We start from the raw sequence: 90,673 nt of genomic DNA, 5'->3' as shown, positions 1-90,673 counted from the left end.
AAGCCCTGTCGCATCATCAGTCTCGACGAATACGCCGCAAACCGTCGCCTCACCCTCTGCTGGTTGCAAACGCTCACCGGGCAGCTTGCGGACGAAGCGATAAAGGGAGGCTTCCTTCCCCATACCAATCACACTGTCATAGTCACCGCACATACCGGCATCAGTCTGATAGGCTGTTCCCTTGGAAAGGATCCGGTAATCAGCCGTCGGCACATGGGTATGGGTGCCGACGACAAAGGATACCTTGCCATCAAGATAATGTCCGAACGCCATTTTCTCGCTGCCGGTCTCGGCATGAATATCCACGATGATCGCGTGGGCTGTCATGCCCAGCTTATGGCGTGACAGATACTCGCTCACAGAACGGAACGGATCATCAAGTGGATCCATGAAAAGACGCCCCATGACATTGATCACCAGCACCTTGCGCCCGTTAGGCAGCACCACGACATACCCCCCTTGGCCCGGTGTACCCGGCGGGAAGTTCAGGGGGCGAATGATACGTGGCTCGGAACTGATGTCGCGCAGCAACTCCTTCTTGTCCCAGGCATGATTGCCGAGTGTGATGACATCCACCCCGGCCTTGAAGAGATCCGTAGCGATTGCTGTAGAAAGACCGAACCCGTGTGAGGCATTCTCACCGTTGACCACGACCACATCGAGCTTCAGCGCCTCACGCCATTCCGGCAGGCGGGCCATGACGGCTTCACGGCCCGAACGACCAACGATATCCCCAAGAAAAAGTAGTCTCACTCTGCTCCGCCTTCTCCACCCTCTCTCTCAAGGGCTTCCTTTTCAGTCACAATCCAGTCCAGAGGCTGGTCATAGGCCCCAAGGGGCACCCGAGCCACCTCCTGCCATGCAAATGCAAACCCGATCGATCGGCAGGATATCTGCGAAAGGGTTCGGTCATAATATCCACCACCATAGCCCAGACGATTGCCTCGCCTGTCAAAAGCCAGAAGAGGGACAAGGATCAGATCGGGCCGGTCAGTCACGCCATCAGGATGCATTGTACCGAAGCGGCCTGCCAGCATCACGCAATCCGGAGACCAGCGTCTGAAAACAAGGGGCGTGCCCTTCGGCGTCGTCTCGGGCAGCAGGATCTCATGCCCGAGATCCGTCAGAGCTGCATAAAGCGGACGCAGATCGCTTCGCCCGGCAGAGGCCAGACACATCCGACTTTTTTTACATCGGCCATAGGCGTGATGATGGAGAAAATATTGCGGATCAAGGCTGCGAGCGCATCCGGCGAGGCCGGATTTTCAAGCCTGCGTTTGCGCATCATCTGGCGCAAAACCTGTTTCTGCTGATCGCTGTTCATGTGTGGAACCACCCTGGCCGTCGGTCTTTCAGCCCTCCCGGACCTGCTCATGCAGGTGGGCGCCAGATATCATGACCACGATCACGACAGAGCCAGCTCCCTAAGGAAGTGCTTATCGGCCCAGGGGTTGAGTTGCCTGACGTACCGGGCAGTTCCACCCGACATTAACTAGGCATTCTCCAGCTCTGCTGCAATGCCTTCGGCACGCTCAGCCAGCAAATTAAGTTTCTGTTCGCGCGTTTCGTTCTCGGCAATCAGCTTTTCTGCAAGCTGGACGCGTTCATTCGTCGTGCTGGGCAGGATTTCCTTGGCCAGATCATGCAACTCATCCGCCATAAGAAGAGAAGCCATGACCAATGTCCACGCTTCCCCTCCCTGGGTCCCCAGGCTGCGCACACGCGCTATGCGCCGTTCAACCTGCTGTGCCAGCTCCTGCAGATAGCGTTCCTCGCCATCCTTGCAGCCGATCGTATAGGAATACCCGTTGAGGCGAAGGGATATCTGGGCCATGTCTATGCCTCCTCGTCACCAAGACGATCGATCAGATCGCTAACACGCAGGCGCAGGGCTTCAATATTGGCAGCAACAGGTTGCCAGTCAGCTGACGCGGGGCGTTCCATGCGGGATTGATGCAGGGCATAGGCTATCCGGTCCAGCGCCTCTTCGATCCGATCTTCAGGTCTTGCAGAACTGCTTGCTCTTTCGATCTGATCCGTCAAAACACCCTCATCAATCACATGCGATTACCGCCGCTCTATGGAACCCGTATCGCCTCGCGAGGTCAAGTATGAAGCCCAAGGAGACTCTCCCGCACAAGATCGTCGCTCTGTATGACGCCTCTCTTCTTCCCTGCCTGCCCGGACCGGGCGAATCGACTGACTACGCTGTCATTCCAGCACCGGGACTTGGGCGAATCATGGGGTTCCCCTGGTGGCAAACCCTTACGGCCTCTCTTGAGATACCTTCTATTTTTGACGCAGATGATGCGCCGGCCCTGGCTGCGTCGGCCATTCGCAACAGTGCACAATGGGTCGTCTGCACACAAAACGGCGCCTGTCTGGAAACGCTGCAGGTGCTCGCGCTGCTGCACGGTGCACATCTTTTGACAAGCCGCCCTGCTGCTCTCACTCTTGGCAGACCGCCTTATAACGCCTACCGCATTGAGCAGCTTTCACAGTATCTGGCGCAAGAGCCTGAGCGCCCCATCTGACGGACCATATCCATGCTGCCCTGCGAACTTTATCTGGTCACCCTGCCGGATTTCGACCCGTCACGTGAACTGAACGATCTCGCAAAAGTGCTTGAGCGCTGGACGCCATCAGCCCTGCGACTGAGTACAACCGACGAAAGCCAGGCCAGACACTGCGTCAACGCCATAAGATCGACAGTTCAGGCTCATGGCACCGCACTGATCTTGACCGACCTCCCTGCCCTGGCCCAGGAACTCGGGTGCGACGGGGTTCACCTGTCAGGTCATCCGTCGCGGTGTCTGACAGCCAGAGAAGAACTGGGAAAAGACCTTCAACTGGGGGTCTACTGTGATACGAGCCGTGACGACGCCATGAATGCCGGAGAGCTGGGCGCCGATTATATCTCGATCGCCCCCAACGCTCCTGATCTGGTCGCCTGGTGGTCGCAAATGATGGAACTGCCCGTCATTGCGGAAAATATTGAAACAGCCGAGCAGGCACTGGTCATGATCAAGGCCAATGCTGATTTTCTGGCCATACCCTTGAGTTTTGTAGACGCGGACGAAGCCGGAGCGCGGCTTGCCGCCATCGTCAGCCGCGCGGCGGAAGAATATCCTGGGTGATATAAAGGGTACCGTTGGATTGCGGAGCGCCGTTCAGCCAGAGTTTCACGACATGACCCGTTGCGTTCACCAGGACGAACTGGCCATTCGCACCATCTCGCTGGATGCTCAGAACATCGCCTGAGAGAGTCTTCAATCCGATTCTGTCCGATCTCAGTCTGGTCATAGCCTTGTTCAGCGCTGCGGGAGACCAGTTGCCCCTCACGATCGTGAATCCAAGAAGCTGCTTGAGTTGTACCGCATTCTGCGGGTTCATCAGTCCCCCCGGGACCTGGGCAGCAAACCGTTCAAAAGGCTCGTTGGGCAGGGCAAATACTGTATAGGGTCCATTACGTCCCAGTCGCGCGAAAAGACCCGTCTGACGCAAGGCCTGACGATAATCGGCCAGCTCCAGCGACGTCGAGATATTCTCCATCAGCGGGCGATCTGCCAGGGAGAATGTCGGTGGCTCGGTATAAGCCACCGGAGTCGACGTTTCAGTCTTTGTCGATTCATGGAACATATGCGCACTGCTAATTGCAGGCATCTGCACCGCCGTCACGGAGTTCGGATGGAGAAAGGGGTCCTGACGAGCCCCACTCTCACAGCCTGCAAGCGCGATAGCAGCGACAGCACATCCGAGAAACGTTGTTTTTCTTGCTTTTGACAAAGTCGGGGTCATGACGATCAGCATCCGTCTCCGCGCATGGTCCACCCTACGACGCGGCTGTTGGTCAGCTCGAAAGTAGTCTGGCACGTTGTATTGTAATAGCTGGGCGGGAAACCGCCAAAACCCCCACCCCAGCCGCCATAGCCGCCCCAACCGCCATAGCCACCATATCCGCCCCACGGACCGCCACCCCAGCCCCAACCCCAGCCTCCTGTGCCGGGAGAGTAGTTGGTCTCATTATCGATATAGGCGAGGAAGTCGTGACCACTGGCCTGATAGGTTCGTGACGGAACACCAAACGTACGCAGGACATCCACATCCGTTTTGCCGATCATTGAATTCAGCACCTCGCGTTGCTGTACCGTCGGAACATCGCACGCTGACAGGGTCAGCAGAGCAGCACATGAGAGGAAAACTGTTTTTTTCATCATCCTAAAACCCTTTCCGAAGCTGAAGCCGCCCGCCGGATCAGTTCGAAGCTGGCGCCACTCTGGCAATGGAAACGATCTTGCCCCCAGAATGGGTTCATGGCTATCCGAAGGTTTAAGAAAACCACATAATGTCACACAGACGTGGTGCGCCAACTGCCAGCATGACAAGCCGGTCAAAGCCAAGCGCAATACCACTGCACGATGGTAATGCGCTGAGATCAGCCAGAAAAGCCTCATCAAGCGGCCAGTCCTGATCCGGGGCCAGAGCAACACGTCGCGCGCGATCAGCCTCGAAACGCATGCGTTGCTCTTCGGGGTCGGTCAGCTCCTCAAAGGCATTCGCCAGTTCTATCCCGGCCGCATAGAGTTCAAAGCGCAAGGCGACACGCGGATCCGAGGGTCACGACGTGACAGAGCCGCCTGAGCAGTGGGCCAGTGGGTCAGAAAGGTTGGACGTTTCCGTCCGATTTCGGGCTCAACCCGTTCCAGAAGAAGACGAAAGAACAGATCCTCCCATTCTTCTCCCGCCCGCAGATCTGTACCAGCCTCCCGGGCCAGACGCTTGGCATCATCGCCAATCGCCAGCAAGTCCACCCCTACATAACGGGAGAAGGCTTCCACCATCGTCAGACGCTCGAAAGGCAAGGACAGATCAAGTGAGGTGGCGCCGAGCGTCACACGAGGCGGAAGAAGCGCACGCAGCAGAGCTTCGGTCTCATCCATCAGGGAATCCAGCCCGGCACCCGGACGATACCATTCGAGCATGGTGAACTCGGGCGCATGAAGGGCGCTCTGCTCACCATTACGCCAGACACGCGCAAGCTGATAGACCGGCAACCCTGACGCCGCCACGATACGCTTCATGGCAAATTCCGGACTTGTATGCAGAAAACGCGTTTCACGCGTGCCATCAGGACGCTCGATTTCGGTACGGAAACAGCGCAGATGCACCTCTTCACCCGGGGTCGGAACAGCGTAAGGCGTTTCAACCTCCAGATAGCCCCGCCCTTCAAAAAAAGCCCTCACCCCCCGTTGCAGCAGCGCCCGACGTTGCAGCAAAGGCACCTTGTCGGAAATAGCCGTACGACGATTCATGATAAGCGCTCTCCGGTTGCGAAAACTCAGCGGATTGCAGTACAGCCGCCTGATGGCAGAAAAGGTCAATCCCCCCACATTGCGCAGCGTGGCACAGCTCGTCGCTCATGGTCTCGTATCTCCGGAGCAGAGCAACGCACTCGAGGACGTGGCCAAGACCTTTTCGACAGCTATCCCTGCCGAGTTTCTCGCGCTCATTAACCATCCCGACGATCCGATAGGCCGTCAGGTGGTCCCGAGCCCGGCCGAACTCACTACAGCACCATGGGAAATGCAGGACCCGATAGGCGATGACGCTCTCTCGCCCGTTCCAGGTATCGTACATCGCTATCAGGACCGTGCGCTGCTCAAACCGCTCCTGATTTGCCCGCTCTATTGCCGCTTCTGTTTCCGCCGTGAGCATGTCGGCCCGGATGGCGGGCTGTTGTCAGATAAGGCTCTGGCCACGGCCCTCGGCTGGATTACCGATCACCCGGATATCAGTGAGATCATCCTGACTGGCGGTGACCCCCTGATGCTGAGCCCAAGACGGCTCAAACACATCATCAGTGCATTATCGGCCATACCACATATCCAGACCATCCGGATCCATAGCCGAGTACCGGTCGCCGACCCCAGCCGGATCACCCCCGCACTGCTTGATGCCCTTGAAACCGACCGCGCCATGTGGGTCGTACTTCACGCCAATCACGCAAGTGAACTTACCCCCAACGCCCGTATGGCACTGCGTCAGATCCAGAGCCGAGCCATTCCTGTGCTGAGTCAGTCAGTTCTTCTGCGTGGTGTGAACGATACAGAACAAGCGCTGGAAGCCTTGCTTCGTGCGTTTGTTACAGCACGAATCAAGCCCTATTACCTGCATCAGCTCGACCCGGCTCCCGGCACGTCACATTTCCATGTGCCTATCGACGAAGGCCGCGCCCTTCTGGCCAAACTGCGTGGAAGAGTAACAGGCCTGGCTTGGCCGACCTATGTGCTGGACATACCGGGCGGTGCCGGCAAAGTACCCCTCGGACCGGATTACTATCGCCCGGACACCCATCCCGGCCAGGTTCGCGACCCCTCTGGCATTCCCCATAGGCTCGATCACCCGCAACCGGAGCTCACCTGCTCAGAGAGGTGAATTGCCTGACATCATCTCACGCAGAAAGCGTTTCATGACCTGCATGGTCAAACGGCGGAACTTGGGGGAGACATGGTATGGCTGAGCCTGTGGGTCAGGCAATTTCGTTATTGTTCCGTACATTGACGCAGCAAGAGAAGGAAAAGGATTGACCCCGGTTACTCGCATCAGGGCCGCTACCGGCACCTGGGTGCAGCTCGGGGTGAGGCTGTTCTTGCAGACATAAACCGAGAGTGCCTTGCGTCCCGGCAGATAGACCGCTTTCCAGACAGAACTCGGAACAGGCAGGGCATTGGCACCGATTACAGCCGGAGAAGCCAGATGATAGGCAGGCCCCGTCACTACATAGGCTTCGCCCTCCGACAAAACGAGTTCACGAACCTGCTTTTCGATACCCGCCCAAAGCCCGCGGTTCAGATCGGGCGATTGAGGCACCATGTTGGCAAGAGAAAAGCTTTCCTGCTGCGAAACCCGGGTTGGTGCATCGCCACTCGGCGCCATATGCCCACGATCGAAACCTGAACGCTGGTAATCTGCAAGCCGCGCCCGATCCGCAGCGGGCTGACGGGTCTCTTCATGGAATACGCCCTGACGTAATTCATGCTGCGCCGAGCGTATCGCATCGCGTGTCAGATGCTCTGCAGCCCAGACCGGTTCGTGCGTCATGCCGGAGACCATGACTGCAAAATCACGGTTACACAGAAGGGTATCGCGTTCCATTGGCGCCGGAGCTGCAAGACTCGGGGCCACGCCATCCAGAAAAAGCCGGGAACATTCTGTCGCCAGTGCCGGTCGACAAAACAGGATCAGACAACAGAGAACGGACATGCGCATAATCATTCATGCGCTCCTAGCTTTCAGGCCCTAGACAGACAACCTTTCCCTTTCGCTCAGGATGTTCCCGAACCGTGACCCGATAGAACGACCCTCTTCTGACCAGCCCCATGATAAAGCGGACAGTCTCTCGTCCTTTACTGCTCCCAGCTCCATCTCGCTTGCTCTCGAGCGCCTGCTTCGTTAGAAACCCGCCTTTCACGGCGGCACAGACCCGTCGTATTCACCTCACGATTCCCGGGATCTTTCTTCCATGAAGCAGCAGGCAAACCTGATTCGCGCCGGACAGGTTATTGAGCATGACGGTCGTCGCTGGACGGTTCTCAAGCAGCAGATCATCACGCCGGGCAAGGGCGGTGCGTTCATTCAGGTTGAAATGCGCGACCTCAACACGGGCAACAAGACCAACGAACGCTGGCGTACGGCTGACACCGTCGAACGCCTGATGACGGAAGACAAGGACTACAACTATTCCTACACGGACGGCGACAACATCGTCCTGATGGATCCGGAAACCTTCGAGCAGGTCATGCTGCACAAGGATATCTTCGGTGATCAGCTGCCCTTCCTGCAGGACAATATGGCCCTGAGCGTGAAGCTGGTGGAAAGCGACCCTGTCGGTGTTTCGCTGCCGCCGCACGTGACGCTAGAAATCACCGAAGCCGACCCGGTGGTCAAGGGCCAGACGGCAAGCTCGTCCTACAAGCCCGCCATGCTGTCCAATGGCGTCAAGACCATGGTGCCGCCCTTCATTGAGGCTGGCGAGCGCGTCGTTGTCCGCACGGATGACGCTTCCTATGTCGAGCGCGCCAAGTAATCTTGCCTATCGGGGCGCATGAGGTTGACCCTCGCGCCCCTTCACGGAACCGGCGCAACCCGGTTCCGTTTCGACCGACTACCCCTGCTCTTTCAAAATCTTTCATCAGGATTATCGCCATGCGCCTCTCGCCGCATATGACCGTCATGCAGAATGCTGCGCAAAAGGCAGCCAAACGCCTCCTGCGCGATTTCGCGGAAGTCGAGCAGCTTCAGGTCAGCATCAAGGGGCCGGGCGACTTCGTCTCGCAGGCCGATCTGCGTGCCGAACAGACAATCCGTGATGAACTGGCACGCGCACGCCCCGGCTATGCCTTCCTGATGGAAGAAAGCGGTAGTTCGGGTGGCGATAACTGGACCTGGCGCTGGATCGTCGATCCGCTCGACGGCACCTCGAACTTCCTGCACGGCATTCCGCAATGGGCCATTTCGATCGCGCTCCAGCGCCGTCACCCCGACGGCTCGACCGAAATTGCCGCAGCGATGGTCTATAATCCGGCTGCAAACGAGATGTTCTGGGCCGAGAAGGGCGTCGGTGCCTTCCTCAACGAGCGTCGCATCCGCGTTTCCGCCCGTCGTGACCTCTCCGAATCCCTTATCGCCACCGGTATTCCCTTTGCCAAAACACCGACGGATCACCGCTTACCCTTCGGTCGCACACTGGCTGCACTCATGCCATACGTGGCAGGCTTCCGGCGCTTTGGCGCAGCAGCACTCGACCTCGCCTGGGTGGCAGCAGGCCGTTACGAAGCGTTCTGGGAAATCGGCCTCAAACCGTGGGATTGCGCTGCCGGCCTTCTGATCGTGCGAGAAGCTGGCGGCTATGTGACTGACCCGGAAGGACTGGAAATCACCGACCTCGACAATGACGTCACGCTCATTGCAGGAAACGGCAATCTGCACGGGCAGATCCGCAAGATCGTCCTCGACGCCCTGACCCGCAAAGCCTGAAATACCCTTTCTCCTGAACGACAGGCCTTGCGCCCGGCACGGCCTGTTGCAAAAAAAACTGCACATCCAGGGAACCAGAAGCCGCAGCGCGTCATTCCCCATTGCCGGAGCAGGGCCAGCACGATTAGGATCGCCCGGTCATGAAACGGCCGATCCTTCTCTCCCTCCTGTGCTCGGCCGGTCTTCCGGCCGTCCTGCTGACCTCCCTGCCCGCAGCGGCACAGGTCACCTCAAACGACGATGCGCTGCCTGCCGCAACGCCGCACAAGCCTGAATCCGTAAAGAAAACGCCAGCCGGTAAAACTCACGCCGAGAAGGCAGCCCATGCCCAATCGCATGAATCTGCCAAGAAACAGGCAGTGAGCGACAAGCCTTCGGCAACGTCCGGCGACAGGAAAGCATCCCCTCCCTCAGCTCGCGCCCCGGCAGCACAGCGCGTCGGCCTCCCGCCCGATGTGCCGGCGCAGCCGCCGCGCCCCGTCGTCATTCCGCCTCCCGGCGTAAAAGTGCCGACCCATCCCCCGGTTCCCCCTGAAGATATCAAGCCCGACCCTGCAGCCAAGGGCGAAATCGAGCAACGCCCCAATGGATTGCGCATCGTTTTTGCCGCCAATAGCAGCGGCATGACGCAATCCATGATCGATGCGATCAGGGAAGAAGCCAGAAAACTCGCACAACAGCCGACACTTCGTGTCACACTCTGGGCCTCGGCCAGCGGCTCGACCGAAGATCTGTCCACTCCACGGCGCATTGCTCTGGCGCGCGCTCTTGCCGTGCGCTCACTTCTGATACGCGAGGGCATTGCCACGACGCGCATCTATCCGCGCGCTACCGGCCTTGCCGCCGCAGATGCCAACCCGCCTGATCGTCTCGACATCATCGCCGAAGCAGCATTGCTGCACCGACTTCGGAAGCCCAGTTCGGAACTGTCCCGAGGACCTCCACACCATGACCCGCCCGACGCTTTATCTTCTGCGCATGGGAATCTTTCTGATTCTCGTGGCAGCTGTCGCCGCTCTGCTGAGCAAGACGCTCTATGCCGCCTTCTTTGCGAACCCGGCACTCGACGGACTGATTCTGGGCGTGCTGGTCATTGGCATTCTCTGGAATCTGCGTACCGTCCTGCGCCTGATGCCCGAGGTGAAATGGGTTGATCAGTTACGGGTCAACCGCACTGGCCTCGCCCAGCCTGCGCCACCACGCCTGCTTGGTGCACTGGCGCGCAATCTGGCAGCGCGCACCTCGACGGGGCGGCTGAGCTTGTCGCATCAATCGGCTCAGGCCACGCTCGACAGCCTGTCAGGCCGCCTGGACGAATCGCGTGACATCTCGCGCTATATGACCAGTCTGCTGATCTATCTCGGCCTGCTCGGCACATTCTACGGCCTTCTTCTGACAGTCAGTTCCATTGCAGGCGTCATCGGAGGCATGAGCGTCGGCGACGGCAATCTCGATGCCATGTTCGGCCAGCTCAAAACAGGTCTCGCCGAACCACTCAAGGGCATGTCCACGGCTTTCTCCGGCTCCATGTTCGGTCTTGCGGGCGCGCTGATCCTCGGCTTTCTCGATCTCAATGCCGGTCAGGCACAGAACCGCTTCTTTAACGAAGTCGAGGAATGGCTGGTCGGTATTACCAAGCAGGGCGGCGCGCTGATTGAAGGAGGCGACGCCTCTGTCCCTGCCTATGTTCAGGCCCTGCTGGAACAGACGGCTGAAAATCTTGAAACGCTGCAGAATGTCGTCTCGCGCAGCGAAGAAAGCCGGATGCAGCAGCTTCAGGTCATGGACGGCCTGCAGGAGCGTCTCAAGGCCATGACGGATCTGCTCCAGTCCAACCAGAAAATGATGAACCGCGTTGCCGAAGGTCAGGCCCTGCTCGGCCCGTTCCTCAAACATGTCGGCGAGGCCGCAACTCCCGGAACAGCCGCTTTCAATGATGCGAAAGACAGCCGTGAGCAGTTCAGCCGGATTGAAGGACATATCGTTCGTCTGATCGACGAGCTTCACAGCGGCCGCGCCAGATGGCTGGTGAGATTCGCAACGATCTGCGTGTTCTGGCACGAACCATTGCCGCAACCAGTCCCAATGGCGCTGCTGCCGTTCCTCCGGCAGCACAGTAAGGCAAGGCGGCTTTCATGGCACGACGCTCCCGACGCAGTTCCCATGGTGGGGAACTCAATGCCTGGCCCGGTTATGTGGATGCGCTCTCCACCCTGCTGATGGTGGTGACCTTCGTGTTGCTGGTCTTTGTTCTCGGCCAGCAATTCCTGTCCGTGGCGCTCAGCAAGCGTACCCATTCGCTGGACGAGCTGCGTCAGCAACTGGCTGCGTTGCAGCACACGCTCTCAATGACAGAAGACAAGAACACCCAGCTCAACGCGATGGTAGCAAGCCTGACCACCGATCGTGACAGCGCCAGACGTCAGTCCGATGTCCTGACCCAGCAACTCGCCACACTGAACGGCACCATTGCTGAAAAGGAACAGGCTCTGGCCGCAGCCGGTCAGGCCACACAATCCGATCAGGCCAGCATCGCCCAGCTGAAGTCGCAGCTCGAACAGCTCAATCAGCAGCTTCTCGCCATCGGTCAGGCGCTGGACATCGCCAAAAAGGATGTCACTGCGCGGGATCAGCAGATCACCGATCTGGGTAACAAGCTCAACGTGGCGCTCGCCGACAGGGTCAACCAGCTCAAGCGGTATCGCTCGGAGTTCTTCGGCCGTCTGCAGGATGTGCTGAAGAACCAGAAAGGCGTGGAAATCGTCGGCGACCGATTCGTCTTCCAGAGTTCCATTCTCTTTCCGCAAGGCAGCGCCGACCTGACACCGGAAGGTGAGAAGGAGATCGCCGCTCTGGCCCATACCTTCAAGCAGGTCTCAAACCAGATTCCGAAGGATATCCCCTGGATCCTGCGTATTGACGGCCATGCCGACAGGCAGCCGATCCATACCGCCTTTCCGAGCAACTGGGAGCTGTCAAGCGCGCGCGCCATCACTGTGGTCAAGGTGCTGGTCAAGGAGGGTATCGACCCGCATCACCTCGCAGCAACCGGCTTCTCCGACTACCAGCCTCTCGATCAGGGCAATACGGCAGCAGCCTTCGCCCGCAACCGACGCATCGAATTTCGCCTGACCGACCGCTGATCAGCCACGTAGACGCAACAGCAGAATGACGGGGAGAAATCGCATCCTGCCGGTTTCTCCCCAATGACAAGAACGGCGCAATCGCTTATGTATCGCGCCATGACCGGCACGCCCCTCTCCCAGATCCGCAATTTCTCGATCATCGCGCATATCGACCATGGAAAGTCCACGCTGGCTGACCGGTTGATCCAGGCCTGCGGTGCGCTCACAGCCCGTGAGATGAAAGAGCAGGTTCTGGACAATATGGAGCTGGAGCAGGAGCGCGGCATCACCATCAAGGCGCAGACCGTGCGCCTGACCTACCCGGCCAAGGATGGCAAAACCTATATCCTGAACCTCATGGACACGCCGGGCCATGTCGATTTTGCCTATGAAGTCAGCCGCAGCCTTGCCGCCTGCGAAGGGTCGATTCTGGTCGTCGATGCCTCACAGGGCGTCGAGGCGCAGACACTCGCCAATGTCTATCAGGCCATCGACGCCAATCACGAGATCGTTCCGGTTCTCAACAAGGTCGATCTCCCTGCCGCCGATGTCGAGCGCGTGCGCGCCCAGATCGAGGAAGTGGTTGGCATCCCGGCCGATGATGCCGTTGAGGTTTCGGCCAAGACCGGACTCAATATCGAAGGCGTGCTCGAAGCCCTCGTGACACGCCTGCCCCCGCCGAAAGGGGATCCCAACAAGCCCCTTCAGGCTCTGCTCGTCGACAGCTGGTACGACCCCTATCTTGGCGTCATCATTCTCGTGCGCATCATGGAAGGCACGCTCAAACGCGGCGACAAGATACGCATGATGCAGGCAGGTTCAACCTATCATGTCGATCAGGTTGGTGTGTTCCTGCCCAAGATGACGGCGGTAGAGACCCTTGGCCCGGGCGAGATGGGCTATATCAACGCCGCGATCAAAACCGTCGCGGATGTGGCTGTTGGTGACACCGTCACTCTTGATCGTACACCCGCCGACAAGCCTCTGGCCGGGTTCAAACCCTCCATTCCCGTGGTGTGGTGCGGTCTCTTTCCCATCGACGCCGATGATTTCGAAAAGTTGCGCGATTCGCTCGCCAAGCTACGCCTGAACGACGCCTCGTTCCATTTCGAGGCAGAAACCTCGGCGGCTCTGGGCTTCGGCTTTCGCTGTGGCTTCCTCGGCCTGCTGCATCTGGAGATTATCCAGGAGCGTCTGTCGCGCGAGTTCAATCTCGATCTGATCGCGACCGCCCCGTCCGTCGTCTACAAGATGCACCTGACCAACGGCACGCAGGAAGATCTGCATAATCCTGCCGACATGCCCGACCCCGGCAAGATCGAGAAGATCGAGGAGCCGTGGATCAAGGCGACCATTCTGGTTCAGGACGAATATCTCGGGAGCGTGCTGACCCTCTGCAGCGAACGTCGCGGTATCCAGATGGATCTGACCTATGTCGGCAACCGCGCCATGGCTGTCTATCGCCTGCCCCTCAATGAGGTTGTATTCGATTTCTATGACCGCCTCAAATCACTGACACGCGGCTATGCCAGCTTCGACTACCAGATCGACGGTTATGAAGAGAGCGACCTCGTACGCATCTCCATTCTGGTCAATCAGGAACCCGTCGATGCACTCGCCTTCGTGGCCCATCGTACCGTGGCAGAAACACGCGGCCGTGCCATTTGCGGCAAGCTCAAGGATCTGATTCCCCGCCAGCTTTTCAAGATCGCCATTCAGGCTTCGATAGGCTCACGCATCATTGCGCGAGAAACACTGGGTGCCCTCTCGAAAGATGTCACAGCCAAATGCTATGGTGGTGACATCTCACGCAAACGCAAGCTTCTGGAAAAACAGAAGGAAGGCAAAAAGCGCATGCGTCAGTTCGGTAAGGTTGAAATTCCCCAGAGTGCCTTCCTCGCCGCTCTCAAGATGGACTAATCCGGCACCTGACTCTCTGGTAATGATCCCTGGCGAAAGCAAAAACAAAAAGGAATTGCCCGATATGGCCTCTGCCGCCGCCGTACTCTTCGTCCAGAATGATGCAGACGACATCGGTTGGTGGATAGCCTATCACATCGCTCTCGGCTTCGACGCCTCATCATTATCGACGATCATTCGACCGATGGCACCTGGGAAATCATTCACTGCGCCGCAGGACTCTACCCGATTGAAGTTCAACGCGCCTCAGCTGATGAAGGCCGTAGTTTTGCTGAGCGTCGCTCAGAGGCCTTCGGTCAGGCCATTGAGGCCAGTCGCTCGCGTTTCGACTGGATTATTTGTCTCGAAAGTGACGAATATGTCTATCTCGAGCATGAGAACTCCGTTGGCGCCTATCTCGAACGCTTTGCAAACGCCGATGCCATTACACTGCACTGGTCCATTTTCGGTTCAAACAATCACGTCGTCCCCAGTGCTTGGCGCCCATTGCTGCCTATACGCGTCGCGCGCCGCTTGATTTCCCCGATCACGTCATGGGCAAGCTGTTCATCCGTCCCGGTATAGTCCGGGACCACAAGCTTGACGGCAGCAATTTTGCTCTCGGGGAGTCTCGCCATGTCGCAGCATCAGGGATTTCTTTCGATGAGACTTCCGCCCCAAGCTGGGAAGGCGCACGAATTCTGCACTATGTAGCACGCAACAGGGTACATTACACACGTCGTCTTGCGCGCCTCCCCTCCGGAGTTGTTGCGCCTGATCTCTGGACACACTTCAATCGTAATGATGAAGAGGACTTCTCGGCACTCCGTTTCCTGCCCGCAACAAGACATCATGCGGCACGTATCGCACGTGCCGGTTTTGAGAGGCTTTTCTGGCGCCTGCGTCAGGATATCGACACGCTGAGCGTCAGCTTTCTTCCTGATAGCATTTTTGCCATTCGAGAACGCAGAAGCATCACGACAGCCCTCCGCCTTGATCACACCCTGATCGAGAATGCCAAAGGGGAAATCCTGAGCCAGAACCCTCAGACCGGGCGTCTGTATTTCGCCCCCTCCGGTTCGATGGAGCCAGACCACCTCCCCGTCTTTCTGGTTACCGAAAATGCGGAACTTCAGGATCACGCTCCGGATCATCCTCAAACCGGATTTCTGATACTGCCTGCCGGTGACAATCCCCCGCCTGAAACCATGATCCTGACTCGCTGGTTACCGGTAAGGATCACCACCGATTCCTCAGCACTCTGCCATCTGGTCACCTCCGAGAATGGGACTGGAATCGGACAGCAGGAAGACGGTACACTCAGCCTGCATTCCGGACAGACACTCCCTGTAAAACTCAAAGAGATCGAACCGGATCACAGAAATACTGAAGCCCTGCGCTCCTATCTTGCCCTGCGCAGCAAAGGTCACAGTCTGCGTGATTTCGTGCTCGGCCTCGATCTGATGCATTCCCCACAGGTCGATGCGCTTGCCTGCGCCATCGCGCAACTTGACCCTGAAGCGCGCAGCGCGCTTGGGACATGCTATGCCGGACTTGTTCCCCTCTGGCTTGCGGCGCCCTGACGGAACTCCTTTCGCAGAATCTCGTATTCAAGGAACAGTGACCTTCAGGAAGGCGCTCGAAAACCTGTCCTCTGTCGGAGCTGGCGGGATCGGGTGAAATCCGCCTACCTCCCAGAGCAGACCCCAGCAGAAAGGCAGCGAACGTGGCAGAAAACGGAACTTTACCGAAAGCGCCGCCCAGGCGTCCCGTGCGCCGCGTCCTGACTGCTGTCGCAGGCGGTATAGCGCTTTTTCTGGTACTGCTGATTCTGCTCTGGAACTGGGACTGGTTCGTTCCTCTGGTTGATCGACGGGCAAGCGCTGCCTTGCATCGTCCCGTTAGCATTGCGCATCTGCACGTACGCCTCGGCTTCACGACAACTGTCTCGGTGGACGATCTTCAGATCCGCCAGCCGGAAGGTTTTGAAAAAGAAAAGGAACTGTTCGCAAGCGCAAAGAAAGCGACGGTCTCGGTCAATGTCTGGCGCTATATCACGCATAAGGGGCTGGAAGTCCCGCTGATTGCCCTTGATACCCCCAAAGGGGACATCGTCGCGCTGGCCAATGGCAAAAACAATTACACCTTCACAGACCCCGATGCGAAGCCTGCACCACAATCCAGCACACAGCCCATCGCACTCCCCAGGATCGGTGATGTAGTCATTACGAATGGCGACATCCGTATTGCGATGGCGAAGCTTAAAACCGACATGCATGTCCTGATGCACACCACCCCACCCAAGGGCGAACAGGATGGCAGCATCGTGATCGACCTCAAGGGTCGTTATGCCCAGGCACCAATCAGCGGACATATTGTCGGCGGCTCGTTACTGACCCTTACCAACTCCACGCGCCCTTATCCGATCGATGCCCGCCTGGAAAATGGTCCGACCTATGTCACATTGCGGGGTGCGATCGACGATCCCCTGCATTTCAAGGGTACGAAGCTGGTCCTGCATTTCGCTGGACCGGATATGTCACTCCTCTATGCCCTGACAGGAATTCCCATTCCGCAGACGCCGTCCTACAGCGTGTCAGGCAAGCTCGACTATACAAGCGCCCATATCCGTTTCAGCAATTTCTCAGGCAAAATGGGTTCGTCTGATATTGGCGGCACGATCGCCGTTGATCCGCAGACAAAACCGATCACGGTAGACGCCAATCTGTATTCCCATCATGTCGACCTGAAGGATCTCGGCGGCTTTATCGGCGCCAAACCCGGCCATGAAGAAAGCAAGAAGACCGCCACAAGCGATCGTATCCTTCCCTCCCAGCCGATCAATGTGCCGAAACTCAATGCTGTCAATGCCCATCTCGTTTACAAGGGCGACCGCATCGAAAACAAGGATATGCCGCTAGATAACATCCTTGCAGATATCACGGTTCAGGATGGTGCCATTGCCATCAACAAGCTCAATTTCGCTGTCGGCAACGGCACACTGGGCTTGTCCGGAGCACTCGACCCGGCACAGAACGGTCAGTTCAAGACCCATTTCAAGGTCGACGTGTCACGCCTGTCGATCCAGCGCCTGATGAAGGCAACAGAGACCTTCAAGGGCAGTGGCACTCTGGGTGGCCATATTACGCTTGCCGCAACAGGCAATTCCATTGCCTCCCTGCTTGGGAACGGTAATGGTGGTGTCACGCTGGTGGTCGATCACGGGGGAGATGTTTCGGCACTGCTGCCTGATCTCATCGGGCTCAAGATTGGCAGTGCCATTCTCTCGGCGCTGGGTATTCCGGATCGCTCGGATCTGAAATGCTTCATTGCCGACATGCCTCTGCGTCAGGGCATTCTCAGCACGAACTCTCTGCTGCTCATGACCAATAATACCCGCACCCTCGGCGGCGGCAGCGTCAACCTGAAAAACGAGACACTCGACTATCATGTCACGACGCGTTCGACCTCGTTCAACGTGCTTTCACTGCCCGGTCGCGTAAATATCACTGGTCCGCTTAAGAGCCCGACCATCATGCCAGGTGCAGAAATCATAGGCCGCGCCGCAGCAACTGCCGGGCTTGCCATCGCCTTTCCACCAGCGGTTCTGCTTCCAACCATCCAGTTCGGTGTTGGCAAGGGCAGCGCCTGTGAAGATGCTCTTGCCCAGGCCAATAACGCTCCCGCCGCAGGCATCAAGCCCGGCAGCACAACTGGCAGTGGAGCTGCAACTGCACAGCCCGCGCACCATGGCAAGACAGTTTCGCAGAAACCTCTCAGTCGCAAGGAAGTCCATTCTGTCTGGCAACAGCGTCTGAAGCACAACTGATCTTACAAAACCGAAGCGTATCAAGACGATTGATCCCGGAGCGCCATCCTGCCAGTCTGCACGGATGGCGCGCTTTTCCTCCCTTCTGATCCTGATCCTGTGTCTGACCGGTTGCGAAACTGCACCCGTCACCCCCAGAGCCGAAACGGCCTCGGGCCTTCCCCCTGTCATCATGATCTCTATTGATGGCTTCAGGCCGGACTCCCTGCATCGTGGGGATACGCCAACTCTGGACGCACTGGCCGAACAGGGCATTTCTGCACCAATGCGCCCCTCCTTCCCGTCCATCACTTTCCCCAACCATTACACGCTGGTCACCGGATTAAGGCCAGACCATCATGGCGTGATCGGCAACACGATGATCGACCCCGATATTGCGGGCGAAGTCTTCAGTGTAAGCAGGAAAACCGGCCTTGATGACCCTCGTTGGTGGGATAACGGAACGCCAGCATGGGTGACGGCCCAGATGCACGGTCTCATGACTGCAGTCATGTTCTGGCCTGGTTCCGACGTACCTATCCTGAATACACGACCCGAAATCTGGTATCATTTCGACCCCAAACGCACACCGACCCAGCGCGTCGACACGGTTCTTTCCTGGTTTGAACATCCTCCAGAAAAACGGCCCGCCCTTTCTCTGCTTTATTTCGACGGAGTCGATCATGCCGGCCATAAATATGGCCCTTTTGCTCCTGAGACACGAGCAGCAGCCCGCGAGATCGATACTGCTCTGGCAAGGCTGATAAACGGGCTCTCCCTGCACCATATCGCCGCCAATATCCTCGTTGTCTCCGATCATGGCATGACGACACTCAGCCCTCAGCGCATTATCCCGCTCACCAGCCTTGCACCCGCCAAGTCGATGGAAGTCGTGACGTCAGGTCCTTATGCCGGCATCAATCCTGTTCCGGGTCATGAGCGCGACCTTGCCCGCGCGCTCTCGATCCCGCATGATCATGTGACCTGCTGGCCCAAAGCCCGTATCCCCGAAAGATTGCATTACGGCAGCAATCCTCGTGTCCCGGCGTGGCTCTGCCTTGCTGAAACCGGCTGGACTCTTGCACGCGATCCCCATGAGCATATTTCAGCCGGCGGTCATGGATACGATATGGCTGCGCCTGATATGATGGCCACTTTCATTGCATCCGGACCAGCCTTTCTGTCCCACAAAACCCTGCAACCCATCGATAATGTCGATGTCTATCCCTTGCTCATGATGCTTCTTGGCTTGCTGCCCGAAAATAATGACGGTTCATTGACCCCCCTTCAGGGCGGACTGCGCGACACCTACCGCGCAATCCAGTAACGCTACAGGGCTTCAAAGGCCTTGTGGGCCCAGCCCGTCCACTCCTAGAAGGACGCCACGCCCCTTTCCTGCCCGGAGCCCGCAAATAGTGACTTCTCCTCTTCTCTCCTCCTGGCTGGATCGCCGTTTCAAGATTGGTCAGAGAGGCTCAACGGTCCAGCGCGAAGTTCTGGCTGGTCTCACTACCTTCGGGGCAATGGCCTATATCATGGCAGTCAATCCGGCCATCATGGCCAAAGCAGGTCTGGCCTCGCATGACATGATCATGACGACGATTGCTGCCGCCATCTGCGGTACCCTGCTTATGGCGCTTTTTGCCAATATGCCCATCGCTTTGGCTCCAGCCATGAGCAGCAATGCAATCTTTGCTCAGGTTGTCGTCAACGAAATGCATGTTGATGTGCGTACGGCATTCACTATCGTCCTGTTGGGCGGCGTTGCCTTTACCGCTCTCTCAGTCACGAAACTGCGACACAAGATCATTCAGGCTTTTCCTGAGCCAATCGTTCTTGGCATTCAGGTGGCAATCGGCATTTTCATCGCACGGCTTGGCATGGTCACAGGGGGTCTTGCCGTTGCCTCGCCTGACGGCTTCCATTTCGGCAGTCTCAATGATCCTTCCGTGCTTCTTACCCTGTTCGGTCTGTTCCTGGCAGGTGTGCTGATCGTGCTGCGCATTCCGGCCGGCATGTTGATCGCCATTCTTGCCGTCACACTGGCCAGCCTTTTTGTTCACAAGAACGGTCATCCGGTGGCCAGCCTCCCGGAACATCTTCTTGAATGGCCGCACTACCCTACCCATCTTCTCTTTCCGTTCAATTTCGGAGATTTCTTCTCTCATCTTGAAGTGCTGCTGCCGATTACACTCTATTTCCTGATCAGCGATTTCTTTGACGCTACCGGCACGATGTACAGCGTCGCCAATCGCGCTCGCCTTACCAGACCGGACGGTAGCACCCTGCTGGGACGTGCTGCCTTTGCTGCTGATGGTTCAGCCAGCATTATCGGTTCGGCTCTGGGAACAAGCACGGTCTCGGCCTATGTTGAAAGTCTGGTCGGTGTGGAAGCCGGAGGTCGCACAGGCCTGACCGCCCTGATCGTAGCCCTGCTTTTCGCAGCATCATCTGTGTTATGGCCGCTCATTGTGATGATTCCATCGGAAGCGACAGCGCCCGTACTGATTCTGGTCGGGCTATCGATGCTTACCGCACTGGGTCAGGCCGCCAATGGCTCACAGGAAGCCCTCCTGACGCCGGCCTTCATGCTGCTTATTGCTGTGCTGACTGGCAATTTCATGATCAGTCTCGCGCTCGGTCTGCTTTTCTATTCTCTCATGCTGCTGGTCACGCGTCAGTTTGTAAGGCTCACACCCATGGTTCTCGGGCTTGATGCCGTATTCCTGTTCTACCTCTTCCTTGTAAGTCACACAGGTCTCGGCCAGGGATAATATATAGAAGTATCTATCTTGATCTTCTTGTTGTGAAAGGCCTTGAGCGTAACGGAGTAACAGTTCAGATCGTTGATACAGGCAAGCAAGGGTTTCCGGGCAGGATCCCTTCATGAACAGAATAAAGGCTTGCCATTATGTCATCGCTTCTCGACGATCTCGCCCCGCTAAAAGACGAGTTCATAGCCTTTCGCCATGATCTGCATATGCATCCTGAACTCGGTTTTACCGAAAAACGGACCAGCGATCTGATAGCGTCCAAACTGGAGGAATGGGGATACACAGTCGAACGGGGCTTCGGCGGTACCGGCCTCGTCGCCACGCTGCATAATGGTACAAGCCAGAAGGTTATTGGCCTGCGGGCAGAGATGGACGCACTTCCTATTGTCGAAACAACAGGCCTCCCCTGGCAGAGCGGGCAAAAAGGCATTTCTCATATGTGTGGTCATGACGGCCATACCACGATGCTGGTTTGCGCCGCCAAATATCTCGCTACCAAGCGCCCGTTCGATGGCACATTGCATCTGATCTTCCAGCCCGCAGAAGAGCTCCTCTGCGGTGGCAGCCGCATGATCGATGATGGTCTGTTCGACAAATATCCCTGCGACATCCTTTTTGCACAGCACAATATGCCAGGTCTTGCTGCCGGAAATTTCTACTTCCACAAAGACGCCGCCATGGCGTCATCCGATACGGTAAAGATTACCGTGACAGGGAAAGGCGGACATGGTGCCATGCCCCAGAAGGCCAAAGATCCGGTCGTGGCCTGTGCGCAGCTTGTCATGGCACTGCAAAGCATCGTTTCACGCAATGTAGACCCTTTTGCCCAGGCCGTCGTCACAATCGGTGCCCTGAATGTCGGGCGAGCTGCCAATGTCATCCCTGATCAGGGTGAATTATTGCTGACTATCAGAACAATGGCCGATGATGTACGCAAGCTCGTCCTCGTTCGTATCAACGAAATTGCAACCAGTACGGCGTCAGCTTCGGATGCCAGACAACCATTGATCACCAAAATGGCAGTCCCGTTCTGATCAACGGAGCTAAGGCAATCGATTTTGCGCGTCAGACAGCAGCTGAAATTGTCGGTGCCGATCATTGCCATGATAGCCCGCTCTTTATGGCCAGCGAGGATTTTGCTTCATGCTTCATGCCCATCCCAATGGCTGCTACTGGTTCATTGGCAATGGCACCGAAGGATGTAACGGAAATCCCCTGCATAATGGTGGATTCGATTTTAACGATGAGAATATCCTACCGGGCGCAGCACTTTTTGTCGGACTGGTCGAGAAATATCTGAAATCTGCCAGCTGAAATTCGCAGCCCTCTTCAGCTTCTTCGGGAAGCAGGATTCAAGGTCTCTTGAGCTATGACAATTTTACAGGAACCAATAAAAAAAGGCATTTACTAGGAAAATAATTTTCAGAAATGAGTGAAATTGATAAATAGTAGCATAAAAAAATTTCTGCCTATTTTTTGACACAGTATTGTAGATTATTGTACATGTGATACCGGGAGCGTGATGCAAAACTTCCCCGGTATCACACAGATTTTTCATTTACGAAAATTTAATTATATGTTGTGCCCCAGCTATTACCGGTTATTTGCAGCACGGCTACATTATATCTAATTTTCTGGGAAAGTATTTGTCAGCACACGTTACGTTTCCGTAATTCAATGTATTGGCCAGCGCAGGAATATCAGTAGAGCTGTCTTAGGAATTCAGCCATTTTGTCCCGCGCTGTCCTGGCATCCCGTCCCAACGCCATCAGATCGCCAATCTGGCCAGGCTGCTGCACCAGACTACGCAAGAGTCTGAAAGGTGAAATATGTCCTTCAGCCAAAACATCACATGCCGCAGGGGGCAGATCACGTTTCGAATCATCACATACAACCCTGAGAACAGCAAAAGGCAGACCCGCTCTTGCGACGAAGCCACTTTCCATATCCAGGGCTAGACAGCCGGTCTGGGTATGAAGGCTATTCTTTTCAACGGCTGTCGTGACAAGTCCATCGCTATGCAGCATGCCACCATGCAAGACCCCAGGCTGCCCAACTCCGAACTTTCTGGATAGTGCCGAGTCGCTTTTGATCCGTGCGCCATGGACCATCACCCATTGAGGAATGATAATGCTGCCTGGTGCCAGATCAGGAGCCAGGCCAGCAGCACATCCGAACGAGAGCAGACTGGTCGCACCGGCTGCCAGCAACCGGTCGACCCCTGCCTGTGCTCCTGATGACGTAGCGCCGCTGATCGCCACCGGAAGTCCGGGGCAGCACGGCCTTATCAGGCGTGCTTCAGCTTTCAATCCGACGAGAATACCCAGCATATCAGAAACCGCGCTCGACCCGCCCCGAATTACTCAGCCCCAGATTGCGGAAACGCGAAAGCGCCATGAGCGGGAAAAACTGCTTGTAGCCATGATAGCGCAAGTAGAAGACCTTGGGAAAACCAACAGCATTATAGGGTTTTTCCTGCCACTCGCCGTTTTCATCCTGCTGCGACACGAGATAGGAAATTCCACGCTGGACAGCCTTGCTGTCGCGACGGCCTACGGCCATCAGACCCAGAACAGCCCATGCCGTCTGGGTTGGCAGGCTCTTGTCATATTCGCCAGGGGTAGCACCTTCATAGGACGCACAATCCTCACCCCAGCCGCCATCCTCGCGCTGTTTTTCCTCAAGCCAGGCTACTGCCCGCATCACCGCCGGATCATCATGCGGCACACCTGCGATGTTGAAGGCACAAAGCGCCGACCATGTACCATAGATATAATTTGTACCCCAGCGCCCGAACCAGCATCCTTCAGGCTCCTGCTCACGACGCAGATAGGCAAGCCCACGTTCTATGACTGGCCTGTCTTCAGAAAAGCCAAGCTCACAAAGAAAAGACACGCAGCGCGCAGACACATCGGCAGTAGGAGGATCAAGCAAAGCTCCATGGTCGGCAAAGGGAATATGATTCAACGCTTCGAGATCGTTGTCGATATCGAAGGCTCCCCAGCCGCCATTGCTGCTCTGCATGCCCACAATCCATTCCCGGGCACGGGAAATGGCTTCACGATTACCCTCAGGATCTTCGCGATTGAGCAGCATGCCTACAACTGCTGTATCATCCACATCAGGATAATAATCGTTTTCGTACTGGAAAGCCCATCCACCCGGCCGGACATCGGGACAATTGATCGCCCAATCTCCCTTTACATTGAGAATCTGACGCTCACGGAGCCATTCCATACTACGCTTCAGGCGTTCATGTGTTTCCTTCGGCCGTGTGGCATCAGGGCCTGACGCAGCCTCCGCCATAGCAAGGCCGGAAAGACCTGTATCCCAGACCGGCGAAACGCAGGGCTGGCAATAGGTTTCGTCTTCCTTCTGGACGAGCAGCTCCTGAATGCCCTTCCAGGCAAGCTCCACACGGGGATCGTTATCAGGCACACCCAGCTCGCGATACATCATCACGACATTCGCCATGGCCGGATAGATGGCGCCAAGCCCGCCTTCGCCCAGACGCGGCTCAATGAAATCGATCGCCGCCTTGATTGCCTTCTTGCGCAAGGTCGAAGGAAAATGCGGCTCAATCGGACGCAGCACGGTATCGACCTGTTTGAAGACACGCCCCCAGAAGGAGCGATAAGGCCCACGGATCCAGTCCTTCACCTCCTCGGGGGGAGTCACGAACAATTCCTGGATATGGATATTCCGGGGATTGATAGCACGTGGTTCAAGCGTACGCAGCACGAGCAACGGTGCCACCACACAACGGGACCAGTAGGACATGTTCCACATCGAGAACACAGCCGCCTTGGGCATCAGCATCAGTTCGACAGGCATGACAGGTGTGGCACGCCAGGGGACTTCTCCGAAAAGCGCCATCTGGATACGGGTAAAAACATTAACCCGTGCCGCGCCGCCGCGATCAAGGATGGCTTCTCTCGCCCGCTTCATATGCGGCGCGTCAATATCATCGCCAATCGCCTTGAGTGCGAAATAGGCCTTCACTGAGGCAGAGAGATCGAACCCGCCATCATGATAGAGCGGCCAGCCGCCATGATCACCTTGGATGCGGCGCAGATAGACGCCGATACGGGCCTGCTTCTCATCATCAATCCGGTCGAGATAATGACCAAGCAGCACAAACTCGGCCGGAATGGTGGCATCGGCCTCAAGCTCGAACACCCAGTGACCATCGTCATTCTGCCGGTTGGCAAGTGCAGCATGGGCGGAATCAATAGCCTGACGCACCTGGCCGATATCCGCTTCGGCCGGAATCCCGGTCTCATGGCGCTCCAGAACGTCGGAATAGATCAACATTACCCGCACCTGTCCTTTTTCTGACTCGGTTTCATTATAACAGACCCAGAACCCTGATGGCCTCTGAGCCTGAACGGATTGCCCCTTCAATGGTCGAGGGGAAGCCTGTCTGGGTCCAGTCTCCGGCAAGCGCCAGATTATCCAGTCCCGTTCTGGCCTGTGGCCTGAGACGATCCTGCGCCGGTGTGGCGGCGAAAGTCGCACGCTTTTCGCAAACCAGACGCACAGGCGGTACCGCCTTGGGCAAGGTCTCGATCAGCACCGGCCCCACAGCCTGACGGATCTCCGACCAGATCGTGGCAATCAGCTCATCATTATCGCGTGCAGCATAACGATTGGCAGCACTCACAGTCACGGAAAGAATCGCACCCTTGAGATAGACCCATTCAGCAACGCCACCGACGAGACCCACAAACCCGACCTTTGCCAGCATACCCCGTGCATGAACCGGCGAAGGCAGACGATAATGCACGTTGATAATGCTCTCATAAGCATCCGGCGCAGAGAATCCCGGCAGATGCGGTTCGAGAAGTGTCCGTGCAACAGGTGAAGGCGCCGCAAACACGACCCTGTCTTCCGGCCCGACGGCAATGATCTCATTCCCGCTTTTCAAGCCGGTCACGCGCCCGTCCTGGACATCAAGTCCTGAAATACGGGTCCCGCAATGCACTTCGCCCTGCAGACGCCTCAGATGTGCAACCGCCGGATCGACAAAGCTCTCGGACAACCCTTCAGATGGATACCATGGGCAGCAGGCAGCTCCTCCAAGGGCAAGGGTTTCCCGGATAATTGTCGCCAGAAGTGCAGCACTACCCGTTTCAAGCGGCGTGTTGAGCGCGGAAATGGTGAAGGGCTCCAGAAGTCTGCGGGTCAGCATACCCTTACCCAGAAACTCGCTGACCGTCTGATCAGGGCCGGCCTTGAGCAACCGGGCAAGAACGGCAAGCTCGGATAATTTCATCCCCGGAACACGACGACGCCCAGAGAACGCCCAGAAAGGAAAACGTCCTCGTGAAAGCTGAAGGGTCCAGCCCAGATTGGTCGAAAGATCAAACCAGGGAAACAGAGGCGCTCCGGGACCTTTCAGGGTCTTTTCAGCCCCGATCAACCCGAGATAGCGAAAACTTGCCTTGTTGGCGGAAAGAAGAAGATGATTGCCATTATCGATGCGCGCATCAAGGGCCTTGTCGTAATAGGATCGCGCCCGCCCGCCACAGGCAGGGCCGGCCTCATAAACAGAAACGCGCGCCCGCCCGATGACATCCACCGCAGCGGAGAGACCGGCAAGACCACCACCAATGATATGAACATGAGTCATGGATCAGCGATAATAGGCCAGGAGTGATCGCAGGATCCGGACAGCCTTGCTGACTTTCACCGGCACATCAGGATGACGCCATCCACGACGTAGCAAGGCTGTCAGAATCGGACGATAGGAAGCCGCCATGATCCGCGCCGGGCGCATGGCAATCCGGTCACATTGCCGCATGGCACGATACGCCTCACGGAAATGATCTGCCGCGCGAACGGCCATGATCCGCGCCAGCGGATCGAGCCCAAGCGCATAAAGCGCTTCCTGAGGATCAATCGGGACATCATGACGCAACAGCAATTCGCGCGGGAGATAGAGACGGCCCCGATCCGCATCTTCCTGTACATCGCGCAGAATATTGGTCAATTGAAGCGCACGGCCCAGATGATGCGCGACACGATCAGCCTCCGGTGATGAATCGCCGAAGACCCGCACCGAAAGACGCCCCACAGCAGAGGCTACCCGGTCACAATACAGATCAAGCGTCGCTTCGTCCGGTGCAACAACAGGTCCGGCGGCGTCCATGGCCATGCCATCGATCACCGCGGTGAAATCTTCCTTGCGAAGACCGAAACGGGTGATTGCCGCTACAAGCACACGGTCAAGACCATCTCTGGTCTCACCTTCATAAAGACGCTCCATGCGCTTGTGCCAGTCCTGGAGCGCCTCCATACGATCTGGCACCAGGACATCACCATCGGCAATGTCATCCACTTCGCGACAGAAGGCATAGACTGCAAACATGCCATAACGCCGCTCTGGAGGCAGGATCTTCATGCCCTTGCCAAAAGACGTGCCGGCGCGAGTCACAATAGCATGAACATGCTCAAGATCGGCTGAGGCACAGCCCAGCACAGCTTCCTGTCGAAACCCGCTCACCGCTTCATCCCTGTATCAGTCAAGAGCTGCGCCTTTTACCTTCAAAAAATCAAACAGCAAAATCCGGTTCGAACCACAGACGTTTCAAGGATACCTCCTCTTCTCCGATGAAGGACCATATTCATGAAATTCGCCCGTTCTCTTGTCCTTTGGGCTCTTGCCTGCAGCCTGTCCGTTATCGCTCCCACTCAGGGTCATGCACAGGAAACCGCATCGGCCCATGCCGATCATCTGCTCAAGGCTGATCGATCATGGAATGGCAAACCCTATACACATTACCCTTCCGGGCAACCGACACTCATGATGATCAAACTCACCATTCCCCCCCATACGGCACTTCCATGGCATACCCATCCTGTCCCGAATGCCGGTTATGTGCTTCAGGGCCAGCTGACGATTCAGGACAAGGCCAGCGGGGCCAGCCATGTCTTTCATCAGGCGAGGCCTTTGCCGAAAGCATGGATGACGCTCATCGTGGTGTATCCGGAGACAGGGAAACGATATTACTTCTCACCTATGCAGGGGGCAATAATCTTCCAACATCCATCCCTCTCAAGGGTGAAAAGAACGAATACTGACAGGCGAAGACAAATCCGTTTCGAAAATGATTTGACATTCGAAACGAATCCCCGTCTCTTTGCCGGCATCTGACCCATCGGAGATATGCTCATGACTGCGCCACTCACCCAGGAAGCCAGAGAAGATCTGCTGGCACGTGGATACTCACGTCGCCATTTCGGCCGCCTGACGAGCCTGCTCGGCATGAGCGCCGCCCTGACCCAGTTCAGCTCTTCCGCCTTCGCTGCGATCAAGGCACCGGGCGACGATCCGTTCGTCGGCCATCTCGACATGATCCGTATTGGCAGCAACGAATGCTGGACCGGTCCCTTTCCTTCCGCCGTGACCGCTGGTCAGGCCCAGGTTCCGTTTGGAAATCGATACGAACCTGACCATCTGCGCTCCACGCTGCTCAGAACTGCCTCCTCGGTTGAAAACATTTCCGAGGAACATATCCTTCCCTGGCCCGGTTCCAGCGATCCGCTCTGTCGCTCTGTCGTAACCTTCTGTTCACCCGAGCGCGGACTGGTGACAGCCAATCCTACCTACGAAGCCGCCTGGCGTACCGCCGACTGGATGAAAATCAAGCTTACCCGTGTGCCGCTCTCTGCCCATAACGGCTATGCTACCGATGTACGCGCCATGCTCAAGGCCGACCCTAATGCGGGCGCCTATTATATCTGCAGTCCGAACAACCCGACCGGTACAGTTACCCCGCTTGAGGACATCGCCTGGCTCGCGGACAACAAGCCGGCCGGATCTGTCATCATCGTGGATGAAGCCTATATTCACTTCTCAGGCGCACCAAGTGCCATCTCTCTGGTCAAGCAGGGCAAAGATGTCATCGTCCTGCGCACATTCTCGAAAATGTTCGCCATGGCTGGTCTGCGTCTGGGCCTCTCCTTCGCCCGCCCTGATCTGCACAAGAGCATGATGCGCTATGACGGGCCCAACATGATTTCGATGCTGAACATTGTGGCTCTCGCCGCAGGCGCCGTCAGCCTGACACAGGCCGATGCTATCAAGGCCAGACGCAACGAGATGATCGCTGCACGCAGCATGACATTCGATCATCTGGCCAAACGCAATATCCGCATCGTACCGGGCAGCCAGGCCAATATGTTTCTTGTCGACTGGAAAAACCCGCCGCCCAGATGAAAACAGCTTTTGCCGCCAGAAAGGTGGAAATTGGCCGCAACTGGGATATCTGGCCGACCATGTCTCGTGTCAGCGTTGGCTCAATGAAGGAAATGGAAGGATTTTGTGCCGCCCTGGACCAGATTCTGACCTGATAACACATTTTCCGGACCCTGAATCCTGCCTGGTACCGCTGAAAGGATAGCAACCCTCTTTCAGAGTGATACCTTGTCCGGCTTCAGGCTCCCGGAACCTGCAGAAATGCCTGTCCTCCGGCCGCCACAATCTCAACACCCGGCTTTTACGCGATAAGAGCCCTTGCTCCTTTTACGAGAGCAACAATCCCGTCCCGGCGGCCGAGTTTGACCCGCCCTGCAACAGGGTCTTCGCGACGCAATCTTGCAGCAAGACGCTGTGACAGCGCGACCACAACAGCACAATAGGCGCGCATCCGACGATCTCGCACCAGACCGGGCAAGCCTGACGCCTGGCGATTGAGGTAATCGACTTCGTCGAGAAGATGATCGAACACACGACGCAGGCCAGGCTTGCTGCGTGCAAGAAGCACCTCTTCAACCTTTGCTCCCTCCGCCTTCAGCATTTCCTGAGGCAGATAGGATCGGTTCAGAACCCTGAGATCGGATGTCACATCCTGAAGATGATTGAGAACCTGCAACGCGCTGCAAAGTGCGTCAGAAAGCGGTAATGTCTCGGCCTTCTCGCCATGTAACAGCAGCAGAAAACGCCCGACAGGGTTTGCCGAAAAGCGGCAATACCCCAGAAGCTCATCCCAGCTGTCATACCGGGTCTTGACCGCATCCTGCAGAAGGCCGTGATCAGATCGGTCGCCGTCTCGACTGGCACACCGGTCTGAAGCAGGTGCCGGCGCAATATCACAGCACTCTGAGCATCAGCGCGCTGAGGCGCTTCACGTTCACCGCGAACCACTTCTTCCATCCCCCGGAGCCGCGCAATCTTGGCCTCAGAAGAAAGGGTCGCGTTATCGACCATATCATCGATAACACGGGCAAAGTTGTAATAGGCGATTACATGCGCCCTGTTCTCCTTTGCAAAAAGGAATGAACCAACGGGAAAATTCTCATCATCGGCACCTTTGCGCGAAGTCACGTCTGATGCGCCCCAGACCGGATCGACTGTCTTTCCGATGGCATTCATCAGGCATGTGTCTCCTCGGTGTAATACCGGCTTTTCCATTGTACACCACGTCCACGGTGGTGATCGATCGCAGATCCGATTGTCGCCGCCATGTAGAACGCTGCCACAACAGGCAAGGCGAGTGCCCGCAAAGGTGACAGTCTGAACCGCAGAAGCGTCGGCAGAAACGAAATAACGGCCAGAGACAGCGATGCGCTCCCCATGATCCGCTCGCGACCACGACCAAAGAACGCAAAATAGACAGGGGCCAGCCACACCAGCCCCATGCCGACTATCGTACAGAGCAGAATGACCGGCGAGTAACGCAGTTGCACATAAGCCGTGCGTGCAATCATGCGCCAGATATCACCTGCACCACGATAAGGCCGGATCGACCAGGCAAGGGTGCTATGACCAAGATAGAGTCTGCCGCCTGCCTGTTTGATATCCGAGGCCAGGGAGCAGTCATCGATCAGCGCGCCACGAACGGTTTCTACACCACCAATCCGTTCGAGCATCGCACGGCGTACCAGAATGGTTCCGCCTGCCGCACCAGCCACTTCGGAGGCCGGATCATTTACCTTCTCGAACGGGTAGAGCATCGCGAAGAAATAAACGAAAGCCGGCACAAGCAGGCGTTCGGCAGCACTTTCACAATTCAGCACCACCATTTCCGACACCATGTCGAGCCGGTCCCGCTGAGCCTTCTCAACCAGCGTTTCCAGATGCAGGGCCGAGTGAAGGATATCGGCATCTGTCAGCAGGATGAAGCCCTCGGAATCGATCTTCTCGCGCGCGATCATCTCTCCCTGATGAACGGCCCAGAGCTTTCCACTCCAGCCTTCCGGTCGCTCGCGCCCCGTCACCACGGTCAGACGTTCATGCGGATCAGGCACCTTGCGAGCCAGATCACCCGTGCCATCCGTACTGCCATCATCGACGATGATGACGCTCAGCCTGCCCTTGTAGTCCTGCTGGAGCAGCGTCGCGAGACAGGTCTGTATTGATTCAGCCTCGTCCCTGGCTGGCACAACAATTGCGACATCAGGCCAGATCGTCGCAGAAACCGTATTGAAAGGCATAAGCTGATCACCGGTTCGCCAGAAGCGTCCATGAGCAAAGAGCAGCTTACCCCAGGCGGCCAGCGCGGAGGCGGCCATCAGTTTTCTGATCATTTCGTGGAGACCCGCCCATGTTCACGAAACCAGGTTATCGCATCGGCCACAGCCTCTCGCGCCGGACGCGGCGCATAACCAAGCTGCTCCTGTGCCTTCAGCGATGTGAAGAACATTTTCTTCTTCGACATCGCAAGCGTCTCTCGCGTTACCCGCGGCTCGATACCAAAACCACGTGCCATCCACTCGGATACGACTGCAACCGGCTGCAACCAGGACTGCCTGAGCCTGATACGCGGCGGCTTGACGCAGGCCACTTCACTGATCAGCGAGAAAAAATCGCCGAGCATGTAGTTCTCACCACCGAGAATGTATTTTTCGCCAATTACGCCCTTCTCGAGCGCCAGCGCATGACCTTCGGCCACATCATCAACATGAACAATATTGAGACCGCTATCGACATAGGCAGGCATGTTGCCCGAAGCCACGTCCACAATCATCTGACCGGTTGGTGTGGGCTTGATATCTCGCGGACCAACCGGCGTGGAGGGATTGACGATCACAGCAGGCAGACCATGCTCCCGCACCAGTTTCAGCACTTCCTGCTCAGCACGATATTTCGACAGCTTATAGACCCCGATGACATCATGTTCAGTCACAGGGGTCACTTCACTGGCAGGAGTACCGTCCTTGGTCAGACCCAGAGCGGCAACAGAAGAGCAATAGACGACACGCTCCACCCCTGCATCGAGAGCCGCCATCATGAGGCGCCGCGTTCCTTCCACATTGGCACGCATCATGACTGCCGGATCCGGCACCCAGAGACGATAATCGGCAGCGACATGGAACAGATAACGACAATCGGCGAGAGCCGGCCCAAAGCTTTCGGGGGCAGTCAGATCGCCAATCACCAGATCGGCATCAAGCCCTTCGAGATTTGAGAGATCTGCACCGGCACGAACCAGCAGTCTGATCCTGTGCCCTCGCTGCTTGAGAATACGTGCGACAGCTGAGCCCACAAAACCGGTTGCCCCGGTAATCAGCGTGTATTCGCTCATGATAGGCTCTGATGCTTTCGTCTATTATAAATTGATTTTGCACCATACCGCCCGCACACATTCAAGCAACCTGCAAGGGGATGGCTTTTTCGTCATATTCAGCCTTGGAGTAGCGAAAGCTGACTGTCTGGTGTAGACAGCCGCGAACACGAGACAGCGCGACATACTCTGGAAGGTGCCGCAGAAACCTCCCCCGTTTACGGATTGCGCGAAGCTTTCACGCAACCCTGCATCGTTCGGACAAGACCAACCTTGAAAACACTGACTCTCATCCTTTCCCTGCTCGGCCTCGCTCTGCTTACGGGCATCATGGCCTGGCTCGGCATAGGTCATGTGTTCAGTGCCATGCAACGCATAGGGGTTGGAGGGTTTCTGGCCATTGTCGGCGGGCAGGTTCTCATAGATGTCGGGCTTGGCATCTCCTGGTATTCTGCCTGCCCTGAAATCGGACTTTTCCGCGCGATCGCCTCCCGAGCCGTTCGCGACGCCGCAGGCAATTGCCTGCCCTTTTCCCAGCTTGGCGGCATGGTGATCGGCATTCGCGCCACCTGCAGCATGCCCACACTCAGCCGCAAACTCGGCCCTCTGCAATGGCCTGCTGCTGTCGCAACCAATATCGTTGATATTACTACCGAAGTTCTTGGCCAGATCGTTTTCGTGATCATCGCTCTGGTATGTCTGTTCGACCATACCGGCACCAACAAATTCACCTGGCCAGTACTCGGCGGCATGGGTCTTCTGGCATTGGGTATTGCCGGTTTTATCTGGACACAGCAACGCGGCGGTGTGGCCATTCATCACGCAGCACGTTTTCTCGGCCGTCATATTGCCGAAGGCTGGCGTACGACACTCATCGACAACATGGATACATTTCAGGCCCAGCTTGATCTGCTTTGGGCCCGCCCCGCCCGCATCGCCAGCGGCGCACTCATTCATCTTTTCTGCTGGCTTGGTGGAGCTGCCGTCACCTGGCTCTCTCTGGAGCTACTCGGCGCCCATATTGGCTTTCTCGGCGCTGTTGCTATCGAGGGTGTTGTTTGCGGCATAATGTCTGCCTCTTTCCTCGTACCCGCTGCGCTCGGTGTCCAGGAAGCCGCTTATGTCGCGCTTGGTTATTTTTTCGGGGTTGAAGCCGAAATCTCCCTTGGTCTCTCCCTCCTGCGTCGCGGTCGCGACATTGCCATCGGCATTCCGGTCATGGCGCTGTGGCAGATCTCGGAGATGCACCGCCTGCGCAAGGGGAAGACCGAAACCAAACCTTCAGACACCCTCGATTATGCTGACCCTGTCACCAGGAGCAAAGCGTCGTGACGATACCTCTTTTCAGGACGTTCTGCGTCATCGGACCCGGACTGATCGGCTCTTCGGTATTGCGGCGTCTGCGCACCGATCCTGGCCTGGTTGACAGGATCATCGTGGCCGACCGTGATCCGGCAGTTCTTGAACGGATACGCTGCCTCGATCTGGGCGATATCATCACCGATGATATACCCAAAGCCGTGGCAGAGGCCGACTGCGTCATGCTCTGCGTCCCGGTCGGGGCCATCGCTCCTGTTGCCGGCACGATCCTGCCTTATATGAAGCCAGGTGCAATTCTGACCGATGTGGGATCAACGCGACGAAGCGTTGTCGATGCCCTGATGCCACACCTGCGCGACGATATCCCCTATGTTCCGGCACACCCGATGGCCGGCACGGAGCATTCGGGCCCTGATGCTGGTTTCGCCACGCTTTTTGAAGATCGCTGGTGCCTTCTGACGCCTGCCGCCAAGGCCCCCCAGGAAGCCATTGACCGCATTGCTGCTTTCTGGCGGGCGATGGGCGCACGCATCCGTATCATGGATGTCGATCATCACGATACGATCTGTGCCATGGTGAGTCACCTGCCACACCTCATTGCCTTTACCATCTGCGGCACCGCCGACACTCTGGCTGAAGACATGCGCGCCGAGGTCCTTGATTTTGCAGCTTCAGGCTTTCGGGATTTCACCCGTATTGCCGCTTCGGATCCGACAATGTGGCGCGATATCTTCCTGAACAACAGCGACGCTCTGCTCGGCGTTCTGGATCGTTTCAGCCAGGATGCCGCGGCCATGGCCAAAGCCATACGCGAAGGCGACGAGAAAACAATCGTCGAAACGATCTCCCGCGGTCGTCGCATTCGACGCAGCCTCCTGGAAAACCGCCAGGCCTGATTTCAGAGAATGTCACCAAAGGGATTTTTCCATTCCCTGTGAAAGGCTCCACATCAGGAAAGCCTTTCACGAAGGAATGGAGATAGCCGATATGTCGGCGGGGTCATGCCCCGCCCCGGGCTGTTTCAGATAGTAACCACGCGCAGCGTGTTGGTCGAACCCTGCTGACCGAAAGGAAGACCGACAAGCAGAACCAGCTTGTCACCCTTTTCGGCATAGCCTTCAGATACGGCCAGACCAACAGCCTGATCAACCACACCTTCAACACCATAGACCGGTGTTTCCTGACCAACCGACATGGCGCGTACACCCCAGACCATATTCAGACGACGTGCTGTCTCGTCATCCGGGGTCAGGGCCAGCACCGGGCATTCAGGACGCTCACGAGCAATCTGCAATGCACCACGGCCACTCTGGGTATAGACCACGATTACCGCTGCCGAAACGGATTGGGCAACATGCCAGGCCGCCTCGGCGATAGCCCCACCCGTCGTGCCGTCACTATCGGGACGCAGAGCTTCTTCCTGCATGCGCCATTCGAGATCATTCTCGACGCGACGGGTCACGCGAGCCATCACTTCCACGGCTTCACGCGGATATTTGCCGGCTGCACTCTCGGCAGACAACATCACAGCGTCAGTGCCATCGAACACGGCATTGGACACGTCGGATACTTCTGCACGGGTCGGCGTCGGCGACGTGATCATGCTTTCAAGCATCTGCGTGGCCACGATGACCGGCTTGCCCTGAAAGCGCGCCTCGCGGATCGCACGCTTCTGTTCGATCGGAACTTCTTCGGCCGGAAGCTCCACACCCAGATCGCCACGCGCCACCATGACGGCATCGGAAAGAGCAATGATGTCGCTCAGACGCTCCATCGCCTGCGGCTTTTCAAGCTTGGTCATGATCCAGGCACGACCCTTGGCGATGTCTTTCGCTTCCTGCACGTCTTCAGGACGCTGCACGAAGGAAAGCGCTACATATTCAACACCAAGATCCAGTGCGAAGGTGAAATCCTTATGGTCCTTTTCGGTCAGGGCCGGAATGGGCAGTACCACATCAGGTACGTTCACACCCTTGCGCTCGGAAAGCCAGCCACCGATCTCGACTTCGGTCTCCATATGCGTCTCATCGCAGGAGATGACACGCAAACGCATCTTGCCGTCATCAAGCAGCAGACGGCTACCGGGTTCTGCTGCCCGCATGATCTCGGGATGCGGCAGACAAGCGCGACGTGCGTCACCCGGTGTCCGATCCAGATCAAGGCGGAAACGCGCGCCTTCGACCAGCTCCACCTTGCCTTCGGCAAAAGTGCCTACACGCAGCTTCGGCCCCTGCATATCAGCCAGAACGGCCAAGGGACGGCCCAGCTCGGCCTCAACATCACGAATGGTGGCGTGACGCTTGGCATGATCCTCATGAGAGCCATGCGAGAAATTCAGACGGAACACGTCCGCTCCGGCCAGAGCCAGTGTACGGATCATCTCATGTGTAGAGGAAGCCGGCCCCAGGGTCGCGACGATCTTCGTGCGGCGCTGTTCGGCCTCTTTTTTCAATCCCATACCCTGAGCCGAAGCTGCCTGAGGCGAGAATGTCATACTGATCTCCGATACGATTGCTGCACGTTGCATATCATAGCCTCAGCTAGGCTGAAGCGTCTCTCCTGGCAACAGCCCCCAGAACACGCGCCTGGGGAGCCATCCCGTATAGCCCTTGACCACCACCTTGCACCATGTCGACCCCTGCGGGCACAGCTTGAGCGTACCAACGGTTCCCGGCTGCAACACGGCAATGACCGCACTGTTTTCATCGGCCTGGCCGTAAAGCAGCGTATCGCCCTGACGCTGACGGGCTTCGCTGTCACCAGGCACATAGCCAAGAACCCGTGCATCGGCCTTGCCGATGACATCACCCGATTTGGCAGAAGCCTCACCGACAGCCGCTGCATGCCCCTCGGGAGGCTGACCGGGAATGACGAAAGTGCGCTGGCCAACAAGTGTTGCCTGATGCACCCAGCCTTTCATACCGTCCGAATCCTCGATAAGGCGCCAGACATCGAATTCACGCTCGACTTCCACAGGCAGGCCACGACGGTGATAGACCCATTCAATAGGATAACGCTGACCAGGTCCCTTGCGCATGAATACCTTGTCAGCGCGCATCGCTGCAAAGCGCGGCAGAGGGAGGCCTGTATTGGTTCCCTTGTCCTGAGGAGGCGCATCCGGCGCAGCCGCTGCAGCAGCAGCGTCATCGGCCGCGGGAGGTACCGGTTGCGCAGCGACTGCAGCAGCACCCGCCGCAACCCCTGCTGCCGCGACAGCAGTACGGGTATGATGACGGCCCGCAGCATGAGACCTGGTCTGCCGTGCCTCCCTGGAGGTATGGGCGCTTTGTGTTTCTTGCCTGCACTCTTTTTATGATGCGCTGCAGTCTCATGGGCAGCGGTTTTCGCGCTGGCTGAAGATGCAGCTTCATGCTTGTGATGATGTGCAGGGTGTTTTGCCGTCTGTGGCGCGGCAACTGCCATAGTGCCGAATGGCAGCAGAATCGTCAGCCCGATGCCATAGACGATGCGAAATGTCTTCATGGGTGCATGGGTGCCAAGTTGTGACGCTTCGGGCAAGAGGGCGACTGCCCTACAAGCTTAAAATCTGAGCTTCAGCTGTTCTTTGCAAAAAACTCGTAACCCCGCAGACACGAACTCCGGCACATAGATCCTCTTCGCCAAGTCCCGCCACTTTCATGCCGGCTTCGCAGGCCAGCATCTCGCCACCCAGCTCGAAAAAGGCTGCTCGAAGGGTCTCAAAACCTGCCACACCGCTTTCCTGAAACCGGTGATCCAGCGCGGCGCCCTCAAGACCTGACCAATCCTGACGCAAAGCCTCCACCGCAAGACCCCCTGCAAACAGAACAACCTCACGCCCCAGAGCTAGAGAACCGGCAGCAAGCACAAAAGCGTGATGAGCGCGCTCGAAAGAGCGATCAGCCAGGAGAATCCCCATCATGCGCGTCATACTTTCCCCCGGCTGCAACAGCTGCATTCAGGATCAACCGGCAGATCGAAACTGCGGAATACGGCGTCCAGCGCATTCCAGACCAGCACACGTCCACTGAGTCCCCTGCCGAGAGACAGTATTTCCTTGAGGGCCTCGGTTGCCATGAGCGTACCGATCACCCCGGTAACAGCACCAAAAATACCCGCCTGACCACAGCTCAGGGCCTCATTCTCATCAGCATCGGAATACAGACACCGGTAACATGGCCCTCCTGTCGCAGGGGCGAATGTCGAGACTGTTCCTTCAAAGCGCTGCACCGCGCCGGAAACTAGGGTCTTTCCGGAAGCCCAGCATGAATCGGCCACGGCATAGCGGGTAGCGAAATTATCACTGCCATCACACACAAGATCATAGGTGCTGACGAGAGAAGGAAGATTTTCAGAACCAACACGCAGACTATGGGTCACAATCTCTATTTCGGGATTGAGTACGGCAAGCCGCGATCCGGCACGCTCGGCCTTGCCATGCCCCACATCATTCGTGCCAAAAATGATCTGACGCTGCAGATTGCTCAGCTCGACATTATCGTTATCCACAATGCCTATACGTCCGATTCCGGCAGCGGCCAGATAAAGTGCGACGGGGCTACCGAGCCCTCCTGCCCCGATAATCAGTACCGACGAGTCGCGCAGGGTAGCCTGCCCCGAAGCTCCGACTTCCGGCAACAGGATATGCCGCGAATAACGGTGAAGGGCGTCGTCGGAAAAAGCCAGATCAAGGGAATTAAACGACATGATGATAAAGGAAATCCGGGTTCAGGAGAAAACTTCACGGGCTCTCAGGATTTAGATGACAAAAGCCGGTACCATCCAATAGAATAGTCTTGTTCATCAAAGAAAACAGAGTCCCTGCCATCTGGAACGACATTTATTGCCGGCCTGATCGATAAGAGCGCACGATGGTCGTGCGTGTATGTCCTTTCTGCCAGTATCTTAGAGAAACGCCATGAGAGACCCCGCCGAACTGCCCTTCGACGTCGCAGCCTTTCAGACGAGACTGACATGGCCTTCGCGCAAGCGTGTACCCCATATCTTCGGGGCTCTTTTTGTTGCAACAGCCTGCATCTACGCGCTTTCGCCTTATCTCGCGCTTTGGTCCCTCTCTTCAGCTCTGCGCAATCATGATACCGTCACACTCTCCCAGCATATCGACTGGAGCGCCCTGACCAGCAATCTCAAAACCGAGGCCGTTGATGAGCTGATCGGGCCTCCCCCTGCTGCTGATGACCTGCCCGATTTCGGTTCTTCCTTCGCTACAAGCGCCGTCTCTCACGCCATTGATACGCGGCTGACGCCTGAAACGCTGATGACCATGGCGTCCCAGATGATCAGTACGACTGCAACTCCCCCCACATTCGGTCTGAGGGAACTGTACAATCGCCTCTCGGCGCATTTCGTCTCACCGCAGTGCTTCGATGCCAGTCTCGCCACTACTCCCGGTCATAAACCGACAATCGTTCACATGAAATTCGAACAGTGGCGCTGGAAAATTACCGGCTTCGATCTACCCAAAACCATCTGATCTCCGGCATCGGGCGCGCCGTCCTAACGCTGACGACGCGTAAATCCCAAACCGAATTTGCGGAGCACCCGGGCAATTGCATAAGGCACGACCAGCAGTTTCCGCGATCTGGGGCGCAAGCAGAACCGGAACAGCCGTAGGCGGGCGCGATCTTCTATACGCAGACGTGTATTAGCCGCCATAAGCCCTGCAAATTCGTCAAGCATGTCGACCAGTTCGTCACGATGCCGCGCCATTCTGATTTCATGGTCGTAGCGCGCGAAATAGATCGACTTGAAAGCCTCTCCTGCGATCAGATTACAGAATCTGGGAAAAACTAGATCGCGTATATAGACACTACGGCGTTCCGGATCCGAGGCAAAAAGCGCACAGAGCTTGCGGATATAAAGCATCCGACTACGGCTCATCCTGATGCTGTAAGACGTACTGTTCTTGTTGATACACCAGACCGTCACAGCGTCCGGGAAGAAATAGTTGGTATATCCGGCACGAAAAATCCTGAGGAAAAGATCATCATCCTCGTAACCCATGAACTGGGAATCAAAGCCACCAACGGCTTCGAAAGCTAAACGGCTGATAATCGAGGCTGAAGGCAGAATATGCATATCCCGCTCCAGGAGATCTTCAATCGAGGATTTCGGATGTTTGCTATAGCGTGAGGCGATCGAAGTCGCGACGATATGGCCGTCCTCATCGGCCTCCATTAACTCACCATAGACCCAGCCGAAATGCGGGTCCCGTTCGGGAATCTGCCCCACAAGCAGTTCGACATGATTTCTGAGAAAGAAATCGTCCTGGTCAAGAAAACAGATATAAGCAGACTTGGTCAGAGAAACGCCAAGATTGCGCGCACTTCCCTGCCCACCATTCTCCTTACGATGCACCTGCACATCATATTGGGCAGCAATTGCACGCAGTGAAGCTGCTTCAGCCTCAGTCGAGCCATCATCGACAATGACAAATTCATCCACCTTGACGGTCTGCGTCTGCACACTGCGTATAGTGCGCTCGATATAGCGAGCACCGTTATAGAACGGAATGATGACCGCTACCGTCCTGCGCTCGGCTTTGGGGGCTGATCTGACCGTCGTCCGGGCCATACTGGTTTTTGGGGTAGCCGTTTTTGTTCCGGGCGTTCGTGTCGTCGCAGCCTTGGCCATTATGGCGCCTTTCTGTTCAGGCCGGTTATCATCCGGCACATGCAGAGCGCCCGGAGTCATAATGGCCCTGACGGCGCTTCATTCTTTTACCTGCTTCCGGACAAAAGCAGGATTTCGGGTACGAAGAGCACTCAGGCCCTTATGGCACCACATCGCCTCCGGGCTTTCGCCCCAGCAGAAACGACGTGATACCGGGTTCCCCATATCAGGCGGGGGGAAGATCTTCCTCAAGCACAGTGATGTGGATGGCATAAGAGACCTCGCCCTCATCATCATCACGATGAACGGTGCCGATGACCTCGTCATTGACCGCAAGTTCAACCGTATGACCGGCACGCGCCGGCGGGTTGATGGTCAGTTTGGGCGAACCGAGCAGACGACGAAGCGTCGTTTGCAGACGGGTCAGCTCCGAAGCAGGGATAACAGGCATTGATCACTCCTGGGATTTGACAGCTGAAGCGATCTGTAGAGCATCCTGCCTGTGTGTGAAACCTTCTTTGAACACCCCCCGGCGCAGGAATTCCGGCCATGCTGCTGCCATGTTTCCTTTGCAGCTTCCTCGTTTCCTGAAATCTGTCAGTAGGAGAATCATGCTTCGCTTTTTCCTGGCCCTTGCAGTTCTCATCGCTGCACCAGTCGAGGCTGCGTTTGCAACGGCAGCTCCGTCACATTTCGGCACGGCCCTTTCTCGCGAAATAACCAGTGACGGTCCCCGCGCAGTCGCCTGGCGGCTGACACTGAAACACAACTGGTCACGCGTCATCGGCGATATAGCGACCAATAATCCCGCCCTCAGCTCGGCAACGCTGAGAGCCTTGCTGGACTATGCCCCCAAACACGAAAAAGCAGCCATCCAGCAAGCGCTCAGGACACGGCTTGAACAGGATACCCGTGCAGGGTTGGCCGCCTTGTCACCTGTCGTCAGAAGCCCCTATTCGGGTCACGTCATCTGCGGCGCCGGTGAGGCCCGCTGGAAGCATCATGTGCAACCAGCCCTTCTTGCCACACATGACATTGTCTATGCCCTGCAACGCGAGGATTGCCTGAAGGCGCTGCGGCTACATTCCTGACGCTGAAACGATCTTTTACAACTGACACAAAGAACTTCTTTCGTCTCAGACAGTTTTTGTCATAATTCAAAATCACGAATCCGTGACAACATTCATGTCGAGGAAAATCTTTGGTTCCCACCCTGCGTATCGCTCAGGGCGCAATAGCGCTTCTGAGCCTCTCCGGCTGCGGCTATTTTGACTCTCGAGAAGCGCACAGGGCTCAGCTCGCGATGATCGGTATGACATCGAACGATCTGCAGGCCTGTGCAGGCGTTCCGAACACCACAAAGGTTCTGAACGATACAACGCAGATCTATCAGTATACTGCGACCATGAATTTGCCGACGGCAAGTGACTCGACAATCATTCCCGTTCAACAGCTCCTGAACATGACGCAGGTGACACTGGGTGGCGCAGGAACAACCTGCAAGGCCATTATCCGGCTCGATCATGACCGGGTATCGGAAGTACATTATGCCGGTGACGACGACGAGATCATCGGATCTGATGGTATCTGTTCTATTATAACCCGAGGTTGCGCACGCCAGCCCGAAGCCAGCATGCACAAGGTCAGCGGCGGACCTTTCGGCCCTGTGTCAGCCTTCCATTCACCCCGTGGGCCCAATCAGAGCACAACGGCTACCTACAACAAGCAATCGGGCGAGACAGTCCCCAATTACACAGACCAGACCAAACCGGTCATTGTCCAAAGGCCTTAAACAGGGCACCCGTTGCGATTTCCTGTTTCATACGGGAAATCGCTACCGGCAGACCCAGAAAAATTGCCTCACCAATCAGAAAATGGCCAATATTGAGTTCACGGAGTCCCGGTAACCCGGCCACTCGCCCTACATTGGTGTAGGTCAGACCATGACCCGCATGAAGCTCTAGCCCGAACACTTCCGTCGCACGCGCTGCAGCATGGAGACGAGCCAGTTCCTTTTCGTCCGGATCATGGGCATAGGCACCGGTATGCAACTCAACTACCTGCCCCCCGATACGGGCGGAAGCCTCGATCTGGGCAGGCTCAGGATCCACAAACAGAGAAACACGAATGCCGGCCTCTTTCAGCCGTGCAACCTTCTCCCGCAGATCTGCCTGCTGCCCAAGCACATCCAGTCCTCCTTCGGTTGTCACCTCCTCGCGCCGTTCCGGAACCAGACAACAGGCATGAGGTCGTAACGCGCAGGCCATCGTTACCATTTCATCGGTTGCGGCCATCTCGAAATTCAGTGGTACACTGAGCTCCTGACGCAGACGCTTCATATCCTCATCGCGAATATGACGCCGATCTTCGCGCAGATGGGCCGTAATGCCATCAGCACCGTGACGCGCTGCGAGAAGCGCCGCAGCAACGGGGTCGGGATGAATACCACCGCGGGCATTACGGACGGTGGCAACATGATCGATATTCACACCCAGTCTGATCATGGCGTGTTTCCCTTGTTCTTAAGGCGTTGTTCGCCAAGCTCACACGCCATACGCAATGCGGCAAGCAGGCTAGCCGGGTCGGCCACACCTTTGCCCGCAATCGAAAAAGCCGTGCCATGATCGGGAGAGGTACGAATAATAGGCAGACCAAGCGTCACATTCACCCCCGTCGCCATATCCAGTGTCTTCAGCGGAATCAGGGCCTGGTCATGATACATGCACAAGGCCGCATCGTAGAGTGGTCGCGCCAGATCCGTGAACAGGGTATCAGGCGGGTAAGGACCCGTCGCCTCGATCCCCTCTTCACGGAGGCGATCGATCGCAGGCTGGATAATATCGCGTTCTTCCAGCCCCATCACGCCACCCTCCCCCGCATGGGGATTTAATCCGGCTACGGCAATGCGAGGTGAGTCCAAGCCGAAGTCGCGTCGCAAAGCCCGGGCAAGTGTGCGGCCCACCTGAACGATCCGCTCTGTTGAGAGCATCCCGAGCGCCTCTCGCAGACTGACATGCACCGTGACTGGCACCACACGCAGTCTTGGCGAGGCAAGCATCATGATTTCCTCGCCCGGCACAGCACAGAGTGATGCCAGAAACTCCGTATGACCGGGAAAACCGAAACCGGCCTCTTTGAGAACAATCTTGCTGATGGGGTTGGTCACGACAGCCGACACGGATCCGGCAAGCGCCAGACGCGTTGCCGTCGCGATCGATTCAACAATCGCTCCCGCCAGTTTCCCGTCCGACTGTCCCGGCACCACCGAAACCGGTAAAGCAACAGGCACAACAGGCAACGCCTGACCAAATACAGCTTGTGCCTCTGCTGCATTCTGTACCACCCGCACCGGCACATGCGGTACCAGCAGGGCTGGATCCCCCACCCACAGGAAAGCGTCACCCTGCTCGCGCAGGGCTTTCCAGGCCAGAACCGTCAGTTCAGGACCAATCCCGGCAGGATCGCCCATAGTCAATGCAGGCAGCATGACGCCTCCCAGGTTCTCTGAAACAGATCTTACGGGCGGGAAAACGCGTCCAGTATGCGCACCCAAGACCGGATACCCTTGTGAAAAGACTCCACACCATATTGCTCGTTGGGAGAATGGATACGGTCGTCATCCTGTGCAAATCCGACCAGAAGCGAGTCCATGTCCAGCGCCTCCTTCACTTCGGCCACAACCGGAATTGATCCACCGCAGCCAATTGCGACAGCAGACACACCCCATTCCGCACCCAGCGCCTCAAGGGCGGTCCCAAGCAATCTGCCTCCTTCCGGTACGGCAAATCCGGTCGATGCCCCGTGTTCGGTAAAGTGCAACGTTGCATCCGAAGGCAGAACCGAACGGATATGCGCGCGGAAAGCAGCCCGGACTGCCTCCGGGTCCTGTCCGGGGACAAGACGAAACGAAACCTTGGCCATTGCCTTTGCGGGAAGGACAGTCTTGAAGCCGTCGCCTTCATAACCGCCGGAGATGCCGTTGATCTCGTAGCTCGGTCTTGCCCAGATCTGTTCGATTGCGGTGAACCCGGCCTCACCGGCGGGCTGGGACAAACCGACAGGTGCCAGCGTTACCGAATCATCCGGAAAAATGGCGCGCCACTGCGCCCGTACAGTATCTGAAGGCACGACGATATTATCGTAGAATCCGGGCAGTGTTACACGTCCGGCCTCATCGCGTACGCTCCAAGCGCCTTGCAAAGCAGCTCTATGGGATTACGGGCGGCATTGCCAAACATGCCGGAATGCAGATCATGCGTGGCACAGACAATCTCGACTTCTTCCCCCACCAGTCCACGCAGGCTTGTGGTAATGGCAGGGGTCTTGCGATCAGGCATACCTGTATCGCAGATCAGAGCAACATCGGCCTTGAGTTCCGACGCATTGGCCTTGAGGAAAGGCATCAGATTGGCGCCACCGCTCTCTTCTTCACCCTCGATCAGGATCGAGACCCTGACCGGCAAAGTACCATGAACGGCTTTCCAAGCACGACAGGCCTCGATGAAGGTCAGCAGCTGGCCTTTATCATCGGAGGCGCCACGGGCAACAATAATCCTGCGTCCGTCCGGTTCAGTGGCGATCGAAGGCTCGAATGGATCGCTTTTCCAGAGTGACAGCGGATCGGTCGGCTGTACGTCATAATGACCATAAAACAGTACATGCAGTCCGTCTGACGCATCCTCATCATGACCGACAACCATCGGGTGACCCGGTGTCTCGCGAAGACTTGCAACAAAACCGAGTGCAGCCAGTTCTTTACACAACCACTCGGCAGCCTTGCGGCAATCTTCGGCATGTCCAGGCTGCGCCGAAATGCTGGGAATACGCAGGAGGGCGAAAAGACGTTCAAGACTTCGTCAAGATCCTGATCGACCCGTGCCAGTACTGTTTTCGTGCTCTCAGTCACCTGTATCTTCCTTTACCGCGTCCTGTCCAACGAGACGGGCCAAAGTTCTCTGATAGACAGCTCGCATCTCAGTGGCCTGACTTGATGCCGTCTCGGAAGCACGACGCCATGTCTCCTCATCCTGATAGAGAGTGACGATCGCCTCTGCAAACTGGGCCGGATCAGGCGACACCTCAAGAGGAACTGTGATCGCACTCCCCTCCCCGACACAGGGAAGACCGCATGATGCGGCCTGGAGACGCTGAAGCGCGATCTGCCCGGTGGGTTCATCAGGCGCAATCAGAACACGACAGGTAGAGGCCAGATCGGTAAAAGCCGCACTTCCGAGGGTCAGCGGCGCAACCTGATGGTAATGAGTAATCATGGAGAGTTCGAGCGACTGGAAGGTTTCATTTGCCAGCACAAGCCTGACCGAGCCGGACAACCGGTCCTCGAGACGCACAAGCACTTCGCGCACAAACCATTTCAGAAATTTCTGCGTATAGCCCGGAACAGTAGCAGGCTGCGCAGCAAACAGGAGATTATGTCTGTCGGCAAAACCTCTGCTTTTCTGCATGGGATCGCCAGACACAAAAGGATCCTCACCCAGAATGGTCACACCTGTCAGTCCCGCTTCACGCAGGAGGCTCTCCTGATGGACATTCTGGACCACAACATTCTGACAAAACCAGGCATGCATCACTTCTGTGTCGAGAAGCTGTTTCTCGAGAACAGGATCGTCAGCTGCAATGTACCGGCCTGGCGTGTGCCGGTCACTCTCATATTCGAATGCTTCGATCGCGCGCAGATCGAGCGTCACACGTTCTTCGGGCACAAGACCCGCCTTGTCGTTCAGAAGTGGAAAAACGTCATTGAGAACGAGGCCACCACAGACCCAGATCTGATCGAATCCGCGCGCACGTTGTTCGATCAGTTGCCCGAGAGCATCAACCGAACCACATCGAAATTCCACTCTCTCCGGCAAATCCTGCCGCAGGCATGTCCGAGCCGTTGCTGTATTGGTCAGAACAAAGAGCGTGACCTGCAGCCCCAGTTCGATGAAGTTTTCGCTCAGTGCCCTGAGGCGAAGCCTGTGCGATATCTGATCAGAAGTACCATCCCGCGTCAGAAGCAGCAGGCGAGCGCCCCAGCGCGGTGAACGGTGAAGTATGTCGGAATTCTGCGGTGCCTGAGGCAGATTACCACGCAAAAGCTCCGCGAAATATCGACGCAGAACGCGTGCCTCTCTGGAGCGGGCAGCGTCAGACGCCATCTCGTTTTTCGGCAGACGCAGAACGAAAGCAGGATCGTAGATAATACAACCAGAGGGGTGGATCTGTCTCAGGCTTAATCCCAGTGCTGCCCAGACATATTCCCGGACACGCAATGTCTCCAGTTCAGGCCTGTCCTGAGGCAAAGACCGAAGCATCTCAACATGACACAGGAACGCCCCGCCACCAATCGAGTCGCAAGGTCGAACAAAATCAACCTCTGAAGCAAAGGCTTCCTTGCCTGTGCCGTAAGCCGAACAGCTGCCGTCACGTGCGACGGAAAGTCCCGCCTCTGCCACATGCAAATCCAGGCCGAGCCTCTGGGGTGCTACCGCAATTACCCCGTCCTGATCCAGACGCGACAAGGCTGCATCAAGCGCACCGTAAAACAGATGGCAGCCTGATTCGATCAGCAGTACATGATCAGCGGAAAGACGAGGAACAGCACGCTGCCACCCTGCCTGCATATCCGTCGATGTTACAGCGACAGGCTCAATACCATAGGCGTAACGCCCGATCTCCAGTGTCTCGTCCTTCACACCTGCATCGAGCAGAACAACCTGCATGTCACCGCGATGGCTCTCATGCAGAGAGGCCAGAGTCTGCATGAGTTCCGGAAAACTGGTCGAGGAGGAAATGATAACACTCACCGCCGGTTTGCCGACATAACGGAAATCGAGTGGCGTACGAGCCAGCAAGGGTATGAGAGATTCAGCACGCAAGGCATGGAGATAGGCAAGCTGACGCGGCGCAGGGACTTCCGGTGAAGGGGCCATGGCAGGTAATGACCCGTTTTTTGCCAGATCAACAAAAGCGTTATTCGAAAAGTCAATCCAGCCGGGCATACGCCCCTCAAGATCATAACGTGGCAGGGTAATGCCATCAGCAGGATTACGCCCCTCGAACAATCCATACTGAATGAAGTGATCGTATCCGTTGCGCAGAAGACGGGCACGCACACGCTCGGTCACATCGGGGTAATAATCGAGATAATATTGCTCATCAAAAGCGGCATTAGGACAGTAATGCGTCGGTCTGTCATTGGACATGTAATGATGGAGGGGTGAGAAATACTCCCCTCTCTCGATCTGTACGGCTACGTCTTCATACTGTGACAGATACCAGACCGGGTCGAAATACCAGGAACATTGCAGTCTGTTGAGATCCTGTGACAGAATCAGCCGTGCGAACTCGCCTTGTGCCGGATCAAAATCCAGGCGCTCCCGGAACAGTCCGGCACGGACAATATCCGGCATGAAAAAAGGCGTACTGACACGGTGCTCGCGCTGCCCCTCGGCCAGATAGTGATCATATCCATTGCTGTAACCCATTTCCCGCAACAGGGCCGGCGTGAGATCAGGGTTGAAAGAAAAATAACCGACCTCAGAGAAGAGCCAGTGGCAGGAACGCCCTCGATACCCTGTCTCGCAATAATGCTGAAACCCGGAATCAAAAACTCCCATTCTTATGCCGTTTTCGACATCAACAAAGGAGCGACGATACCACATCTCGTCAAAATAACGGTTGGGAGAGTGGGCGTGACGCGCACCTTCGTGCAACCAGAACTCATACAGACTGCAATCGTCGAGTAAACTACCCGTCATGTCACTGACAGCCTGTCCGTAATGGGTACGATACCATTCCGGGTCAAAGACAGCCCAGAGTGGTGTGTGGGTATCACGCGCTTCACCTGGCCCGAGGGCGCGCGGCATCTCTGATATCAGGGTCATCTTAACGGTCCGGTACAGTCAGGACTGCGCCCGTCTGCTTTGCAGGAGAGCATTGAAATCAACCGGCTGGATATTGGCGACCGGGAAGCCGGCTTCGCGGATCAGATTCAGAAGCAGATGCCGGGCGGACGGAAAAAGCTGGCGTGGAGCTTCAACCAGCAGGAGTGTTTCTATCATGTCCTGCTTCGCGTTCTGCAAGGCAAAAAGCCCCGAATAGATCAGCTCGATATTGTAAAGTGTCTCAGGCTCGGGTGTTTCAGGCGTGGGAGACGTACGGTAGCCCACGCCTTGAATCATAAGGCTGACCTCAAAATTTGGCAGATCATCACCAAGCTGGCGAGCATTCACATCGATACGCAATCCGACATGAGGGCGGGGAGGAAGGCTGTAGAAGACCTCAGGCGCACCGATCGAGGCAATACTGGAGGATTTCAGATATTGTGTTCCGGAAACGAGTAATGTTTCCAGTGCTACTCGTCCTGTACGGTTGCTCGTATCCGTGCTTTCCTGTTCTGACATGGCGTCTGGATCCCTCGTTTTTTCTTCATCAAAATGCTTGCCAGCTGGAAGCATTCATACTCAATGCTTGTGTCATGACTTGCCAGACAAGACCAGACATCACGACAGAAACGCGAGCAGACTAATCATTTAACACGGGACTGTCATCGGCTGTTCAGAAACCCTGACCGCGCAAAAAACCCAGTGCCGGCAGAGGCGACCAGCTCTTGGGCAGGTCAACACGTGCAATCTGACGCAATTCGTAACGCAAAGGTGCCTTTTGCTCGGCCATCAGGAACTGGCGATATTCATATACCTGCTGACTGCGCCAGACGCAGTCAGCTTCAGCTGCATCATGGCTGGCATGAACATTGGCAATGCGACTACGTCGCCCTTGCCAGGCAACGACCGCCCAGAGGCGGTCGGCTTTGGGCAAGGGCACTCTGAACGTCAGAAGCTGGGTCACGAGAACCTCCCTGATCGTGGGCTCTGCAATGATGGTGAGCGGATCACGTTCCGCGACCCAGCGTCAAGAAAAAGCAACAAACCTTGCTGCCTGTCGGAACCCGGGGTAAGGCGATGCGATCAGTCTCCGGCCAGAAATTCTTGCGCCGATAACCCGTTGAAGTGAGGTCTTTCCGATGGTGCGCTTACTCGTTATCGTCGTTTTTCTTGTCATTCTTATCACTTTTGCTTTGAGCAACCCTGATCCCCAGTCGCTCTGGATCGTTTCCTACGGCTGGCAGTTTTCTGTGGGCATGCTGGTTATGGGCGTAGGTGCTGCGAGCTTTCTGCTTGGGGGCTTCGTCATGCTTATCGGTGAATTCAAACAACGCTCACGTGCGCGAAAAGCCGAGCAACAGGTTCGCGCCCTCGAAAGTCAGGTGCTCGATCTGCATCAGCGCCTTGATCGCCTGACCCTTGCGAACGAAACCAGCCGCCCCCCTCATGAAAATCCTGCCACTGCGCCGGTCATTTCCTGATTATCCCTTCTTAACGTCACCCCCACTGAGTATGTAGTAGACATGAAACGCACACGTCTGATCGCCGCCCTCGATACACAGGATCTCGACCAGGCGCGCGACTGGGCGGAAAAACTTGATAATGTAGTCGATGCCATCAAACTGGGCATGGAATTCACTTACGCCCAAGGTCTTTCTGCCGTTCGTGATGTAGCTGGCAAGCGCACGCTGTTTCTTGATCTCAAGCTGCACGATATCCCGAATACGGTTGCCAAAGGACTGACCAGCCTCGCTCCCATCGGGGCATCGCTTCTTACGATTCATGCCAGCGGGGGCTCAGCCATGATCCGTGCGGCAAGACAGGCGATCGATGCTGCTTACCCCCCGCTACATCGACCCGTCCTCCTTGCAGTGACCGTACTGACAAGCCTCGATGAACCAGCACTTCGTGAAACCGGGATCCACAATACACCACGAGAACAGGTGATACGTCTTGGAAAACTAGCCATGACGGCCGGCGCTGACGGACTGGTCTGCTCGGCAGAAGAAATCAGTCCGCTTCGTGATGCTCTGGGTGAAGCTCCGGTTCTGGTCGTGCCAGGCATACGACCCGCAGGTTCCAGCACCGATGATCAGAAACGTATCATGACACCACGTCAGGCGGCGCAGGCTGGTGCCGACTGGATTGTTGTTGGGCGCCCTATTACCCAGGCTAATGATCCGGCCGCAGTAGCTGCCGCAATCCAGAGCGAACTCGCCTCTGCATGAGAACTGGTGTCAAGATTTGCGGCCTCACTGAAGCCAAAAGCCTTCGGGCCGCCTGCGAAGCAGGAGCAGACTGGGTCGGCTTTGTTTTCTTTGCCCGATCACCACGCTACATAACACCTCAGATCGCCGCCTCATTGCTCTCAGCGCATCAGGGTACACTCCCCCAAACAGTCGGCTTGTTCGTCGAGGCCAGTGACGAGCAGATTGCGGAAACACTTGCAACGGTAAAGCTCGACATACTCCAGCTATATGACGCACCTGAGCGTGCACTTGCCATCAGGAAACGATTCAATCTGCCTGTCTGGCTTTCATGTGCCGTAGAGAGCCGCGATGACCTCCCCACCGATCACCGCTTCGATGGCTTTGTCATCGAGCCACGCCCTCCCGGCAGCGCCTCACGCCCTGGCGGCAATGGCGCAAAACTGGACTGGGCTCTCCTGCTTGACTGGCAGGCACCGGCACCCTGGATGCTGGCGGGTGGCCTCACCCCCCAGAATATTGCCCTTGCACTCTCTGCCAGCGGCGCCCCTGCCGTCGATGTTTCCTCCGGCGTTGAAATACAGACAGGCCACAAATCCCCTGATCTGATTCGAAATTTTATCAAAAATGCCAGAGGCACTTGCGCGCCTGACAGAACCTGATATGTTCCGCCCGCGCTGGAGAGATGGCCGAGCGGCTTAAGGCGCACGCTTGGAAAGCGTGTGTACGTTAATAGCGTACCGTGGGTTCGAATCCCACTCTCTCCGCCACCCCCCTTCAAGAGAAAAAATCTACGCCGATTCCAGGCTTGTCATTCATAGCCTCCCAGAACAGGCGTGTTCTGGAGAAGTGTGTGTATTGATTTTTCAACCTTGACGAGCCTGTCTTTATCAATCATCGCACCTTCTCACAGATAAATTGAAACAACTCGTTTGTGATATGCGGGCGAAAAGACAAACAGAATTCGTGATCAAAAGCTGTCTGAAAAACAAGAGCGCAAAAAAACTATATTGTATTATCAGATTGTCTATGAAATAAAGATACAGGGGTAGAAATACAGAAAATAATGCCCGAAATCTTGCTAAAACGCGCTTATGAGACACCCGATGCCAATGACGGCACCAGAATACTGGTAGATCGCCTATGGCCAAGAGGAATACGAAAAGCAGATCTGAAAGCATCCATATGGCTGAAAGATGTCGCACCCAGCACGGATCTGCGCAAGTGGTTCGACCATGATTCCGGCAAATGGATTCTGTTTCGGGAGAAGTATGTAGCGGAGTTACGCTCAGGTAGTGACGAATTGAATATCCTGCTTAGCCTTGCCCGCTCGCAGAAAATAACACTTCTCTATGCAGCCCATGATGAGATCCACAATCATGCACTGATCCTGCGTGATTTTCTCAATAGCGAAACAGCATCTATTTACTGACACAGGACAATTATGAGCATAAGCCGCTTTACATGTGAGAGTCCCTGCAGACAGAGACAACTTCTGCAATTCGCAATCTTTTTTTTGAATTAAACAAAAATCAGGCTTCTGCTTTAGCCAACAGCGCTTGCAGAGAACATCAACCCTCAAATGTTCCTTGCAAGCCTGTCAACAGCAAATGAAAGCAGGTAAATTCTGAGTAATTAGTTACGCGCAACAGAGGGCTGCCCGATCTTCACACATTCCTCTGGCTGATACATTCAGCTGATCGAGAAGTCAGACACCTTGAGATCGGTAACTCCCAGGAATGTAACTTTAGCCGAACCGTCAATCATAACCGAGGTATTGCCTCCGGATACTGTAGCTGTATTGAGAATACTCTGAGCAACGCCCGAAGCATCTGTAGGCTTGTAGTTATAGAGGAAAAACTTGTTATCAGCAGCAGCCCTGAAATCCGTAATTGTAAAGCTACCCGCTGTATGATTGGCAAGCAGACCGAAGAGATTTCCTGCACCAGATCCGCCCGTCACAGTCGCTGCCACATCCGTGGTTGACGTCCCTGTAAAGGCCGTTCCCAGATAGAATATATCGGATGCCGTACCGCCAATGATGGTTTGCTGGCCAGCTCCGGTCCAGGCAGAAAGCCCACCAGCCACTGCACGTCCATCAATATTCTGGTTTCCCGTAGTGTAAGGCTGATTGGCTGTGAAAAGAAGCCGTGAAGAAGAACTCAACGTGGCCGTTAGGCCGTCAGCACCGTAAATCGTACCACTACCCGCCGAGATTGCGGTCTTGCCGGTGCCTGAAATGAAACTGAGGGAGCCGGAGACGCTGATATTCTGATTGCTGCCATGCACGACCTGCAGGTTACCAGCCGCTGATATGGTGTCTCCTTGCGTACCTGTGACCGTAGCAGAACCCGAGCTGACATTAACGACAGAAGAAGTACCGCCGTAAACGCTGCTGTTATCACCAACCGTGATATTATTTCCCGTCGAAAAATCCATGACTGCAGCGTTTGTTTTCAGATACGCTGTTGAACTTCCCCCCTGAATGGAAACCGTATCGATCGCACCGGCAGCCCCGTAAATCGTATCCTTGCCAAGTGACGTAACAAAGTTATTCGAGCCACCGAGATAGATGAGATTGTTACCGGTACCACCCGTAATGGTATTTGTACCGCTCGCACCATAAATAGTATCGTTGCCCGAGCTTGTTGCAATATTCCAGTTGCCTGTAGCACCAGAGGCATTGAAAACATTGTTGCCCTGGGTTGCTGCAAAACTGCCAGATCCGTTTCCGACCTTGATATTGGAACCATATTGGTCTGTAGCAATGATATTGAGATAATTGGCAGAATTCTGGGTTGTATCCAGAGTGACAGCACCAGCCAATGTGTTGCTGCTAGTCGAAGCTATTACAATATTAGAATAGTTACCGGAAACTCCGTAAGTACCCGCAGCATCGATAATAGCTTGTGACGCTTTCTGGGAGGAAACAAAGTTATTTCCACCCGGAGACAGGATGGAGTTATCAAGCGTACCAGCTGTGACAAGAGACTGAAGGCTTGAAGCATAGCTCTTAGCCATCACCCCAGCAGTATCTGTTGAAGTATATGGAATGTAAACTGTGTTATTGACACCTTTGACGATAAGATTAGGCATTGTTACCTCTGATTTATTATCGTTTACTACATTTGTCGAGCTATTTTCAGCTGACATACTCACAATTGGAGCAGTCGTCGAAGCATTGCTATATGACACTGTCTTTGTTGTATCGTAGGAAATCGTTGGATCTTCTACATTGTAGTTGCCTGTTACGTCTGAAGAAGAGCCGGTTCCTATCGTCTCGACACCAATGTATACACCGCTCAAATACCAGTTATTTAAGTTCTCTATCTCACTAGCAAGTTCTGGGTGCGCATATTCTATCCTTTTGATAGCCGCCATCAAACCCTGATTGAGATCAATGGTAGTCTGATACATCACACCATTATTCGACGCCTTAGTCGGATCAATATAAGCAACCTGAGATCCGGTTACATTGTAGATCGATCCACCAAGAGATGAGGATATATATGCATACGGCTCAGGAGTACCAGTATAGTCGACAGTCTCGAATTGCAAAAACAGACCAAAACTCATCGTTGCACTGTGGAAATTGACTGTAAAATTTATTCCGGCCTGATAAGTACCTGTCGTCCCCTTGTAATCGCTGATTCCCTGAATAAAAGAAGCTGTCAGCTGATGATTGAAGGAATAGTTCCCGTCAATTTCTTTTATCGCGGAAAGCTGCACATCGAGCAGCCTTCCTCCTTGCGCTGCCAGCTGATAAATATAATGCCCGTTATCCGGGTCACGAAAAACGTTATAGCTCGTTTTACCAGCACTTGATGTTGCCGAGCCCTGCGTCCAGTGCGCAACCGAATAACCAAAATTGTTGTCCCAGACTTGACTGTTAAGACCAGCCTTCGGATCAAATGCTGATGCAGCATTCCACTGAATAATGGCCCAGTCAGAAGAACTTCCACCGTCAATCTGCGAGGATTCATCATTATAGACGATGTGACCATCAACAACCTGTTGTGTATTCATGGGAAAGTTAGGGCCATCCACACTTGGATCCGTGTAGATGTCGATCAAATCCTGCTGGTCGTTATTACTCATCGTCATCTAACTTTCCATCATCTGTGTGACATACACGCGCCGAACTGCCGCTAGTTTGCTATTTGCGCCTTTAAAATCACTTAATTTGGTAATTAAATTATCACCTAACTGTGATCATGATTTACATTTCATTATAATAATGAAAACAAGCGTAATTTTTAGAGGCATTTCGTCGATGTCTCTTTCTCTAAAGAATTAATTTTATAAGGCATAGAACAGTCAAAGAGAAATCTATGGTTAATCCGCCATATATATAATATTTTGTGTTAATTTATGTCAAAAATTGATGTCTATATTGTTATTTCTTGCAAAAAGTTTTTGTATCAAAAACTTATACCGTTATTATTCATTATATTAATTCTAAGATTTAAAAATTTCTATATAACGAAAAGTTAACAGTCTGTAGTTTCTAAAATATTTTTATTTCTTGAATTTTTTTAAGCTCTACAAATCCGCCTTAACCGATCCGATAGGTAACTTTGCCTGCTACATTTTTGCCACAATCTCCCAGTTCGCCTCACCGCCATTTATTCCTTTTTCTGGTTGTGATGGATGATGACGAATAGTCAGGAGGTTCAACGAACAGACAACGCGTGATCTGTTATGAGAATAGCTTACCTCAGAATACACAGGGCTCCTGCCTATCGAGGATAAGGCCACTCCTAATTTCGATATCCTGATTCCATGGCTTGGGACCATCACCTCGTCCGGCCTTGAGCTCAAAAAAAACCCGGCAAAGCCGGGTTTTCTGCAGTGATCAGGCTACAACGTCGGTCAGCGAGGCGCCAGCACCATAATCATCTGACGGTTTTCAAGCTTGGGCATTTGCTCAACCTTGGCTTTCTCTTCCATCTCAACCCGGATACGCTCCAGCATCTTGATACCAAGCTCCTGATGGGCCATCTCTCGGCCCTTGAAGCGCAACGACACCTTTACCTTGTCGCCTTCGGCAAGGAATGAATTCATTGCTCGCAGCTTAACCTGGTAGTCATTTTCATTGGTGCTGGGGCGCACCTTGACTTCCTTGATCTCGATGACCTTCTGTTTCTTGCGCGCTTCGTTCTTCTTTTTCTGTTGTTCGTATTTGAACTTGCCGTAGTCGAGGATCTTGACGACCGGCGGCTCAGCTGTCGGGCTGATCTCCAGAAGGTCGAGCCCGACCGAATAAGCGCGCGCAAGAGCATCGCGCGTTGTCATGACACCGGCCATTTCGCCGTCGGCGTCAATCAGTCGCACCTGAGGAACACGTATTTCCTCGTTGACTCGGGGCCCTTCACGGGTAGGTGCGGCCTGCATCGGTGGTCTAGCTATGGTCGTCTCCTGTCGACGTTTTCAAACAAACTTGCGGTCGGACTTCATTACGCGCCAAACGAACGAAAATTTCATCACCTTCACGTGAAATTATTAACGTCCTATTAGCGTGAGGTCCGGTGCACCGACATAGGCTCGAAACACCGGAATTGCAAGATTTACTGTCAGGACATTACGTCCCGGTTCAAATGACGCTGCATATCTGGCGGCGTCGCCTCATTTGTCAACCTTGCTACTGCCTCATCGAGTGGCAGCACTTCCTGAGCGACACCACCGAGACGGCGCAAGGCAACCTTGCCTTCTTCTGCCTCACGACGCCCCACCACCAGAATAACCGGAACACGGGCTACTGAATGCTCTCGTATCTTGGCATTGATCTTTTCGTTGCGGCCATCAACGTCAACCTGAAGTCCTGCCCGGCGCAGCTTCTTAGCCACTTCCTGCGCATAAGGCTCGGCATCCGTCACGATGCTGGCAACAACCACCTGCGTCGGAGCCAGCCAAAGCGGGAACTTGCCCGCAAACTGCTCGATCAGAATACCGATGAAGCGCTCGAAGCTCCCCAGAATGGCGCGATGCAGCATGACCGGACGATGCCGGGCGCTGTCTTCACCGATATAGGAGGCATCAAGACGCTCGGGCAGAATATAATCTACCTGAAGTGTGCCGCACTGCCAGTCACGACCGATCGCATCCGTCAGGACAAATTCGAGCTTCGGCCCGTAGAAAGCACCTTCACCCGGATTGGTCTCGAATGAAACACCTGCCAGACCGCAGGCCTCCTTGAGCGCTGTCTCAGCCTTGTCCCAGGTCGCATCGTCACCGGCACGCGCTTCAGGCCGGTCAGAGAATTTCACACGAAAATTCTCGAAACCCAGATCGCGATAGACCTCATCAAGCATGGCAACGAAAGACGCCGTCTCGCTCGCAATCTGCTCTTCAGTGCAGAATACATGCGCATCATCCTGCGTGAAGCCGCGTACGCGCATGATGCCATGCAACGCACCTGAGGGTTCGTAGCGATGGCAGGCGCCAAACTCGGCCATACGCAGCGGCAATTCGCGATAGGAGCGCAACCCGTGGCGGAAGATCTGCACGTGACACGGGCAGTTCATCGGCTTGAGAGCGAGAGTCTTGTCCTCGTCCTCAACGGTTGCGATGAACATATGCTCACGATATTTGTCCCAGTGGCCTGAGGCTTCCCAGAGGGCACGATCCACGAGCTGCGGTGTCCGTACTTCCTGATAGCCATGACGGGTCTGGATACGGCGCATGTAGTCCTGCAGCACCGTGTAAAGACGCCAGCCCTTGGCGTGCCAGAAGATCTGACCCACCGCCTCTTCCTGAATGTGGAAAAGATCCATTTCACGCCCGATACGGCGATGATCGCGCTTTTCGGCTTCCTCAAGCTGATGCAGATAGGCATCAAGCTCTTTCTGGTCGCGCCAAGCCGTGCCGTAGATACGTGTCAACATGGGGTTGCGGTGGTCGCCGCGCCAATAGGCGCCTGCCACCTTCATCAGCTTGAACGCCGTGCCGATATCACCCGTACCACGCATATGCGGGCCACGGCACAGATCAAGCCAGGCGCCCTGACGATAGATCGAAATCGTCTCGCTCTCGGGCAGGTCGCGAATCAATTCAGCCTTGAAACGCTCGCCCTTCTCTTCAAAGAACGCAATGGCCGCCTCACGGTCCCATTCCTCACGCTCAAATGGCGCATTGGCTGCGATGATCTCGCGCATCTTGCCTTCAATCGCCTCGAAATCCTCAGGCGTGAATGGCTGATTGCGGAAGAAATCGTAATAGAAACCATCTTTGATTGACGGCCCGATCGTTACCTGCGTACCCGGCCAGAGCGCCTGAACAGCCTCAGCCAACACATGCGCAGTATCATGGCGGATCATCTCGAGAACGATATCGTCCTTGCGCGTGATGAAGCGGATAGAGGCATCTTCGGCAATTGCGGTCGAGAGATCGACCAGCTTGCATCAAGGCTCATCGCAACAGCAGCACGCGCCAGACCGGGCCCGATCGAAGCCGCGACTGCCGTGCCAGTCGTGGCACCGTCGAACGTGCGAACGGAACCATCGGGCAGGGTAATGGCAGGCATGGACTTGCGCTCCTGGCGTAAGAAATGAATCGAGCTGTTCTAATGGCCCCAGTTCAGGCAGGCCGCAACCCTGGAAACATCGAGATGACGCAGATCGTTGACCGCCAGAATACGTATCTGCCCAGGTCTTACCCCGTTGGGGGCCGTCAGCCTGGGGTTACTTTCGGCAGAAAACAACACCAGAGACGGACATCCGGTCAGGGCGGCAAGATGCATAGGCCCCGTATCATTCCCCACGGCAAGGGCCGCACGTGCGAACACGCCACCCAGTGCCAGAAGATCGGTTTTCCCTGTCAGATCGAGCGCATCGGGTACCTGCATCACGATCTCGGCAGCAAGAGGCTGTTCTACCTTTGTGCCCGCCACCACAATAGTCAGTCCCTGTGCTCGCAAATATCGGCCGAGCTCAGCATAATGCCGGACAGGCCAGCGTTTGGCCGGACGATGCGGAGCGGCACCAGGCACCAGAACGGCGTAAGGACCGTCAATTTCCAGCTTCGTCTTTTTCAGCCAGTCAAGATCAAGAATCCCAGACTCAGGCACGCCAAGACGTGCAAGCTGATCGCGTTGTCGAGCGATACTATGCATGGCGTCGCGATAAGGATTATCGTGACGATACAGACCATTTCTTGCGATACCGCTCCAGCATTTCTGCCCGGCAAGATGAAAGTACCCTGTACTGCGTCCTGAAGTCTGCAGATCAATCACCAGATCATAACCAAGCAGCTGTTTCCTGAGCGCAAGAACACCCCTCAGATTGCTCCAGCGCGGACGCTTATCAATCTGTACATGATCGAAATAGGGGCTGGCCTGTGCCAGATCCTTGAACGGTGCAGTGGTGAGCAGCGTAATTTCAGCCCCGGGCCAATGAGCCTTATGGCGGCGAATGGGCCGAAAGCCTGAATGAAATCACCCAGAGCACCAAGCTTGATCACAAGAATTCGACGCATGGGTTGATCCTAGCCGAGACCGCGCTGCGGTGATACGCCGGGTGTTTCTTTGCAAGTCCGGAAAGCAGCCATGTCCGACAGGCCTCCTCATATTCTCTCTTTTGGCAGCGTCAACATTGATATTACGGCCCGTGCCGAGCGCATTCCTCATCCGGGCGAGACGGTTCACGCCGCAAGCTATGCCACCGGTCTGGGCGGCAAGGGAGCAAACCAGGCCGCCGCTGCCGCACGTCTGGGTCAGGGCTGTGGCCTGAAGGTTTTCATGGCCGGCCGAACAGGTGCCGACCAGTTTGGCACGCTGGCACGTTCCCTGCTGACCCCTTTCGGAGTCGATCTCTCTGCGCTGAAAGAAGATCCCGCCCATCCGACAGGTGTGGCGCTGATCACGGTCGATGCTAAGGCAGAAAACATCATCACCGTGGCAGGCGGCGCCAATATGGCACTCGATCTGAGCGATGTGGAGGCCCATCGTCCGCTTATCCACTCAGCCTCAGCCCTGCTTCTGCAACTCGAAATCCCGATGGCCATCACCATCGCCGTAGCGGAGGAAGCGCGCCGCGCGGGCACACTGGTGGTTCTCGACCCAGCTCCCGCTCCCGGAGACGGCCTGCCCCAGGCGCTCTGGCAGGCCCTGGATGTGGTGACCCCCAATGAAACCGAAACCCGACTCCTGACTGGTATCTATCCCGAAACGGAAAAGGAGGCAGCTCAGGCGGCCCTGAAACTGCATCAGCTTGGAGCAACCCATGCCCTCGTAAAAATGGGAGCACGTGGCGTCTATTACCGTAGCGGTACAGAAGAAGGGTTCGTACCACCGTACACGGTCAAGGCCATCGATACAGTGGCCGCAGGTGATTGCTTCAATGGCGGGCTGACAACCGCACTTACACTCGGCAAGCCTTTCGCTGAAGCCGTTCGCTATGCCGCAGCAAGCGGGGCCTTGGCTACCACACGTCTTGGCGCTGCTGAATCGGCTCCCGACTGGCAGGATGTTGTCACGCTCGTCGAGACAGGCACCATAATCGACAGAAACTGACCAGAAACATCCCGGCTTCAGTCCTGGTCCGGATCGGAGTCCAGTACTGCCTCATCCTGACGGGCAAGATAGGCCGCATGACCATCGGGCGACAGGGCAATGACCCTGTCCCAGTCATGCCTTGCCTCGGCATAATGAGCGAGCCGCGTCTCAAGGATACCGCGTTCAAGAAGCGCCTCGACATTATCACTTTCGAGCGCAAGCGCCCGGTTCACATCGGCCAGACCTTTCGCATTCTGGCCAAGCTGACGATAGGCCGTCGCCCGTGATATCAGGGCCCGCACGAGGAACGGATCGGAATTTCCCCCTGAGGGACCTGACTCATCAAGGCTGCCAAGCGCCACGATGCTACCTGCGAAATCACTCTGCATTGACAGACTACGCGCCAGAAGAAGACGCAGACCAAGCCGTGCAGGATCATGCTTCAGAGCCAGTCTGGCGGCCTGTTCTGCTGCCTTGCCGTCACCTGCCAGCAACCAGGCACCAGCTTCCTGCTCTGTAAACGGACTGTCTTTTTGTGAATGGGTCGGTCCACCCGACAGGGTCTGATACTCCAGTGCCGCTTCCCGATACGCACCAAGCGCGAGATCAGCCTGGGCCAGACAGTCACGGGCATCACGACCGCCGCCATGACGTAGCCAGTCCTGCGCTGTTTCCTGCACAAGATCAGGCGCGTCAGACAAAGACGCAATACAACCGGCGAGTGTCTGTGCCTGTGTGTGGGCAGACGCCACACCCATCCACAAGCCGCTTCCTATCGCCAGCGCACCAAAAGCATGTTTCATACGTTGTGATTGGCGCCTCAGCGCCTCAGCGGTCAAGCGGGAATGGAGCTTTCATGCCACCTCACCTCGTCATTCTGGGACAGGGCTATTCAGCCAGTGCTGTCGCGTCTCTGGCGCGAGCCAGAGACTGGCAGGTCACCGGCACACAACGCACTCCCGCAACGGGTTCCGGACTAAGGCCTTTCGACTCGGTTGAAACTGAACTACGCGAGGCGACCCATGTTCTCGTAAGCGTTCCACCCGGTGAAACCGGTGATCCGGCTCTCCTCCGTTACGAGACCATTCTCACCGTTGCACCCCGGCTCACCTGGATAGGCTATTATTCGACTACCGGTGTTTACGGCGACCGGCAGGGAAGGGCTGTAGACGAGACCACTCCAGTAGCCCCTGCCCAGACACGCAGCCAGGCCAGAGTCAAGGCCGAGCAGGACTGGCAAGCCCTCGCCCGTTCCCGCAACATCGCCTGTGACATCATGCGTCTAGGCGGAATTTATGGTCCCGGCCGCTCGGCCTTTGATACGTTGCGCTCTGGCAAAGCCCGTCTGATCGATGCTCCCGATCATCTCTTCAGCCGTATTCATCGCGATGATATCGCCGGTGCGACATTGACCGCTATCGACACGGCTGGGACCTGCCGCATTCTGAATTTTGTTGATGACACACCCAGCCCTCAATCTGCCGTATTAGAGGAGGCTGCGCGTATCAGCGGGATGCCTCTTCCTCCCCGTCTTTCCCTTGAAGACGCATGGGAAGGGCTGAGCCCGATGGCCCGCAGCTTCTGGTCTGAACGACGCGTGGTAGAAAGTCGCCTGACAAGGCAGTGCCTGGGAAGGAACTGGCTCTATCCAAGCTATCGGGAAGGGCTGACCGCAATTTTTGAAAACGAAACTGTCTGACGATCCGGAAAACGAAGAGACAGGATTTTCATTGCTCCTGCGTGAAGAAACACTCCTTCCGGGCTGGTCGCCCTGATCCCGGATACGCTAAGGCTTGAAAGGTTATGTCAAGTCTCGGGGGCCCATGATTATTCCACAGCTTTTCCGCTCGCCCCTTCATGGATTGCCGCTGCGCGCGCTGATTGTAATGCTTCTGCCCTTTATGGTTTCGGGCTGCATTACCATCGGACCGACGCGACTTTCCCATGATCAGCTTGATTATTCCCGCGCCCTTGGCGAAGCAGAAAAACATGCAATGCTGCTCAACATCATCCGCATCCGCTATGCCGACCCGCCGACATTTCTTGATACCACACAGGTCATTGCGGGTTACCAGTTCAACCGCTCGGTCAATGGCGGATTCAACGCCTTTCCCTCAGGTGTGGGCAGCTATCTCTTTGGAGGCAGTACAGCTACCCTGCAGGAAAGCCCGACCTTCACCTATCAGCCCGAAACCGGCCAGCAATACGCCGAAAATGTCATTCGGCCGATTTCACCTGTGGTCATCATGCCGCTCAGTCTGGGCGGGCTACCCATCGATACACTGCTACGTCTGACCGCACAGTCCATCGACGGTCTGTCGAATGTACGTGCGCTTGGTGCCGGTCCGACTGGCGGAGGCTCGGTACGTTTCTATCTGCTACTGCACGATCTGCGCCAGCTGCAGATCGCAGGCGCCATGACAATCCGTATCTCGACCGATGCCCCCAAACCCACAGGTGATCAACCCCCATCAGGCTCGGCCAACAAACCCTCCGGCACGCAGCCCGAACATGCCTATCTGGTTCTCACAGCCACATCTGATCCAGCCCTGACAACCATACAAATGGAAGTGCGCCGCCTTCTGCATCTCGACGCCCATGCCGAAGAAGCCGAGATTGTTTATGGCCCCTATCCCAAGACGCCGGGACAGATCGCCATTCTGACACGCTCCATGTTCGCCATGCTTTCCCAGATCGCGTATGAAATGGAAGTACCTGAAGACGACGTGAAAGCAGGGCGGACTCTGGCCACGATCAGCCCGGTTGGAATCGAAACGCGTCCCGATGTTGTCATCCATTCCGGCAAATCGGCACCCGAGCACAGCTACGATTCCGTGCGTTACCGAAATCGCTGGTACTGGATCAACGATGACGATTTCCGCAGCAAGCTCAGCTTTACCATGATGCAGATTCTCGCAGCCCTTGCTGCAACAAGTCACTCCCCCGGAGCCGTCATCACCATTCCGGCTGGCTGATCAGGGTCAAGGCGCTACGGAAACGCAGCCTCCATCGCTTCATCTGTGCGTTCAGAGCTGGGTCCAGCCGCCGCCCAGCGCACGATAGAGCCGCGCCATCGAGGCCGATACTTCGGCCCTGGCATTGGAGAGCGCGCTGCGACTGTCGAGCAGGCCATTCTGCGTCGTCAATACGTTGAGAAAATCGCCGGCCCCTTGTGCATATTGAAGCTGCGCCACTTTCACGGCTGTTTCGTTTTCGGTCACGGCCTCTGCAAGACGATCATGACGCTCCTGGGCAGTGCCGAGATCCGCCATCGCATCATCAACCTCTTCCCAGGCATGAAGAACCGTCCGCTGGAGTGCAATAGCCGCCTCTTTCTGCTGCAGACGACGCAATGCCAGCTGTCCGGCCAGTTTCCCCCCCTCAAAGAGCGGAATGGTCATGGTCGGCCCGAAACCGTACTGGCGCGACGCCCATGATCCGAGACCACTGAACTGGAGCGCCTGCACGTCAAGACTGCCCGAGAGCGTGATACGTGGAAAGAAGTCGGCCATTGCCACTCCGATCGTGGCCGTAGCCGCATGCAGACGTTCCTGAGCCGCACGTATGTCGGGGCGCCTCTCAGCAAGCTGCGAGGGCAGCCCGACCGGGATCGATGCAGGCAAAGGCGGAATACCACCCTTGCCTGCAAGACGCTGCGACAGCGCGCCCGGTTCACGCGCCATCAGGAAAGCAAGAGCATTGAGAAGATGTACCTCCTCACGGTGCAGTTGCGGCAGACGGGCCTCAAAACCATGCAGCTGCCCACGCGCATAAGCGAGATCGAGTTTCGTCGCTGTACCCTGGGTCACACGCAGAAGCGTCAGATCCACGCTATGATGCGCGATATCGAGACTCTGCCGGGTAATCTCGGCCTGCGCCTGAACGTTACGCAGGGCAATATAATCCTGTGCTGTTTCAGCCATGAGCGAAACCAGCGTATCCCGCTGCATTTCCCGCATCGCTTTCATCGACGCCGTTGCCGCCTCAACCTGTCTGCGCACATGCCCCCACAGATCGACCTCCCATGAAGCGCTCAATCCGTATTGCGGCAAGTTGAATGCAGGGTTTCCCTTCGGTCCCGCCCCCGCCGCAGGCCCGAAACCCTGAGTGCCATCGGCAATCCGGGCCGGGTCAAGATCGGCCTCTGTGCCCAGCAGGCTCAGAATACCATTCGTGCTGGCACGCTCGCGGGCGTAGGAAGCTGCGCCCTCCGCATGGGGCATACGGGCCGCAGCCGCAATCCTGCGTTCGGCACGACTCTGTTCAAAATGAAGAGCTGCAGCCTTGAGATCCAGATTGGCGGTCAGTACATCCTGTTCGAGCGCAGTCAGGACGGGATCCTGATAGAGTTTCCACCATTGCGCCTCGACCGGTGCGGTCTCGTCCGGGTGGCTTTTCTGGGGCGTACTACTTTCATGCCAGTGCTCTGCCGCGACCGGATCGCGTTTCTGGTAATCCGGCCCGACTGAACACCCGCCCAGAAACGCAACAAAGACCAGTCCTGCTGTACGGAATAGAGGGATCATGCCCATCACTCCCACACAAAGCGCGCATCAGTGGCATGAGTACCACCTGGATGCGAACCGGTATCGATCATGGCTTCAACCGACATACCGACACGCACACGCCGCGCCAGAGGCTGCCCTGCATCGAAGACCAGCTTGACTGGCACGCGCTGCACCACCTTGGTAAAATTGCCGGTCGCGTTATCAGGTTGAATGACCGCAAAAGCGACATTCGTCGCTGGCGCAACGCTATCGACATGGGCATGAAGAACCTGACCGGGAAAGCTATCGACCTGGACCTCGGCCTTCTGGCCAGTCTGCACGCGAGTCAGCTGCGTTTCCTGGAAATTGGCAATAACATAAGCCTGACGCACAGGCACAACCGCCAGAAGTTCGGTTCCGGGGTGAACATACATTCCTACACGCACGTCACGCGCACCAATCACCCCGTCAACCGGCGCCAGAATGGTGCAATAGGACAGATCAAGCTCCGCCTGACGGGCAAGACTCCTTGTCTGTATCAGAACACCTTCTGCCCTCTCGCTCTCCGCAACGAGTACGGCAAGCTGAGCCCGATCGGCATTGACAGAGGCCTTGTCCCGCGCCAGCCGGGCAATAGCTTCTCGCTGACGATCATCGGCGGCCTGCTGCTGTTCGATCGTGCTTGCCCCTCCAGCTGACAGGGCGCGATAACGGACCGCATTCTGCCGTGCGAACTGCAAGGCCGCCTCATCCGCTTCAACGGTGGAAAGAGCGGCTTCGATCATAGCTGCCTGACGCTGCTGAGCCGCCTTCAGATTGGCAATATCAGCTTCGGCAGCGCGTATCTTCCCCCGTGCGGCTTCCAGCGCGGTACGATAATCATCATCCTCTATATGAGCGATAATCTCTCCCGCACTTACTCGCTGGTTATCTGCAACGGGTACCCGGTCAATGCGCCCAGCGACTTTGGGCGCCACACGCGTAAAGTCCGCAGTGATATAGGCATCGTTGGTGGTCTGATGACGACCGTCTCCGACGAAAAACCGATCCGCACTCCAGGCAAGACCAGTCAGAACAAGCACGGTGCATCCCGCAAACAGAAGCGGTTTCTTGTAAGCCATGATGGTGATTCCGTTAAAATACTGCGGCAGGTGCAGAGGCGGGTTGCAAGACTGGGGAGGGCGCAGGACCACGAGGTTCTTTCCCAGGGGGATAGACACGTCCGGGCAGAATGGCCGTCAGCACCACGAAAACAGCACAGATCACAATCACAACGACCAGAACATCGACCAGAGCCAGCACCGTAGCCTGTGCCGACAGGGTTTCATGCAGGCTGGCAGCCGCAGCCATCCCATGAGATCGGTGGATCATGCCGGGATGATCAAGCAGCATGGTCGAATGATAATGTTCGCGACGACGCAACAGGATCGAAAACAGGGCGAAAGCAAGCGCGTTGGCCATGCCCTTGAGCATATTGACCATCCCCGAAATGAAGGGACCATCACTTGGTCCAAGCGACAAGGTCGCCAGCATCAACACGGGAATAATCACCATGGGTTGACCGAAAATCTGCAGCGCCTGGATAATATAGAAATTGTCGCGTACCCATTCCGACGTCAGCCAGAGACCAAGCCAGGCAGACAGGCCGAGCAGAATCATGCCGATACCCAGTACCCATCGGCAGTCAACGCGACGCATGTTGCACAGAGCGGCGACCAGAGGCAGCACGACAAGCTGGGGAAGCGCCACGGTCAAAGCGACAGGTGCAGCCTGGACCGGACGATATCCTTTGATTTCCTCCAGAAAGGTCGTTGTGACCTCATTCATCAGGGCACAGATAATCAGGACGGCCACAAGCGCCAGCAGGGACATCGTGATATCGCGGCTCTTCCAGTATTGCAGGCGGAAGAACGGGCTGTGGTGGTGCCATTCGTGAATCAGAAACCCCACAAAAAATGCACCACCCCAGAAAGTCAGATGCGTGATCAGGGGCGACCTGAACCAGTCGAGCCTGTCCCCCTGATAAAGAACTGTCACAACACACAGAATGGAGGGGACACCCACCAGAAAACCTCGCCAGTTGAAGCCGCGAAAGCGGGAAAGCTGAATCGGGTCCTGCGGCAGACCATACGCAATCATGACCAAGGCGATCAAAGCAAGCGGCAATACCTCCCAGTAAAGCCAGTGCCAGCCAAAATGCTCGAACAGAAGCGCCTCAAAGGGCATGCCCAGATTGGGGCCGAAAGTCGCGCTCATGGCGTAGCCACCTATGCCGAATACCTTGAGCGGTGGGGGTAGATATTTGAGCATGACTGTCATGAGGATAGGTGGCAGACAGCCTGCACTCAGCCCCTGCATGGCACGAAGGATGACGATCGGCACCATATCGGTCATGAACGGCAATGGCAGGGAGAGCAGCGCCATCGTGGTCGTCATGAACAGAGCAAAACGATAGATTGAGAACGTCATGTAGAACCATGGCGTGAACGCCATCGCCGCAATATTGAAGGCCTCGTAAACCGAGATGAACCATGTTCCTTCATCATGGCCCAGATGCATGGCCCCACGCAGGTCGGAAAGACCGAGTTCAGTGACATGTTCGTTGAATCCGGCGACATGCACGGCCAGCAACATGCCCAGACATCCGATAACAGTCCGAAGCCCGAAGGGAGGAATGGCGGCAGGAGAGAGCGGAACGCTTGCAGCGGTCGCCATGGGTGGATTCATGCGAAGGCATCCTTTCGGCACCGTCTCTATCCTCGCCCTCCGACCTCAATAACCCGCAATCAGGGTAAAAAACCCTTCCAGTTTGCGTAAGGATACCGCAGATATCTTACTTTACGTGCAACCTCCTCATCGTTCGGCCTCATGACCAGAAATCTGCCTGCCAAGCGTGGCTATTCGCTCGATCACCTTCGATGGCTTCAGGTTCTGCTTGAGGAAGAAAGCGTTACACGAGCAGCAAAAAGACTCAGAGTGAGTGAAGCCGCTACCAGTCGCCACCTCGCTTCACTGCGTACATTGTTCGGTGATCCACTGCTGGTGCTCTCAGGCAGGCAGCTGGTTGCAACCCCTTTTGCCAGCGATCTTCTCGGCAGGGTACAGACTGTCCTGGCCGAAGCTGAAGCGCTCATCAGCGAACGCGCCCAGCTGGATCTTTCGCAGATCGCTCCGCATTTCACGATCAGGGCGCGCGATCTGTTCATTGGCGCATTCGGCAGTGCCATCGCTGAAAAACTCAGGGAATCCTGCCCCCGGTGTCAGCTGGTTTTTTCGCCCGAAACTGAAGACTCAATCGGTGATGCGCTGCGGCGTGGTACGATCGATCTCTATATCGGCGCCACCGAGGACCTCCTTCCCGAGATCAAGAAACAGACCCTGTTCCAGACGCGATTTGAAGCCGTGGTGCGCGCAGGACATCCGATCCTGGGTCAGGAGATCACACCACAGACGCTGGTCGCCTATGATCATATCAGCACCTCGCGCAGAGGGCGTGCCTTTGGACCGATTGATGCCATACTGGCCGAAAAATATGGTCTTGAAAGACGTATCGCTCTGGTAGTGCCCAGCGATTACGCCATGATCGAGACCATGCGCGAAACAGATATGATCCTGCCATTACCAGAGATCATCATCCGCCGCCTTCCACTTGAGGCAATTGGGGCCAGAACCTTTGCCTTCCCGTTCCCGCTTCCCGATCTCGTCAGTTTTCAGGCCTGGCATCCACGACTCGATAGTGATCCGGTTCATCGATGGTTGCGGGAGACCATTTTTTCGACAGTCCAGTCGGTAGTCAAAGCCTTACGAGAGCGAAAAGAGGCCTGATATGCATGGGTAACAGCTTCTGTTCTGGTTCTTGCTGTTCGAAAACCTCGTGCAAAGACGTGACACACGATATCCTGTGATCGGAAAACTGCGCATCCCATCAAACGTATCAGAGTTTTCACCGATATGTGTTGCTCTGTTCTGTTCGCGTTCAGGATAGGTTACGCAACATGTCTCAAGGAGGATTCATGACGTCTCGTTCCAGACCCAGACGCGTCGGCGACTGGGCAACCCTGGGCCTTGCCATACTGATCGTGCTATTCGGTCTCATCTTCGTCGGTGGTGGCGGCTATCTCCTGAGCTTGGCGGTTCAGCTATTATCTGCTGTGCGGCATTGTCCTGCTGGCATCGGGCGGGCTTATGGCCATGGGACGCCTGCTTGGCGCCTATCTTTTCCTTCTCGCCTGGGCCGGCACACTCGTCTGGACCATCTATGAGAGCGGATTTGATTTCTGGGGCTGGCTCCCCCGTCTTTTCGGCCCAACCCTCATCGCCGTTCTGGTCGTGCTCAGCCTGCCGGTTCTGCGTCGCCAGGATACGGTTCGTCCAGTTTCCCGCGGAGCCGTCTGATGCGTAGACCAGCCCTTCTCACCGCCACTTTTCTTGGAGGCATGATTTCTGCCTCGGTGGCCTTTGCACAGATCCCCCCTTCAGATAGTTCCCCAGGCGAAGAAACGACGACCGCTGCCATGGCGCATAATGCCGGCGCAGGTCGCTTCGGGGGGCCTTTGCCCTCCGCACCTCAGGCTCCTGGCGTCAATGCAGCAAATCTGCCTGATATTTCCGAGATCGGAATCAACGAAGTTCCGGCCGCCGCACCACAGATCGATGCAACACCTGCCCGTGAAGACTGGCCGGCTTACGGGCGCGATTCCAGCCAGAACCGCTATTCGCCGCTCGACCAGCTGACACCGGAGAACGTCGGCCGGCTCAAGCGCGCTTTTGTCTATCATACAGGCAGCAAACCGGGTCCGGGCCAGGCCAATAAATGGGCCGCCGAGACCACGCCAATCAAGGTAGGCAATTCGCTCTACATGTGTTCGGCCATGAATGACATGATGCGCATCGACGCTGCCACCGGCAAGGAAATCTGGCGTCACGATGCCGGAGTGAAATACCACTCCATTCCCTATACAGCCGCCTGCAAGGGCGTAACCTATTACACGTCCTCAACCGTTCCCGAGGGCCAGCCCTGCCATAATCGCATCATGGAAGCCACGCTTGATATGCGGCTCATCCAGGTCGATGCCGAGACAGGCAAGCTCTGCGAAGGCTTCGGCTTTGGTGGTCAGGTAAATCTGATGCAGGGCATGGGTGAATCCGTGCCGGGCTTCGTATCCATGACGACCCCACCTCCGGTCATCAATGGTATTGTCGTGGTCAATCATGAGGTGCTTGACGGCCAGCGTCGCTGGGCCCCTTCTGGTGTCATCCGTGGCTACGATGCCGAAAGCGGCAAGTTCGTCTGGGCGTGGGACGTCAACAATCCCGACAATCATCACCAGCCGAGCCCGGCAAGTTCTACAGCCGAGGCACACCCAATTCCTGGGCTGCCATGACCGGTGATAACGAACTTGGTCTGGTCTATGTGCCAACAGGCAATTCGGCAGCCGATTATTACAGCGCCATGCGCACCGACAAGGAGAACGCCGTCTCCTCCGCCATTGTCGCTCTGGACGTCAAGACGGGTGAACCACGCTGGGTGTTCCAGACCGCGCACAAGGATGTCTGGGACTACGATATCGGTTCACAGGCTACCAAATTCGACTATCATCATGAGGATGGTACGGTAACACCGGCCCTGCTGGTACCCACCAAGCGTGGACAGACCTTCGTGCTTGACCGCGCCACAGGCAAACCGCTGCCGGAATTCCCGGTAGTCGAGAAACCGGCGCCCGCCAGCACGATGTCCGACGATCCGCGCAGTCCGACCCAGCCTTGGTCGACCGCCTTCCCGCGTCTTGCCTTCCCCGATCTGAAGGAAAGCGACATGTGGGGCATGTCGCCCATCGACCAGCTTTACTGCCGCATAAAATTCCGCAAGGCACGCTATGTAGGCGAGTTCACCCCGCCCGCCCTCGACAAGCCGAATATCGAATATCCCGGCTATAACGGCGGCAGCGACTGGGGCAGTATGGCCTATGATCCGGAATCCGGCATTGTCATCGCCAACTGGAACTCTACGCCGATGTATGATCAGCTCATCACCCGCAAAAAGGCTGATGCGCTGGGTCTGAAGCCCATCGACAACCCCAGCTATAATCCTTCCGGCGGCGGTGCCGAAGGCAATGGTGCCCAGGCCGATACACCTTACGGCATTGTCGTAACGCCGTTCTGGAACCAGTACACGGGCATGATGTGCAACAAGCCGCCCTATGGCATGATCGAAGCCATCGACATCAAGACCAAGAAGGTTCTGTGGTCACGTCCGCTCGGTACAGCTCGTGCCAACGGCCCGTGGAACATGCCTACAGGCCTGCCGCTCAATATCGGTACCCCCAATAATGGCGGTTCGGTCATCACCAAAGGTGGTCTTGTTTTCGTTGCAGCAGCAACCGACAACCAGATCCGCGCGATCGACATCAAAACCGGAAAGGATGTCTGGTCGGATGTTCTGCCCGGTGGCGGACAGGCCAACCCGATGACCTATGAGGTTAATGGCAAGCAGTACGTCGCCATCATGGCCGGCGGTCACCATTTCATGATGACACCGGTTACCGATCAGCTTGTTGTCTATGCTCTGCCGGAAACTGCAGATCAGAAACACTGAGAAAACATACCTCTCAGGTTGCATCGACAAGGGTCGGGGAGCATCCCCGACCCTTTTTTCGTGACAATAGCCGCTTTCCTCTCCCTGAGGATCGTACTTCATGCTACCGGCAAGGCATGTCGCGCTTCAGCCCTCATATCCTTCAGGTTCTTCCGGCCCTCGGCACGGGAGGGATCGAACAGGGTACGGTTGAAATGGCAGAAGCAATCATCGCTGCCGGTGGGCGCGCTCTCGTGGCAGGCGCCATGGGCCCTCTGGTGCCAAAGCTGCTCGCTATCGGTGCACACCACATCGATCTGCCTCTCGGTCAGAAATCGCCATTTGCCATTCGCCGCAATGCGAAAGCCCTTATCCAGCTTATTCGCGATCAACGTGTCGATCTGGTTCATGCCCGTTCCCGCGCCCCGGCATGGGCTGCATGGCACGCCACGAGGCACACGGATACGCCTTTCGTGACCACATGGCATGGAGTCCACAAGGCCGGTTTTCCAGGCAAGAAACGCTATAATTCCGTTCTGGCACGCGGTGCACGGGTCATTGCGATCAGTACCTATATCGCCACCCGACTGAGGGATGAATATCATGTGGGAGACGACCGCCTTCGCCTGATCCCGCGCGGTGCCGATATGAACCGTTTCGATCCGTCTCTGGTCAATGGTGCCCGCATCCAGGCCCTGGCCGAGAAATGGCAGGTGCCTCCCGGAACTCCGGTCGTCATGCTTCCCGGTCGGCTGACACGCTGGAAAGGACAGCTTCTGCTTCTGAAGGCCATGGTGCATCTCCAGACCGTATTGCCTGATCCATGGCTCTGCGTTCTGGTCGGACCGGCCGATCCCAAGGATCGTTACGTGCAGGAAATCGACGCTATGGCCACCCGTCTGGGACTGCGTGAACGCCTGCGCTTTGCAGGTCGATGCCAGGATATGCCCGCTGCCTATGCACTGGCCGATGTTGTGGCCGTTCCCTCTTTACGCCCTGAACCGTTCGGGCGTGTCGTGATCGAAGCGCAGGCCATGGGGCGCCCTGTCATTGTATCCGCGCAGGGAGGAGCCATGGAAACCGTCATCCCCTATCGAACCGGCCTCCTTATCCCGCCGGATGATGAAACTGCACTGGCCGATGGACTATATCAGCTTCTGACCCTGCCCGAGGGTGCACGTTCCCTCCTTGCTGAAACCGCTCGCCATCACATTGCTGAAACCTACACCACCCGGCAGATGCAATCCGCCACTCTTGCCGTCTATGATGAACTGCTTGGTGGCTGCCTGTCAGACCGCTTTCTGGAATTTGTTTCATGACCACGCCACCACGACCAAACCTGACTGAAAAGGCGCAGGCCGACCTGGAAAAACGCCAGGCCCGTGAAGCCGCAGCCTTGCGCGCCAATCTGCTGCGTCGCAAGGCTCAGGTGCGTAACCGTGCGGTCAAGGCACCAGAAGACCAGGAACCCCAGACGCCATCCGGCCTTTCTTCACGCTGACCCGCTTTATCCCCCGAAAGGAACTTGATCATGTCCAAGGCTCTCTATGCGACCATGCGCGCCCTGCCCGGCAAACGCGAGGAAATCGCCCGCCTGCTGACCGCCCTCGCCAATGATGTGCGCAACGAGCCCGGCAATGAGCGTTTTGTTGTCTATACCCTTGAGGAAGATCCCGATTTCTTCCATGTGGAAGAAACATATCGAGATGAAGAGGCCTTCAAGGCCCATATGGGTATGGAGCACGGCAAGGTCTTCAACAACGCCATCAAGACCCTTGTAGAAGGCGGCGGCTCGAAAGTCGTGTTTCTCACACATATCGCCTGAACTGATCCTGGTGGTTTGCAGAGCCCTGATACTGACGCTAGATCTGCAGACCCCATAGCTTTCACAGACTGGAAATCGCGCCATGCCCATCATGCCAGACAGCTGGATCCGTCAAATGGCCCAGGAAAAAGGCATGATTGAGCCTTTTGTCGAAGCGCAGAAGCGTGAGGGTGTCATTTCCTATGGCCTGTCTTCCTATGGCTATGACGCCCGCGTTGGTGAAGACTTCAAGATATTCACAGATGTCGACAATGCTGTTGTCGATCCCAAAAGCTTCGCGGCCAACAGCTTTGTGACGCGCACAGGCGACATCACCATTCCGCCCAACAGTTTTGCTCTGGCCCATACTGTTGAGTATTTCCGTATTCCGCGTGACGTGCTCGTCGTCTGTCTCGGCAAATCCACCTATGCCCGCTGCGGTATCATCGTAAATGTCACCCCGCTTGAACCCGAGTGGGAAGGTCAGGTTACGATCGAAATCAGTAACACCACCAAGCTTCCCGCGCGCATCTATGCCAATGAGGGAATCTGCCAGTTCCTGTTTTTCCAGGGAGCCTCTCCCTGTGAAACAAGCTACGCCGATCGCGCCGGCAAATACATGAAGCAGCTTGGCGTCACGACACCCCGCCTCTGACACCAGTCAGCCGCGATGAGCCACCCATAAAACATTCCGCACTTTAGTTATCTCAAGATCACCGGGCTCCGCCCCAGACCCTGCCAGAAGGCCGCCCTCTGGAAACCCGTTCAGGGTCACAGGAGCTTGCCACTTTCCGGAGAGTGACAGGCTCCACATAGCCGCCACAAGCCAGATCCTGATCCATAATGATTTTGAGAAGCATTCTCAATGACTTGCGTATGGTGAGGCATTGGCAACTTTACCCGGTGCGGGCATGTTAGAGGCGTCATCACGGTTTTGGGAACGCGCCATGAGCCAGACTTCACTGCCCCCTGCTATCGACCAGGATTATCTGGCATTGCTGGATTCCGATCGTATTTCGGGGCGCACCCGTCAGGTCATGGAAGAGCGTGCCCAGACCAGCGATGCAGGTTACACCCCACGTCAGCTCTCACAGAGCGCCTATGACGTTCTTGGTGCGCTGGCAGCACGTGTTTTGCCCCAAACAGCAATTCTCCCCGATGCCACCATCAATATTGCGGCCCGGATTGATGCAAGGCTGGGTACTCCGGGGGATGGCTGGCGGTTTGCCACCCTGCCGCCAGATACTGAGGCTTATGAACAGGCGCTGAACGGCCTCGATAGCCAGGCCAGGCAGCGCTACGGCACCAGATTCTCTGCACTTGATGCCGGGCTTCAGGACAGCCTTGTTCATGCGATGGCTGAAGGTGCTCTTGAAACGGACAGGCTCGATGGGACGCAGATGCGCTCCTGGTTTGCAGATCTGCGCGCCGACTGCGTTCAGATTTTCATCAGCCATCCGGCAGTACAGGCACAACTGGGCATTGATGCTGTTTTCAACGGGGGCGATGGCGTCTTTCAGGGCTTTTCAGCATGGGAGAAGGCGTGAGCGAAGCCTGGGAACCACGCGTGAAGGAACATGGCCGATGAAGAGCCGTCGCTTTGACGACCACGAGATCGTGGATGTTGTTGTTGTAGGCACGGGGGCCGGTGGGGCTCCGCTTCTGGCCGAGCTGGCCCGATCGGGCATGAAGGTAGTCGCACTTGAGGCTGGGCCGCGCTTTGACCCGCGCCAGCATACACCGGATGAAGCAACAGCGTCGGAAATCTACTGGCTGGAAGAGCGTCTTTCAGGCGGTGCCAACCCGATGGCATTTGGCGGCAACAACAGCGGCACCGGTGTCGGGGGCTCGATGCTGCATTTCGGCGCGTTCATGCCACGGATTGATGCGCGCGACATGCGTCTGCATTCCGAAACGGGCAAAGGCGTGGACTGGCCTTTCGGTTACGATACGCTTCTGCCCTATATCGAGCGGGTAGAACGCGAGATTGGTGTTTCAGGTCCTGAGAATTATCCCTGGGACCCTGAACGCCGGTATGCCTACCCGCCACCGCAACGCAACGGTGCGGCGCAGGCCATGATACGCGGCTGCGACGCTCTGGGCATTCGCAATGCCGATGGTCCTACTGCGCTGATCACACGTGACTGGGGTGATCGCAAGGCATGCGTCGGTTGTGGTGCCTGTCATCAGGGCTGCCGCAACGGGGCCAAGTCGGGCACGGATGTCACCTACCTGCCAGTCGCCGTCTCGGCTGGGGCTGAAATTCGCCCGAACTGCTTTGTCCATGGTATCGAGCGCGACAGCACAGGCCGGGTGACGGCCATCGTCTATCGCGAGAATGGCGAAGATCGCAAACAGCGTTGTGCCGCTCTTGTCCTTGCTGCTGGCGCCGTCGAGACGGCACGGCTACTGCTCCATACCGGACTGGCCAACCGCAGTGGTCAGGTCGGGCGCAATTACATGGCGCATATCTCGACCCAGGTCTGGGGTCGCTTCGACGAGATTATCCGCCCGAACAAAGGGTATCCGTCACTGACGATCACCGAAGACATGATGCGCCCCGAAGATGCTGATTTTGTGGGGGGATACCTGATTCAGTCCCTCGGTATGATGCCGCTGACATGGGCTACAGGCGTAGCGAGAGGACGTGGTTTGTGGGGCGAAGCCCTGACAAATTACCTGCGCGGCTATAACTATATGGCCGGGCTGGGCGCGCATGGCGATTGCCTGCCCAATGACGACAATCTCGTCACGCTCTCCGATGAGATTGGCCGGGCGGGCGTTCCGAAGCCGAAAATCACCTTCAGCTACGGCCCTAACGAACAGGCAATGCATGAACATATGGCCCGCACCATGACCGGCATCTGGGAAGCAGCCGGAGCCAAGGACATCTGGTCCATGGATCGCGCGGCCCATATGATCGGCACCTGCCGTATGGGGACCGATCCCGATGACTCCGTCGTCAATCCGTTCGGTCGCAGCCACGATATCGACAATCTCTGGATTTGCGATCACTCGGTCTTCCCGAGCGCTACAGCAGCCAATCCGGCTCTGGCTATTATGGCGCTGAGCCTGCGCACCGCAGAGGCCATCAGAGCAAGGTAGAGGCTTTCCAGAGGGCGACGGCCCTTCTGGAAGGAATGGGGCAGAGCCTCATACAGCTATGCGACTGTTACGGAGTGGGGTGAGGCCTTCTGGAAAAAGACCCTGCCTCTCCCCTATGCCTGACTGTACCCCACCCGAACCGGTGTATTGGCAGATTACTCGTGAATGCGCTCGATATCTGCACCAACGGCAGAAAGCTTGCGATCGACCGCTTCGTAGCCACGATCGAGATGATAGATACGGCTCAGCGTCGTTTCACCCTGAGCGCCAAGACCCGCGATGATCAAAGAGAATGAGGCACGTAGATCAGTCGCCATTACGGGTGCACCAGAAAGCCTCTCTACCCCGCGGATAATTGCTGAAGACCCGTGTACGTTGATCCGTGCACCCATACGATTAAGCTCGGGCACATGCATGAAGCGATTTTCAAAGATCGTTTCCGTCACCATCGAAGCCCCTTCCGCAACGGCAAGCATGGCCATGAACTGGGCCTGCATATCCGTCGGAAAACCGGGATAAGGCTCGGTCATGATATCCACACCCTTGAGTGGACCGGCACGCCGTACACGAATGGCGTTTTCTTCCTCGATCACCTCGACGCCTGCTTCTTCCAGCGTACGAACGACAGCGCCAAGATCACGCACCCGTCCACCGACAAGACGCAGATCACCACCGGTAATACCTGCTGCACAGGCATAGGTGCCGCATTCGATACGATCGGCCATAATGGCATGTTCGGCGCCGGTCAGGGCCTCAACGCCATCAATGACAAGCGTGCCAGTACCAGCCCCTGAAATACGCGCGCCCATACGGTTGAGGCATTCCACCAGATCACTGATTTCAGGCTCACGTGCCGCATTGACGATTTCGGTACGCCCCTTTGCCAGCGTTGCAGCCATGAGCAGGTTTTCGGTCGCGCCAACCGATGCAAAAGGCAGAAGAATGCGATCACCGACCAACCCACCAGGCGCACTCGCATTGATATAGCCGTTTTCAAGCCGGATCTTGGCTCCGAGCGTTTCCAGTCCCTTGAGGTGAAGATCGACCGGTCGTGTGCCAATGGCGCAGCCACCAGGCAGTGAGACCCGGGCCTCATGCGCGCGAGCCAGAAGCGGGCCCAGAACCAGAATCGAGGCGCGCATTTTCGACACGATATCGTACGGCGCTTCGACCGAGGTGATCGGCCCGCCAATCGAAAGTGTGCGACCTTCTGCGTCCACAGGATCAACAGCAATGCCATGCTGGCGCAGCAGCGTCTGCATGGTCTCGATATCAGCAATTTTCGGGACGTTGGAAAGGATAAGACGTCCGGATGTAAGAAGTCCCGCGACCATGAGCTTGAGACCGGCATTCTTGGCGCCGCCAATCACGATCTCGCCTTCAAGACGCCTGCCGCCACGTATGATGAAACGGTCCATGATCTGTCGCTCCTGAAGGATAAGGCTCTCGCGGGAAAGTGTCTTCTCTCCCCCTTCATCATGGCGACGTCAAGGCATCAATTGGGCAGTTTTCTCCAGGTGAAAAGTTTAGCCACCGCGAGCCAGATTTTCGAGCGCGGGCAGATTGAGCAGGACGATCTGCGTGACCTGCGTGATCGTTATCAGTTTTTCCCGCTGCAGGGCATTCAGCGTGCGGCTCACCGTCTCTATGGTCAGGCCCAGATAATCGGCAATCCCGGTACGACTCATCGGTAGACGAAGAGTAATCTCGCGGGCAGGCAAGAGATGATGCTGCTCAAGAAGAAAGCTGGCAAGACGCTCGCGCGCGGTTTTGCGCCCCAGCAGCAACATTCTCTTCTGGGCCTGAACCAGTTCACGCGAGGCTTCCTCCATCAGGCGGTTTTCAAGCTCAGGGAATTCGCGCCTCAGCAAGGTGAGACCTGAACGCGAAAAACGGCAGAGAGAAAGCGCTCCAAGCGCCTCGGCACTGAAAGCATAGGTCGCACCGCTCGCCAGCCCGAGAAAATCACCTGTCTGGGCAAAACCCGTAATCTGGCGTCGCCCGTCCGGCATAAGAGCAAAAAGCTTTACGTGGCCTGACGTCACGATGAAGAAATCACTTGCAGTTTCGCCTTCCTGAATGAAGGTCCTTCCCGCTGCAACAGCAAGGCGATGAGAGTATTGAGCGAGTCGCGCCATATGTTCAGCGTCGATAACAGAACAAATGCTGCGTGACCGTGCCTCGCAGTGCAGGCACTGCCCACAACTTCCACAAGGCCCGAGTGTGCTGATACTGTCCCCCGTCTGGGCGCTCATGATCAAACCAGCCCTTCAAGCATAGTCTTGTTCTTAGATTATTAACATAAAGTCACATACTGTGTCCTATTTCCCACGGTCATCATTACTATTCAAGCAGGTTTGACATGGATCAAGGCAACACATCATAGCGCATGGTGTGAGAACGTCACTGCTTAATCACGGATGACGTCGATGAAGACCCCTTTCAAACTCTCTGCTGCGCTCCTTACCGGTTTTGTCGCGGCTGCCATCGCTACCCCCGGCGCCCAGGCCCAGTCTGCGCCCGTCGTCAATGCGCCGGTCTCGACGAACATGGTTCTCGCGCCGCAGGCGCAGGCCATGGCCGCCCCGCGTTCTTCCTCGAACGATGAATGTGGCCTGTTCAAAACCTGCTCCAGCACCAAGATCGGTCTCGGCAAGGGTGATTTCATCATCCGTCTGTCGGCTCTTGGCATCATCCCCGAAGACCGCGACAGCAAGGTATGGCTCAATGGTGCTGCCATTCCCGGTCATATCAAGACCACCAACCAGGTCATGCCCGAACTGACGTTCGAATATTTCTTTACCGATAATATCTCGATCGACCTGATTGCTGCCAGCACCCGTCATGAAGTTGCTGCCAAAGGCACGCCTCTTGGTAACATCGACATCGGTAGCGCATGGGTTCTGCCTCCGACCATCACCCTCGCCTGGCATTTCCGTCCGCATAAGCGTTTCAATCCCTATGTGGGCGTAGGCGCAACCCTGGCCTGGTTCCACAACGTCTCTCCGGCAGGTGGCCTGGTACAGAAGCTCAATGTAGGCGTTACAGGCGGTCCTTCCGTCAATGTCGGCTTCGATTACCAGCTGGTCGGCAACTGGTTCTTCAACATGGATGCCAAGCAGATGTTCATGCGTATGCACGCCTGGGCCAATGACCGTGGGTCGGGCGCTTTCATCAAGGCTCATGACTCCCTCGATCCGACAGTTGTGGGTGCCGGTATCGAATACCGCTTCTGACCTTCGCTGCCTGATAAAACACGTCGAAGAGAGACTGTCTGGAATTCAGACAGTCTCTTTTTTTTATTCATCAATCTGTAATGGGCAAATCACCGAACCTTCACACACCGTAACGAACTCTCCGCATAGGGTGCGCCGCAATCCGGCCATCGTTAAGGGAAAGTTTACTAATGAAGCTATGCAAACAGCGCCTTGGTCTCACGCTGTCTCTTTTCTGCTCACCCCTCGCCCTCATCAGCGGGGCAGCCAGTGCAGCAGATGCCACGCTTCATCCCGTGTCGTCCCACCATACGAGCGCCTCATCCGGCAAGGCCAAGGCTCTTGTCTCGACCGCCCCGGCCGAGGAAGTGATCGCCACAGCCCGCCGCACACGTTCCGAGCAGAGCGTGGGTCACACGCAGCTCCAGCGTATCCTGCCAGGTGTCAGCCCGCTCAAGGCACTGCAGATCCTGCCAGGTGTGGTGTTCAACAATGCCGATCCCTGGGGCAACAACGAGCAGAATTCCTCACTGTTTATCCATGGCTTCAACCAGAACCAGCTTGGTTACACGCTCGACGGCATTCCGTTGGGTGATCAGGCTTATGGCAATTACAACGGCCTCTCACCCCAGCGTGCTGTGATCAGCGAGAACGTAGGCAATGCAACGGTGGCCACGGGTTCCGGCGCGCTTGGCACAGCCTCCACTTCCAATCTCGGCGGCACATTGCTGTTCTCATCGCAGGACCCCAAGCAGAAGATGGGTGGCCAGCTCGACCAGACCTTCGGCAGCTTCTCGACATTCCGCACCTTTGCCCGTTTCGATACGGGCAATTTCGGCAATGGCAACTCGGCCTATATTTCATGGGCACGTCAGGATGCCCGCGCCTGGGATTTTGCCGGTCATCAGGGTGGCAATCAGGTCAACGCCAAATTCGTGCACAAGGGCAGCAAGGACAAGATCACCTATTTCTTCGACTGGTCCGACAAGGTCGAGCCGAATGAAGACGGCATTGTGCTGCCCAATGGCTATGGCACCTACGTGCGCCCCTTCACCTACCCTGATTTCACTTACGCCAAATCCTATCTGAATTCGGCAGCCTACAAGAATGCAGGGCTGAATTACCGCAATTACTATTCTGCGGCACAGCGTCAGGATTTTCTGACTTATCTGGCCTGGCAGCATGATTTCAACAGCAACCTGCACTGGGACAACAAGCTGTACTATCACCACAATCTCGGTGAAGGTGTGGTAGCTGGTCCGATCACGGCAGCCGGTCTGCCAACGCTGTTCGGCGCCTATTTCCCCAACCAGAGCTCCAGCCAGCTGAGCAACGTATTCGGTGGTTCGGGCTATGCCACACGCACGACCGAATACTGGGATAATCGCGGCGGTCTGCTCACGACGCTGCGCTACAAGCTGGGCCATCACGACCTCGAAGTCGGGGGCTGGTACGAGCGCAACAACAACACGCAGGCCCGTCGCTGGTATCCGCTCGATGCCAACAACCCGACCACACCGTATGACCGTCAGCAGGATGCGCTGATCAAGCAGTACACGAACTATTTCTATACCAATACCTTCACCACCCATCTTCAGGACAGCTGGCGGGTTACGAAAAACTTCACCCTCTCGGCAGGGTTCAAATCCGAACTGGTCTATACCAACGGCACCCTGCCTGTGGCTGGCAAGAAAGGGTCGCTTTCGCCTGCAACTGCTGTGACCGTACCAGGCGGCACCATCGACGCCGTCAAGCCGTTCCTGCCTTCGTTCGGTGCATTGTGGAATATCACGCCCAACGAGCAGTGGTTCGCCAATATTCAGGAGAACATGCGTTCCTACCAGGATGCAGGTTATGGCAATGCCACCCCATGGGGTGCCACGAGCCAGGCGGCCTTCGAGGATTTCAAGAAGAACGGCAAGGTCGAGACGTCATGGACCTATGAAACCGGTCTGCGTACCCATCACCATGTCAATCTGGGCCCGCTCACCGACATCTCGGCGCAGGCCGAATATTATCACGTACATTTCTCGAACCGTCTGGTGGCCATTGCCACAACGCAGTCGCTGTCTTCGATCATCGGCTCCGCTACGACGCTGGCCAATGTGGGCTCGGTCACGACAGACGGTATGGATTTCTCCTTCACCGCACAGTTTGGCCCGCATTTCTCGATCTATAACGGGCTGAGCTATAACAAGTCGGTCTATAACGACAACTACAGCTCTGGCACATCGACCATCCGCATTGCAGGCCGTAATGTGGCCGGTCAGCCGGACTGGACAGAGAAATTCGTCGCCACAACCAACTGGGGCAATTTCTATGGCCAGTTCATCGGCGATGTCATGGGCAAGCGCTACACAACCTATACCAATGATCTCTGGGCCTCGCCGACCGCACAGTTCAGCATAAATGCGGGTTACACCATCCATGGCATCCCCCATATCCCCGCCTTGCGCGTTCAGGGAAACATTACCAACCTGACCAATACACGTGGCTGGTCCACGGTCAGCACCACACAGACTTCGGGTCAGTTCACCGCTTACCCGATCGCCCCGCGCATGTTTTTCCTGACATTGAGTGCCAACTGGTAACGCCTCACGTCATTCACCGGATAATCGCCCTGTCCAGGCCGGATCTGGGCGATTGTCCTGACGCCCAAACAAGAACGATCTCGTCCGGACAGACGATCTGCCTCTCCGGATCATAATTCAGGAGAGCCGATTTGCTGTCACGTCGTCACACCCTGTTTCTCGGCCTGGCCGGGATCTGCGCCCCAACCTTTTCCACAAAAGCTTCGCCGCGCCCTCTCTTGCACCAAGACCGCTTGTTTTTGCTCATCGTGGTGCATCAGCTGCGGCCCGAACACACGCTCGCCTCTTATGCAAAAGCCATGGAAGACGGCGCCGATTACATCGAGCCGGATCTCGTCATGACGAAAGACGGCGTTCTGATCGTACGCCATGAGAGCAATATCGCGGATACCACCGATGTCGCCTCACGTCCGGAATTTGCGGGACGAAAGCGCAGCCTGACTATTGATGGCCAGAAGGAAACGGGCTGGTTCACGACAGATTTCACACTTGCTGAACTCAAGACCCTGCGAGCCAAAGAGCGTCTGCCTCAGCTTCGTCCGCATAACACCCGCTATGACGGTCATTTCGATGTCCCGACCTTCGAGGAGGTAATCGATTTTGTGGCTGGTGAGTCCGCCGCACGCGGCAAGGTTTTCGGGCTGATCCCTGAAATCAAGAACTCCACCCATTTCCACAGTCTTGGTCTGGACCCTGAAACGACTTCCTGCGAACCATCGCAGTGCATGAATATACCCGTCAGGCGCCGTTGGAACTCCAGTCTTTCGAGACAACCAATCTCAAGGCGATAGGAGAGAAGACACGTGCCATCAATCCGCAGGCGCGCGTGATGTTCCTGATGGGTGAACCTGGTCAGACCCCGCCAGATCTTCTGGGTAAAAGCGCTACAAAAACCTTTGGCGATTTCATGAAGCCTGAAGGTCTGAGAGAAATACGTCAGTTTGCAGATGTGATTGGCCCGTCCAATACCGATCTGATTCCGCGCAAGCCCGATGGCTCATGGGGAACACCCACCACACTGATCACCGATGCGCATGAAGCAGGTCTTCTGGTCCATTCCTATACGGCGCGCCCTGAAAACTACTGTCTGCCGAAAGAACTCCGCGAGGGCGGAGCACTGAATGCCCGTAACCCCAAAGGCATGATCGCCGAGGTCAAACGCTATCTTGATATGGGTCTGGACGGGTTTTTCACCGATGATCCGGCACTCGGACGCCTGGCGGTCGACACGGCGGGTTGATCCGGCACGCGCTTGCCTGCGTTGAACAGGTCATGCAGGGTCTCGCACCTCGCATGACCTGTATTCCTGACGGAGATCTCTCTTGGCCGAGCACGACCTGTTCCCCGGTAAAGCTTTCGATGCCTTCCTGTTTGACATGGATGGCACGATTCTGACCTCCATCATCGCAGCGGAGCGTGTCTGGACTCTCTGGGCGCAAAAGCATGGCCTGGATGTCGAAAAATTCCTTCCCACCATTCACGGCGTGCAGACCATTGAGACCATTCGCCGCCAGAAACTGCCGGGCGTCGACCCGGCAGCAGAAGCACACTGGATCACCAGCCGCGAGATGGAAGACACGCATGGCATTGATCCCATTCCCGGCGCCAGGGCCTTTTTGACCAGCCTGCCTCAGGATCGCTGGGCCATTGTCACCTCGGCCTCGCGTGAACTCGCCCTCAAGCGCATCCGGATTGCCGGTCTGCCCTTGCCAGAAGTCGTCATCACGGCAGAAGACGTCCCGAATGGCAAACCCGCTCCGGACTGCTTTCTGCTCGGTGCGCAGCGTCTGGGCTTCAAGGCAGAAAACTGTGTTGTGTTCGAGGATGCCCCGGCAGGAATCAAGGCAGGTGAAGCCGCTAATGCCAGTGTGGTCGTAATCACAGCCACCCATAAACATGAAATGGATGTCCCGCATCCGACCGTTCCGGGCTATGAGGCACTCAGGTCCATCAGAACGATGACGACCGTCTGAACATTCTTGCCGAGACGATCTGAAGCCTTCATGCGCATCATTCATATCGCTGCCGCCCTGCTCCATGACGGGGCCGGGCGCATTCTTCTGGTGCGCAAACGAGGCACAGAAATGTTCATGCAGCCCGGCGGCAAGATCGAGCCGAACGAAAAGCCGTGTGACACGCTCATTCGCGAGCTCGGCGAGGAGCTCAACCTGCATGCCAGACCGGAAGCCTGTCTTTTTCAGAGACAGATTGAAGCTCCGGCAGCCAATGAGCCAGGGTATATCGTGCGCGCCGAGCTCTTCACCCTGCTCTGGAATGGTACGGTCAGCACTGCCGCCGAAATTGCCGAAGCGCGCTGGCTGACTCCGCATGACGCGCGCGCATTGCCTCTGGCTCCCCTGACGCGCGATTGCGTCCTGCCCTTATATGCGGGCATCTCTTGAAAAAAGAAAAATGCATTTCTACTTTCCCCTGCAAATCGGTGCCGTTACGGCACCATCACAGTCTTGAGGGATCTCCATGACCGAAAACACCGAAAAAGATCAGGTTCAGGGTGCCGAGAAACACGAGTTCAGCGCAGAAGTCGGACGCCTGCTCGACCTCGTGGTGCATGCCCTTTATTCCGAGCGCGAGATCTTCCTGCGCGAGCTGGTCGCCAATGCCGCCGATGCTTCTGACAAGCGCCGTTTCGAAGCGCTGACCGACGCCGCCAAGGCCCTGCCCGCCGATGCCTCCATTCGCATCAACCCTGACAAGGACGCCCGCCTGCTGACCATCAGCGATAACGGCGCAGGCATGAGCCGTGAGGAACTGGCCAGCAATCTCGGCACGATCGCCCGCTCAGGAACGCGCGCCTTCGGCGAGAAGCTGAACAGCGCCAAGCCCGAAGACCGCCCGAGCCTGATCGGACAGTTCGGGGTCGGCTTCTATGCAGCCTTCATGGTGGCCGACAAGGTGGACGTGATTTCACGCGAGCCCGGTTCCGATCAGGCATGGCAGTGGTCGTCTGACGGCAAGGGTGCCTATACAATTGCCCCTGCTACACGCGAACTCCCCGGCACAGACATCATCCTTCATGTCAAAACCGATGCCGATGAGTTCCTTGATGCCTGGCGTCTGCGTTCCATCATCCGCAAATGGGCCGACCATATCTCCTGGCCGATCACGTTGCGCGAAGGTGAGGAAGACAAATCGGCCAATGAGGGCACAGCTCTGTGGCGGAAGTCGAAATCCGACATCACGCCCGAGCAGTACACCGAATTCTATCGCCACGTTGCCCATCAGTTCGACGAACCCTATGCGACCCTGCACTGGAGCGCGGAAGGCACGACTGAATTCACGGCACTGCTGTTCATCCCCGGTGCGCGTCCGTTCGACTTCATGGAGCAGTCGCGTGAGAGCAAGGTGCATCTCCATGTGCGCCGCATGTTCATCACCGATGAAGCCGAGCTCCTGCCGGCTTGGCTGCGCTTTGTGAAAGGGGTTGTCGACACTGAAGACCTGCCGCTGAACGTCTCGCGTGAAATGCTGCAATCGACCCCTGTACTGCAGCGCATCCGCAAGGCCGTGACCAAGCGCGTGATGACCGAGATCAGGAACCGCGCCAAGGATACGGAAAATGCCGAAGCCTTTGGCACGTTCTGGGAGAATTTCGGACCGATCATCAAGGAAGGGATCTGGGAGGATTCCGAGCACCGTCAGGAACTCGCAGCTCTCTCCCGCTTCCGCTCAACAGCATCTGATGACCCCACCACGCTCGACGCCTATCTGTCGCGCATGAAGCCGGGTCAGGACGCAATTTATTACCTTACGGGCGAAAACGCAGAAGCACTTGCAGCCTCGCCTCAGCTCGAAGGCTTCCGTGCCCGTGGTATCGAAGTACTTCTGCTCTCCGACCAGGTCGATGGCTTCTGGCCCGATCGTCTTTCTTCCTATGAAGACAAGACGCTGAAATCCATCAATCAGGCTCATGGCGATCTTGAAAAGTTCGAAGCCCCCACACCAGAGGGTGAGGCTGCGGATCTCGACAAGCTGATCCCGGCTTTGAAGGAAGCCCTTGGTGAGGATGTGAAGGATGTACGCGGCACGGTCCGTCTGGTTGGCAGCGCCGTGGTGATTACGAGCGAGGGTGGTCCGGACCTCATGATGCAGCGTCTGATGCGTCGTTCGGGTCAGGGCATGCCCCCTGCTGCTCCAATCATGGAAATCAACCCGCATCATCCGCTGATCCGCGATCTGGCAGCACGTGTGGAAAAAGGCGAGAGCGTGGCCGATTTCGCCCGTGTTCTGCTTGACGTCGCCCGTATTCAGGATGGCGAAACCCTGCCTGATGCCGCAGGTTTCGCACAGCGCCTGACAGCCATGCTGACCAGTGCCGCTACGGCCTGAAAACCAGAAGTAATCCCCGGCAGGCAGTAATGCCCCGGGGATTGCCTTCAGACATTTCGTTTGACTGAAAACCTCATACGTCGTCTGAAGCCTTCAGTATCGATCCTGCCCCTCAACAACGATTCAATGCGCTGATGAGGGGACAGAGCGCAGTCTCATCTTGCGCCACAGGCTGTATCCGACAGAAACTCCCAATACGAGTGCCACAAGCGCTACGCCAAGAGATGTCTCGCTATCTGTTCCAAAATGGCGCAACGCACCCGCGACTACGGCCAGATTGAGTATTGATGCCACAAGAAAGAACCAGAAGCCGTCCAGTATTCCAAGGCAGGCCAGCCCCATAAATAGCCAGAACACGCCCTGATATAGCCAGAAGGGCGAAAGACGGACGTTCAGACCAGGCTGAAACATCGCGACAAGCAGGATAATGGCAATACCTGCCATGCACCCGGCACAACACCCGACTGTCAGACGCCATAATATCCGCGTACCGCGAGTATCACTCTCCAGACCCGAAGCCTTTTCCTTGCGTCGGCGAACGGCAATCCAGAGTCTGTTACCCGTGTAAAACAGAAACGCTCCGGCAAAACCAAGCACCAGATAGGCCCAGCGAACCGGCGCACCGCCATAACTGCCAAAATGCAGGGAAAAGAAACTTGTCAGGGCAGCAAAGCTGCGCGACTGATATCCCGGGAGATAATCGCGCCAGAGCAGACGCCCGGTGAAAGGATCCATGGTGGTGAAACCACTGTTCGGCCCTCGCATGATATGACCGGGGTCGTGACCCGCTATACGCAGCATTGGAACACTCCCGGGGCGGGTGGAATAATCCAGTGTATCAGGCGTAAAGCCGGGAACCTCACGTGAGAGAATGGAGACGACCTCTGCCGGTGTCAGGGCCGTCGTCTCATGAGCAGGATGCATCCCCTGTTGTGAAAGGGCCGCCATGGCTCGCATGCCATGCCCGCCCTGACGGACCTCACCCTGTTCATGGGACAGAAATTCGGCCTGCACAGTGAAAATCACATCGTGAAAAGCAAAGACAACAGAGGTTAGTGCCATAACGATATGAAACGGCAGCGAGCAGAAACCCAGAAGATTATGCAGGTCGAGCCATTTCCGACGGACACTGCCTTTCAGTCGGACTGCGAAAATCGCTCTCGCGAGGGCCGGAAGAAAGATCAACGTGCCGGAAACAAGCGCCAGTGCATAACCGAGTGTGATGAAACCCATCACAATCATTGCTGGCTCATGAGGTAAAGGGAGCCCCATCTGCTGATGCAATGTATCGATGACTTGTGCCACTGAAGACGGTCTGCGCTGCGCTGTAACCAGTCTCCCCCGGGAATCAAGCGCCGCCATCATGAGAGTTTGGGAACCGTGTCCATGCCGTGCGGGATGTGGAGACCAGACCATACGCGCAGGATGATCGGGATCAGTTGATACCACGATAGTGTAGCTTCTGCGGCTTTCGGGAAATGCCGCAAAAACCTTCCCCATCAATTCGGGCGCGCGCTCCAGAGGAACCGCCTCGGGCAGAGATATGCGCGGTGTAAGCCAGGTTTCAAGCGCAGGCTCGAACATGCTGATGGCACCCGCATAAAAGGCAATAAACAGGAATAATCCTGCTACAACACCTACCCAGCTATGGAGCTCACGATAGACGTTTGCGATATCGGCACGCAGTTTCATGACCCCCCCGACACATCAGAACCCGAGATCAGCGTATTGATCAGCCATACGAGGCAAGCCATCCAGCCAAAGCCGAGCCATGCCCCCAGACCGGTACGGAACAGGAAGCAGGCACAGATGCAGATGATCCAGAGAAACGCCGCGAGCCACATGAGCCACTGCGCCGACATTGTCATCGGATTACCCGTACTGCCGCAGAGATGCCCCACCAGCACCATCACACCCAGAGACAGAACTGCCCCGGGAATGAGTCCCGCGAGAGCCTTGGCCAGCCAGCGCCGGTTATCGAGTGGTTTCTTTTTCATGGGCGCCCTTTCCCGACAACGAGCGCAATCGCAATCGGACTCAGGCTGAGCACCAGCATCAGGGCAACGAAAGCCATGAACACCCCGACCAGAGGACTGGTCGCTGAAGAGAACGCGAGACAGGAGAGGATACTCGCCAGAAACCCGCCGATCATGCAGGGTCGAAAAGCGAGGCGCTGCCGCAGAATCTGCTGTTGATGCGCGGCCAGATAGAAAAGAGCCGAGGCGCCCAGAATCAGACCCATGCCCAGCAAGACGAATAGCGGCGCTGCCATTACCAGCGATACTCCAGACGCATGGTCAGGCTGCGGCCCTGGCCATAATAACAGGCAGAAACCGCCGTGCAGGTGGCCACAAAACGCTTGTTCGCAATATTGCGCATATTTAGTGAGAAGGAGAGCCCGTCATAGCGCGGGCGCGCCACACCGAAATCGTAACGCAGGAACATGTCGAAAAGCGTATAGCCCGGGATCGAAAGCGTATTGGCCGTATCGCCATAGGAATGACCCGTGTAACGCACACCGCCACCAAACCCGGCCCCGCGCATCGGGCCATGCAACAGACGCTGATCCACGAAAAGAGAGGCCATCCATTTCGGAGCGGCATTCATATAATTGCCGATCTGGGACAGCGTGTTGGACTTTGTAATCGTCGCGTCGCTACGCGTTCCCGTAAAGATAACGGCCATATCCCAGGGCAACGTCGCGCGGCCTTCCAGCTCCAGGCCGCGTGCACGCATCTCGCCGGTCTGAACAAGACAGGTTGTTGTACCGCACAGAACGCCGCCCGGATCAGGCGTGGTCACATTACGCTGCTTGATCTGATAGGCGCCAAAAGTGACATAGATATTCTTGCCATACTGATAGCGCAGACCGGCTTCATACTGATCCCCTGTTGTCGGCTTGAATGGCTTGTTGTCGAGCGCCGTGGAGGGGTCTGACACTTGCGGCTGAAAAGACGTCGCATAGCTGAAATAGGGTGCCAGACCGATTTTGGTGCGATAAACAGCGCCAGCCCGCCACGTAAACTTGTCATTATTGTTCAGATACCGCTTCTGGGTTAGAATATTGAGCGTGTTGTCCCTGGCCCAATCCTCCCGGCCACCCACGGTAATATAGAGATTCTGAATCTTTATCTGATCCTGAAAATAAATACCGTTCTGCTGTGACTCGGTCGCGCCATAAACCTGAGGCGCAAGCCCTGCCGAATACCCCTTTGTTCCACGTGCAACCGGATCAAAAATATTGAGCATTGGCAGCACGAGCGCCGAATTGACCAGGTCGCGCGAGCTTTCCCAGTTCGTGTAGAAATAATCCGTGCCAACAAGGAATGTATGACGGACGATGCCCGTTCTTGCCTTTACTTCAAGCTGGGTATCGGTTGCCACACCCTGCGACCGTCCGCGTCCTTCGACCGCTCGGCGATTGACTGTCTCATAGGGTACGCAGCCTTTGACACTGGCCGCACACTTGGTCAGCGTATCACCGGACAGAACGGTCGAACGATAGAGATTGTCGAGATAGGTATAACGCGTGTTATTCCGCAGTGTGACGATACGGCTGAAACGATGTTCAAGGAATGACCCCGCCAGTGCTTGGGTACGGTCGAAATTGTTCCAGTCGGGCTCGCCAATATTCGCATCATTGGCAATATAACGCCCCCTGGATGAGACAAGCGTGCCGGTCTTAGGCAGAAACTGGAACGTCGAGCCCCCTGCGTCGCGCTGATATTGCGCCAGAAGAGTCCATGTGGACCCTGGTGCATAAGCCCAGGTCAGACTTGGCGAGACGTAATAACGCCCGCTATTGACATCATTGACCTGCGTGCCACCGTAACGCGCTACGGCAACGATACGACCACGAACCGTTCCTGACTTATTAAGCTTTCCCGAGACGTCGCCGGAAGCCTGCCCTTGCCAGTTGCCAAGCTTCGTATAACCGATGGTCTGAAGAAAAAACTCACCATGCGATTTCTCGGTCGGGCGCTTGGTCGTCAGATTGACAATGCCACCGGGTGCCGTCTGTCCGTAGAGCGCACCCGACGGGCCCTTGAGCACTTCAATCTGCTGCAAGGCAAAAGGATCAAAAGACGTGCGCGTCCACTGCCCACCTGATGGAAGACGCAGCCCATCAACAAAATTATTGTTTGATGAAAACCCGCCTGCACCAAAACCACGTACCGACACTTCGTCTACACGGTTATCGATACCGGACGGCTCAGCCTGTACGCCCGCCATGTAGGACAGGGCATCCGCAATTGTCGGAGAGGCGCGCAACTCGATTTCCTCGCGCGTCACGATCGAGATTGTCTGCGGGGACTCGATGATCGGTGTACGGGTTTTCGTGGTAGCACCGGCTTGGGAAAGGCCGGTAGCAGAAACGACTATAACCTCGTCGATCTTGTCCTTATGCGCTTGTCACGCCTCGCCTCTGCCTGCTTCTGCTGATCCGTTTTTTCATGCGCAGGTTTTTTTCGTACAATCGAGTCCGGCTGGCTGTCTTCTGCCAGAGCAGCCGTCAGAGAGGAGGCACTTGCCGCGGCAAGGGCGACGAGACCGATTATCCTGCGCATCGTTTTAAAATTCACATCAAGCTGTTCAAAACCCGAGCAGCACTTGTTTTAAATGCGAGTCATTGTCAATTGCATACTGTTCGAGGAGTCAGCTTTCATTCAGTCAGTGAAGCGGCAAAGCCACACATGCTTCTTCACCCGGCAAGGTGAAGTGACAGGCCGCTCCAGCACTCCTAGCCTGAAGGTTTCAAAGATCCCGAAAAGGGTGCCTATGAATGAGGAAGACAGGCCATGGAAGACAGGATCGAGGCTGTTCGACGTTTCAACCGGTTTTACATGCACCAGATCGGTGTCATTGACGCTCGATTTCCCGGTTGC

At 56.3% G+C, this 90,673-nt stretch carries 79 protein-coding genes, 1 tRNA gene, 1 other RNA gene and 9 pseudogenes (1 of these 90 only partly in view); 47 read left to right on the top strand and 43 right to left on the bottom strand.

The window, feature by feature from the left end:
* From JCM25354_RS10165 to JCM25354_RS10150, 6 genes are all read right to left on the bottom strand, one after another.
* On the bottom strand, positions 1-753 hold a 753-nt coding region (locus JCM25354_RS10165; RefSeq protein ID WP_025885939.1), incomplete at its 3' end, for a TIGR00282 family metallophosphoesterase.
* The gene (locus tag JCM25354_RS18155; RefSeq protein WP_051537344.1) at positions 750-1,178 is read right to left on the bottom strand and encodes a 5-formyltetrahydrofolate cyclo-ligase; all 429 of its coding nucleotides are present in this window, start codon (positions 1,176-1,178) and stop codon (positions 750-752) included. The genes JCM25354_RS18155 and JCM25354_RS10165, both read right to left, overlap by 4 nt.
* Positions 1,124-1,324, bottom strand: a complete 201-nt coding sequence (locus JCM25354_RS22580) for a 5-formyltetrahydrofolate cyclo-ligase (protein WP_051537343.1) — start codon at positions 1,322-1,324, stop codon at positions 1,124-1,126. The genes JCM25354_RS18155 and JCM25354_RS22580 overlap by 55 nt, the downstream gene beginning before the upstream one ends.
* A gap of 1 nt (position 1,325) precedes the next feature.
* A non-coding RNA gene (gene ssrS, locus JCM25354_RS20710) (6S RNA) lies at positions 1,326-1,482 on the bottom strand.
* Positions 1,483-1,492: 10 nt separating this feature from the next.
* Positions 1,493-1,834, bottom strand: a complete 342-nt coding sequence (locus JCM25354_RS10155) for a cell division protein ZapA (protein WP_025885938.1) — start codon at positions 1,832-1,834, stop codon at positions 1,493-1,495.
* A 2-nt stretch (positions 1,835-1,836) separates the two neighbouring features.
* The gene (locus tag JCM25354_RS10150) at positions 1,837-2,061 is read right to left on the bottom strand and encodes a hypothetical protein (RefSeq protein WP_025885937.1); all 225 of its coding nucleotides are present in this window, start codon (positions 2,059-2,061) and stop codon (positions 1,837-1,839) included.
* 50 nt (positions 2,062-2,111) lie between these two features.
* Here JCM25354_RS10150 and JCM25354_RS10145 point away from each other — a divergent pair, with 50 nt between their 5' ends.
* The gene (locus JCM25354_RS10145; protein ID WP_025885936.1) at positions 2,112-2,534 is read left to right on the top strand and encodes a hypothetical protein; all 423 of its coding nucleotides are present in this window, start codon (positions 2,112-2,114) and stop codon (positions 2,532-2,534) included.
* Positions 2,535-2,546: 12 nt separating this feature from the next.
* Positions 2,547-3,137 (top strand): thiamine phosphate synthase, encoded by a 591-nt coding sequence (locus JCM25354_RS10140; RefSeq protein WP_025885935.1) that lies wholly within the window; start codon positions 2,547-2,549, stop codon positions 3,135-3,137.
* Here JCM25354_RS10140 and JCM25354_RS10135 read toward each other — a convergent pair.
* The 3 genes and pseudogenes from JCM25354_RS10135 to epmA form a co-directional block, all read right to left on the bottom strand.
* Entirely contained in the window at positions 3,106-3,798 is a 693-nt protein-coding gene (locus JCM25354_RS10135) for a fasciclin domain-containing protein (protein ID WP_159103478.1), read from the bottom strand. The genes JCM25354_RS10140 and JCM25354_RS10135 overlap by 32 nt on opposite strands.
* A 5-nt stretch (positions 3,799-3,803) precedes the next feature.
* On the bottom strand, positions 3,804-4,217 hold the full coding sequence (locus JCM25354_RS10130; protein ID WP_025885933.1) for a hypothetical protein: 414 nt from the start codon (positions 4,215-4,217) through the stop codon (positions 3,804-3,806).
* 112 nt (positions 4,218-4,329) lie between these two features.
* A pseudogene (gene epmA, locus JCM25354_RS18150) lies at positions 4,330-5,312 on the bottom strand (EF-P lysine aminoacylase EpmA).
* A gap of 52 nt (positions 5,313-5,364) precedes the next feature.
* On the opposite strand from epmA, the gene JCM25354_RS10120 reads away from it, so the two are divergent.
* Complete coding sequence (locus JCM25354_RS10120; RefSeq protein WP_025885932.1) at positions 5,365-6,435, top strand: lysine-2,3-aminomutase-like protein; 1,071 nt, start codon at positions 5,365-5,367, stop codon at positions 6,433-6,435.
* On the opposite strand, the gene JCM25354_RS10115 is transcribed toward JCM25354_RS10120, so the two are convergent.
* A complete protein-coding gene (locus JCM25354_RS10115; RefSeq protein ID WP_159103477.1) occupies positions 6,424-7,263 on the bottom strand; it encodes a DNA/RNA non-specific endonuclease in 840 nt (279 codons plus the stop codon). The genes JCM25354_RS10120 and JCM25354_RS10115 overlap by 12 nt on opposite strands.
* Positions 7,264-7,522: 259 nt before the next feature.
* Here JCM25354_RS10115 and efp point away from each other — a divergent pair, with 259 nt between their 5' ends.
* From efp to JCM25354_RS21695, 12 genes and pseudogenes are all read left to right on the top strand, one after another.
* Positions 7,523-8,086, top strand: a complete 564-nt coding sequence (gene efp, locus JCM25354_RS10110; RefSeq protein ID WP_025885930.1) for an elongation factor P — start codon at positions 7,523-7,525, stop codon at positions 8,084-8,086.
* 119 nt (positions 8,087-8,205) lie between these two features.
* Complete coding sequence (locus JCM25354_RS10105; RefSeq protein ID WP_025885929.1) at positions 8,206-9,036, top strand: inositol monophosphatase family protein; 831 nt, start codon at positions 8,206-8,208, stop codon at positions 9,034-9,036.
* A 948-nt stretch (positions 9,037-9,984) separates the two neighbouring features.
* A pseudogene (locus tag JCM25354_RS18140) lies at positions 9,985-11,156 on the top strand (flagellar motor protein MotA).
* A 15-nt stretch (positions 11,157-11,171) separates the two neighbouring features.
* The gene (locus JCM25354_RS10090; protein ID WP_025885927.1) at positions 11,172-12,179 is read left to right on the top strand and encodes a peptidoglycan -binding protein; all 1,008 of its coding nucleotides are present in this window, start codon (positions 11,172-11,174) and stop codon (positions 12,177-12,179) included.
* A gap of 99 nt (positions 12,180-12,278) precedes the next feature.
* Positions 12,279-14,081, top strand: a complete 1,803-nt coding sequence (gene lepA / locus JCM25354_RS10085) for a translation elongation factor 4 (RefSeq protein WP_025885926.1) — start codon at positions 12,279-12,281, stop codon at positions 14,079-14,081.
* Positions 14,082-14,201: 120 nt separating this feature from the next.
* Positions 14,202-14,645, top strand: a complete 444-nt coding sequence (locus JCM25354_RS10080; RefSeq protein WP_025885925.1) for a glycosyltransferase family 2 protein — start codon at positions 14,202-14,204, stop codon at positions 14,643-14,645.
* Positions 14,558-15,643, top strand: coding sequence for a hypothetical protein (locus JCM25354_RS10075; RefSeq protein ID WP_159103476.1), 1,086 nt, complete (start codon positions 14,558-14,560; stop codon positions 15,641-15,643). The genes JCM25354_RS10080 and JCM25354_RS10075 overlap by 88 nt, the downstream gene beginning before the upstream one ends.
* A gap of 188 nt (positions 15,644-15,831) precedes the next feature.
* A complete protein-coding gene (locus JCM25354_RS10070) occupies positions 15,832-17,889 on the top strand; it encodes an AsmA family protein (RefSeq protein WP_243444019.1) in 2,058 nt (685 codons plus the stop codon).
* A gap of 64 nt (positions 17,890-17,953) precedes the next feature.
* Positions 17,954-19,195, top strand: coding sequence for an alkaline phosphatase family protein (locus JCM25354_RS10065; protein ID WP_025885922.1), 1,242 nt, complete (start codon positions 17,954-17,956; stop codon positions 19,193-19,195).
* A gap of 88 nt (positions 19,196-19,283) precedes the next feature.
* A complete protein-coding gene (locus JCM25354_RS10060; protein WP_025885921.1) occupies positions 19,284-20,642 on the top strand; it encodes an NCS2 family permease in 1,359 nt (452 codons plus the stop codon).
* 137 nt (positions 20,643-20,779) lie between these two features.
* The gene (locus JCM25354_RS18135) at positions 20,780-21,676 is read left to right on the top strand and encodes an amidohydrolase (RefSeq protein WP_199899940.1); all 897 of its coding nucleotides are present in this window, start codon (positions 20,780-20,782) and stop codon (positions 21,674-21,676) included.
* A 109-nt stretch (positions 21,677-21,785) separates the two neighbouring features.
* Entirely contained in the window at positions 21,786-21,956 is a 171-nt protein-coding gene (locus JCM25354_RS21695) for a hypothetical protein (protein ID WP_199899939.1), read from the top strand.
* Between the two features lie 386 nt (positions 21,957-22,342).
* Here the strand turns inward: JCM25354_RS21695 and JCM25354_RS10050 are convergent, their stop codons facing one another.
* From JCM25354_RS10050 to hpnD, 4 genes are read right to left on the bottom strand one after another with little or no spacing between them, the layout of a single operon-like run.
* The gene (locus tag JCM25354_RS10050) at positions 22,343-22,972 is read right to left on the bottom strand and encodes a nucleoside phosphorylase-I family protein (protein WP_025885920.1); all 630 of its coding nucleotides are present in this window, start codon (positions 22,970-22,972) and stop codon (positions 22,343-22,345) included.
* A gap of 1 nt (position 22,973) precedes the next feature.
* Positions 22,974-24,956 (bottom strand): squalene--hopene cyclase, encoded by a 1,983-nt coding sequence (shc, locus tag JCM25354_RS10045; RefSeq protein ID WP_025885919.1) that lies wholly within the window; start codon positions 24,954-24,956, stop codon positions 22,974-22,976.
* Positions 24,957-24,990: 34 nt separating this feature from the next.
* Positions 24,991-26,274 carry a hydroxysqualene dehydroxylase HpnE gene (gene hpnE, locus JCM25354_RS10040; RefSeq protein WP_025885918.1) on the bottom strand — a complete coding sequence of 428 codons (1,284 nt, stop codon included), beginning with the start codon at positions 26,272-26,274 and terminating at the stop codon, positions 24,991-24,993.
* Positions 26,275-26,277: 3 nt separating this feature from the next.
* A complete protein-coding gene (hpnD, locus tag JCM25354_RS10035; RefSeq protein WP_025885917.1) occupies positions 26,278-27,147 on the bottom strand; it encodes a presqualene diphosphate synthase HpnD in 870 nt (289 codons plus the stop codon).
* 123 nt (positions 27,148-27,270) lie between these two features.
* Between hpnD and JCM25354_RS18130 the strand changes: the two are divergent.
* From JCM25354_RS18130 to JCM25354_RS22575, 3 genes and pseudogenes are all read left to right on the top strand, one after another.
* Positions 27,271-27,725: pseudogene (locus JCM25354_RS18130) on the top strand (cupin domain-containing protein).
* 91 nt (positions 27,726-27,816) lie between these two features.
* The gene (locus JCM25354_RS18125; RefSeq protein WP_243444018.1) at positions 27,817-28,863 is read left to right on the top strand and encodes an aminotransferase class I/II-fold pyridoxal phosphate-dependent enzyme; all 1,047 of its coding nucleotides are present in this window, start codon (positions 27,817-27,819) and stop codon (positions 28,861-28,863) included.
* Entirely contained in the window at positions 28,860-28,997 is a 138-nt protein-coding gene (locus JCM25354_RS22575) for a hypothetical protein (RefSeq protein ID WP_243444017.1), read from the top strand. Before JCM25354_RS18125 ends, JCM25354_RS22575 begins: the two co-directional genes overlap by 4 nt.
* A 146-nt stretch (positions 28,998-29,143) precedes the next feature.
* Here JCM25354_RS22575 and JCM25354_RS18120 read toward each other — a convergent pair.
* The 3 genes and pseudogenes from JCM25354_RS18120 to hpnA form a co-directional block, all read right to left on the bottom strand.
* Positions 29,144-30,018 (bottom strand): annotated as a pseudogene (locus tag JCM25354_RS18120) (squalene/phytoene synthase family protein).
* Positions 30,018-31,157: a glycosyltransferase gene (locus JCM25354_RS10015; RefSeq protein WP_243444016.1), complete on the bottom strand. Its 1,140-nt coding sequence runs from the start codon at positions 31,155-31,157 to the stop codon at positions 30,018-30,020. Before JCM25354_RS10015 ends, JCM25354_RS18120 begins: the two are co-directional and overlap by 1 nt.
* A gap of 11 nt (positions 31,158-31,168) precedes the next feature.
* The gene (gene hpnA / locus JCM25354_RS10010; RefSeq protein WP_025885915.1) at positions 31,169-32,170 is read right to left on the bottom strand and encodes a hopanoid-associated sugar epimerase; all 1,002 of its coding nucleotides are present in this window, start codon (positions 32,168-32,170) and stop codon (positions 31,169-31,171) included.
* Positions 32,171-32,422: 252 nt separating this feature from the next.
* Here hpnA and JCM25354_RS10005 point away from each other — a divergent pair, with 252 nt between their 5' ends.
* Entirely contained in the window at positions 32,423-33,481 is a 1,059-nt protein-coding gene (locus tag JCM25354_RS10005; protein ID WP_025885914.1) for a lysylphosphatidylglycerol synthase domain-containing protein, read from the top strand.
* Between the two features lie 2 nt (positions 33,482-33,483).
* Positions 33,484-34,365, top strand: a complete 882-nt coding sequence (locus JCM25354_RS10000; RefSeq protein ID WP_025885913.1) for a prephenate dehydrogenase/arogenate dehydrogenase family protein — start codon at positions 33,484-33,486, stop codon at positions 34,363-34,365.
* A 125-nt stretch (positions 34,366-34,490) separates the two neighbouring features.
* Here JCM25354_RS10000 and pyk read toward each other — a convergent pair whose 3' ends face one another.
* The 4 genes from pyk to JCM25354_RS18110 all read right to left on the bottom strand — a co-directional run bounded on the left by pyk (position 34,491) and on the right by JCM25354_RS18110 (position 38,155).
* Positions 34,491-35,927, bottom strand: coding sequence for a pyruvate kinase (gene pyk, locus JCM25354_RS09995; RefSeq protein ID WP_025885912.1), 1,437 nt, complete (start codon positions 35,925-35,927; stop codon positions 34,491-34,493).
* Between the two features lie 78 nt (positions 35,928-36,005).
* Complete coding sequence (locus JCM25354_RS23760) at positions 36,006-36,506, bottom strand: SH3 domain-containing protein (RefSeq protein WP_408734992.1); 501 nt, start codon at positions 36,504-36,506, stop codon at positions 36,006-36,008.
* Positions 36,507-37,001: 495 nt separating this feature from the next.
* Entirely contained in the window at positions 37,002-37,370 is a 369-nt protein-coding gene (locus tag JCM25354_RS09985) for a DsrE/DsrF/DrsH-like family protein (RefSeq protein WP_243444015.1), read from the bottom strand.
* 5 nt (positions 37,371-37,375) lie between these two features.
* Positions 37,376-38,155 (bottom strand): HesA/MoeB/ThiF family protein, encoded by a 780-nt coding sequence (locus JCM25354_RS18110; protein ID WP_084294720.1) that lies wholly within the window; start codon positions 38,153-38,155, stop codon positions 37,376-37,378.
* A 211-nt stretch (positions 38,156-38,366) separates the two neighbouring features.
* Here JCM25354_RS18110 and JCM25354_RS18105 point away from each other — a divergent pair, with 211 nt between their 5' ends.
* Complete coding sequence (locus JCM25354_RS18105) at positions 38,367-38,942, top strand: DUF2939 domain-containing protein (protein WP_084294719.1); 576 nt, start codon at positions 38,367-38,369, stop codon at positions 38,940-38,942.
* Between the two features lie 23 nt (positions 38,943-38,965).
* On the opposite strand, the gene JCM25354_RS18100 is transcribed toward JCM25354_RS18105, so the two are convergent.
* Positions 38,966-40,162: a glycosyltransferase family 2 protein gene (locus JCM25354_RS18100; RefSeq protein ID WP_025885910.1), complete on the bottom strand. Its 1,197-nt coding sequence runs from the start codon at positions 40,160-40,162 to the stop codon at positions 38,966-38,968.
* Between the two features lie 145 nt (positions 40,163-40,307).
* A complete protein-coding gene (locus tag JCM25354_RS09965; protein ID WP_025885909.1) occupies positions 40,308-40,532 on the bottom strand; it encodes a DUF3126 family protein in 225 nt (74 codons plus the stop codon).
* Between the two features lie 160 nt (positions 40,533-40,692).
* Between JCM25354_RS09965 and JCM25354_RS09955 the strand changes: the two genes are divergently transcribed.
* Entirely contained in the window at positions 40,693-41,172 is a 480-nt protein-coding gene (locus JCM25354_RS09955; protein ID WP_148301471.1) for a hypothetical protein, read from the top strand.
* Between the two features lie 110 nt (positions 41,173-41,282).
* Positions 41,283-41,873, top strand: a complete 591-nt coding sequence (locus JCM25354_RS09950) for a hypothetical protein (RefSeq protein WP_025885907.1) — start codon at positions 41,283-41,285, stop codon at positions 41,871-41,873.
* Here the strand turns inward: JCM25354_RS09950 and JCM25354_RS09945 are convergent.
* The 6 genes and pseudogenes from JCM25354_RS09945 to JCM25354_RS09920 form a co-directional block, all read right to left on the bottom strand.
* Positions 41,854-42,585 carry a pyridoxine 5'-phosphate synthase gene (locus JCM25354_RS09945; RefSeq protein ID WP_025885906.1) on the bottom strand — a complete coding sequence of 244 codons (732 nt, stop codon included), beginning with the start codon at positions 42,583-42,585 and terminating at the stop codon, positions 41,854-41,856. The two genes, JCM25354_RS09950 and JCM25354_RS09945, sit on opposite strands and share 20 nt — an antisense overlap.
* Positions 42,582-43,565, bottom strand: coding sequence for a 4-hydroxythreonine-4-phosphate dehydrogenase PdxA (pdxA, locus tag JCM25354_RS09940; protein ID WP_025885905.1), 984 nt, complete (start codon positions 43,563-43,565; stop codon positions 42,582-42,584). Before pdxA ends, JCM25354_RS09945 begins: the two co-directional genes overlap by 4 nt.
* Before the next feature lie 32 nt (positions 43,566-43,597).
* A pseudogene (locus JCM25354_RS18095) lies at positions 43,598-44,987 on the bottom strand (M20/M25/M40 family metallo-hydrolase).
* Entirely contained in the window at positions 44,980-47,967 is a 2,988-nt protein-coding gene (locus JCM25354_RS09930) for a glycosyltransferase (RefSeq protein ID WP_025885904.1), read from the bottom strand. The pseudogene JCM25354_RS18095 and the gene JCM25354_RS09930 overlap by 8 nt, the downstream one beginning before the upstream one ends.
* 18 nt (positions 47,968-47,985) lie before the next feature.
* Positions 47,986-48,486, bottom strand: coding sequence for a protein-export chaperone SecB (locus JCM25354_RS18090; RefSeq protein ID WP_035447400.1), 501 nt, complete (start codon positions 48,484-48,486; stop codon positions 47,986-47,988).
* 154 nt (positions 48,487-48,640) lie between these two features.
* Entirely contained in the window at positions 48,641-48,931 is a 291-nt protein-coding gene (locus JCM25354_RS09920; protein WP_025885903.1) for a hypothetical protein, read from the bottom strand.
* 175 nt (positions 48,932-49,106) lie between these two features.
* Here JCM25354_RS09920 and JCM25354_RS09915 point away from each other — a divergent pair, with 175 nt between their 5' ends.
* The 5 genes from JCM25354_RS09915 to JCM25354_RS09895 all read left to right on the top strand — a co-directional run bounded on the left by JCM25354_RS09915 (position 49,107) and on the right by JCM25354_RS09895 (position 51,606).
* Positions 49,107-49,448 (top strand): LapA family protein, encoded by a 342-nt coding sequence (locus JCM25354_RS09915; protein ID WP_025885902.1) that lies wholly within the window; start codon positions 49,107-49,109, stop codon positions 49,446-49,448.
* Positions 49,449-49,490: 42 nt separating this feature from the next.
* A complete protein-coding gene (gene pyrF / locus JCM25354_RS09910) occupies positions 49,491-50,195 on the top strand; it encodes an orotidine-5'-phosphate decarboxylase (protein ID WP_025885901.1) in 705 nt (234 codons plus the stop codon).
* Positions 50,192-50,836 (top strand): phosphoribosylanthranilate isomerase, encoded by a 645-nt coding sequence (locus JCM25354_RS09905; RefSeq protein ID WP_025885900.1) that lies wholly within the window; start codon positions 50,192-50,194, stop codon positions 50,834-50,836. The genes pyrF and JCM25354_RS09905 overlap by 4 nt, the downstream gene beginning before the upstream one ends.
* A 17-nt stretch (positions 50,837-50,853) precedes the next feature.
* Positions 50,854-50,944, top strand: a tRNA-Ser gene (locus JCM25354_RS09900).
* 296 nt (positions 50,945-51,240) lie between these two features.
* On the top strand, positions 51,241-51,606 hold the full coding sequence (locus JCM25354_RS09895; RefSeq protein ID WP_025885899.1) for a DUF488 domain-containing protein: 366 nt from the start codon (positions 51,241-51,243) through the stop codon (positions 51,604-51,606).
* A 260-nt stretch (positions 51,607-51,866) separates the two neighbouring features.
* On the opposite strand, the gene JCM25354_RS20185 is transcribed toward JCM25354_RS09895, so the two are convergent.
* From JCM25354_RS20185 to JCM25354_RS18075, 4 genes and pseudogenes are all read right to left on the bottom strand, one after another.
* Positions 51,867-54,278 (bottom strand): beta strand repeat-containing protein, encoded by a 2,412-nt coding sequence (locus JCM25354_RS20185; protein WP_025885898.1) that lies wholly within the window; start codon positions 54,276-54,278, stop codon positions 51,867-51,869.
* Between the two features lie 768 nt (positions 54,279-55,046).
* Entirely contained in the window at positions 55,047-55,568 is a 522-nt protein-coding gene (gene infC / locus JCM25354_RS09885) for a translation initiation factor IF-3 (RefSeq protein WP_025885897.1), read from the bottom strand.
* 179 nt (positions 55,569-55,747) lie between these two features.
* Positions 55,748-57,696 (bottom strand): annotated as a pseudogene (gene thrS / locus JCM25354_RS18080) (threonine--tRNA ligase).
* A 39-nt stretch (positions 57,697-57,735) separates the two neighbouring features.
* Positions 57,736-58,646: pseudogene (locus JCM25354_RS18075) on the bottom strand (glycosyltransferase family 9 protein).
* Positions 58,647-58,716: 70 nt separating this feature from the next.
* On the opposite strand from JCM25354_RS18075, the gene rbsK reads away from it, so the two are divergent.
* Positions 58,717-59,682, top strand: a complete 966-nt coding sequence (gene rbsK / locus JCM25354_RS09870; RefSeq protein ID WP_025885896.1) for a ribokinase — start codon at positions 58,717-58,719, stop codon at positions 59,680-59,682.
* Positions 59,683-59,699: 17 nt separating this feature from the next.
* Here the strand turns inward: rbsK and JCM25354_RS20180 are convergent, their stop codons facing one another.
* The gene (locus JCM25354_RS20180; protein WP_051537339.1) at positions 59,700-60,467 is read right to left on the bottom strand and encodes a tetratricopeptide repeat protein; all 768 of its coding nucleotides are present in this window, start codon (positions 60,465-60,467) and stop codon (positions 59,700-59,702) included.
* A 53-nt stretch (positions 60,468-60,520) separates the two neighbouring features.
* Here JCM25354_RS20180 and JCM25354_RS09860 point away from each other — a divergent pair, with 53 nt between their 5' ends.
* On the top strand, positions 60,521-61,363 hold the full coding sequence (locus JCM25354_RS09860; RefSeq protein ID WP_025885894.1) for a Rossmann-fold NAD(P)-binding domain-containing protein: 843 nt from the start codon (positions 60,521-60,523) through the stop codon (positions 61,361-61,363).
* A gap of 124 nt (positions 61,364-61,487) precedes the next feature.
* Positions 61,488-62,639: a hypothetical protein gene (locus JCM25354_RS09855; protein WP_243444014.1), complete on the top strand. Its 1,152-nt coding sequence runs from the start codon at positions 61,488-61,490 to the stop codon at positions 62,637-62,639.
* A 51-nt stretch (positions 62,640-62,690) separates the two neighbouring features.
* Here the strand turns inward: JCM25354_RS09855 and JCM25354_RS09850 are convergent, their stop codons facing one another.
* From JCM25354_RS09850 to JCM25354_RS09840, 3 genes are read right to left on the bottom strand one after another with little or no spacing between them, the layout of a single operon-like run.
* Complete coding sequence (locus tag JCM25354_RS09850) at positions 62,691-64,190, bottom strand: efflux transporter outer membrane subunit (RefSeq protein WP_025885892.1); 1,500 nt, start codon at positions 64,188-64,190, stop codon at positions 62,691-62,693.
* A 5-nt stretch (positions 64,191-64,195) separates the two neighbouring features.
* Positions 64,196-65,272 carry an HlyD family secretion protein gene (locus JCM25354_RS09845; protein ID WP_025885891.1) on the bottom strand — a complete coding sequence of 359 codons (1,077 nt, stop codon included), beginning with the start codon at positions 65,270-65,272 and terminating at the stop codon, positions 64,196-64,198.
* Positions 65,273-65,285: 13 nt separating this feature from the next.
* On the bottom strand, positions 65,286-66,878 hold the full coding sequence (locus JCM25354_RS09840; RefSeq protein ID WP_025885890.1) for an MFS transporter: 1,593 nt from the start codon (positions 66,876-66,878) through the stop codon (positions 65,286-65,288).
* A 141-nt stretch (positions 66,879-67,019) separates the two neighbouring features.
* Here JCM25354_RS09840 and JCM25354_RS09835 point away from each other — a divergent pair, with 141 nt between their 5' ends.
* The 9 genes and pseudogenes from JCM25354_RS09835 to JCM25354_RS09795 all read left to right on the top strand — a co-directional run bounded on the left by JCM25354_RS09835 (position 67,020) and on the right by JCM25354_RS09795 (position 75,634).
* Positions 67,020-67,976, top strand: a complete 957-nt coding sequence (locus tag JCM25354_RS09835; protein ID WP_025885889.1) for a LysR family transcriptional regulator — start codon at positions 67,020-67,022, stop codon at positions 67,974-67,976.
* 366 nt (positions 67,977-68,342) lie between these two features.
* Positions 68,343-68,546 (top strand): hypothetical protein, encoded by a 204-nt coding sequence (locus tag JCM25354_RS23440; protein WP_369345759.1) that lies wholly within the window; start codon positions 68,343-68,345, stop codon positions 68,544-68,546.
* Positions 68,546-70,746: pseudogene (locus tag JCM25354_RS18060) on the top strand (pyrroloquinoline quinone-dependent dehydrogenase). Before JCM25354_RS23440 ends, JCM25354_RS18060 begins: the two are co-directional and overlap by 1 nt.
* 116 nt (positions 70,747-70,862) lie before the next feature.
* Entirely contained in the window at positions 70,863-72,044 is a 1,182-nt protein-coding gene (locus JCM25354_RS09820; protein WP_025885888.1) for a glycosyltransferase family 4 protein, read from the top strand.
* Positions 72,041-72,226, top strand: coding sequence for a hypothetical protein (locus JCM25354_RS09815; RefSeq protein ID WP_025885887.1), 186 nt, complete (start codon positions 72,041-72,043; stop codon positions 72,224-72,226). Before JCM25354_RS09820 ends, JCM25354_RS09815 begins: the two co-directional genes overlap by 4 nt.
* Positions 72,227-72,256: 30 nt before the next feature.
* Positions 72,257-72,550, top strand: a complete 294-nt coding sequence (locus JCM25354_RS09810) for a putative quinol monooxygenase (protein WP_025885886.1) — start codon at positions 72,257-72,259, stop codon at positions 72,548-72,550.
* Positions 72,551-72,632: 82 nt separating this feature from the next.
* Positions 72,633-73,184: a dCTP deaminase gene (dcd, locus tag JCM25354_RS09805; RefSeq protein ID WP_025885885.1), complete on the top strand. Its 552-nt coding sequence runs from the start codon at positions 72,633-72,635 to the stop codon at positions 73,182-73,184.
* 292 nt (positions 73,185-73,476) lie between these two features.
* The gene (locus tag JCM25354_RS09800) at positions 73,477-74,076 is read left to right on the top strand and encodes a gluconate 2-dehydrogenase subunit 3 family protein (RefSeq protein WP_025885884.1); all 600 of its coding nucleotides are present in this window, start codon (positions 73,477-73,479) and stop codon (positions 74,074-74,076) included.
* 37 nt (positions 74,077-74,113) lie between these two features.
* On the top strand, positions 74,114-75,634 hold the full coding sequence (locus JCM25354_RS09795; protein WP_025885883.1) for a GMC family oxidoreductase: 1,521 nt from the start codon (positions 74,114-74,116) through the stop codon (positions 75,632-75,634).
* Positions 75,635-75,789: 155 nt separating this feature from the next.
* Here JCM25354_RS09795 and murA read toward each other — a convergent pair whose 3' ends face one another.
* Positions 75,790-77,052, bottom strand: a complete 1,263-nt coding sequence (murA, locus tag JCM25354_RS09790; RefSeq protein ID WP_025885882.1) for a UDP-N-acetylglucosamine 1-carboxyvinyltransferase — start codon at positions 77,050-77,052, stop codon at positions 75,790-75,792.
* 108 nt (positions 77,053-77,160) lie between these two features.
* Entirely contained in the window at positions 77,161-77,889 is a 729-nt protein-coding gene (locus JCM25354_RS09785; RefSeq protein ID WP_243444013.1) for a Crp/Fnr family transcriptional regulator, read from the bottom strand.
* A 174-nt stretch (positions 77,890-78,063) separates the two neighbouring features.
* Between JCM25354_RS09785 and JCM25354_RS09780 the strand changes: the two genes are divergently transcribed.
* The 6 genes and pseudogenes from JCM25354_RS09780 to htpG all read left to right on the top strand — a co-directional run bounded on the left by JCM25354_RS09780 (position 78,064) and on the right by htpG (position 85,787).
* On the top strand, positions 78,064-78,870 hold the full coding sequence (locus JCM25354_RS09780) for an OmpW/AlkL family protein (RefSeq protein WP_025885880.1): 807 nt from the start codon (positions 78,064-78,066) through the stop codon (positions 78,868-78,870).
* A gap of 170 nt (positions 78,871-79,040) precedes the next feature.
* Complete coding sequence (locus JCM25354_RS09775) at positions 79,041-81,440, top strand: TonB-dependent receptor (protein WP_025885879.1); 2,400 nt, start codon at positions 79,041-79,043, stop codon at positions 81,438-81,440.
* A 131-nt stretch (positions 81,441-81,571) separates the two neighbouring features.
* A pseudogene (locus JCM25354_RS18055) lies at positions 81,572-82,680 on the top strand (glycerophosphodiester phosphodiesterase family protein).
* Positions 82,681-82,762: 82 nt separating this feature from the next.
* Positions 82,763-83,413, top strand: a complete 651-nt coding sequence (locus JCM25354_RS09760; RefSeq protein ID WP_025885878.1) for an HAD family hydrolase — start codon at positions 82,763-82,765, stop codon at positions 83,411-83,413.
* A 30-nt stretch (positions 83,414-83,443) separates the two neighbouring features.
* Positions 83,444-83,842, top strand: coding sequence for an NUDIX hydrolase (locus tag JCM25354_RS09755; protein ID WP_025885877.1), 399 nt, complete (start codon positions 83,444-83,446; stop codon positions 83,840-83,842).
* A gap of 76 nt (positions 83,843-83,918) precedes the next feature.
* A complete protein-coding gene (gene htpG, locus JCM25354_RS09750; RefSeq protein WP_025885876.1) occupies positions 83,919-85,787 on the top strand; it encodes a molecular chaperone HtpG in 1,869 nt (622 codons plus the stop codon).
* 123 nt (positions 85,788-85,910) lie between these two features.
* On the opposite strand, the gene JCM25354_RS09745 is transcribed toward htpG, so the two are convergent.
* The 4 genes from JCM25354_RS09745 to JCM25354_RS09730 are packed head-to-tail and all read right to left on the bottom strand — an operon-like array spanning position 85,911 to position 90,107.
* The gene (locus tag JCM25354_RS09745; RefSeq protein ID WP_025885875.1) at positions 85,911-87,479 is read right to left on the bottom strand and encodes a PepSY-associated TM helix domain-containing protein; all 1,569 of its coding nucleotides are present in this window, start codon (positions 87,477-87,479) and stop codon (positions 85,911-85,913) included.
* Positions 87,476-87,784 (bottom strand): hypothetical protein, encoded by a 309-nt coding sequence (locus tag JCM25354_RS18050; RefSeq protein WP_025885874.1) that lies wholly within the window; start codon positions 87,782-87,784, stop codon positions 87,476-87,478. The genes JCM25354_RS09745 and JCM25354_RS18050 overlap by 4 nt, the downstream gene beginning before the upstream one ends.
* Positions 87,781-88,059: a hypothetical protein gene (locus tag JCM25354_RS09735; protein ID WP_025885873.1), complete on the bottom strand. Its 279-nt coding sequence runs from the start codon at positions 88,057-88,059 to the stop codon at positions 87,781-87,783. The genes JCM25354_RS18050 and JCM25354_RS09735 overlap by 4 nt, the downstream gene beginning before the upstream one ends.
* Positions 88,059-90,107, bottom strand: a complete 2,049-nt coding sequence (locus JCM25354_RS09730) for a TonB-dependent siderophore receptor (protein WP_279379568.1) — start codon at positions 90,105-90,107, stop codon at positions 88,059-88,061. The genes JCM25354_RS09735 and JCM25354_RS09730 overlap by 1 nt, the downstream gene beginning before the upstream one ends.
* Positions 90,108-90,586: 479 nt before the next feature.
* Between JCM25354_RS09730 and JCM25354_RS09720 the strand changes: the two genes are divergently transcribed.
* Positions 90,587-90,673 carry the 5' portion of a bifunctional helix-turn-helix transcriptional regulator/GNAT family N-acetyltransferase gene (locus JCM25354_RS09720; protein WP_025885870.1) on the top strand. The gene runs 867 nt beyond the window's last position, so only the first 87 of its 954 coding nucleotides appear in the window; the start codon lies at positions 90,587-90,589; its stop codon lies off the right edge, out of view.

It is taken from the genome of Asaia prunellae JCM 25354, from assembly GCF_000613885.1.
In the GTDB taxonomy this organism is placed as follows: Bacteria; Pseudomonadota; Alphaproteobacteria; order Acetobacterales; family Acetobacteraceae; genus Asaia; species Asaia prunellae.
Note: the sequence above shows the minus strand (reverse complement) of the source record. Positions and strands in the feature narration are given on the sequence as shown.

Coding starts and splice junctions, on each gene's coding strand:
- JCM25354_RS18155 (WP_051537344.1), bottom strand. CDS start 1,178: ATGTGTCTGGCCTCTGCCGGGCGAAGCGATCTGCGTCCGCTTTATGCA.
- JCM25354_RS22580 (WP_051537343.1), bottom strand. CDS start 1,324: ATGAACAGCGATCAGCAGAAACAGGTTTTGCGCCAGATGATGCGCAAA.
- JCM25354_RS10155 (WP_025885938.1), bottom strand. CDS start 1,834: ATGGCCCAGATATCCCTTCGCCTCAACGGGTATTCCTATACGATCGGC.
- JCM25354_RS10145 (WP_025885936.1), top strand. CDS start 2,112: ATGAAGCCCAAGGAGACTCTCCCGCACAAGATCGTCGCTCTGTATGAC.
- JCM25354_RS10140 (WP_025885935.1), top strand. CDS start 2,547: ATGCTGCCCTGCGAACTTTATCTGGTCACCCTGCCGGATTTCGACCCG.
- JCM25354_RS10135 (WP_159103478.1), bottom strand. CDS start 3,798: ATGACCCCGACTTTGTCAAAAGCAAGAAAAACAACGTTTCTCGGATGT.
- JCM25354_RS10130 (WP_025885933.1), bottom strand. CDS start 4,217: ATGATGAAAAAAACAGTTTTCCTCTCATGTGCTGCTCTGCTGACCCTG.
- JCM25354_RS10120 (WP_025885932.1), top strand. CDS start 5,365: ATGGCAGAAAAGGTCAATCCCCCCACATTGCGCAGCGTGGCACAGCTC.
- JCM25354_RS10115 (WP_159103477.1), bottom strand. CDS start 7,263: ATGTCCGTTCTCTGTTGTCTGATCCTGTTTTGTCGACCGGCACTGGCG.
- efp (WP_025885930.1), top strand. CDS start 7,523: ATGAAGCAGCAGGCAAACCTGATTCGCGCCGGACAGGTTATTGAGCAT.
- JCM25354_RS10105 (WP_025885929.1), top strand. CDS start 8,206: ATGCGCCTCTCGCCGCATATGACCGTCATGCAGAATGCTGCGCAAAAG.
- JCM25354_RS10090 (WP_025885927.1), top strand. CDS start 11,172: ATGGCACGACGCTCCCGACGCAGTTCCCATGGTGGGGAACTCAATGCC.
- lepA (WP_025885926.1), top strand. CDS start 12,279: ATGACCGGCACGCCCCTCTCCCAGATCCGCAATTTCTCGATCATCGCG.
- JCM25354_RS10065 (WP_025885922.1), top strand. CDS start 17,954: ATGGCGCGCTTTTCCTCCCTTCTGATCCTGATCCTGTGTCTGACCGGT.
- JCM25354_RS18135 (WP_199899940.1), top strand. CDS start 20,780: ATGTCATCGCTTCTCGACGATCTCGCCCCGCTAAAAGACGAGTTCATA.
- JCM25354_RS21695 (WP_199899939.1), top strand. CDS start 21,786: ATGCTTCATGCCCATCCCAATGGCTGCTACTGGTTCATTGGCAATGGC.
- JCM25354_RS10050 (WP_025885920.1), bottom strand. CDS start 22,972: ATGCTGGGTATTCTCGTCGGATTGAAAGCTGAAGCACGCCTGATAAGG.
- shc (WP_025885919.1), bottom strand. CDS start 24,956: ATGTTGATCTATTCCGACGTTCTGGAGCGCCATGAGACCGGGATTCCG.
- hpnE (WP_025885918.1), bottom strand. CDS start 26,274: ATGACTCATGTTCATATCATTGGTGGTGGTCTTGCCGGTCTCTCCGCT.
- JCM25354_RS18125 (WP_243444018.1), top strand. CDS start 27,817: ATGACTGCGCCACTCACCCAGGAAGCCAGAGAAGATCTGCTGGCACGT.
- JCM25354_RS22575 (WP_243444017.1), top strand. CDS start 28,860: ATGAAAACAGCTTTTGCCGCCAGAAAGGTGGAAATTGGCCGCAACTGG.
- JCM25354_RS10015 (WP_243444016.1), bottom strand. CDS start 31,157: ATGGCCGCCTCCGCGCTGGCCGCCTGGGGTAAGCTGCTCTTTGCTCAT.
- hpnA (WP_025885915.1), bottom strand. CDS start 32,170: ATGAGCGAATACACGCTGATTACCGGGGCAACCGGTTTTGTGGGCTCA.
- pyk (WP_025885912.1), bottom strand. CDS start 35,927: ATGGGATTGAAAAAAGAGGCCGAACAGCGCCGCACGAAGATCGTCGCG.
- JCM25354_RS23760 (WP_408734992.1), bottom strand. CDS start 36,506: ATGCGCAAGGGACCTGGTCAGCGTTATCCTATTGAATGGGTCTATCAC.
- JCM25354_RS09985 (WP_243444015.1), bottom strand. CDS start 37,370: ATGATGGGGATTCTCCTGGCTGATCGCTCTTTCGAGCGCGCTCATCAC.
- JCM25354_RS18110 (WP_084294720.1), bottom strand. CDS start 38,155: ATGTCGTTTAATTCCCTTGATCTGGCTTTTTCCGACGACGCCCTTCAC.
- JCM25354_RS18105 (WP_084294719.1), top strand. CDS start 38,367: ATGAGAGACCCCGCCGAACTGCCCTTCGACGTCGCAGCCTTTCAGACG.
- JCM25354_RS18100 (WP_025885910.1), bottom strand. CDS start 40,162: ATGACTCCGGGCGCTCTGCATGTGCCGGATGATAACCGGCCTGAACAG.
- JCM25354_RS09965 (WP_025885909.1), bottom strand. CDS start 40,532: ATGCCTGTTATCCCTGCTTCGGAGCTGACCCGTCTGCAAACGACGCTT.
- JCM25354_RS09955 (WP_148301471.1), top strand. CDS start 40,693: ATGCTTCGCTTTTTCCTGGCCCTTGCAGTTCTCATCGCTGCACCAGTC.
- JCM25354_RS09945 (WP_025885906.1), bottom strand. CDS start 42,585: ATGATCAGACTGGGTGTGAATATCGATCATGTTGCCACCGTCCGTAAT.
- JCM25354_RS09930 (WP_025885904.1), bottom strand. CDS start 47,967: ATGACCCTGATATCAGAGATGCCGCGCGCCCTCGGGCCAGGTGAAGCG.
- JCM25354_RS18090 (WP_035447400.1), bottom strand. CDS start 48,486: ATGTCAGAACAGGAAAGCACGGATACGAGCAACCGTACAGGACGAGTA.
- JCM25354_RS09915 (WP_025885902.1), top strand. CDS start 49,107: ATGGTGCGCTTACTCGTTATCGTCGTTTTTCTTGTCATTCTTATCACT.
- pyrF (WP_025885901.1), top strand. CDS start 49,491: ATGAAACGCACACGTCTGATCGCCGCCCTCGATACACAGGATCTCGAC.
- JCM25354_RS09905 (WP_025885900.1), top strand. CDS start 50,192: ATGAGAACTGGTGTCAAGATTTGCGGCCTCACTGAAGCCAAAAGCCTT.
- JCM25354_RS09895 (WP_025885899.1), top strand. CDS start 51,241: ATGCCCGAAATCTTGCTAAAACGCGCTTATGAGACACCCGATGCCAAT.
- JCM25354_RS20185 (WP_025885898.1), bottom strand. CDS start 54,278: ATGACGATGAGTAATAACGACCAGCAGGATTTGATCGACATCTACACG.
- infC (WP_025885897.1), bottom strand. CDS start 55,568: ATGCAGGCCGCACCTACCCGTGAAGGGCCCCGAGTCAACGAGGAAATA.
- rbsK (WP_025885896.1), top strand. CDS start 58,717: ATGTCCGACAGGCCTCCTCATATTCTCTCTTTTGGCAGCGTCAACATT.
- JCM25354_RS20180 (WP_051537339.1), bottom strand. CDS start 60,467: ATGAAACATGCTTTTGGTGCGCTGGCGATAGGAAGCGGCTTGTGGATG.
- JCM25354_RS09860 (WP_025885894.1), top strand. CDS start 60,521: ATGCCACCTCACCTCGTCATTCTGGGACAGGGCTATTCAGCCAGTGCT.
- JCM25354_RS09855 (WP_243444014.1), top strand. CDS start 61,488: ATGATTATTCCACAGCTTTTCCGCTCGCCCCTTCATGGATTGCCGCTG.
- JCM25354_RS09850 (WP_025885892.1), bottom strand. CDS start 64,190: ATGATCCCTCTATTCCGTACAGCAGGACTGGTCTTTGTTGCGTTTCTG.
- JCM25354_RS09845 (WP_025885891.1), bottom strand. CDS start 65,272: ATGGCTTACAAGAAACCGCTTCTGTTTGCGGGATGCACCGTGCTTGTT.
- JCM25354_RS09840 (WP_025885890.1), bottom strand. CDS start 66,878: ATGAATCCACCCATGGCGACCGCTGCAAGCGTTCCGCTCTCTCCTGCC.
- JCM25354_RS09835 (WP_025885889.1), top strand. CDS start 67,020: ATGACCAGAAATCTGCCTGCCAAGCGTGGCTATTCGCTCGATCACCTT.
- JCM25354_RS23440 (WP_369345759.1), top strand. CDS start 68,343: ATGGGACGCCTGCTTGGCGCCTATCTTTTCCTTCTCGCCTGGGCCGGC.
- JCM25354_RS09820 (WP_025885888.1), top strand. CDS start 70,863: ATGTCGCGCTTCAGCCCTCATATCCTTCAGGTTCTTCCGGCCCTCGGC.
- JCM25354_RS09815 (WP_025885887.1), top strand. CDS start 72,041: ATGACCACGCCACCACGACCAAACCTGACTGAAAAGGCGCAGGCCGAC.
- JCM25354_RS09810 (WP_025885886.1), top strand. CDS start 72,257: ATGTCCAAGGCTCTCTATGCGACCATGCGCGCCCTGCCCGGCAAACGC.
- dcd (WP_025885885.1), top strand. CDS start 72,633: ATGCCCATCATGCCAGACAGCTGGATCCGTCAAATGGCCCAGGAAAAA.
- JCM25354_RS09800 (WP_025885884.1), top strand. CDS start 73,477: ATGAGCCAGACTTCACTGCCCCCTGCTATCGACCAGGATTATCTGGCA.
- JCM25354_RS09795 (WP_025885883.1), top strand. CDS start 74,114: ATGAAGAGCCGTCGCTTTGACGACCACGAGATCGTGGATGTTGTTGTT.
- murA (WP_025885882.1), bottom strand. CDS start 77,052: ATGGACCGTTTCATCATACGTGGCGGCAGGCGTCTTGAAGGCGAGATC.
- JCM25354_RS09785 (WP_243444013.1), bottom strand. CDS start 77,889: ATGAGCGCCCAGACGGGGGACAGTATCAGCACACTCGGGCCTTGTGGA.
- JCM25354_RS09780 (WP_025885880.1), top strand. CDS start 78,064: ATGAAGACCCCTTTCAAACTCTCTGCTGCGCTCCTTACCGGTTTTGTC.
- JCM25354_RS09775 (WP_025885879.1), top strand. CDS start 79,041: ATGAAGCTATGCAAACAGCGCCTTGGTCTCACGCTGTCTCTTTTCTGC.
- JCM25354_RS09755 (WP_025885877.1), top strand. CDS start 83,444: ATGCGCATCATTCATATCGCTGCCGCCCTGCTCCATGACGGGGCCGGG.
- htpG (WP_025885876.1), top strand. CDS start 83,919: ATGACCGAAAACACCGAAAAAGATCAGGTTCAGGGTGCCGAGAAACAC.
- JCM25354_RS09745 (WP_025885875.1), bottom strand. CDS start 87,479: ATGAAACTGCGTGCCGATATCGCAAACGTCTATCGTGAGCTCCATAGC.
- JCM25354_RS18050 (WP_025885874.1), bottom strand. CDS start 87,784: ATGAAAAAGAAACCACTCGATAACCGGCGCTGGCTGGCCAAGGCTCTC.
- JCM25354_RS09735 (WP_025885873.1), bottom strand. CDS start 88,059: ATGGCAGCGCCGCTATTCGTCTTGCTGGGCATGGGTCTGATTCTGGGC.